At 62.4% G+C, this 114,425-nt stretch carries 103 protein-coding genes (2 of these 103 cut by a window edge); 57 read left to right on the top strand and 46 right to left on the bottom strand.

All coding sequences use genetic code 11. The features are described 5' to 3' along the window. A protein-coding gene (gene earP, locus HWE04_RS12670; protein ID WP_241812617.1) for an elongation factor P maturation arginine rhamnosyltransferase EarP crosses the window boundary here: on the bottom strand, positions 1-837 show its 5' portion. Its footprint begins 357 nt before the window's first position; only the first 837 of its 1,194 coding nucleotides appear in the window; the start codon lies at positions 835-837; its stop codon lies beyond the left edge, outside the window. A gap of 189 nt (positions 838-1,026) precedes the next feature. Here earP and HWE04_RS12665 point away from each other — a divergent pair, with 189 nt between their 5' ends. After that, positions 1,027-1,503 carry a MarR family winged helix-turn-helix transcriptional regulator gene (locus HWE04_RS12665; RefSeq protein ID WP_241812616.1) on the top strand — a complete coding sequence of 159 codons (477 nt, stop codon included), beginning with the start codon at positions 1,027-1,029 and terminating at the stop codon, positions 1,501-1,503. 241 nt (positions 1,504-1,744) lie between these two features. Then, positions 1,745-2,179 (top strand): organic hydroperoxide resistance protein, encoded by a 435-nt coding sequence (locus HWE04_RS12660; RefSeq protein ID WP_241812615.1) that lies wholly within the window; start codon positions 1,745-1,747, stop codon positions 2,177-2,179. A 98-nt stretch (positions 2,180-2,277) separates the two neighbouring features. Here HWE04_RS12660 and HWE04_RS12655 read toward each other — a convergent pair whose 3' ends face one another. The 6 genes from HWE04_RS12655 to HWE04_RS12630 form a co-directional block, all read right to left on the bottom strand. Beyond that, positions 2,278-2,838: a DUF2867 domain-containing protein gene (locus tag HWE04_RS12655; RefSeq protein WP_241812614.1), complete on the bottom strand. Its 561-nt coding sequence runs from the start codon at positions 2,836-2,838 to the stop codon at positions 2,278-2,280. A 62-nt stretch (positions 2,839-2,900) separates the two neighbouring features. Continuing rightward, positions 2,901-3,071, bottom strand: a complete 171-nt coding sequence (gene cydX, locus HWE04_RS12650) for a cytochrome bd-I oxidase subunit CydX (RefSeq protein ID WP_006464422.1) — start codon at positions 3,069-3,071, stop codon at positions 2,901-2,903. A 36-nt stretch (positions 3,072-3,107) separates the two neighbouring features. After that, positions 3,108-4,247: a cytochrome d ubiquinol oxidase subunit II gene (gene cydB, locus HWE04_RS12645; protein ID WP_077238194.1), complete on the bottom strand. Its 1,140-nt coding sequence runs from the start codon at positions 4,245-4,247 to the stop codon at positions 3,108-3,110. Between the two features lie 27 nt (positions 4,248-4,274). After that, positions 4,275-5,897 carry a cytochrome ubiquinol oxidase subunit I gene (locus HWE04_RS12640; RefSeq protein WP_241812613.1) on the bottom strand — a complete coding sequence of 541 codons (1,623 nt, stop codon included), beginning with the start codon at positions 5,895-5,897 and terminating at the stop codon, positions 4,275-4,277. A 6-nt stretch (positions 5,898-5,903) separates the two neighbouring features. Then, entirely contained in the window at positions 5,904-6,194 is a 291-nt protein-coding gene (locus tag HWE04_RS12635) for a hypothetical protein (RefSeq protein WP_241812612.1), read from the bottom strand. Positions 6,195-6,199: 5 nt separating this feature from the next. Beyond that, complete coding sequence (locus HWE04_RS12630) at positions 6,200-6,769, bottom strand: GbsR/MarR family transcriptional regulator (protein WP_241812611.1); 570 nt, start codon at positions 6,767-6,769, stop codon at positions 6,200-6,202. Between the two features lie 469 nt (positions 6,770-7,238). Here HWE04_RS12630 and HWE04_RS12625 point away from each other — a divergent pair, with 469 nt between their 5' ends. Next, the gene (locus tag HWE04_RS12625; RefSeq protein ID WP_241812610.1) at positions 7,239-8,393 is read left to right on the top strand and encodes an AI-2E family transporter; all 1,155 of its coding nucleotides are present in this window, start codon (positions 7,239-7,241) and stop codon (positions 8,391-8,393) included. Here the strand turns inward: HWE04_RS12625 and HWE04_RS12620 are convergent. Together HWE04_RS12620 and HWE04_RS12615 are read right to left on the bottom strand one after the other, a co-directional pair. After that, a complete protein-coding gene (locus HWE04_RS12620) occupies positions 8,332-9,813 on the bottom strand; it encodes a heavy metal sensor histidine kinase (RefSeq protein ID WP_241812609.1) in 1,482 nt (493 codons plus the stop codon). The genes HWE04_RS12625 and HWE04_RS12620 overlap by 62 nt on opposite strands. Continuing rightward, on the bottom strand, positions 9,810-10,481 hold the full coding sequence (locus HWE04_RS12615) for a heavy metal response regulator transcription factor (RefSeq protein ID WP_006464429.1): 672 nt from the start codon (positions 10,479-10,481) through the stop codon (positions 9,810-9,812). Before HWE04_RS12615 ends, HWE04_RS12620 begins: the two co-directional genes overlap by 4 nt. Before the next feature lie 193 nt (positions 10,482-10,674). Here HWE04_RS12615 and msrP point away from each other — a divergent pair, with 193 nt between their 5' ends. The 11 genes from msrP (at position 10,675) to HWE04_RS12560 (ending at position 23,817) form a co-directional block, all read left to right on the top strand. Next, on the top strand, positions 10,675-11,643 hold the full coding sequence (gene msrP / locus HWE04_RS12610) for a protein-methionine-sulfoxide reductase catalytic subunit MsrP (protein WP_241812608.1): 969 nt from the start codon (positions 10,675-10,677) through the stop codon (positions 11,641-11,643). Between the two features lie 13 nt (positions 11,644-11,656). Then, complete coding sequence (locus HWE04_RS12605) at positions 11,657-12,316, top strand: sulfite oxidase heme-binding subunit YedZ (protein ID WP_241812607.1); 660 nt, start codon at positions 11,657-11,659, stop codon at positions 12,314-12,316. Between the two features lie 71 nt (positions 12,317-12,387). Then, on the top strand, positions 12,388-13,095 hold the full coding sequence (msrA, locus tag HWE04_RS12600; RefSeq protein ID WP_241812606.1) for a peptide-methionine (S)-S-oxide reductase MsrA: 708 nt from the start codon (positions 12,388-12,390) through the stop codon (positions 13,093-13,095). A 79-nt stretch (positions 13,096-13,174) separates the two neighbouring features. Next, complete coding sequence (locus HWE04_RS12595; protein ID WP_241812605.1) at positions 13,175-14,896, top strand: tetratricopeptide repeat protein; 1,722 nt, start codon at positions 13,175-13,177, stop codon at positions 14,894-14,896. 332 nt (positions 14,897-15,228) lie between these two features. Beyond that, a complete protein-coding gene (locus HWE04_RS12590; RefSeq protein WP_241812604.1) occupies positions 15,229-17,679 on the top strand; it encodes an ATP-binding cassette domain-containing protein in 2,451 nt (816 codons plus the stop codon). An 8-nt stretch (positions 17,680-17,687) separates the two neighbouring features. Next, positions 17,688-20,891 (top strand): biotin/lipoyl-binding protein, encoded by a 3,204-nt coding sequence (locus HWE04_RS12585; RefSeq protein WP_241812603.1) that lies wholly within the window; start codon positions 17,688-17,690, stop codon positions 20,889-20,891. Beyond that, positions 20,803-22,170, top strand: coding sequence for a hypothetical protein (locus HWE04_RS12580; protein WP_241812602.1), 1,368 nt, complete (start codon positions 20,803-20,805; stop codon positions 22,168-22,170). The genes HWE04_RS12585 and HWE04_RS12580 overlap by 89 nt, the downstream gene beginning before the upstream one ends. Positions 22,171-22,228: 58 nt before the next feature. Continuing rightward, on the top strand, positions 22,229-22,609 hold the full coding sequence (locus HWE04_RS12575; RefSeq protein ID WP_241812601.1) for a hypothetical protein: 381 nt from the start codon (positions 22,229-22,231) through the stop codon (positions 22,607-22,609). Positions 22,610-22,618: 9 nt separating this feature from the next. Next, positions 22,619-23,008, top strand: coding sequence for a hypothetical protein (locus tag HWE04_RS12570; protein WP_006464436.1), 390 nt, complete (start codon positions 22,619-22,621; stop codon positions 23,006-23,008). A 4-nt stretch (positions 23,009-23,012) separates the two neighbouring features. Further along, entirely contained in the window at positions 23,013-23,387 is a 375-nt protein-coding gene (locus HWE04_RS12565) for a helix-turn-helix domain-containing protein (protein WP_006464437.1), read from the top strand. A 94-nt stretch (positions 23,388-23,481) separates the two neighbouring features. Further along, on the top strand, positions 23,482-23,817 hold the full coding sequence (locus HWE04_RS12560) for a helix-turn-helix domain-containing protein (RefSeq protein WP_006464438.1): 336 nt from the start codon (positions 23,482-23,484) through the stop codon (positions 23,815-23,817). A 34-nt stretch (positions 23,818-23,851) separates the two neighbouring features. On the opposite strand, the gene HWE04_RS12555 is transcribed toward HWE04_RS12560, so the two are convergent. The 3 genes from HWE04_RS12555 to HWE04_RS12545 form a co-directional block, all read right to left on the bottom strand. Beyond that, positions 23,852-25,084, bottom strand: coding sequence for an MFS transporter (locus HWE04_RS12555; protein ID WP_241812630.1), 1,233 nt, complete (start codon positions 25,082-25,084; stop codon positions 23,852-23,854). Positions 25,085-25,562: 478 nt separating this feature from the next. Next, positions 25,563-26,783, bottom strand: a complete 1,221-nt coding sequence (locus HWE04_RS12550; protein ID WP_077238264.1) for an ABC transporter substrate-binding protein — start codon at positions 26,781-26,783, stop codon at positions 25,563-25,565. A 67-nt stretch (positions 26,784-26,850) separates the two neighbouring features. Next, positions 26,851-28,161: a hydroxymethylglutaryl-CoA reductase, degradative gene (locus HWE04_RS12545; RefSeq protein WP_241812600.1), complete on the bottom strand. Its 1,311-nt coding sequence runs from the start codon at positions 28,159-28,161 to the stop codon at positions 26,851-26,853. A gap of 220 nt (positions 28,162-28,381) precedes the next feature. Here HWE04_RS12545 and HWE04_RS12540 point away from each other — a divergent pair, with 220 nt between their 5' ends. Beyond that, the gene (locus HWE04_RS12540) at positions 28,382-29,788 is read left to right on the top strand and encodes an aminotransferase-like domain-containing protein (protein WP_241812599.1); all 1,407 of its coding nucleotides are present in this window, start codon (positions 28,382-28,384) and stop codon (positions 29,786-29,788) included. 205 nt (positions 29,789-29,993) lie between these two features. Continuing rightward, positions 29,994-31,604, top strand: coding sequence for a methyl-accepting chemotaxis protein (locus HWE04_RS12535; RefSeq protein WP_241812598.1), 1,611 nt, complete (start codon positions 29,994-29,996; stop codon positions 31,602-31,604). A gap of 535 nt (positions 31,605-32,139) precedes the next feature. Here the strand turns inward: HWE04_RS12535 and HWE04_RS12530 are convergent. From HWE04_RS12530 to HWE04_RS12445, 18 genes are all read right to left on the bottom strand, one after another. Continuing rightward, a complete protein-coding gene (locus HWE04_RS12530; protein WP_241812597.1) occupies positions 32,140-33,033 on the bottom strand; it encodes a prepilin peptidase in 894 nt (297 codons plus the stop codon). Between the two features lie 48 nt (positions 33,034-33,081). After that, on the bottom strand, positions 33,082-33,534 hold the full coding sequence (locus tag HWE04_RS12525) for a lytic transglycosylase domain-containing protein (protein ID WP_241812596.1): 453 nt from the start codon (positions 33,532-33,534) through the stop codon (positions 33,082-33,084). Further along, entirely contained in the window at positions 33,535-33,858 is a 324-nt protein-coding gene (locus HWE04_RS12520) for a hypothetical protein (RefSeq protein WP_241812595.1), read from the bottom strand. It lies immediately after the preceding gene. Between the two features lie 3 nt (positions 33,859-33,861). Then, positions 33,862-36,042, bottom strand: a complete 2,181-nt coding sequence (locus HWE04_RS12515) for a polymer-forming cytoskeletal protein (RefSeq protein WP_241812594.1) — start codon at positions 36,040-36,042, stop codon at positions 33,862-33,864. A 146-nt stretch (positions 36,043-36,188) separates the two neighbouring features. Then, positions 36,189-37,277: a hypothetical protein gene (locus HWE04_RS12510; RefSeq protein WP_241812593.1), complete on the bottom strand. Its 1,089-nt coding sequence runs from the start codon at positions 37,275-37,277 to the stop codon at positions 36,189-36,191. Further along, positions 37,274-38,923: a GspE/PulE family protein gene (locus HWE04_RS12505; RefSeq protein WP_241812592.1), complete on the bottom strand. Its 1,650-nt coding sequence runs from the start codon at positions 38,921-38,923 to the stop codon at positions 37,274-37,276. The genes HWE04_RS12510 and HWE04_RS12505 overlap by 4 nt, the downstream gene beginning before the upstream one ends. Before the next feature lie 50 nt (positions 38,924-38,973). Further along, the gene (locus HWE04_RS12500) at positions 38,974-39,654 is read right to left on the bottom strand and encodes a hypothetical protein (protein WP_241812591.1); all 681 of its coding nucleotides are present in this window, start codon (positions 39,652-39,654) and stop codon (positions 38,974-38,976) included. Further along, a complete protein-coding gene (gene pilO2, locus HWE04_RS12495) occupies positions 39,632-40,990 on the bottom strand; it encodes a type 4b pilus protein PilO2 (protein ID WP_241812590.1) in 1,359 nt (452 codons plus the stop codon). The genes HWE04_RS12500 and pilO2 overlap by 23 nt, the downstream gene beginning before the upstream one ends. Further along, the gene (locus HWE04_RS12490; protein WP_241812589.1) at positions 40,983-42,698 is read right to left on the bottom strand and encodes a secretin N-terminal domain-containing protein; all 1,716 of its coding nucleotides are present in this window, start codon (positions 42,696-42,698) and stop codon (positions 40,983-40,985) included. The genes pilO2 and HWE04_RS12490 overlap by 8 nt, the downstream gene beginning before the upstream one ends. Before the next feature lie 18 nt (positions 42,699-42,716). After that, on the bottom strand, positions 42,717-43,241 hold the full coding sequence (locus tag HWE04_RS12485) for a toxin co-regulated pilus biosynthesis Q family protein (RefSeq protein ID WP_241812588.1): 525 nt from the start codon (positions 43,239-43,241) through the stop codon (positions 42,717-42,719). Positions 43,242-43,256: 15 nt separating this feature from the next. Beyond that, positions 43,257-43,982 carry a type II secretion system protein gene (locus tag HWE04_RS12480; protein ID WP_241812587.1) on the bottom strand — a complete coding sequence of 242 codons (726 nt, stop codon included), beginning with the start codon at positions 43,980-43,982 and terminating at the stop codon, positions 43,257-43,259. Then, positions 43,979-44,617 (bottom strand): type II secretion system protein, encoded by a 639-nt coding sequence (locus tag HWE04_RS12475; RefSeq protein WP_241812586.1) that lies wholly within the window; start codon positions 44,615-44,617, stop codon positions 43,979-43,981. Before HWE04_RS12475 ends, HWE04_RS12480 begins: the two co-directional genes overlap by 4 nt. Positions 44,618-44,689: 72 nt before the next feature. Then, a complete protein-coding gene (locus HWE04_RS12470; protein WP_241812585.1) occupies positions 44,690-45,409 on the bottom strand; it encodes a type IV pilin protein in 720 nt (239 codons plus the stop codon). A gap of 195 nt (positions 45,410-45,604) precedes the next feature. Then, on the bottom strand, positions 45,605-47,170 hold the full coding sequence (locus HWE04_RS12465; protein ID WP_241812584.1) for an ATP-binding protein: 1,566 nt from the start codon (positions 47,168-47,170) through the stop codon (positions 45,605-45,607). A gap of 1,247 nt (positions 47,171-48,417) precedes the next feature. Further along, positions 48,418-49,830, bottom strand: coding sequence for a sensor histidine kinase (locus tag HWE04_RS12460; RefSeq protein WP_241812583.1), 1,413 nt, complete (start codon positions 49,828-49,830; stop codon positions 48,418-48,420). Next, positions 49,817-50,503, bottom strand: a complete 687-nt coding sequence (locus tag HWE04_RS12455; protein ID WP_039876089.1) for a response regulator transcription factor — start codon at positions 50,501-50,503, stop codon at positions 49,817-49,819. The genes HWE04_RS12460 and HWE04_RS12455 overlap by 14 nt, the downstream gene beginning before the upstream one ends. 19 nt (positions 50,504-50,522) lie before the next feature. Beyond that, positions 50,523-51,314 carry a MipA/OmpV family protein gene (locus HWE04_RS12450; protein WP_241812582.1) on the bottom strand — a complete coding sequence of 264 codons (792 nt, stop codon included), beginning with the start codon at positions 51,312-51,314 and terminating at the stop codon, positions 50,523-50,525. A gap of 106 nt (positions 51,315-51,420) precedes the next feature. Further along, positions 51,421-52,326: a LysR family transcriptional regulator gene (locus HWE04_RS12445; protein WP_241812581.1), complete on the bottom strand. Its 906-nt coding sequence runs from the start codon at positions 52,324-52,326 to the stop codon at positions 51,421-51,423. A 269-nt stretch (positions 52,327-52,595) separates the two neighbouring features. On the opposite strand from HWE04_RS12445, the gene aceB reads away from it, so the two are divergent. Then, positions 52,596-54,182, top strand: a complete 1,587-nt coding sequence (aceB, locus tag HWE04_RS12440; RefSeq protein ID WP_006464464.1) for a malate synthase A — start codon at positions 52,596-52,598, stop codon at positions 54,180-54,182. Positions 54,183-54,365: 183 nt separating this feature from the next. Here the strand turns inward: aceB and HWE04_RS12435 are convergent, their stop codons facing one another. From HWE04_RS12435 to ispD, 3 genes are all read right to left on the bottom strand, one after another. Continuing rightward, entirely contained in the window at positions 54,366-54,572 is a 207-nt protein-coding gene (locus HWE04_RS12435) for a cold-shock protein (protein WP_006464465.1), read from the bottom strand. 304 nt (positions 54,573-54,876) lie between these two features. Beyond that, positions 54,877-55,386, bottom strand: a complete 510-nt coding sequence (ispF, locus tag HWE04_RS12430; protein WP_077238277.1) for a 2-C-methyl-D-erythritol 2,4-cyclodiphosphate synthase — start codon at positions 55,384-55,386, stop codon at positions 54,877-54,879. Then, positions 55,383-56,117: a 2-C-methyl-D-erythritol 4-phosphate cytidylyltransferase gene (ispD, locus tag HWE04_RS12425; protein ID WP_241812629.1), complete on the bottom strand. Its 735-nt coding sequence runs from the start codon at positions 56,115-56,117 to the stop codon at positions 55,383-55,385. The genes ispF and ispD overlap by 4 nt, the downstream gene beginning before the upstream one ends. A gap of 220 nt (positions 56,118-56,337) precedes the next feature. On the opposite strand from ispD, the gene mfd reads away from it, so the two are divergent. The 12 genes from mfd to HWE04_RS12365 all read left to right on the top strand — a co-directional run bounded on the left by mfd (position 56,338) and on the right by HWE04_RS12365 (position 72,445). Beyond that, complete coding sequence (gene mfd / locus HWE04_RS12420; protein WP_241812580.1) at positions 56,338-59,775, top strand: transcription-repair coupling factor; 3,438 nt, start codon at positions 56,338-56,340, stop codon at positions 59,773-59,775. A gap of 66 nt (positions 59,776-59,841) precedes the next feature. Then, positions 59,842-60,708 carry a phosphoserine phosphatase SerB gene (gene serB / locus HWE04_RS12415; RefSeq protein WP_241812579.1) on the top strand — a complete coding sequence of 289 codons (867 nt, stop codon included), beginning with the start codon at positions 59,842-59,844 and terminating at the stop codon, positions 60,706-60,708. 38 nt (positions 60,709-60,746) lie between these two features. Further along, positions 60,747-61,109, top strand: a complete 363-nt coding sequence (locus HWE04_RS12410; RefSeq protein ID WP_241812578.1) for a DUF4870 family protein — start codon at positions 60,747-60,749, stop codon at positions 61,107-61,109. Between the two features lie 234 nt (positions 61,110-61,343). Next, the gene (locus HWE04_RS12405) at positions 61,344-62,969 is read left to right on the top strand and encodes a methyl-accepting chemotaxis protein (protein ID WP_241812577.1); all 1,626 of its coding nucleotides are present in this window, start codon (positions 61,344-61,346) and stop codon (positions 62,967-62,969) included. Between the two features lie 23 nt (positions 62,970-62,992). Beyond that, on the top strand, positions 62,993-63,460 hold the full coding sequence (locus HWE04_RS12400) for a chemotaxis protein CheW (RefSeq protein WP_241812576.1): 468 nt from the start codon (positions 62,993-62,995) through the stop codon (positions 63,458-63,460). Next, a complete protein-coding gene (locus HWE04_RS12395; RefSeq protein WP_241812575.1) occupies positions 63,457-64,737 on the top strand; it encodes a CheR family methyltransferase in 1,281 nt (426 codons plus the stop codon). The genes HWE04_RS12400 and HWE04_RS12395 overlap by 4 nt, the downstream gene beginning before the upstream one ends. Further along, positions 64,730-65,401 (top strand): chemotaxis protein CheW, encoded by a 672-nt coding sequence (locus HWE04_RS12390; RefSeq protein ID WP_241812574.1) that lies wholly within the window; start codon positions 64,730-64,732, stop codon positions 65,399-65,401. The genes HWE04_RS12395 and HWE04_RS12390 overlap by 8 nt, the downstream gene beginning before the upstream one ends. Continuing rightward, positions 65,398-67,758 carry a hybrid sensor histidine kinase/response regulator gene (locus tag HWE04_RS12385; protein ID WP_241812573.1) on the top strand — a complete coding sequence of 787 codons (2,361 nt, stop codon included), beginning with the start codon at positions 65,398-65,400 and terminating at the stop codon, positions 67,756-67,758. Before HWE04_RS12390 ends, HWE04_RS12385 begins: the two co-directional genes overlap by 4 nt. Further along, the gene (cheB, locus tag HWE04_RS12380) at positions 67,755-68,777 is read left to right on the top strand and encodes a chemotaxis response regulator protein-glutamate methylesterase (RefSeq protein ID WP_241812572.1); all 1,023 of its coding nucleotides are present in this window, start codon (positions 67,755-67,757) and stop codon (positions 68,775-68,777) included. Before HWE04_RS12385 ends, cheB begins: the two co-directional genes overlap by 4 nt. A gap of 19 nt (positions 68,778-68,796) precedes the next feature. Then, the gene (locus HWE04_RS12375; protein ID WP_006464477.1) at positions 68,797-69,825 is read left to right on the top strand and encodes a GGDEF domain-containing response regulator; all 1,029 of its coding nucleotides are present in this window, start codon (positions 68,797-68,799) and stop codon (positions 69,823-69,825) included. Between the two features lie 50 nt (positions 69,826-69,875). Continuing rightward, positions 69,876-70,331: a MaoC family dehydratase gene (locus HWE04_RS12370; RefSeq protein ID WP_241812571.1), complete on the top strand. Its 456-nt coding sequence runs from the start codon at positions 69,876-69,878 to the stop codon at positions 70,329-70,331. 254 nt (positions 70,332-70,585) lie between these two features. Continuing rightward, positions 70,586-72,445 carry a sensor domain-containing diguanylate cyclase gene (locus tag HWE04_RS12365; protein ID WP_241812570.1) on the top strand — a complete coding sequence of 620 codons (1,860 nt, stop codon included), beginning with the start codon at positions 70,586-70,588 and terminating at the stop codon, positions 72,443-72,445. A 41-nt stretch (positions 72,446-72,486) separates the two neighbouring features. Here the strand turns inward: HWE04_RS12365 and HWE04_RS12360 are convergent, their stop codons facing one another. From HWE04_RS12360 to HWE04_RS12340, 5 genes are all read right to left on the bottom strand, one after another. Then, positions 72,487-73,179 carry a glutathione binding-like protein gene (locus tag HWE04_RS12360; protein ID WP_077238287.1) on the bottom strand — a complete coding sequence of 231 codons (693 nt, stop codon included), beginning with the start codon at positions 73,177-73,179 and terminating at the stop codon, positions 72,487-72,489. Between the two features lie 77 nt (positions 73,180-73,256). Then, on the bottom strand, positions 73,257-74,414 hold the full coding sequence (locus HWE04_RS12355) for a pyridoxal phosphate-dependent aminotransferase (protein WP_006464481.1): 1,158 nt from the start codon (positions 74,412-74,414) through the stop codon (positions 73,257-73,259). A 63-nt stretch (positions 74,415-74,477) separates the two neighbouring features. Then, positions 74,478-75,005 carry a putative toxin-antitoxin system toxin component, PIN family gene (locus HWE04_RS12350; RefSeq protein ID WP_241812569.1) on the bottom strand — a complete coding sequence of 176 codons (528 nt, stop codon included), beginning with the start codon at positions 75,003-75,005 and terminating at the stop codon, positions 74,478-74,480. Positions 75,006-75,017: 12 nt separating this feature from the next. Further along, positions 75,018-75,302 carry a hypothetical protein gene (locus HWE04_RS12345; RefSeq protein ID WP_077238304.1) on the bottom strand — a complete coding sequence of 95 codons (285 nt, stop codon included), beginning with the start codon at positions 75,300-75,302 and terminating at the stop codon, positions 75,018-75,020. A gap of 239 nt (positions 75,303-75,541) precedes the next feature. Further along, complete coding sequence (locus HWE04_RS12340; protein WP_241812568.1) at positions 75,542-77,329, bottom strand: methyl-accepting chemotaxis protein; 1,788 nt, start codon at positions 77,327-77,329, stop codon at positions 75,542-75,544. Between the two features lie 247 nt (positions 77,330-77,576). Between HWE04_RS12340 and yaaA the strand changes: the two genes are divergently transcribed. Further along, positions 77,577-78,353, top strand: coding sequence for a peroxide stress protein YaaA (gene yaaA / locus HWE04_RS12335; protein WP_234294004.1), 777 nt, complete (start codon positions 77,577-77,579; stop codon positions 78,351-78,353). A gap of 107 nt (positions 78,354-78,460) precedes the next feature. On the opposite strand, the gene HWE04_RS12330 is transcribed toward yaaA, so the two are convergent. Further along, on the bottom strand, positions 78,461-79,261 hold the full coding sequence (locus tag HWE04_RS12330) for an outer membrane protein assembly factor BamD (RefSeq protein ID WP_006465670.1): 801 nt from the start codon (positions 79,259-79,261) through the stop codon (positions 78,461-78,463). A 113-nt stretch (positions 79,262-79,374) separates the two neighbouring features. Between HWE04_RS12330 and HWE04_RS12325 the strand changes: the two genes are divergently transcribed. Both HWE04_RS12325 and pgeF read left to right on the top strand, forming a co-directional pair. Further along, a complete protein-coding gene (locus HWE04_RS12325) occupies positions 79,375-80,502 on the top strand; it encodes an RluA family pseudouridine synthase (RefSeq protein ID WP_241812567.1) in 1,128 nt (375 codons plus the stop codon). Positions 80,503-80,532: 30 nt separating this feature from the next. Further along, positions 80,533-81,279 (top strand): peptidoglycan editing factor PgeF, encoded by a 747-nt coding sequence (gene pgeF, locus HWE04_RS12320; protein WP_241812566.1) that lies wholly within the window; start codon positions 80,533-80,535, stop codon positions 81,277-81,279. A 26-nt stretch (positions 81,280-81,305) separates the two neighbouring features. Here the strand turns inward: pgeF and HWE04_RS12315 are convergent, their stop codons facing one another. Next, complete coding sequence (locus tag HWE04_RS12315) at positions 81,306-82,199, bottom strand: LysR substrate-binding domain-containing protein (protein ID WP_241812565.1); 894 nt, start codon at positions 82,197-82,199, stop codon at positions 81,306-81,308. 195 nt (positions 82,200-82,394) lie between these two features. Here HWE04_RS12315 and HWE04_RS12310 point away from each other — a divergent pair, with 195 nt between their 5' ends. Both HWE04_RS12310 and HWE04_RS12305 read left to right on the top strand, forming a co-directional pair. Then, entirely contained in the window at positions 82,395-83,174 is a 780-nt protein-coding gene (locus HWE04_RS12310) for a sulfite exporter TauE/SafE family protein (RefSeq protein ID WP_241812564.1), read from the top strand. Continuing rightward, on the top strand, positions 83,168-83,425 hold the full coding sequence (locus HWE04_RS12305) for a hypothetical protein (RefSeq protein ID WP_241812563.1): 258 nt from the start codon (positions 83,168-83,170) through the stop codon (positions 83,423-83,425). The genes HWE04_RS12310 and HWE04_RS12305 overlap by 7 nt, the downstream gene beginning before the upstream one ends. A gap of 153 nt (positions 83,426-83,578) precedes the next feature. Here the strand turns inward: HWE04_RS12305 and HWE04_RS12300 are convergent, their stop codons facing one another. Beyond that, entirely contained in the window at positions 83,579-83,842 is a 264-nt protein-coding gene (locus HWE04_RS12300; protein ID WP_241812562.1) for a hypothetical protein, read from the bottom strand. 57 nt (positions 83,843-83,899) lie between these two features. On the opposite strand from HWE04_RS12300, the gene phaC reads away from it, so the two are divergent. The 15 genes from phaC (at position 83,900) to HWE04_RS12225 (ending at position 99,510) form a co-directional block, all read left to right on the top strand. Then, the gene (gene phaC / locus HWE04_RS12295; protein WP_241812561.1) at positions 83,900-85,726 is read left to right on the top strand and encodes a class I poly(R)-hydroxyalkanoic acid synthase; all 1,827 of its coding nucleotides are present in this window, start codon (positions 83,900-83,902) and stop codon (positions 85,724-85,726) included. A gap of 253 nt (positions 85,727-85,979) precedes the next feature. Further along, complete coding sequence (locus tag HWE04_RS12290) at positions 85,980-86,720, top strand: 3-ketoacyl-ACP reductase (protein WP_077238299.1); 741 nt, start codon at positions 85,980-85,982, stop codon at positions 86,718-86,720. A gap of 307 nt (positions 86,721-87,027) precedes the next feature. Continuing rightward, positions 87,028-87,594: a polyhydroxyalkanoate synthesis repressor PhaR gene (gene phaR / locus HWE04_RS12285; RefSeq protein WP_075258843.1), complete on the top strand. Its 567-nt coding sequence runs from the start codon at positions 87,028-87,030 to the stop codon at positions 87,592-87,594. A 196-nt stretch (positions 87,595-87,790) separates the two neighbouring features. Next, on the top strand, positions 87,791-89,167 hold the full coding sequence (rimO, locus tag HWE04_RS12280; protein WP_241812560.1) for a 30S ribosomal protein S12 methylthiotransferase RimO: 1,377 nt from the start codon (positions 87,791-87,793) through the stop codon (positions 89,165-89,167). A 17-nt stretch (positions 89,168-89,184) separates the two neighbouring features. Continuing rightward, positions 89,185-89,595, top strand: coding sequence for a hypothetical protein (locus HWE04_RS12275; RefSeq protein WP_241812628.1), 411 nt, complete (start codon positions 89,185-89,187; stop codon positions 89,593-89,595). A 134-nt stretch (positions 89,596-89,729) separates the two neighbouring features. Beyond that, a complete protein-coding gene (locus HWE04_RS12270) occupies positions 89,730-90,908 on the top strand; it encodes a cystathionine beta-lyase (protein ID WP_241812559.1) in 1,179 nt (392 codons plus the stop codon). 668 nt (positions 90,909-91,576) lie between these two features. Next, positions 91,577-91,894, top strand: coding sequence for a flagellar transcriptional regulator FlhD (gene flhD / locus HWE04_RS12265; RefSeq protein WP_006463263.1), 318 nt, complete (start codon positions 91,577-91,579; stop codon positions 91,892-91,894). Positions 91,895-92,068: 174 nt separating this feature from the next. After that, on the top strand, positions 92,069-92,680 hold the full coding sequence (gene flhC, locus HWE04_RS12260) for a flagellar transcriptional regulator FlhC (protein ID WP_039875244.1): 612 nt from the start codon (positions 92,069-92,071) through the stop codon (positions 92,678-92,680). A 103-nt stretch (positions 92,681-92,783) separates the two neighbouring features. Then, a complete protein-coding gene (locus HWE04_RS12255) occupies positions 92,784-93,578 on the top strand; it encodes a class I SAM-dependent methyltransferase (protein ID WP_241812558.1) in 795 nt (264 codons plus the stop codon). 175 nt (positions 93,579-93,753) lie between these two features. Continuing rightward, complete coding sequence (gene motA / locus HWE04_RS12250) at positions 93,754-94,614, top strand: flagellar motor stator protein MotA (RefSeq protein WP_006463266.1); 861 nt, start codon at positions 93,754-93,756, stop codon at positions 94,612-94,614. A 66-nt stretch (positions 94,615-94,680) separates the two neighbouring features. After that, a complete protein-coding gene (gene motB / locus HWE04_RS12245) occupies positions 94,681-95,619 on the top strand; it encodes a flagellar motor protein MotB (RefSeq protein WP_077235672.1) in 939 nt (312 codons plus the stop codon). A gap of 72 nt (positions 95,620-95,691) precedes the next feature. Beyond that, positions 95,692-96,246 carry a hypothetical protein gene (locus tag HWE04_RS12240; RefSeq protein WP_006463268.1) on the top strand — a complete coding sequence of 185 codons (555 nt, stop codon included), beginning with the start codon at positions 95,692-95,694 and terminating at the stop codon, positions 96,244-96,246. Positions 96,247-96,376: 130 nt separating this feature from the next. Further along, positions 96,377-96,742 carry a response regulator gene (locus HWE04_RS12235; protein WP_006463269.1) on the top strand — a complete coding sequence of 122 codons (366 nt, stop codon included), beginning with the start codon at positions 96,377-96,379 and terminating at the stop codon, positions 96,740-96,742. Positions 96,743-96,795: 53 nt separating this feature from the next. Further along, entirely contained in the window at positions 96,796-98,985 is a 2,190-nt protein-coding gene (gene cheA / locus HWE04_RS12230; RefSeq protein WP_241812557.1) for a chemotaxis protein CheA, read from the top strand. A gap of 18 nt (positions 98,986-99,003) precedes the next feature. After that, on the top strand, positions 99,004-99,510 hold the full coding sequence (locus tag HWE04_RS12225; RefSeq protein ID WP_006463271.1) for a chemotaxis protein CheW: 507 nt from the start codon (positions 99,004-99,006) through the stop codon (positions 99,508-99,510). Between the two features lie 236 nt (positions 99,511-99,746). Here HWE04_RS12225 and HWE04_RS12220 read toward each other — a convergent pair whose 3' ends face one another. The 5 genes from HWE04_RS12220 to HWE04_RS12200 form a co-directional block, all read right to left on the bottom strand. Continuing rightward, positions 99,747-100,994, bottom strand: coding sequence for a DUF2863 family protein (locus tag HWE04_RS12220; RefSeq protein WP_182992346.1), 1,248 nt, complete (start codon positions 100,992-100,994; stop codon positions 99,747-99,749). 212 nt (positions 100,995-101,206) lie between these two features. Next, on the bottom strand, positions 101,207-103,918 hold the full coding sequence (gene acnA / locus HWE04_RS12215) for an aconitate hydratase AcnA (RefSeq protein WP_241812556.1): 2,712 nt from the start codon (positions 103,916-103,918) through the stop codon (positions 101,207-101,209). Positions 103,919-104,070: 152 nt separating this feature from the next. Continuing rightward, positions 104,071-104,619, bottom strand: a complete 549-nt coding sequence (locus HWE04_RS12210; protein WP_077235669.1) for a hypothetical protein — start codon at positions 104,617-104,619, stop codon at positions 104,071-104,073. A 21-nt stretch (positions 104,620-104,640) separates the two neighbouring features. Continuing rightward, positions 104,641-105,642: an HpcH/HpaI aldolase/citrate lyase family protein gene (locus HWE04_RS12205; RefSeq protein ID WP_234293991.1), complete on the bottom strand. Its 1,002-nt coding sequence runs from the start codon at positions 105,640-105,642 to the stop codon at positions 104,641-104,643. Positions 105,643-105,762: 120 nt separating this feature from the next. After that, a complete protein-coding gene (locus HWE04_RS12200; RefSeq protein ID WP_034350453.1) occupies positions 105,763-106,752 on the bottom strand; it encodes a malate dehydrogenase in 990 nt (329 codons plus the stop codon). Positions 106,753-107,216: 464 nt separating this feature from the next. Here HWE04_RS12200 and HWE04_RS12195 point away from each other — a divergent pair, with 464 nt between their 5' ends. From HWE04_RS12195 to HWE04_RS12160, 8 genes are all read left to right on the top strand, one after another. Continuing rightward, positions 107,217-108,002, top strand: a complete 786-nt coding sequence (locus HWE04_RS12195) for a GntR family transcriptional regulator (protein WP_241812555.1) — start codon at positions 107,217-107,219, stop codon at positions 108,000-108,002. A gap of 162 nt (positions 108,003-108,164) precedes the next feature. Further along, positions 108,165-108,575 (top strand): succinate dehydrogenase, cytochrome b556 subunit, encoded by a 411-nt coding sequence (gene sdhC, locus HWE04_RS12190; protein ID WP_039875248.1) that lies wholly within the window; start codon positions 108,165-108,167, stop codon positions 108,573-108,575. 2 nt (positions 108,576-108,577) lie between these two features. Continuing rightward, the gene (gene sdhD / locus HWE04_RS12185) at positions 108,578-108,943 is read left to right on the top strand and encodes a succinate dehydrogenase, hydrophobic membrane anchor protein (protein WP_006463279.1); all 366 of its coding nucleotides are present in this window, start codon (positions 108,578-108,580) and stop codon (positions 108,941-108,943) included. 2 nt (positions 108,944-108,945) lie between these two features. Continuing rightward, complete coding sequence (sdhA, locus tag HWE04_RS12180; protein WP_077235667.1) at positions 108,946-110,724, top strand: succinate dehydrogenase flavoprotein subunit; 1,779 nt, start codon at positions 108,946-108,948, stop codon at positions 110,722-110,724. An 11-nt stretch (positions 110,725-110,735) separates the two neighbouring features. Then, entirely contained in the window at positions 110,736-111,446 is a 711-nt protein-coding gene (locus HWE04_RS12175) for a succinate dehydrogenase iron-sulfur subunit (RefSeq protein WP_006463281.1), read from the top strand. A gap of 132 nt (positions 111,447-111,578) precedes the next feature. Next, positions 111,579-111,863: an FAD assembly factor SdhE gene (locus tag HWE04_RS12170; protein ID WP_008329929.1), complete on the top strand. Its 285-nt coding sequence runs from the start codon at positions 111,579-111,581 to the stop codon at positions 111,861-111,863. 159 nt (positions 111,864-112,022) lie between these two features. Further along, a complete protein-coding gene (gene gltA, locus HWE04_RS12165; RefSeq protein ID WP_241812554.1) occupies positions 112,023-113,324 on the top strand; it encodes a citrate synthase in 1,302 nt (433 codons plus the stop codon). 384 nt (positions 113,325-113,708) lie between these two features. Next, positions 113,709-114,425 carry the 5' portion of a 2-oxoglutarate dehydrogenase E1 component gene (locus HWE04_RS12160; RefSeq protein WP_241812553.1) on the top strand. The gene runs 2,148 nt beyond the window's last position, so the window shows 717 of its 2,865 coding nt (coding positions 1-717); the start codon lies at positions 113,709-113,711; its stop codon lies beyond the right edge, outside the window.

The following is a 114,425-nucleotide window of genomic DNA, read 5'->3' as shown; positions in this document are numbered from 1 at the left end:
GACAAAATTGAGGTCACAGCTCCACAGCAGGCGATCGTAGTCGGTCTGGGCCACGAAGGGCAGCACCCGCACGCTCAGGGCGCCGCGCGTGGCGCCTGCGCCAGGAATCATGGGGGCAGCCAGGAAATCCTCGACCACGGCGCGACCCACGCCTTCGGGGACGAGGCAAGTGACCGGCGCCGGTGAATCTTGCCAGCTTGCAAACAGTTCGCGGATGGGCGCGTAGTCATAGCAGAACAGCGAGACCTTGCAGGCTTGCGCCTCCTGGGCTGTCACGCCCAGGCGCGCCAGCAGGGCGGGACCTGCGTTGCTGGCCAGGAAAGCCTGCCGTTGCGCTTCCAGTCCGGCCTCGACCGTGAGGCCGCCGGTACGCTGGTTGAAGCCGGGGAAGAAGAAATATTTGGTCAGCTTCAGCGAACGATGCGGGGAGGGGAGGGTGTGGCACCCCTCGACCCAGGTTTCGGCCGACAAGCCTTCCAGGTTGAACCAGACCGGCTTGACCGGACGCTGTGCCATGGCCTCTACGTAGCCAGGCGGGATCTCGCAGCCGAAGAACTCGATGACGATATCAGCCACGTCGGCTGGCCCATAATGGCCATCCTGCCCGCGCCAGTGCTGCACGGTCACGCCGGCCAGCTCCTGGGTGGCGGCATCGGTCTGCACTTCCGGCCAGATGCGGCGGAAGCTGACCAGATCATCGACCCACAGGCGCACCGCCAGGCCATGTTCATGCGCCAGTTGCCGCGCCAGCCGCCAGCAGATGCCGATATCCCCATAGTTATCGACGACCTTGCAGAACAGGTCCAGGGAGTGCAGGGGATTGCGGGCGGCAGGCATAGGGCGGGTCAGGGAACGGAGAGATAGGCGGTAAGCAGATAAACAGCAGCAGGGCTGCATGATACCCATTTGTGGAGACGGAAGTTGCACGGCAGTTGCACAGTAGTTGTACGGCCTTGAGCAACAGATTCAAGATATTTCAAATTAAATCGCTTGCAATTTAATTTTGAGCTGTTTAATATTCGATCCATGGACAAGACGCACACAACGACGCTACCGGATGCCTTGATCGACGAAGCCCTGCTTCTCGACAACCAGCTCTGTTTCGCGATGTACTCTGCGTCGTTGGCAATGACCAAGGCCTACAAGAAGATCCTGGCGCCGCTGGACATCACCTACCCGCAATACCTGGTGATGATGGTCTTGTGGGAAAAGGATCAGGTGACCGTATCGGAGCTGGGCAGCCGCCTGTTCCTGGATTCTGGTACGCTCACCCCGCTGCTCAAGCGCATGGAAACGATGGGTTTGTTGCATCGTAACCGCGACGCCGGTGACGAGCGCAGGGTGGTGGTGAGCCTGAGCGATGCCGGCCGCTCCCTGCGCGAAAAAGCCAAGGCCGTGCCGCTGCAGATGAGCTGCATGTTGCCCTCGCTGGATCAGGTCAGGCAGCTTGTGGTGGAACTGAAGGAAGTCCGCAAGGGTTTGTATGGCGCCGAAGAGCAGTGATCGCACCTGTTACACTGGCTTTTATATTGTGCGCAATAATATAGTGAATTATTTATAGCATTATCGCAGCAGGCAGCAAAACGAAAGCATCACACGTCATACACGTATCACGCAGTAGCAGAAGTCGCTGAAGTAGCAAGACGATTTAGCAAGTCGATGGTGATCGAAAGCGAATCTTTCGACGCCATGCCCTCAAACGGAACCCGCTAGGGTTTTAACCTGAACATTGAAAGGAAAGACCATGCCCTCCAACAAGATCGAAAAAGCCCTGTACACCGCCACCGCTACCGCTACCGGCGGCCGTGAAGGTTCTGCCAAGTCCTCCGACGGCGTCCTGGACGTCAAGCTGTCGACCCCCAAGGAACTGGGCGGCGCCGGCGGTAGCGGCACCAACCCGGAACAACTGTTTGCCGCCGGTTATTCGGCTTGCTTCCTGGGCGCGCTGAAGTTCGTCGCCGGCCAGGCCAAGGTTGCCCTGCCGGCTGACGCCAGCATCACCGGCAAGGTCGGCATCGGCCAGATCCCGGGCGGCTTCGGCATCGAAGCCGAGCTCAACATCTCGCTGCCGGGCGTGGACAAGGCCGTGGCGCAAGACCTGGTGAACAAGGCTCACCAAGTCTGCCCGTACTCCAACGCCACCCGCGACAACATCAACGTGACCCTGAACCTGGTCTGATCCGTTGATGCAAGCGCTTCCCTTTACGGGAAGCGCGGATGAAAAAATCGCCGCTGCGACTTCGGTCCCAGCGGCGATTGTCGTTTGCGGCTTGCCGGTCAGTCTGCACGACCAGGTGCCCGCAGCAACCCTTGCAGCAGGGTGCGGGCCACGCAACGGTGGAAGGGCATGATTGCGGCCAGATAAAACTCGCCCAGCCAGCGCTTGGTGCGCACGACGGTGGTGACGGTCAGCCACTGGTCGCCGACATCGTCGATATCGCCGACATTGCCGACCTCATTGGCATCACTGGTCGCCTCCACAGCATGGCCGGATGACTTTTCCACACAGAGGCGGAAGTCGAGGTGGCTGTCATCGAGCCCCATCACCACCCGGCGTGGCTCGGCCATCAACAGCGGGAAACCCGCCGGTGCGCCGTTGTCCGACGCGCGCTTCAAGCCCAGCGGTGCCACCAGTCGGTCGCGCAGCGTCAGCAGGGCGCTGATCCAGGCCGGTTGCGCGGCCATCATCCTGGCGGTGATCTCGGTGGTGTTCAACTGTGCCAGTTGCGGCGTAAGCCGGATGCGGAAGCTGTCGGCGAAACCGGCGCCGGGCAGCAGGGCCCAGTGGCGCGGGGCAGGAGCGATCTCTTCGGTGTGCTGGAAGTGCGATGCAGGCATGATGACCTCGAAGCGGGTTGAAAAAAAGCCGGTAGCAGGGCTACCGGCTTGCTCCTCCGAGCCTACTTGCCGTTGCGCCGCTGCTTTTCCGCCGCGCGGGCGCTGGCGAAGCGCTCGTGGGTTTCCTCAGCCTTGCGGCGCCCGAAGGCGTAGTTGGCTTCCAGCCACATGACATTGATGATGCCGAAGGCCAGCGCCAGGCCGATGCCGAGTATCCAGGCGAAATACCACATGATGTTCTCCTTGTTCCAGATTGCGATTGCGCGTAATCAATACGCCGTATGTTCGTTGTCGTGAATGTCCTTGGCCGTGACCTTGCCCTTGACCACGCGATACACCCAGCCGGTGTAGAGAATGATCAGCGGCAGGAAGATCAGCACCATCCAGAACATCAGGCCCAGGGTCTTGTGGCTGGAGACCGAATCCCACAGGGTCAGGCTGCTCTTGGCATCCAGCGAGGAAGGCATGATGAAGGGGAACAGCGACATGCCGGCCGTGAGGATGATGCCGGTCACTGACAGGCCGCTGGCGATGAAGGCCAGGCGGGCACTGCGCACCATGGCCAACAGCGCTGCCAGCACCGCACCGGCCACGCCCAGCGCCGGGAACAGTTTGGTCGCGGGCCACTTGGCGTAGTTGTCGAACCAGGCTCCGGCGACCACTTCCACGGTCTTGGCCAGGGGTGTGAAGGCGCTGTTGGCGTCGGGCATGGAGGTGATGCGATAACCCGGCATCTGGGCTACCCAGAAGCCGCCGGCCACGAACAGCAGGACCGTCGCCAGGGCGGCGCCCATGATGGTCTTGCGCGAACGTTCGGCCACCACGGCATCGGTCTTGACGAAGGCGAAGGCGGCGCCATGCATCAGCAGCATGGCCACCGACAACAGGCCAGCCAGCAGGCCGAAGGGGTTCAACAGGGCAAAGAAGCTGCCGGTGTATTCGACCCGCATGGTGTCGTCATAGTGGAAGGGCACACCCAGCAGCAGGTTGCCGAAGGCCACGCCGCAGATCAGGGGCGGCACGAAACCACCGATGAACAGGCCCCAGTCCCAGGCGTTGCGCCAGCGCGGATCGGCCACCTTGCTGCGGTAGTCGAAACCGACCGGGCGGAAGAACAGCGAGAACAGTAACACCATCAGGGCGATGTAGAAGCCCGAGAAGGCGGTGGCATACACCAGCGGCCAGGCGGCGAAGGTGGCGCCGCCGGCGGTGATGAACCAGGTCTGGTTGCCTTCCCAGGTGGGGCCGATGGAGTTGATCAGGATGCGCCGTTCGGTATCGGTGCGGCCGGCAAAGGGCAACATCATGCCCACGCCGAAGTCGAAGCCGTCGGTGAGCGCAAAGCCGATGATGAGTACGCCGACGAAGGCCCACCAGATCAGCTTGAGTGTTTCGTAATCGAAGATCATTCTGCTTTCCTCATTTCTTCTGGTGGCTTAGTGGCTGCCGGCATTGGCCGACGGATTCAGGGGCGGCGGCAGGACATCGTCGGGGCCGTTTTCGCGGCCCTTGGTTTCCCAGTGATATTGGCCGGTATGCAGGCTGCTGGGGCCGAGGCGGGCATACTTCACCATCAGGATCATCTCCACCACCAGCAGGAAGGTATAGAACAGGATGAAGCCGGCCAGGCTGAAGTAGAGGCTGCCCGGCTGCAGCGAGGAGGCCGACAGGTGGGTCGGCAGGATGCCGGCAATGGTCCAGGGCTGGCGGCCGTATTCGGCTACGATCCAGCCCAGTTCGGCGGCGATCCAGGGCAGCGGGATCGAGATCACGGCCAGGCGCAGCAGCCAGCGTTGCGGAGCCAGCTGCTTCTTGGCCAGGAACCAGAACGAGGCGGCGAAGATGAACAGGAACAGGAAGCCCAGCGCCACCATGCCGCGGAAGGCCCAGAACAGCGGCGCGACCTTGGGGATGGTGTCGTTCACAGCCATGCTGATCTGCTCCGGCGTGGCATCGACCACGTTGTTGGTGTACTTCTTCAACAGCAGGCCGTAGCCCAGGTCCTTCTTGAGCTTGTCGAACTCGGCGCGGGCTTCGGGCGACTTGTCGCCGGATTTCAGCCGGGTCAGCGCGGCATAGGCCAGCATGCCGTTGCGGATACGGGCTTCGTGTTCCTTCTTGAGGTCCTTGATGCCCAGCACCTGGGTATCGGCCGAGCGGGTTGCGATCAGGCCCAGCACGTAGGGAATCTTGACGGCGTAGTCGGTGCGTTCTTCCTTGTCATTGGGCAGGCCGAACAGGGTCAGGCCGGCCGGGGCGGGGTGGGTGTCCCACTCGGCCTCGATGGCGGCCAGCTTGACCTTGTTGACTTCACCGGCGGTGTAGCCCGATTCATCCCCCAGCACGATCACCGAGAGCGTGGCGGCCAGGCCGAAGCCTGCAGCCACCGCAAAGGAGCGCAGCGCGAAGGCGGTGTCGCGGGCCTTGAGCAAGTACCAGGCGGAGACGCCCAGCACGAACATCGATGCCGTCACGTAACCGGCGGCCACGGTGTGCACGAACTTGACCTGCGCCACCGGGTTGAAGATCACCTCGGTCATGCTGACCAGTTCCATGCGCATGGTCTCGAAGTTGAATTCCGCGCCTACCGGATTGTTCATCCAGCCGTTGGCGATCAGGATCCACAGCGCCGACAGGTTCGAGCCCAGCGCCACCAGCACGGTGACGATCAGGTGCTGCTTGCGGGAGAGCTTGTCCCAGCCGAAGAAGAACAGGCCGACGAAGGTCGATTCGAGGAAGAAGGCCATCAACCCTTCGATGGCCAGTGGCGTGCCGAAGATGTCACCGACGTAGTGCGAATAGTAGGACCAGTTGGTACCGAACTGGAATTCCAGGGTGATGCCGGTGGCCACGCCCATGGCGAAGTTGATGCCGAACAGCTTGCCCCAGAAGCGGGTCATGTCCTTGTAGATCTGGTTGCCGGTCATGACGTAGACCGACTCCATGATGACCAGGATCCAGGACAGGCCTAGCGTGAGGGGAACGAACAGGAAGTGATAGAGCGCCGTGACGGCAAATTGCAGCCGTGACAGCGAGACGACTTCATCGATGGGGACCATGTTGGGTTACTCCGGTTGTTTTGTGGCTTCAGGTAATGCGGAATTGACTGAACTTGAGGAACTGGCGGGAATGGGGAGAGCGCCCGGCGTGGCGGCCGGCGACGGCGCCAGCATGCGCTGCTCCACGCTTTGCAGCGGCATGCGCATGTGCTTGGCTTCGGGATGGGCGAAGAAGGTCTTGGCCAGGACCGTGATCAGGCCGATCTTGATGATCAGCAGGAGGGTGATCTCGACGCCCAGCGGCAGCTGGGTCAGGCGTGGCCATTGCCATTTGCGGGGTGTTTGCGTGACTTGCATGATGCTTAGTCCTTCTCGTTGGCGCCGCCGACGCGGAACTTGTCGCGTACATCAAGCAGCTTCTTGACCTTGGAACCCATCTTCATCAGCGATACCAGTGTTTCGGGCGACAGGCGCTGGACGTCGTCGAACCAGGAACTGGACAGTTCGATCAGTTCATACATCTCGCGCATGCGCTTCTGGACGTCCTTGTCGTCGCGTCCGCCGGGCGGCTCCAGCAGGGCGTCGCGCAGCATGGACAGGGTGGGTTCGATCTCGCGGCGGCGGCGTTCTTCCAGCAGCACCTTGAAGATGTCCCAGATATCGCCGGGCGGTTCGAAGTATTCACGCCGGTCGCCCGGCTTGTGCAGCAACTTCACCAGGCGCCAGGACTGCAACTCCTTGAGTCCCATGCTGACGTTGGAGCGCGAAAAACTGAGGTACTCGGCAATCTCGTCGGCATTGAGTGCCCGCCCGCAGATGTAGAGCAGGGCGTAGATCTGGCCGACCGTGCGATTGATGCCCCAGCGGCTGCCCATTTCGCCGAAATGGCTGATGAAGCGCTGCATGAGCGGGCTGAGTACGTTGTTTTCCATGTTCGTATATATCGAAATTTCAGTAATTACTGAAATTTAAAACAATTGCTTGTCCCATCGCAATGTCAGGCAGTTGCGTATTTCCTGATAACAGTCATCACGGATGAGAATGACCCGCTCCCGGCGCGGTTGTGCGGGGAGGTGATGGTCTGCGGTGCTCGACGGGGGTGTGAACGAAACGTCACGAAAGCTTCGCGTCCTGTGGACTTCCCGGTTCCTCAAGACGCAGCCCAGTGTTGCGCTGCATGAAGTTATTTTCACGCTTTCCTACAGCTACTGAAGAATTTGGCTGATACGAAACCTGATGCGGATCAAATAAGGTGCATTTGCAGCTCATCCGTAGGACCGATGAGTCGTGCCGTGGCTGGCGCAGCCATTATGGCCAGAGGCGCAGCATGTCGGCCGGGAGGGGTTCCATGCTGCACGGCTGTACGGCTGCATGGCCTTTCCATTTCCGAGGATGAATTTTATGCTGGGTTTCGATTTCCGCGTGGCCAGGATCGTCTGGACCGTCTTCCTGGTGGCGTTGTTGCTCTACGTCACCTACACCATTTCGGCCACCGTGCTGGTGCTGGTGTTCGCCGTCTTCTTCAGTTATCTGGTCTATCCGTTGGTGGAGCAGATCGAACGGGTGCGTCCGCCCAGGGTGCCGCGCACGGTGTCCATTGCCGTGGTGTTCGTGCTGGCCATCGGCATCGTGGCGGCGGTGGCGACCATTTTCGGCGCGCGTATCCAGGAGGAGGCGCTGCGCCTGTCCGAGCAGTTGCCGGCACTGCTGCGCTCCAATGACGCAGTGGCCAAGCTGCCCTTGCCGGGCTTCGCCGAGCCCTTGCGCGCCCGCATCCTGGGCTTCGTGCGCGACCAGTTGGCCAATGGGACCGACCAGGCCATGCCGCTGGCCAAGCAGTTCGGTGTGGGCGTCATGCACGCGGCCAGCAACCTGATCTACCTGGTGCTGGTGCCGGTGATCAGCTTCCTGTTGATCAAGGAGGCGCCGGCCATGCGCGACGAGATGCTGTCCTGGATGAATCGCTCCAACCGCAAGCTGTGGGACGGCATCATCAAGGACCTCGACGTGCTGCTCTCGCGCTACGTGCGGGCCTTGCTGTTCCTCTCCATTGCCACCTTCGTGGCCTATAGCATCGCCTTTTCGTTGATGGGTGTACCGTACGCGATGTTGCTGGCAGGCCTGGCGGCGGTGCTGGAATTCATCCCCTTCGCCGGGCCGCTGGCGGCCAGTGCGGCGGCGCTGGTGGTGGCCGGTTTCAGCGGTTATGACCACCTGCTGTGGTTGGTCGGCTTCATCGTGGCGTATCGGGTGTTCCAGGACTACGTGCTCAATCCCTACCTGATGAGCGAGGGGGTGGAAGTGAGTCCGCTGATGGTGATCCTGGGCCTGCTGGCCGGTGACCAACTGGGCGGGGTGGCCGGTATCTTCCTGTCGGTGCCGGTGATGGCCGCGCTCAAGATCATCTTCACCCGTGCCTCGGCGGCGCAAAAGCTGCGACGTGCGGCCGAAGCCCGTGAGGCCGAACTGGCGGCGCAGGCTGCGCAGGAGGCGCTCAGCTCGCCACAGGCTGAAGAGGTGGTGGCAGTGGTGCCTGCGCCGCCGGCGCGAAGCTGAGGTTGAGGCGTATCCAGCCCGGTTGCGGGCTGGTCACGGTGGCCGTGCCTCTGTGCAGGGCCATGATGGCCTTGACGATGGCCAGGCCCAGGCCGTTGGATTCGGTAAAGGCGCTGCGTGAGCGGTCGCCACGGTAGAAACGGTCGAACATGCGCGCCATCACCTGCGCAGTGACCGCATCGCTGCGGTTGTCCACCAGGATGCGGCTGCCGTTGGCATCGCTCTCGGCGGCGATGCGGATGACGCTGTCGGCCTCGCCATAGCGCACCGCATTGATGACCAGATTGCTCACGGCGCGGCGCCACATGACCAGATTGGCATGGCATGTGCCCTGTGCCTGCAGTTCGAAGCGCATGCCGCGTTCATCGGCAATCCCTTCGAAGTAGTCCGTGATCTTGCCCAGTTCTTCCTGCAGGTCGAAGCTGGTGCAGTCCACCGCCAGGGTGGCGTGGTCGGCCTGGGCCAGGAACAGGATGTTTTCGACGATGCGCGCCAGGCGCTGCAATTCTTCCACGTTCGATTCCAGCAGCTGCTCATACTCTTCCGGCGTGCGGCGCTGACCCAGGGCAACCTGGCTCTGGCCCATCAACACATTGATGGGGGTGCGGATTTCATGGGCCAGGTCGCCGGAGAACTGGGCCAGGTGGTCGTAGCCGGCTTCCAGCCGGTCCAGCATGGCATTGAAGGACAGGGCCACGCGACGTAGTTCGGCCGGCATGCCGTGCTGCTCCAGCCGCGCCGACAGGTGGTCCGGGGTGATCTGGGCGGCGCGCTGGCTCATGGCTTCCAGTGGTTGCAGGCCGCGCCGCAGCAGCAGGAAGCCCAGCAGTGCGGTCAGCACGATCGCCCCGGTGGCGGCGCCGGCGATGCGCCAGCGGTAGCTGCGCATCATCTGGTCTTCCTGCACCATCACATAGGCGGCGACGATCTCGACCACTTCTCCATCCTTGCCATCCTTGCCGCCCTTGCCGACATCGGCCAGGGCCGAGACCCAGCGCACGCGCACGCCATCGGCGCGTTCACTGGTCAGCAGGCTGGCCGAGGTGACGGGCGTGCGCACCGGTAGCGGCGTCATGGTGGGCGGCGTGAGATGGTCGGGGTTGCTCTGGATGAAGGGGGCTTCACCCAGGCGCCGGAAGATGCGTACGTCCTGCTCATTGCCCATCATGCTTTCGAAGAGGGCGGGCCGTTGTTCCATCTGCTCGACGTTGTAGAGGTCGTGCATCAGGTTGCGGAAGTGTTCGACGCGACCGATCAGCGCCTGGTCGGCCCGCAGTGACAGGGCGTCGCTGGCAGCGCGGTCGAGGTAGAAACCCAGGCCGGTGACGACCAGGCTGGTCATCAGCGCGAACAAGGCGGTGACGCGGGCGGTCAGGGTCCAGCCACGGACTGGCGGCGACACCGGAGTGGCGGCGTTCATGGCTCCTCGGAGAACATGTAGCCGACGCTGCGCACGGTGTGGATCAGTTTCTTTTCGAAGGGCGCATCGATCTTGGCGCGCAGGCGCTTGATGGCGACGTCCACCACATTGGTATCGCTGTCGAAGTTCATGTCCCAGATCTGGGATGCGATCACGCTGCGCGACAGGGCTTCGCCCTGGCGCTTGATGAGCAGGTGCAGCAGCATGAATTCCTTGTTGGTGAGCGCGATGTGGATGCCCTGGCGTGTGACCTTGTGGCGGATGTGATCGAGTTGCAGGTCGGCGATCTCGTAGACTTCGGCTTCGCGGGTGACGCCACGTCGAAGCAGGGTGCGGATGCGCAGCACCAGTTCGGTGAAGGAGAAGGGTTTGACCAGGTAGTCGTCGGCGCCCAGTTGCAGGCCGCGGATGCGGTCGTCGACATGGTCCTTGGCGGTCAGGAAGAGGACCGGCAGGTCGCGCTTGCTGCGCAGTGCGCTCATCACCTGCCAGCCGTCCAGGCCGGGCAGCATCACGTCCAGCACCACCAGGTCGTAATCCTGTTCCAGCGCCAGGTGCAGGCCGTCGGTGCCGGTGCGGGCCAGGTCGACAACATAGCCGGATTCGCGCAGGCCCTTGCGCAGGTAGTCTCCGGTCTTGGGGTCGTCTTCGATTACCAGGATGGCCATAGAGGGAATGGTGTGCCGCTGCAAAGGCGGGCAAGATGCAGGAAAATGCTGTTGATTCTAGCAATGGCGGACTTTTTCTTCATGACAAAATTGTCATGAAATTGCCACCTGACTGTCACCGCCTGACTTTTACCATGGCTTCACATCGGCAAGGCCCAGACCTTGCCCCCACCCTTTTTTGCCGGAGCGCACCATGCTGATCAAGATTCGTCCCGACCAGATCGAGATTCCGACCGCATCCGAGATCACGCCCCAGGATGTCTATCTGTCGCGCCGCAGCTTCATGGCCCGCGTGGTGGCCGGTGCGGCGCTGGCCGGCGGCATGGGCGCGCTGCCGCAGGCTTTTGCCCAGCAGGGGCGCAAGCTGCCGGCCAAGCTCAATAACGCCTACGCGGTGATGGACAAGCAGACTGCCTACAAGGACGCCACCAGCTACAACAACTTCTACGAGTTCGGGACCGACAAGGCCGACCCGGCCAAGAACGCCGGGACCCTGAAGACGGCGCCCTGGACCATCGACATCGAAGGCGAGGTGAAGAAACCCTTCACTTTAGATCTTGATGCACTGACCAAACTGGCACCGCTGGAAGAACGTATCTATCGCCTGCGCTGCGTCGAAGGCTGGTCGATGGTGATCCCCTGGATCGGCTATTCGCTCTCGGCCCTGATCAAGAAGGCCGAGCCGACCGGCAATGCCAAGTACGTCGAATTCGTCACCCTGGCCGACAAGAAGCAGATGCCCGGCATCAGCGATCCCATCCTGAACTGGCCCTACCGCGAAGGCCTGCGCATGGATGAAGCCAATCACCCGCTGACCCTGCTGACGCTGGGCATGTACGGGGAAGTGCTGCCCAACCAGAACGGTGCGCCGGTGCGCATCATCGTGCCGTGGAAGTATGGCTTCAAGTCGGCCAAGTCCATCGTCAAGATCCGTTTCGTCAAGGACGAGCCCAAGACTGCCTGGAACATGTATGCCCCCCAGGAATACGGCTTCTATTCCAACGTCAATCCGAACGTTGACCATCCACGATGGTCGCAGGCTTCCGAGCGCCGCATCGGCGAGGATGGCTTCTTCGCGCCCAAGCGCAAGACCCTGATGTTCAACGGCTATAACGACGTGGCCAGCCTCTACAGCGGCATGGACTTGCGCAAGTTCTTCTGATCCTGGACCGCCCATGCCGCTCGCTCCCGCCGTTCTCCGCAATCTGAAACCACGCAGCGTCACGCTGCTGTGGTGGGTATTCCTGGCGCTGACCCTGGTACCGCTGGCGCGGCTGGTGGTGTTCGGCTTTACCGGTGGGCTGGGGGCCAATCCGTTGGAATTCATCACCCATAGCACCGGCGACTGGACGCTATATCTGTTCTGCATCACCCTGGCCGTGACACCCCTGCGCAAGATCACCGGCCTGAACTGGCTGTTGCGCATGCGGCGCATGCTGGGGCTGATGGCCTTTTTCTACCTGTGCCTGCACTTCACGACCTTCGTCTGGTTCGATCACTTCTTCGACCTGGGCGAGATCTGGAAGGACATCGTCAAGCGGCCTTTCATTACCGTCGGCGTGCTGGCGCTGGTGCTGACGATTCCGCTGGCCATCACCAGCACCAACGGCATGGTGCGCCGCCTGGGCGGCAAGCGCTGGCAGGCGCTGCATCGGCTGGTGTACGTGATCGTGCCGCTGGGCGTGCTGCATTACTGGTGGGACAAGGCCGGCAAGAACCTGATCGCCCAGCCGCTGCTGTTTGCCGTGCTGGTCGCGCTGATGCTGGCCCTGCGTCTGTTCTGGCGCAAGGGCAGGGCGCCGGCCGGGCAGGCTTCTGCAAGTTCGCGTCCCTGAGCCGGCCTGGCTTGGGCGGCGCGGCTGCCTACAATTCTTTCTTGTCTGATCGACCGTACCGGAGATTCACCATGATCATCCTGAAACCTGCCGCCCTGGCTTCGGCCGCCTTGTGCCTGGCGCTGGCCTCGTTTGCTTGCCTTTCGACAGCCCATGCCGCGGAGGCTGCCGTGGCGGTGCCAGCCCCGGCTGGCAAGGCCGTGCTGGGCTCGACCGCCAGCAGTGAGACCGTGGTGCTGGCCGGTGGATGCTTCTGGGGCGTGCAGGGGGTGTTCCAGCATACCCAGGGCGTATTGAAGGCAGTTTCCGGCTATGCCGGCGGCAAGTCCGATACCGCCAGCTATTCCATGGTCAGCTCTGGCACCACCGGCCATGCGGAGGCGGTGCAGGTGACCTATGATCCGCGCAAGATTTCCTTCGGTCAGCTGCTGCAGATCTATTTCTCGGTGGCGCACGATCCTACCCAGCTCAATCGCCAGGGCCCGGATCAGGGCACGCAATATCGCTCGGCCATCTTCACCGCCAGTGACGAGCAGAAGCAGGCGGCCCAGGCCTACATTGCGCAGCTCAACGCGGCCAAGGTGTTTTCCGCACCGATCGTGACCCAGGTGGCGCCGCTGCAGGGCTTCTACCGCGCCGAGGATTACCATCAGGATTACGCCACCCTGCATCCCAACCAGCCCTACATCGCCTACAACGACCTGCCCAAGATCGGCAACCTGCAGAAGATGTATCCGGCCATCTACCGCGCCGATCCGGTGCTGGTGTTCAAACGCTGACATTGCCCCGCCAGCTGGCGTTCGCCCTCGTGGCGGGCAGGGATGAGACAATACGCCCGTTTGTCTCCCTTGCCCCGTCATGAATTCACACGCCACTCTCCAGCTCGCCCTCGACCATTTCGACCTGCAGGACTACGCTGCTGCCGAGCAATCGCTGTTTGCCCTGCTTGAACAGCATCCGCAGCACAAGGATGCGCTGCACCTGCTGGGCAGCGTGGCGGCCGCGCAAGGGCGTTTCGAGGAGGCTGCGCTAGCCTGGCAGCAGGCGCTGCGGCTGGTCGAGCCGGACAGCGAGGAAGCGCTGGCCCTGCGTTATCGCCTGGGCCGCGCCTTCTATGAACAGGGGCGCTTTGAAGATGCCTTCCTGCTCTATCGCGATCTGATCGAGGCGGGCCATCAGCAGGCCGAATTCTTCGTCGCCGCAGCGGCCGCTCTGCAGGCACTGTCACCTTCCGGCAAGAATGACCGGCAGGCGCTGGCCTTGCTGGATGAGGCCCTCCAGCGCAATCCCGAACAAGCCGACACCTGGCATCGCAAGGCATTGCTACATGAGCGCGCCGCTCAATGGGAGCTGGCGCGCGACTGCATCCACCAGGCGCTGCGCCTGAACGATCAGTCTGCGCAGCTCTGGCTGGCTGCCGGACTGATTGAGCACGCCCTGGGCGCCTATGAGGAAGCGCTGCGCTACTACGATCAGGCCCTGATTCTCTCGCCCGAGCTGGTGGACGCCCACGTCAGCCGCGGGACCACGTTGGCCCGCCTGCGCGACCATGAGGAGGCCATCGACAGCTATCGCCGTGCCCTGCGCATCGATGCGGGAGATGCCGACGCCCACGTCAACCTGGCGCTCTCCCTGCTTGCCCTGGGCCGGCTGGAAGAGGCGCTGCCCTTGTACGAATGGCGCTGGGAAGGACGTGATGCCGACCCCTACCGGCATGCGGCGATTCCGGCCTGGAACGGTGGCAGCAGCTTGCAAGGCAAGCGTCTCCTGCTGTGGGCCGAGCAGGGGCAGGGCGATACCATCCAGTTCAGCCGCTATGTGCTGCAGATGGTCGGGGCCGGTGCCGAAGTCGTGCTGGAGGTGCCGGCCAGTCTGCTGAGGCTGATGCACGGCTTGCCCTGCGCCGCAAGCATCCGCCTGGTGGCGATGGGACAGGCCTTGCCGGAGGTCGACTTCCAGTTGCCCTTGATGAGCCTGCCGCTGGTGTGCAATACCTCCCTGGCTTCTATCCCGGAAAGCTTTCCGGGTTCGTCCTACCTGGCGCCGGAGGCCGGCTTGTGCAGTCAGTGGGGGACCCGCATCGCAGCGCTCGCTCCCCGTGCAGCCGGACGGGTACGCGTCGGCGTGGTGTGTTCCGGCAACCCCGGCAACGTCAACGATGCACGTCGCTCTATCGCCCTCGAACGCTTTGCCACGCTGGAGCAGGCGCGTGGCGGACTGGATTTCTTCGTGCTCCAGCCTGACCTGCGCGACGCCGATGCCCAATGGCTGCGGCAGGCTGGTCCCGGCTGGCATGACCTTGGTGCCGACATCGGTGATTTCGCCGATACTGCCGCCGCCTTATCCTGCATGGATCTGCTGATCAGCGTCGATACTGCCGCCGCCCACCTGGCCGGTGCGCTCGGCCGGCCGGTGTGGGTCGCCTTGCCGCATGCGCCCGACTGGCGCTGGTTCCTGCAGCGACATGATTCCCCCTGGTATCCAACAGCCCGCCTGTTCCGTCAGCAGCAGCCCGGCGCCTGGGATGACGTGATCGGTATGCTGCGGGCCGCACTGGCGATCGAAAATTTCAAGGCTTGAGGATCGGCCAGTGCCGGGAACGGCTGGTGTCCTTGATCCAGGCTTTCGCCGTGCGACCTGAACTTTCTTGGCATTTCTCGAAAAATTACGAGAGTGCGAGAACATTTCTGCCCCAATAGACAATTCGTCACTTCGCGCATTTCCGCGATCATCCAAGACCCATTCTTGTCCTTGTCGTCGCCCGCTACCGACCGGCTACAGTGATCCTCCGAGCGCGTTGTCGGAACCCGCTGGCCGGTCGCAATTTCCGCTTTACCCAGCGCCCGAGGCGCGCCGAGGAAGCGAACTGCGCGACATCCTGTGTGGACAAGACCAACAGGAAATGATCGCACATGAACGACCACACCAAGCAACGCGCCCCCCGCTCCCTGCAGACCGGCCCGACTACCCCGCGCAGCCGCATCACCCGACTGGCGGCCACAATCGCGCTGGCCTTTGCCGGCTGGACCAGCCAGGCCGACGCCACTACCCTGGGCGACCTGGTCAGGCAGGCAGCCTTCAACAATCCGTCCGCACTGGCACGCCAGCGGGCCGCCGAAGCGGCGGCTGACGCCGTCTCGTCCGCACGCTGGCAATTCTTCCCTACGCCTTCGCTCTCTGTGGAACGTGCCGGGATGACCAGTTCCCGTGATATCTCCTACAACGGCGACGACACCGTCGTCACGATGCGCCTGCAGCAGACCTTGTGGTCCGGTGGTCGCCTGTCCGGTCAGCTGGAGCAGGCCGGCCACAATCAGCAGTCGGCCGAAGAAGCCTTGCGCGAGCAGCGTTTCCGCCTGAAGAAGTCTGGCGGCAGTGCCATTGACATCAATTCACTGTGTGGCGCGCTGAGTCTACCCAAGGCACAGCTTCTCAAAGCACCAGATCGCAGCCAGCTGCCCGTGCTGGGCGTTGTGCAGGAGCGTGGTTGGGGCATCATCGTCGATCAGCGTCCCGACGGTCGCTGGATCTTCATTAGCGAGCAGGGCCATGCACTGATCAGTGATGGCGATCTCGCTGAAGGTGTTTGCAAGATCGATTTTTCCGTTCTTGCTGCCAAAGGCGGGCAGAATGGATTCGAACGCGTCTTCAAGGAAGCCCTTGCCGAATTCCGGCCCGTTTTCCTTGAGGTCGTTCTCGCATCGGTCGTGATGAGCATCATCGCCCTGGGTGCTTCGATCTTTTCCATGCAGGTATATGACCGCGTCATTCCCACCCATGGTGTTGCCACTCTGATCGTGCTGGCCATTGGCGTCGGACTGGCCATTCTCTTCGAGCTGGGTATGAAGTTCGCCCGCTCGCACATCATGGATACGGTCGTTTCCGGTCTGGATGCAAAGCTCTCGCAGGCACTTTTTGAGAGACTCTTGTCGGTTCGGGTGGATCAGCTGCCTGGCTCGGTTGGTAGTCTCGCTGGCCAGTTGCGTGGCTATGAACAGATCCGCTCCTTCTACACCTCCCAGACCCTGTTCACCCTCGTCGATCTGCCATTGGGCCTGCTGTTCGTTCTGGTGATCGCCTTCATCGCCAGCCCCTGGATGGCGGCGGTACCGACGCTCTTCGGCTTGGCCGCCATTGCCATCGGTTACCTCTCCAATCGCAAGGTCGTACGTCTGGCAGACAAGAGCGCTGCAGCTTCCAATCTCAAAACGGGGCTGCTGGTGGAGACGGTCGAGGGTGTCGAGACCATCAAGTCCGGTTCCGGCGGCTGGAAATTTCTTTCACGCTGGATCGACGTCAGCGCCGAATCGATCCGTAGCGACATGGCCATGCGCGCCATCGGCGATCACGCCGGCTACATCGCGGCCACGTTGCAGCAGCTGAGCTATTCGACCACCGTCATTGTTGGCTCTTTCCTTGTCATCAATGGTCAGATCACGATGGGCGCGCTGATTGCCTGCTCCATCCTTGGTGGTCGCATCCTGGCACCGGTCGCCATGATCCCGGGCCTGATGGTGCAGCGCGCGCACACCAAGGCGACTCTGGCTGGCCTCGAAAAAATCTACGCCCTCCAGACCGATCAGGGCGACGAAAGGCAATTGACGCCAGATAGCCTGCGCGGCGAGTTCCGCGTAGAGGATGCCAAGTTCACATACGCTGGCAGCCTGCTCAACGCCATGACCATAGACCAGCTCTCCATCAAGGCTGGCGAACGTATCGCCATCCTGGGGCCGATCGGGGCTGGCAAGTCGACCATCCTGCGCCTGCTGTCGGGTCTGTATCGCCCGCAGCAGGGTCGCATCCTGGTTGACGGTCTTGACATCGCCAACATCAATCGTCTGACCTTGAACCAGCACATCGGCTACCTGCAGCAGGATCATCGCCTGTTTGTGGGTACGCTACGCGAAAACCTGCTCATCGGTCTGCCCGACCCAGGTGACGAGACATTACGTCGCGTGATGGAACGTACCGGCCTGCTGCGTCTTGTCGCGGCTCATCCCAAGGGGCTGGACCTGCCGATCCAGGAAGGGGGGCGTGGACTATCCGGTGGACAGCGTCAATTGGTGGCGTTCACCCGATTGCTGCTGTGTCGGCCGGACATTTTCCTGCTCGACGAACCCACGGCGTCCATGGATGAAGACCTGGAGCGTCACTGCCTTGGCGTGCTCAATGAGGAGATCAACGGCGGCCGCACGCTCGTTGTGGTCACGCACAAGCCAGCGTTCCTGCCGATGGTTGATCGTGTGATCGTGGTCGTCGGCAATCGCATTGTGCTTGATGGCCCGCGGGACGCCGTACTGGCGCGCCTGCGTGGCGAAGTACCAGCGGCATCACCCAATGTCATCGCGGGAGATGCGCAATGAATCTGCACATGAAAAACGCCAACACTCACCATCCCCTGGTCTCCGCTCGCTGGATGTTGCGCCTGTCGATGGCCAGCGTCGTCTTTCTGCTGATCTGGGCTGCGTTGAGTCACATCGATCAGGTGACTCGCGCTCAGGGTCAGGTGATCGCCGTCTCACGCACCCAGTCGGTCCAGGCGCCTGATGGTGGCCCTGTCAAGCAGATCCTGGTCAAGGAGGGCGAGGCAGTCAAGCAGGGCCAACTGCTGATGGTGCTGGAGCAGGACCGTATCCATACCTCGCTCAATGACAGTCGCGCCAAGGTGGCCGCCACGGCAGATCTGGACAAGGTCAGCGACGCTATTTCGCTCAAGGCCCTGGTACGCTCCGCGATCCAGGCTGCCGATACGGCAGTGGCCAAGGCCGCCGCGTATGGCGATGATGCGTCTTACCCGGCACCCACCCTGGCCGACTTCAAGGCCATGGGCATTGTCGGCGTGAATGCCGCGCAGCAACTGGCCGCCATCAATGACATTCTCAAGGTCCTGCCACAAGGGCGATCGGATTCAATTGCCGAGATCCAGTCCACCGTGCGCGCCTACTACAAGGTGCTGGCGCTGGCCGATGGCGCAGCCGATAACACCGATGCCGCCAGCTATCCGGGCGTAGCCGAATACGCCGCGCTGGGTGTGGCATCGCCGCTGACCGACGTTGGCGCGCGCATGCTCAGTGCCGCTATCGACGGCAAGGATGCTGACGCCATTTCCTCGCTGACCAAAATCAACGCGCTGGCCGATGCGGCGCATCGCATCGCGCAACAGGCCGCCTTACCCGCAGGACAGGCTCTTTCTACTCCCCTGACGGTAGCTGACTTCGAACGCCTGGGCGTGATCGGTACCAGTGACGATAACGTTGCTGAAGTGGCCGCCAGCCTCAACAGCGTGCCGCAGAACCTGCGCGACAGTGGCGGCATCGTCGGTGTTGTCGATACGCTGGCCGAGGTGCAGGCGCTGGTGTCGGCCAAGATCGGTTCGCTGCAGACGATTCTGAACTATGCGAGGGGCGTCAGCCCGATCAACCCGCAGCGGCCCACCCAGAAGGAGCCGATACTCAACGACTATCAGAATGCCGAGCTGACTGATAACGCCAGCAGCACCGTGACGGCGTCCAATCTGGCCAGCGTCAACAGCGCAGTCAAGAGCGCTGGCGTGGATGCAGTTTCGTCGTGGAAGAAGCTGGCCAGCCTGGTGCAGTCCTATAACCTTATCCTGTCCAGCGCCGACGGCGTAGCTGGCAATGCTACCCAGCTGCCGGAGGCGGAGGACTATGCACGCGTTGGCGTGCAAGCCTTGCAGAAGGCCTTCCCGACTGGCAGTGCCGCGCGCAAGAACGCGTTGAGCCTGTTGAACCAGGTGCTCGACGGCGTCAATCGTAGCGATGTCGATTCGGCCGGCAAGCTGGATAAGCTGGCCAGCGTGGTCGCGCGCGTGATAGGCCTGGCTGCCGGGCAGAGCGTGGTGCTGGCGGCCGATGAACTCAATCAGCTGCGCCTGTCCACGCCGGTCACGGCGGCCCAGTTGCCGGTGGTGTTGTCCGGCATCGCCGGTACTGCCGACGATGGTTCGGAATTGCGCTCTCCCATCATGGTGGCCGAGGTGGCATCCCGAGCCCTGGCAGCGTCAGCCAGGATCGTCGCCTATGCCGATGACGTTGCCCGGCCGGCACCGGTACTGGCGGACTATCTCACGCTCGGCATCAAGGGCATTGACGACGACCTGGAACTGAGTGCCATCAACTCCGCTTTGGCCACATCCCCGGTGGACGGCAAACGGGTCGCCGTCCCTGTCCAGTTGCAGGAAATCGTCGATGCCTATGCGCGCATTCTCGGCAAATCCGGTGATGTTGCCGGCGTGCGTACCGCTCCGGCCTTGAAGGACTACACCTTGATCGGCGCCACGGCGCCTCACGATGAGAATACCAAAGGCCTGGTCAACTCCGCCCTGGTTGGCAAGTCCGTGCGCGATCTGGTCAGTGTCGGCAGCGTGAACCAGCTGGTGACGGCGGCCAATACCTTGCAGACATTGGCCGCCGGCGACATCAAGGCCTTGCAAGGGGAAACGGCGGCCGAGCGTGCCGCCGATCTGAAGGCCAAGCTGGAGCTCTTGGGTGTCGTCAATCTGAACGATGCCATGCAACCGACCGTGACCCAGGCCATCATCGCCAGCCCGGACGATGCCAGCGCCATCAATACCTTGGCCAAGCTGCAGTCCCTGGTGGACGGTGCCATCCAGGCGCACCTGAAGATCAATGCCTATGCCGATGATGCCAACCGCGCCGTGCCAGTGGCTGGAGACTACCTTGCCATTGGCGTGAACGGCGTGACCGTGGACAACCTGGGAGCGATCAATTCCGCGCTGGCCAGTGCGCCGGTTTCCTCTGCACAGACTGCGACGCCACAGATGGTGCAGGACATCGTCGACGCCTATGCACGCATCCTGAGCGCAGCCGATGTGCGTGCCGGCAATGCCATTTCACTGCCGTCGGTAGTGGATTATCAGCGGGTTGGCCTGGCGCCGGACCTGATCAAGGCCATGCAGCCAGCGGCCGATGGCACGCCAGCCCCATTGCTGGGCGTTCTCAATACCCTGGTCGATGTCCAGCCGGCAGCTGGCGTGAACACGCTGAACGCCTTGAGCACGCTGGCCGGTACGGCGCAGCACCTGCTTGCGCAGGCCAATGGCAAGCTCGGCGATACCTTGGTGAGCCAGGCCGAGCTGGCAGCGGCCGGCGTGACCGGCCTGGATACACGCACCTTCCCCGCAGTGCTGGCCGCCATCGCCGCCAGTGCCGATGACGCCAGCGGCCTCATCGGTACACTTCCTGCCGGTGGGATCAAGCTGCAAGCCCTGGCCGACAATGCCCATCGCGCGCAGTTGAAGATCCAGTCCTACGCCGACGGTGTCGCCAACGCCCAGGCCCCGACGCTGGCCGATTATCGCAGCGTGGGTATCGATCTGGCCGTGAGACTGTCGCATGCCTCAGTTGACCTTGCCGTCAAGGCCATCAACAGCACCTTGCGTACTGCTGCAGTGGATGGAACCAAGGTCAATACACCGTCCAAGCTGGCTGACATCGTCGATGCCTATGACCTCGTGCTGGCTGCCGCAGATGGTCGATGCGGCGCTGGCAGCCCAACGCAAGATCGTGCAATTTGCCCGCGACGATGGCGGTGACGCTCCCACGGCCGCCGATTTCGACGCTCTCGGCCTGCAATTGCCGATCGATGGCACGCGCAGCAATGCGCCTTACCTCAACGCCATCAACGATGCCCTGAAGTCGACCAGCATCTCGGCGACGCACGTGCAGACGCCTGAGCAGCTGCAGGGCCTGATCATCGCGGCGCAACACGTACTGGATGCTGCCAATGGCACGCCGGGGGATGGTTCCCCCGAACCGACCGCAGCCGACTTCCTGGCGCTGGGCCTGGCCAAGAGCAAGATCGACAATGCCGGCGCGGTAGGCGTGGCGATGCTGGCCGATACCGTTGACGCGAGCACCCTGCGCGCACTGACCACCGACGAGAATGGCAAGGCCATTGCCCTGCCAGACAAATTGGCCGGACTGCTGGATCTGATCCAGTCGCTCATCGTCACTGCCGCCGGGGGCGTCGCCAACCCGCCGCTGGATGCGGTCCAGCTGGGCAAGCTGGGCGTGAATCTGGCCGGCGTGGCGCACAACGCCGACGGTACGCTGCAGAACTGGCCGGCCATCTTTGCAGCCATTGCCGGCAGCAAGAAGGACGGTTCCGACGTCAATACCCTGGACAAGCTGCAGGCCCTGGTCAACGACGCCGATGTCTCGCAGGCCAAGATCCGCCTGTTCGCCGACGACGCGGTGTCGGCCACGGATCCCTTGACCACGCCCACGGTCGATGACTACCACAATATCGGCCTGGTCAACCCGGTAGCCGATGCGACAGGTCTGGGACTGGTCGGTACCGGCACCGCGCCGGAAGTCAGTGCCACTACCCTGAACGCGCTCATGGCAGCGATCAAGGCGCTCACGCCGGCCGACGTCGATACGATGGCCGAGCTCAAGTCGGTGGCTGCAGCGGCCCGCGCCGCGCAGGACAAGATCAGGCAGTACGCCGATGCACAGACATCGGGCGCCGTGGCGCCCGCCGGTTCTGACCCGATGACGCCGGTCGCCAAGGACTTCGCCGACATGGGCGTGAGCGGCATCAGCAACTTCAAGACGCCGACGCCAGATCGTTCTGATGGTATGCCAGCCGGACTCTTCACGGTGCTTTCGGCCCTGGCGACCAGTGCGGTCGATGGCAAGCGCACTGCCACCGCCGACCTGGTGCAGGGCATCGTCGACAGCGCCAACAAGCTGCTGGCATTGGCCGATGGTCGTGCCAATACGCCGGCCAACCAGCCGTCGCTGGAAGACTTCCGCCTGTTGGGCGCCGATCTGTCCAGTCTGGGCAAGGCTGCGATCAAGACCGACTAACGTCGGCAACAACAGTGATCCGGTAACGATCATCCTGGACACGACGCCACCTGCTGTCATGACGATGGCGCTGGCGAAATCTGTCCGCACCAGTTCCAATGAGATCAGGACCAACGACGGAACCGTCAACGTGGCCGGCCTGGAAAATGACGCGACCTGGGAATACAGCCTGGATTCGGGCAAGCAATGGAAGCCCGGCAGCGGCACCAGCCTCAGGGTCAGGGGCGTTAACACCCCTCTCTTGCCCACCGACGACCCGACCGACAGCAATTCCGACGGTGAAAGATTCGTGCGGGTGCGACAGACCGACAAGGCGGGTAACCACCTGCTCTCCGTGGGTGTCCCGGCGGCCCGTATCCGCCAACGCATCGAGCCGGTCCCGGCGGCGCGCCAGAGCGGCACAGAGGCGCTGGAAATCCGTATTCAGAAGGTTGAATGAGGATAGCCGATGTCAGATGCAGCAAGTTCCATCGAGGAAGCCCTGGTGGGCAAGACCACCTATACGATCGATGTGAGACAGGCCGGCACTGCGTTGCGCAAGATTCCGATCGAATCGATCAAGGATGTGCGCAGCCTCGGTATCGACCTGCTGCTGGTGCTGCGTGGCGGTGGCCAGATCCTGTTGCGGGAGGGGGCGCTGGATGCACTGGTGAACCCCAATCGCCGCATCGAATTCAGTGATGGGGTGTTGACCTTGCAGCAGATTTTCATGCAGAGCGAACACTTCGACTTTTTCAATTCGGGGTCCAGCATCGACGGCCACCTGCACTTCGTCGATGCCCACAACATGCATGCGCCCGATGCGGTGCATGCAATGTTCTACCCTTTCGGAGGATAAGAAGATGAAGCGAGAGATCGATATCGCACCCACCAAGTCCGTGACCGAAACCAAGGAAGCCATCGGTGAACGGCTCAAGGCGATCCGGTTGACCAGCGGCTTGAACCAGCGTGACTTCGCCAGTCGCCTGGGGACGTCCGGTGCGTATATCAGTTGTGTGGAGCTGGGACACAGCATGCCGGGTGGGCGCTTCCTGCGTACTTTGCATCGTGAGTTCGACGTCAACATCAACTGGCTGCTCAGTGGCATGGAAGCAGAATTGCCGCCGCGCCACGGCTTTCACGTCAAGGGTCTCATCAAGGACTATGTCCGCGCTACAGAACGCGGCAAGTCGCTGGTGATGATGGTGGCGAGTTTTCTGGTCGTCAAGCGCGGCTGAAATTAATGCCTGTGGTCTTGCCGGCGGCGTTGTCAGGCAGGCCCGGCGAGGGATACGGGCAGCGCGCATGGCCTGCCCGTATTGAGGAGAGGACATGTTCAGTGAAGAAATCGGCGGCCGCATCAAGGAGATCCGGCTCGCCAACGGCCTGAGCCAGCGCGAGCTGGGTCAGCGCCTCAATACATCCACCGGACACATCAGCTGGCTGGAAGCCGGCAAGGCCATGCCCGGTGGCGAGTTGTTATTGCAGTTGCATCGTGAACTGGCGGTGGACCTCAACTGGCTGCTGACCGGCAGCGAGCCCGAGGTACTACCGCAGGAGGGAGACAAGGACGTACGGCTGCTGGTCGATCACTACTGCCGTTCGGACCTCCAGGGGCGGGAAATCATCCGCATCCTGGCAGGTTATGCGGGGCGGGACTGCGGCTGAAGCGTGCGGCCAGCCCCGCCGGGCGCGGTGGCGCTCAGCCACCTGCGCCCGGGGCCGCGGTCGTTGCCGTAGCCGCTGCGCTTGTGGCGGCTGCGCGCAACTGCACATCGCGGTTCAATCGCCACACCAGCAAGGAGGCCAGCAAGGTCGTGCCGACGATCACGAAACCGACCACATCGAAGTGGCGCAACTGTCCCTCAGGACCGAGCGTGACGATATGCCCGGCCACCACCGAGGCCAGACCGCCGGAGAGTTGCTGGATCGAAGCACTCACCGCATTGAACGAACCCCGCTGGGTGGGCGAAGGGATGGACGAGACCAGCGCCTGGAACGGAATCATGCGCGAGAAGATCCCCAGGAACAGCACCGCGTTGATCAGCACGATCATCGGTACCGTCACCGGCCCCAGGTGGGTATAGATCAACACCATGATGATGGACAGCACCGCCCCGAAACAGAACACCCGGAACTTGCCGACCTTGTCGGCGGCGCGCCCGATCAGCGGACCAAATGCGATGGTGCACAGGCCGGTGACCAGATAGACCGTCGGCAGGTGGTGCAGATCGATGCCCAGATTGCCGACCAGATAGGCACTGCTGAAGGGCATGAGCATGAAGCCACCTGTCATCAGCAAGGCCGTCGTGCCGAAGGCAATCAGGTAGCGCGGCTCGGTAATGGTGTGATACAGGTGCATCCATGCGCTGTGCTCCTGCTTGAGCTTCAGGTGACCGTCCACCGGTTGCATCTTCATGCTCACCACCAATCCCCCGATGGCGCCCAGCGCCGCCATGGCCAGGAAGGGGACATGCCAGTTCCAGGTATTGGACAGGTACAGCCCGATCGGGATGCCCAACACCTGGCTGGCCGCAAACGAGGTCTGGATGATCCCCATGACACGCCCGCGCAGATGCGGGGCGAACAGATCGGTGGCAATCGCCAGCGTGATGGAGCCGATCACACCGCCGAAGAGGCCCGTCACGATGCGGGCCAGCAGCAGGCTCTCGAAGCTTTGCGCCAGGCCGCACCAGACTGTGCCGAGCACGAAGCCACCATAGAAGAACAGCAGCAGCCGCTTGCGGTCGAAGCGATCCGCAAAGCCTGCCGTGAACAGGCCCGAGGCCCCGGCGCTGAAGGCATAGGCTGACACCACCAGGCCGAACTGCTGCGGCGTGATCTGCATGGCCGGCATGATCACCGCGCCCAGCGGCGACATCAGCATGAAGTCCAGGATGACGGCAAATTGCAGGAAGGCCAGCAGGCCGGTCACGGTCTTCTGGTAGCGGGTGAAGCCCGTCGGGCTGGACGGAGTCGGTGGCGTGGAGGGCGTAGGTGGCGTAGGTGGGCGGGCAGGGCGGTTGGCTTGGGGCTGACTCAAAAGGGGCTCCTTGGCGTATCGGTAGGGCAGTTCTGCCGTGTCTTCGCGTCCTGGCCGGCGTGAACGTGGCCTGACGCTGTGTCGTCGCTGACGGATGAGCGTGCGCGATATTGTCCCGCCGTGTCATGAACGGCGCCCATGGCAGGGGTATTGGTCGTGAGGCGGGCTTGCAAGAGTAGGCGCAAGCGGGAGCTTAGGCAAGCCTGGACCGGCCTTCTCTGCAAAGTTCGCACGATTGGTCAGGCTTTCGTCACATTTCGTATGGAAAATGTGAAGATAAAAAAGCGGAGAGGCCCGTCCTGCGGGCCTCTCCGTCCTTTTGTGCCTACAACACCGGTTAACCCTGGCTCAGGGGCCGATTTCCGTCACCTCATTGCTTGAGCAGGCTGCATTTGGATTCCGCCACGGTGGTGAATGCCTGCTCGCCCGGGATGGTCTCCAGCAGTTTCAGGTAATCCCAGGGCTTCTTCGATTCGGCCGGCGACTTCACCTGGTACAGGTACATGTCATGGATGTTGCGGCCGTCGGCGCGGATGTAGCCCTTGTTGTAGAAGTCGTCGATGCGGGTCTTCTTCAACTGCGCCATCACCTTGGTCGAGTCATCGGTGCCAATCGCTTCCACCGCCTTCAGGTAGGTCATGGTGGCTGAATAGGCGGCCGCCTGGTGGGTGCTGGGCATCTTCTTCATCTTCTGGAAGAAGCGCTCGGAGAACTTGCGCGAGGGCTCGTCCTTGTCCCAGTACCAGCTGTCGGTCATCATCAGGCCCTCGGCGTTGGCCAGGCCCAGGGCGTGGATGTCGTTGATCACCATCAGCAGTCCCACCAGCTTCATGGTCTTGGTGACGCCGAATTCCTTGGCGGCCTTGATCGAATTGACGGTGTCCTCGCCGGCATTGGCCAGGCCTAGGATCTGCGCCTTGGAGGCCTGGGCCTGCAGCAGGAAGGACGACAGGTCCGAGGATTGCGGCGGGTGCTTGATCGAGCCCACTACCGTGCCGCCACTGGCCTTGACCACGGCACTGGTGTCGTTGGCCAGCGAATGGCCGAAGGCATAGTCGGCCACCAGGAAGAACCAGGACTTGCCGCCCTGCTTGATCACCGCGCTGGCCGTGCCCTTGGCCAGGGCCACGGTGTCGTATTCGTAATGCACGGTATAGGGCGTGCATTCCTCATTGGTCAGGCGCGCGGTACCGGCCCCGATGTTGATGTAGACCCGCTTCTTCTCGGCCATCACCTTGTTCATGGACAGGGCCGTGGCCGAGTTCACACCGCCGATCAGCATGTCCAGCCCGCGCTCGTCGGCCCATTCGCGGGCACGGGTGGCGGCGATGTCGGCCTTGTTCTGGTGGTCCGCCGAGATCACCTCGATGGGCTTGCCCAGCACCTTGCCGCCGTAGTCGGCCACCGCCATGCGGATCGCCTCCAGGCCGCCCAGGCCATCGGTATCGGCATAGGGGCCGGACATGTCGGTGATGAAGCCGATACGCACGGCGTCATTGGACACCTGAGCCGCCGCCGGGCCGGCCAGGCCGAAGGCGCCCGCAACGGCGCAGGTCGCGGCCAGCAGGCGCAGTTTGGTCGATGTAGTCATGTTTTGTCTCCTCGTTTTTATCGGCCGCCTGGTGGCGGCTCGTGGTTCGTGATTACCGTACTGCCCCTCAGCCCTGGCGACGTTGCGCCAGCAACTGGCGGGCATAGTCCACCCGCACGTCATGGCTGGCGACCATCTGCTGCACCAGCCAGTCCATTTCCGCCGGTTCGGCACCGGCCGCCAGCGCGATGTTGCGGGCGTGCAGCGCCATGTGGCCGCGCTGTATGCCCTCGGTGGCCAGGGCGCGCAGGGCCGCCATGTTCTGCGCCAGGCCCACGGCCACGGCGACTTCGGCCAGTTCCTGGGCGCTTTGCACGCGCAGGATCTTCAGCGCCGCCCGCGCCGCCGGATGGGTCTTGGTGGCACCGCCCACCAGGCCCACCGGCATGGGGATTTCCAGCGTGCCCACCAGGTCGCCGTCGGCGGCGATTTCCCAATGGGTCAGCGAAGTGTAGCGACCCTGGCGGCAGGCATAGGCATGGGCACCGGCTTCCACCGCCCGCCAGTCGTTGCCGGTGGCGACGATCACCGGGTCGATGCCGTTCATGATGCCCTTGTTGTGGGTGGCCGCCCGGTAAGGATCGACGGCGGCGAATTCATAGGCATCGACGATGCCGTTGATGACTTCCTCGCCACTGTATTGCTCGGTCGCCAGCACCTTGGCCGACACTTTCACCCGCGCCCGCGCCAGGCGCAGGTCGGCCAGGTTGGAGAGGATGCGCAGCCGCACCCGGCCGCCGGTGATCTGCTCGATGTGGCCGGCCACTGCCTCGGCCATGGTATTGACGGTATTGGCGCCCATCGCATCGCGCACATCCACGATCAGGTGGGTTACCACCATGGCGCCGCGGCGGGTATCCGGGAAGACATGCACCTCGATGTCACGGCAACCGCCCCCCAGCTGGTTGAGCAACTGGTCGCGACTGTTGGCGATGTCGATGATGGCCTGGCGTTCCTTGAGGATGGCCAGCCGCGCCCCGTGCGGGTCGTTCACACCGATCAGCTGGATCTGCGCCCGCATCAATGGCGTGCTGCTGGAGGTTTGGAAGCCGCCACAGGCGCGCACCAGCTTGGCCATGAAGGAGGCGGCGGCCACCACCGATGGTTCTTCTACCGCCATCGGGACCAGCACATCGCGGCCGTTCAGCTGGAAGTAGCCGGCCACGCCCAGCGGCAGCTGGAAGGTGCCGACCACATTTTCGATCATGCCGTTGGCGGTCGTCAGCGGCAGGGCGCCGGGCTGCCCCAGCAGGGCTTGCTCGGCTTCATCCAGGTGGGCCAGCCGGCTCACCTCGGCCAGGCGCGCGGCGGGAGCAAGGGAACGGAAGCCGGGCAGGCGGGAATCCGGGGCCGCACCCGGGAGCGTGTCATTGCGCATGCGTTTGTCTCACTGGTTGTCGTTGGTATCGTCAGCCCGGGCGAGGAAGCCTTGTCCGGGCAGCGCAGGCAGGATAGCAAGCGTGTACCATTGCGCATGGGTACAGTTGTGGCCAACAGCAAGTGAACTGTACCCAAGACAATCCCTTTGCATTGCAGCAAGAATCTTCATATTTTTCCATCCACGGGCCTGCCAGGGGCCTCGCCGGAGACCCATTGCCATGGCTGACGCACCCACCCTCACCAGCACGCTGGTCCAGTTGATCCGCCGCCAGATTGCCGAAGGCCTGCACCCGCCCGGCAGCAGGCTACCGTCGATCCGCGAGATGGCGGCGCGGCACGGCTGCGCCAAGAACACCATCGTCAACGTCTTCGATGAACTGACGGCCCAGGGCGTGGTGGAGCCCAGGCGCGGTTCCGGTTTCTTCGTCTGCGTGACACCGCCGCGCCCGAAGGAAGAAGAGGAGGGCAGCCTGAGCCGCGCCATGGACGTGGTCTGGCTCATGCGCGAGCAGTTGAAGCACGACCCCGGCCATTTGCGTCTGGGCGACGGTTTTCCACCGGTGGAATGGCTGCACGACGTGCGGCTGGACAAGTTCCATCAGAAGGTGGTGCGCACCGGCATGGGCGCGCTGTTCGGCTATGGCAGCCGTTTCGGCTACCTGCCGTTGCGCCAGCATCTGGTACAGAAACTGGCCCAGCACGGCATCGATGCCGGCACCGGCCAGATCGTCCTGACCCACGGTGCCAACCAGGCGCTGGATATCGTGATCCGCAATTTCGTGCGCCCCGGTGACCGGGTGCTGGTCGACGAGCCGGGCTACTACATGCTCTATGGCAAGCTCAAGCTCTCGGGGGCGCGCATCGTCGGCATTCCGCGCCTGCCGGACGGGCCGGACGTGGATGCGCTGGAGCGCGAACTGAAGCTGCCGGGCAAGCCGCCGCTGTTCTTCACGCAGTCGCTGGCGCACAATCCGACCGCCTCCGACACCTCGCCCCACAAGGCCCACAAGATCCTGCAACTGGCTGACCGCTACGATGCCCTGATCGTCGAGAACGATGCCTTCGCCGACTTCAAGCCGGCCACCGCGCCCCGTATCGCGACACTGGACCAGTTGCGCCGCACGCTCTACATCGGCAGCTTTTCCAAGTCGGTCTCGGCGGCCTTGCGGGTGGGCTTCATTGCCTGCCATCGTGACTTGGCCAGCGATCTGGCCGACATCAAGATGCTGGTCCACATGAGCAGTTCCGAATACTGCGAGCGGACCCTGGACGTGATCCTCTCCGACGGCCACTTCAGCCGCCACACTGCGCGTCTGCGCGATCGCCTGACCCAGGCCACCGAAGCCGCCTGCCACCAGTTGCAGCAACTGGGGGCGCAATTGTTCTGCGCGCCGCAGCAATCCATGTACTTGTGGGCTAGGTTTCCGGCATTCCCGGATGCCAGGCAATTGGCCCAGGGCCTGATGGCGCGCCATATCGTGTTGGCGCCGGGCAGCATTTTCCATGTGGATCCCGAGCAGGATGTACCCTGGTCGCGCTTCAATGTCGGCTTATTGTCTGATCCCCGGTTCACGTCGGCGGTGGCGGAAATGATGATCACTTCCAGCGGCATTCCCGGCGGCTGAGGCGTAGCCGTCCCGAGCGCGCCGCCCGTGGGAAGTGAGGCCGCATTGCCCGTGTGTTCTGCCCTTTGCTTTCTTGTCCAGCCTGATCCCGCGTGCCATAGTGCAAGGCAGCGGCAATCGGGGTTGCCGTGGTCAAAAGAATAATGAAAGCATGCTAACTAATGGGGGAGTACCTGTCGGGTGCTTCACTCGGGACGGATCTCAAATGAACATCTTAGGCAATATGAATATTGGCAAACGCCTCACGCTCGGCTTTGCCGTCATCCTGGCTTTTTCCGTGGTGGTGGCGGGGATGAGCCTGTGGCGACTGGAGCAGGTCTCCTCTGCGACCCGTGAAATGATGAGCGATCCACTCAAGACCGAGCGGATCATGGGGGACTGGTACACCAATCTCTCGTCCGGCATTCGCCGCACGCTGGCCATTGCCAAGAGCAGCGACCCGTCGTTGGGCCCCTATTTCGCCGCCGAGGCGGCCGAATCCACCCGTAGTTCCACCGAATACCAGAAGGCGGTAGAGAAGCTGCTGGTGACCCCTCGCGAAAAGGAGCTGTTCCAGAAGATCGGCGAGCAACGCAAGATCTACCTGTCCTCGCGCGACCAGATCGTCAAGCTCAAGGCCGAGGGCAAGGTGGATGAGGCCATGCAGTTGCTGGACAAGACCTTCGTGCCGGCCGCTGCCCTGTATCAGCAATTGATGCGCGACATGGTCGATCTGCAGCGCAAGGATATCGATGACACCGCCAAGGAAATCGACGATATCGCCGCCCAGAGCCGGGTACTGATCCTGGTGCTGGAAGGCCTGATCCTGTTGCTGGGCATCGTACTGGCACGCTACCTGACGCTGGGCATCACCAAGCCGCTGCATACGGCCGTGACCGTCTCGCGTAAGGTGGCCGAAGGCGACCTCTCGGCCCAGGTTCAGGTCAGTACGCGTGACGAAACCGGCCAGTTGCTGCAATCCCTGCGGGACATGAACGACAGCCTGCGTGGCATCGTCACCAACGTACGCACCGGTACCGACACCATCAGCACCGCCTCTTCCGAGATCGCTGCCGGCAACCTGGACCTGTCTTCTCGCACCGAACAGCAGGCCAGTTCGCTCGAAGAAACCGCCTCGGCCATGGAAGAACTCATTTCCACCGTGCGCCAGAACGCCGACAACGCCCGCCAGGCCAGCCAGCTGGCGCATTCCGCCTCGGCCGTGGCCGAGCAGGGCGGGGGCGTGGTCAACCAGGTGGTCGACACCATGGGCGCCATCAACGCCTCCTCGCGCAAGATCGTGGAAATCATCAGCGTGATTGATGGCATCGCCTTCCAGACCAACATCCTGGCCCTGAACGCGGCTGTGGAAGCGGCCCGTGCCGGCGAGCAGGGTCGCGGCTTTGCGGTGGTGGCGTCCGAAGTGCGTTCCCTGGCCCAGCGTTCGGCCTCGGCCGCCAAGGAAATCAAGGAACTGATCAACGACTCGGTGGAGAAGGTCGACGACGGCAGCCGTCTGGTTGAACAGGCCGGTAATACCATGCAGGAAGTGGTCAGCAGCGTGCGCCGCGTGACCGATATCGTGGCCGAGATCAGTGCCGCCAGCGCCGAGCAGACCAGCGGCATCGAGCAGATCAACCTGGCCATCACCCAGATGGATCAGGTCACCCAGCAGAACGCCGCGCTGGTGGAAGAAGCGGCCGCTGCCGCTGCGTCGATGCAGAACCAGGCCGGTCAGTTGATGCAGATGGTCAGCGTGTTCCGCCTCAGCGAGGGCGAACCGGTTGTGCGACGCGAGATCGACGTCACGCCGACCGGGCCTACGCTGCCGGGTTGAATCGCACTTCGAAGACGGCCCCGCGTGGGCCGTTGCCAGCCGTGGTTTGCTATCGAAACGCCTCGGCGATCATGGCGCAAATGGGGAAAATGAAGAATCTCATGGAGGCGAAACCTAGTGCGTACCCAAGCGCTTGCGACAAGTAACGACGAGGGTAGGACGAATCAATGATCATGTGGTAGCGCGCAATCTCTTGGAAAAGGCATGCCACCACAAATGGTCCAAGAAACAAGCTGATAGTGAGAAATTTGGTGGACGAAATAGATAGCTGTTCCACTAGTAAGAGTGTGAAACCGGAGGTAATGCAGCCTCCGATAAACGATACAAGACATCTTGTGATGAAGTGTTCTGCATTGTTTAGCCACATGAGCTGACGTGGCCACGCGAATGCGCGCGTAAAGACAAGGCATGCGACTTCAACAATCGATCGAAGAAAATGAAGGAATAGTTCTTCCATGTGGTCCTAATGCTGGCAAGCGAGGCCACTAACGAGTTTTTCTGAGTCGTTCATTGCTCAGGCAGGCGGGCAACAGGCTCAGATCAACATCAAATCCCCCACCCACCGCCCCATTTCCCAAAACAGCGCCACCGCGCCCGCGACTGCAAGGTAGGGGCCGAAGGCGATGGTCTGTTCACGGCCGGTGTCGCACAGGCGCATCTGCCACAACCCGACCACCGCCGCACCGGTCGACGCCAGCACGATGATCGGCAGCAGCGATGCCCATCCCAGCCAGGCACCAAGTGCGGCGAGCAGTTTGAAGTCGCCGTAGCCCATGCCGTCCTTCCCGGTGAAAAGGCGGAAGATCCAGAAAATACTCCACAGTGCCGCATACCCGGCGACCGCACCCCAGACGGCATCGCGCAGGGGGACGAAGGTTGCAAACGAATTGAGCAGGAGACCCAACCAGAGCAGCGGCAAGGTAAGGCAGTCGGGCAAGATCTGGTGATCGAGGTCGATGAAGAAGAGGGCGGTCAGCGTCCACAGCAGCAGTAATGCGCCCGCCAGTTGTAGCGTCGGGCCAAAGTGCCAGGCGGCGCCGGCAGCGAGCAGGGCGCTGCCCAATTCGATCAAGGGATAGCGCAGCGGAATGCGGGCCTGGCAGCCGGCACAGCGGCCGCGCAGGAACAGGTAACTGAGGACCGGAATGTTTTCGATGGGGCGTACCGGACGCTTGCAGGCAGGGCAATGCGAGCGGGGCGTGGCCAGTGTCAGTGGCGCTACTGGTGTCGCCAGTGTCACTGGTGTCGAGGGCAGCTGTCCTGCACCCAGTGATTCCTGCTCGTGTGGGTAAGCGTAGGCCGCTTCCAGCATCAATGGCAGGCGATAGATCAGTACATTCAGAAAGCTGCCAATGAAGAGTCCGCCCAGCGCCGCAGCGCTGATGACGAACCTGGTGTCGGCGAAAAGTGCGTGGGCCAATCCAAACATGCAGTGTTCCTTGAGGGGAGGGGAGAAGCGGTGCCGACGCACCGCTGACTACCTGGCTTCTCTGAGCAGATGGCGCAGGCGGGCGATCACCTGGGTGGCGTAGCGGGCGCGCTTGTCCGGGCTGACGGCGTTGTAGGCGCCGAGGGCTTCCCAGCTCACACCCATGCGCTGGAAATTGGAACCGAGTATCCAGGCGCCGACATGGATGTTGGTACAAGCATCAAGCAGGTCAGATTCACTGATGCGGTAGCGCGCCAGAAATCCCAGCCAGCTGGAATTGATCTGCATGATGCCGATGTCGCGCGTGCCGTTGCGGTTGCGATTCAGTGCACTGGGATTCATGCCCGACTCTTGCTGGGCAATGGCCTGCAGGATCAACGGAGATACGCCATAGCGCGCCCCCGCCTGTTCGAAGCACAGGTTGGCCGCCCCCGCCGGATCAGCGCACAAGGTGCTCGACAGCGTGGCGGCCAGTATCAGGGCTTTATAGGGACGGTACATTCAGCGCTCTTCCTCCGGGGCGGAGGGCCTGGCCTCGACCACGAGCGCGGCACTGAGGAAGAACACCGGCGCTCCCAGCACCATCGACAGCATGATGGCGCCGGGGTAGCTCAGCACCCGGAAGTGGCCGAGTCCAAAGGCCAGCAACAAGGTCGCCACGCAGAGCACAGGTAGCGCGGCAGAGCGCGTCCGGCCGGAGGCAGCGACTGGTACGTCACCCCGTCGTGCGCGCCGCAGGCGGAAGTACAGGTAGCCCAGCAAGAACGGGCCGCCATAGGCCAGGAGCAGGAAGAGCAGGATCAACATCAATTCGGCAGCGTGCATCGCTCATTCCGTGGTCAGGTAGGTCCAGCGTTTTTTCTTGAACATGATGAGCTGGTAGTAGTGGATCTCGCCGTTCTCGCCTCCGCCTTTGTTATAGAACTTGAATTCGAGGTACATCGGTTTGAAATCGACTTCTCGTCTGTCTGGGCCATTGCTCCGCCCATCATCATCGAGATAGCAATTCATGCAGGTGAAGGCCGGCCTTCTGAACATTGGCTCGGTCCATTCCGACGGCTCCATGGGCGTGATGTAGCTGAAGTGGAAGCGCGCATGGCTGTAGTTCTCGTTTGGATAGTTGCCGCCCGCCGCTGCGTCCACATGATAGAGTCCCTTGTCGTCGCCGAATCTATCCTTGACGTTATCCCATTTATTGACAAGTTCGCCATTTTTCCAGTGTTTCAGGGTAATCTGCCCGGGGATTGTCTGGCCCCACCACTTCGAACCGAGCTGATTGCGGTGCCAGTCCATCCAGCGAAAATCAACGGCCAGATATTCGTTGGGATCGATGATCTCTTCCGTATACTTCTTGAAGGGCATTTTCCACTGGGCGCCACCGCTACCGTTGGATATGCACCGCAGGATGCCCGACTGATTGCCGTTGCTGTTGCTTGCCATGGCATTGATCTGATCTGTATTGCAGTTGTCTCCTTCTTTAGCGACTTCCGCCTTGGCGCGCGCATAGATGCTGGCCGACCAGGCCAGACCACCACCGCTACCGGCCTGGCAGACCAGCAGGTTGGCTACGCCTTGCGCCGTGATTTCGGCGGCCATCATGCCTTTCGTGGTGCAGGACTGACCCGCCACCTGGTTGCCCATGGCCGCGGCTTGCCATTTGCTGCCCTTGCAGATCGCCATGAGGCCGTTGGGCAGATAGGCGGCTGAACCCTCCGGGCTGCAGCTGTCGCCAGCTTTGACCTGGCTCAGGCCATAGTTGCTGTTGGCCGCCTCCCAGTAGTTGGAGGTGCACATCATCAGGCGGCCGTTGCTGTCCTGCGCCAGGGCGAGATTCTCTAGACAGCCCATCCCCACTGTGACGTGATTCCCATAGGCCAGGAGACGGGCGCCGCTGCTAGAAAACTGGGCGCCATTCTCGATGTTAAGGTTGCCGGTGCGTACGCCGCCGTTGGCTTTTAACTGGCCTGACACCTCCAGGGATTTATCCATCTTCACTGGTGCCTTGAAGGTGGCCTCCCCATTGACCACCAGGGACTGGATATCCGTGGCGCCCTGAACCACCATCTTGCCCAGTGCCGTCAGCGTACCTGCGACATCCAGTGTGCTGTTGAGCTTGGCGGCCTTATCGGCTGTCAGGGTGCCGGTGGTTACGCTGCCGCTGGTCAGGGTGGTCGTGTTCATGCCCTTGGCGTTCACCTGATCCAAATTGGTAATGGAATGGTTGGCAAAATCCCAGTCTGCCGTCGGCTTGAGCGAGCCATCGCGACGAATCAGCTCCAGCGTGGCGGCTGCCGCGTAGCCATTGCGCCAGGCCAGGATGCCGGGTACGCCCGTAGTGACGTTTTTCACCAGCTGCTGCACCGGATTGGCCGCGCTCCAGGCACCGGCGTAGGCTTTCAGATCGAACTTGGGATTGATGCTGCTGGTGGTGGCGTCACGATCGGGTAACCCCGAACTTGCACCCACACCGTTGGACATGCGCAGCAGCGCCGACATGTCCGCCTGCACCAGTGCATAGGGCTGTACGTTGAAGACCAGCGAGTCCAGATTGATGTCGGTCCCGGCCGGCGTGCGTTTGATGACGATGCCGTAGATGTTGTCATTCTTGGTGGCCGCGCTGGCGGTGGCGCCGCCCCTGACCACCGTGGCATGCACCGGCAACAAGGGAGCGGCAGGAATCTGCCGGTCCACCAGGCCGAGGGTCTGCAGGTCGGTCAGCGCTGGCTGCAGGATGTTGGTGACCTGATGTGTCTTGCTCGCGCCGGCAGCATCTGTGTAGCTGGCCGTGAAATAGCATGATTTGTCAGGGCTGCCTGAGGCTGGATAGCTGACCTTGGCACAGCTGTCGGGGTAGGTGCTACGGTCGATGATGTGCGGATAGTACAGTGTCATGTACGCGCCTATGCCATTGTTGATGCGGGCATAGGCAGCGTTCTGCGCTTCCAGCACGGCGGTCTGGCGTTGCTGCGAAGCCCAGTCGGTGCCAACCGCGCCGGCTGTGCCCAGCATGGCCGTGGTCACCAGTGCCTGGCCTAGTGCGAAACCGCGTTGTCGGCGGTAGGGGCGGCGCCGTGGGTGCCGATGGGGGGCAAGGAGAAGACTGCACCGGGGGAAGCACAGCAGCTGCTGCGCGATGCGATGAAGTAGGGGAGTCATCAGTTCCTCTGCGAGGTTTGTTGGGTTTTCTTTTGCACGGCACTCTGCAGTTGTTGCGTGGTCGCCATGAAGCCCAGCAGCATGGAGGCCAGCGCGACACCGCAGAGCAGGAGCATCACGCTGTTGAGACGGGCAGACGATTTTTCGATGGAGGTGGCGATGCGGTCGATGGAGCCGGTGCCGATCTTGACGAAGGCTTCCACCGGATCGCGGCGTTCGGAGGCGTCCATGATGCGGTCTTCCAGATCCTGATTGAGCACGCCGGTGCCGAAGGCCGCGCCGAAGTTTTCAGCGTTGGCAGAGCTGATGCCGCGTAGGATGCTGCGGACGTGCCAGCGCATCCATGGGGTCGAGTAGCGCACCGCCTGCTCCAGTGACGAGCGCAGCGAAATGCCCGAGCGCATCAGCGAGGCCAGCGAGACGATCAGCATGGCACCCGAATAGTCGCGGTAGACACTATAGGGCAGGCGCTTGTCGAACGGCCGTCGGCTTGGGCCGGCCCAGTGGGCCAACGAATACATGAAGGCGATGAAGAGGATGACATTGGTCCCGATCATCAGCAGCCCGTAGTGCCGCACGCCGTTGGCAACGGCGGCCAGGGCCTTGCCGGAGGCCGGCCATTCGGTGACGGGCATGATCGATTCCAGCACCGGAATGGCGTAGAATGAAAAGCCCAGCAGGATGGCGTAGAACAGCGCGATCAGGAACAGCGGATACATCACCGCGCCTTTGATGGCAGCCGTCATGCGCTCGGTCTTTTCCACCGTGCCGGAGAGGAAGCGCAGGCCCTCGGCCACGCTGGCGTCGCCAGCGGTCTGGGCGGCATCGAGCATCATCAGTTCCGAGGTGGGCGCCACGCCCTCCAGCGCCGTGGCCAGGGAGCCGTTGATGGCATTCCTGAGGATGTGGCGGTACAGCAGGGCCATGCCGCGGTCGCGCTTGCGGGCGCGCTTCTCATACTTCTTGAAGGTGGAGAACAGCGGCACCCGGTCTTCCAGCGACATGGCCAGGTCGAAGTAGAACTCGGCCCGGCGTGCGCGCAGCTGGCGCTTGGCCATGCTAAGTTGCAGGTGTTCGAATACGTTCATGACATTCTCTTGTGCACGATCTGGCGGAATCCTTTGGGATGACCAAAGGTGGTCTTGAAGTAATAGGGGTCGATCTGCCCCTGGGTCAGGCTGTAGAGGGCATGGCCCCAGGCGGCCTTGCCGCGCATGTCCCGGGCATCGAAGGGGGCGACGCGGGCGGCATGGTAGTGGTCGCGCGCATCCAGGTCGCGTCCGGCCAGCAGGAGGCGCAGCAGGTCGTTGTCGGGCGTGATCACCTCGGCCGCCACGCATACGCCGCGAGTACCGGCGTGCGACAGCTGGCTGTAATCCACGCCGGGGATGCGGCAATGGGCGCAGCCGCTGTCGCTGGCGCACATCATCTGGTCGATGTCGAGACCGAACACGGTTTCGTAGGCGTTCAACTCCTCAGCCGGCAGGCGCTCCCTCGCGGGCAGCTTGCAATGCGGGCAGTTCCTGGGCAGCAGCGCCTGATAGACCAGGATGGACAGGAATTCCGGATTGCAGACGGCATGCCGGTCCAGTCCTACCATTTTGGAGGTCAGGCGCGAGACGATGCCCAGGGCCGAGGTGGCATGCACGGTGGTGAAGATCTTGTGGCCGGTCTCGATGGCGGCCTGGGCGATTTCACCGGAGAGCGGATCGCGCACCTCGCCGAACATGCCGATATCGGGGTCAAGCCGCAGAAAGGCCCGCATGGCGTTGAGGAAAGGGTTTTCCGCGCCGATGGCATTGGTCCGCTGCACCGAGAGATGGGTCACGCCCGGCACGATGTACTCGACCGGGTCTTCGATGGAAATGATCTTGCGTTCGCCACCGGCAGCCAGCATCGACAGCATGGAATTGAGCGTGGTGGTCTTGCCCGATCCGGTCACGCCAGCCACGAACACGCCGCCCCAGGCCGATTGCATGGCCAGGTCCAGCTGCTCCACCTGGCTGGGCAGGTAGCCCAGTTCGGGCAGGGTCTTGACCTTGCTGGAGGAACTGGCGCTGGAATGCAGGATCCGCAGCACCACATCGAAACCGCCCACCGAGGGGTGGCTCTGGTAGCGCAGCGTGAAATCCCGCTCCTTGTTGCGGATCGGGATCATGGCCTGCTGCGGCAGACGGGCATTGAAGGCGGCATCCGAACGCGACAATTCCTCGGCCTGTACGGTAAAGGCAGCGCTCACGGCATCGATGACGATCTGTGCCGGATAGCTGCCGATGCGGCGTATCACGCCATCTACGCGGGCGTTAAGCGTGGCATAGTCACCGCGCACCTCGAGATGGGCATCGCTGGCGCCGATTTCGATGGCGCGCCCGACCATGTCGGCGAAGTAGTTCAAGGGCTTGGATTCGGCGATGATCAGGTCTATCCCCGATACCGCCCTGGTCGCCGCTTCCTCATGAGTCGCAGCGACCTGATAGTCAAGAATCTCGAAGACGATAGGCTCGGCCGTGAAGAACATGCGCGGCGTCTTGCCGTCGCGCTTGAGGCGGTCGAGGATGTGGAACCACTCCGAGGACAGGTTCACGCCCCGGGTGGCAACCATCGCAATCAGGCCCGCTTCCATGTTGAGCACGGCGATGCGCTCCTGGTTGAAAGTGCGGTATTTTTTGGCCGGCCACATCTCCAGCACGCTACGGAACTGCGGCAGTTCCTCGGCGCGCCGGAGATGGGCCATTTCCAGGTTCGGTGATGACTTTTTTTCGGGAAGCATGTGGATGCCGCTTATCAACGCAAGGCCGGTGCCGTATTACCCATATTGACGCGATCGCCCGGGCTCTGGGGCTTGCCGCCGAATTCCAGGGGCGGTAGTCGGCCTTTTCCCGGTAACTGGCTGGCCAGATGGCGTGCCTGCGTATCCGCTGTGACAAACGCGCGCGAATCGTCGCCGCCCTTGGGCACGGAAAGGAACAGGCAGGTCTCCTGTTGCTGGCAGGCCTGCACCGCCGCACCGCGTTTTTCCCTGCCCGCCTTGATGCTGTCCTGGGGGCTCTTGGTCAAGAGCACACCTTCCTCCATGAGGATGATGTATTTCCACGGCCCCATCTTGCGCAGCGGCCCAGGCACAGGCACTACGCGTGACTGGCCGTTGACATCAAGTTCGGCCTTGTAATTGCGGTCGATTCCGTACAGGCCCAGCAGCACCGGATTTCTTTCCACCACGGGTTCAGCAGGAACGTCCTTCGAGGGATTCTTGCTGGCTGGATTGAGGCGGGCAGCGAATTCCCGTTTTCCGACCTGTTTGGCGAGCTTGATCATGTCGCCCAGAGTGGCGCTCTGGTCGATACGGCTGGCGCTCGCATCGGCCGGTGCTGCTGCGTCCATGGCATGGCAGGGTAGCGCCGCGCCTAGCAGCAAGGCGGTGAGTGCGACCATCGGCGGCAAGTTAGAAGTCTTTACCTTTTGCATAATATTTTCCAGATAGCTTGTAGCGGGTCTTTTCAATGGGCGCGACGGTCTTATCCGTGTCGAGTTCGACCGTGATGCTATCGATAGCCACGTAGTCTTCCAGCACGATGTCCTCCATGGTCCACAGTGGTCCTTCTATGGCCCAGACCGCGTTGACTACCGGGCGTACCAGTTGGTTGACGTCTCCTTGTCCGGCGAACAGTTGTGCCGGCTCCACCTTGACTTTGATATCCATCATGGATAGGTCTTGCAGGGTGCTGAAGAACTTCGATGACACTGTGCTGCGCAGCGGCAATGCCGCGCGCGTCAGCTTCGGTGGTGGAGGTACGACCGCCCCAGCATTGTCCAGGCGGTGCTGCGTCACCAACTGGGCGCTGGTGAGATCGTCGGGACTGAAGACGTCGTATTGCGGCTGGCCCATCGCCGAGGGTGGCAGCGCATGTCCGAACTCGGCAAAGTTGCCGTAGCTGCGGATCCAGGAGGCATTACACAGGGCCGGGGTACATTCCACCTTGCTCAGTCGCCAGCCCTTGATCTGAAGCGGAATTTGCTTCAGACCGCCCACCATGCGCTGAAGGCTGATCTGGCCGATACCGGTAACAGCCGCCAGATCAACGTCAATCTTGTTTTCGTAGACAATGTTGGGATCACTGGCGATGCGTGCTTGCTCGTTGGCGAGCTTCTTGTCCCGGGCCAGCTTGTAGGTGACCGCGCCGAAGCCCACCACGAACACGACCGCCGACACCGCCAGCAAAACGAGCATTTTCCTGATGTCGGGAATCTTCTTCAGGCGCACCTTGGCCGTGACTTCGTCCAGCACCAGGTCCCAGTCGATCTCTTCCACATTGCCCAGCAGATCGACCGCACCGACCCGCCGTACCGAGCCCGAGTCGGTGAGCTGCAGGAAGGTGTTGATGCGCTCGCTCACTACCTCGGTGTTGCCGATGACATCAAATCCCGGCACCGGCTGTCCGTCGCGCAGCACGACCACGCAGCTGCGCCTGGTATCGACGTGGAAGGCGAAGATTTCTTCGCCGCCGTGCGAATAGTTCTGGCCTAACAGCAGTGCCAGCGAGACCAGTGCGCCCCGCCCCTTTCCATGACCACCCGGGTTGGAAGAGAAGAAGCCGATCTGTGTACCATCAGGTGTGATGCAATAGCTGTGCTCGTCCTCGGCCCGGGCAGCGCTGAAGAGTTTGCTCCGTTCGCCCTTGGTCAATGGCACCCAGTGCAGGCCAGCCACCAGGGCCACCTTCTCTTTCGGGAAGATACGGCTGTGGTCTACGACCGGTCGGGTTCTGCAGACCGGCTTCTTGTTGAGTAGAGTCTTAAACATCGGTGAGTCGTGGGGTGATCAGGATCACGAAGGATTGCCGGACGTTGGAAGCGGTCTTGCTGGCGGCGAGGCCATCGACGCTGCCGCTGTTGCTGGAATTGGTCTGGGCCTGGTCATCCCCCAGCATGACCAGCGTTTCCCCCGAAGGCACCACCATGCGTTGGCCTACAGTGAAGGCACTCACGTTGGGCAGTTGAATGGTTTGCCCGGATGAACTGAATGAGGGCAGACCCTTCAAACTGGAGATGTTGATATAGGTCTGCAACAGCACTTGGTTGGAATCCAGCACCACCGGCAAGAAGGCCAGGGACATGCCCGTGCTGATCTGCCCCGGCGTCAGGCTGGGGCCGGTCGTAGTGACACTGCCCACCTGTCCGCCAGCGACGACTGCCGCCTGGGTCTGCTTCAGGTAGGCCTGCTGGTTGACCACCATCAGCGGTACCGAGACCCGGTTGGAGGTGACGGCTACCCCCGAATAGGTGGTCGAGACCCGCCCAAATGTCTTGAGCAACTTGATCATCGCGTTAGTGCCGTTGCCGTTCTGGTAGCCGATGGTGAAGGGGCTGCCGGACTGGCTGGGCAACAGCGCCGCGGGGGTGGTTGACGAGAAACCGTTGCGCACTACGTTCCAGTCAATGCCGGCCGAGAATTCGTCGTTCAACTGTACTGACAGCACCTGGATTTCCAGGCTGACTTGACGCATCAAGGATTTGTTGACTTGCTCGATATAGTTTTCCACGGCCTTCATCGGTTCGGCGGCATCGGTCACCGTGATCACGCCTGATTTGCCGTCGACCGAGAATTTGCCGCCGCCGGAGATGAGCGACCCCAAGGTCTTTTCGATACCCCCCCAGAAGTCGGATTCGAAATCCATGCTGGCCGAACTGCCGCCTCCGCCGCCTCCACCACCTCCACCCCCGCCGTTGCCTCCACTGCCTCCACCATCGCCGCCAGTCGAGGCTGACAGCGAAGCGGAGTATTTGAAGGAGGTACTCAGGGTCTTGACGAAGAAGGTACGGGTGCTGAGGCGATAGAAGAGGATGCGGTCATCCTCGTACTTCCACTGCAATCCTGCGCGCACGGCCACGTAATCCAGCAGGCCCGCAAACGAGCCGGCGTAGTTGAGCTCATAGGTATTGCCATACGTCTGGTTGCTGAAGTTGAGATCGCTCAGATTCTTTTCGCCGAAGGCGCTTTTCTCGCTCGCGCTGCCCTGCGTACCCGGAAGCGGCAGGGCGGCTGCGGCGAGTGCCGCGCCGGCTGTGGCTCCGACTGTGAAGCGCGAGGCCGGCATGAGCGCGTCGGGCGTGAGCAGCATCGGTACGCCGGTCTCGCTGGCGATACGCTCGACGATGGTGGCCACGGAATAACGTCCCGGGAAGCGGAAGGCCACCTGGCGCATCGCATCCGGTAGTGCTGCCTCGCGTGACAGAGGTATCGAGCGTGTTGCGATGATCAGGCGCGTGTCTTTGATCGCATAAGCCGGGCGCGGTTGGGGCGTGGTCAGTTCGGCGCGTGAGCTGTCCGTGCGGGTGATGACCTTGTCCAGGGTCCGATCGGCTCGGCGCCAGGTGCTGCACGCGGTGCACAAGACACTGATGCCAATGATCAGGATAAGCATGTGAGCACAACGGCGGCCTTGCCGCAGACGCTGCACCGCCGGCAGATGGAACTGGTTCAGGGGGACGATGATCTGTTCGATGGTCATAAGTTACCTTGATGGGCCTCAGCGAGCCTTACCTTCCAGATAGCCGCCGATGCGGATGATGCGCAGCTCGCTGTTGATGCGTGCCTGCACCGGATAGTCGGTGGTGGCCAGTGACTCCACTACGGCGCTGACCACCTGCTCGATACGACCGGATAATTGCAGCTCGGTCTCGATGGGGAAATCGCGCGGTGCATCCCACACCAGCTGCCAGCCGGCTTCTTGCCCCCACCGCTGCAGCATGCGGCGCACCGAGACATCGGCACGTCGTACCTGCCACTGCTGCACACCCGGGTCAGGATGATGGTCTATTGCGGAAACGCCAATGCCGTTGGTCAGTTCGGGTTCAATCGCGGCGCCCTTGGGCAGCCAGGCGGAGGCGCGCCCAGTGGCGGCAAGTGCCTCTGCATTGGTCGGATCATGCCCCCCCACTTGCTGGGCATGGACGGGAATGCAGACCGCCAGGAGGGCAAAGGCACGTAGCCACCGACGGGGCAGGCCGCAAGGGCGGGTGCGATGAATGAGGTGAACCGTGACTTTGTTCATAAGTAGATGTCATGCCTAGAGAGCGTGGTTATTGCTCGTGAGGAAGAGGGTGAAGTAAGGGAGAGCGGTTTCGCACAGGAGGCTCAGCGTGGCGGGATTGAGAGGGGTATAGGGGTCACTCTTGATCACAAACACGTTGGCCAGCGGCGTGGTCAGCGCACGGTTTGCATTCAGCGCGACCGAACGCAGGGCCGGTTTGGTGACATCTTCACCGGTAGTGGCCGCGCCGGCCAGGGCGTGCCGTAGTCCGGCAGTATTCAGGGTCGATTCCAGGTTCTGCACGATGGCCGGACACAGGCGCGCAGGCAGACCTGATACATGCAATACCCAACTGCTCCTGCCGCCGCCGATCAATGGCTCCAAGAACAACCGCCCGCCCCAGGTATTGTTGATTTGGGTCTTGTCACCGACGCCAGCCCCTACATATTGCCGGGCCACGGTGGCACCGCTGGCTAGTGTGCCGGTATCGATTGGGGCGGAACCGTCATCGTTCACCAAAAAATTCTGCAGTGACAGCATCGTCTGTTGCAAAAAACGGGATGACGAGCTTACCTCGGCCTGATCAAGCTGCTCGCGCAATACCTCCAGCGAGGCCACTACCAGAATGGCGGAAATGGCCATTGAGACGGATAACTCAATCAGCGTGAAACCACATTGGCGCAGCCGTCGCAAAGGGGCGTAGGAGGCTCTGCCATGGATGTGTCTGGTGTCGCCCCGCTGGGATAGGGTGAAAGGGGTCATCGTAGTTTGGATCTCACTAGCAGTACACCGAAGTTGTTGCCAGCGTCTCGACAGGCCGCGGACAGCGCAGCAGGAGCAAGATCCTGGCCCAGATTTCTGACGATGCGCGGGACGGCGACGTTAAGGCCAGCGCTAATGGTGATCGCAGGCAGGTTGGAGTCAAGGCCGACAATGAGGGCCCAGCCAACAGGGTCGGCCATTCCGTCGGGAAAGACCACAAGTGCATCAGCTATCGGCGCGAACTGGAACAAGAGGTCGGCACAGTGCTCTGTCGGGATGGCATTCAGGTATAAGCCCCAAGCCCGGGACGCGACTCCGATCGGTGCTACGCCGACGGCACCTCCGAATGGATGGGTCACGGTGACGTTGTTCCCGGCGCGCCGGGTGATGAGGAAGTGGCTAAACGCGCCGAAGGACACTGCCTGCCGCAAGGTCAAACCGCCATAGTTGGGCAATTGGTCATAGGCATCGTTGATGCGCCTGATCGCGTTACCATTCTCGGCGGAGAGTTCATTGATTCTCTGTTGTGCGAGCAGCCATGTCGTGCCGGTAATACTACTCAGCACGATCATGCCGGCCAGGGCCAGGGCCACGGAGAGCTCTACCAATGTGTAGCCGGAGTGGTGTTTTCTCATAGGAATGCGGATATTTTCTTTAATGCCGCCCCTCGGACAGAGGCGGCATCGAAAAGAGCTATCCGAAGCGCATTACTTCCAGTTGATCAGACCGATGCTCACGGAGGCGTTGCCGGTGCCGCAGGCACGCGCATGGGTCATCGCCGCGATATCGAGTGTGCCGTTCGGCAGGTGTCCTTGGACTACCGCAGCGGCGGCTGTAGCAGGGGTTGGATTCCCGCCGCCAGGTGGAATTAATCGCATGCCGGCTAAAGTCAACGTGCCAACACCCGCAGCGGTAATTGTGCGGGTCCCCACCGTTGCTTCGGGTTGAACAAGAATGCCCCGGACGCCGGTAGCCGAGGCGGAAGAGACAATGTCTGCACAGGAGGACGTAGGAATGCCAGCTAAAGTCACAACATAGCCGGTGTTGGATGCCGGCCCGGTGAACAGGGTAGCGACATCAACGGTGGTGGGAAAGCCAAAGCGGTTATTGGCGACTCGGTTCGGGGCGAGACCGATAATATCGAAGGCACCGTCAAAGGCGCCGAAGCCAACGGCAACTTCGGTCCCCAGGCCGGCGAAGGAATTGGCCCGGGCATAGATTTTGTCGATCTGGGCCATCGTACGGGGGATGCCGCTGACCACATCATTAGCTCGCGCTTGCCGCAGCACCACCTGCACCAGCGCAATGGCCGAGACCAGCAGCACGCCGGCAATGGCAACAGCCACTGACAGTTCGACAATGGTGAAACCGCTTTGCGTACGTGGAAGGGGGCGCGTCTTGTGTATTGAGTGAGGGGAGTAAAGCATTTTTAGTATTCCTTGAACTTCGTTAATGCCGTCTGAAGGGACGGCTCTGGTGATAAAACATGGGATGACCAATACAGGCGGGCGATGTGCTCGGGCCAGGCAAGCAGGGCGCCGACGCAGTTTCGCGGACTTGTCCGTCTTGATCTGTGTTGCATGGTCGTTATCGTCGGACTGGCGATTTATTTCCTCACGGGTCTATCTCCTTTCTCGCGGATCGAAACGCTTCGCCTGGATCGGCAAGACGAAGCGACGGGAATAGCTCAATACCCGCATGAAGCCGGGCAGGCGGAATTGCAGAATGTCGTCCTTGACGGCAGCAAACAGGTTTTGTACCGAGGCCAGGGCATCGACATCGATGTCGCTGGAGAGATGGCCGATGAAGAAATTTTCGGTCTGCGTCAGCAGGGAGTAGCTGACCGAAGTCGGCGACTGGGTGGAATAGACGATGCCGATGCCGAACTTGGCACCTTCCTTGGCGAAACGGGCATAGATGTCGGTGGTGTTCTTGCCGGCGGCCTCGACCGGGAAGATCATGTGCGCTTCTTCGAAGTAGATCTGCACGAAGCGCCCGGCCAGGGTGTTGGTGATGAACTTGTGTTCCTGCTGCTGGAACACGGCGGTGGAGATGATGCGCGAGAAGTAGCGCACGATGCGTTCATTGGCCGCGCCCAGGTCGATGATGACGGTCTTTCCCGTATCGATGGCGCGGAGGGTGTCGTGCAGAAAATCGCTGGCGTTGGCGGAGTGGAACTGCAGGCATTCGCGCAGGAAGTAGGAACCCACGCCGTTGGTCTGGCAAAGCAGTTCTTGCACCACGCGGTCTTCTTCGTCGAACAGTTCGGTGCGGCCCACGCGCAGGTTGGGGTCGTTTGAATACTTGAGTGCGAAGGCCGAGAGCACGCGGATCTCCTCGGTCATCTCGAGGAAGCTGGTGGGCATCGGCGGCGGCACCTTCGATTTGATCGCCTGCCAGGCTGCCATGCGAAGCGCTTGCGTGAAGCCCACATTGATCAGTCCGCGTGTAGCGATTTCGGCGCAGACCGCCTCGCCCGGATCGAATCCTGCATCCTGCAGCAGCGTCCAGAGCAGGCAAAGCTTGCGGAAGGCGACGGCGCTGTCATGGGTGCGCCCGCCTTTCAGCGCCGATAGTGCGGGGAAACGGATCATCAGGAAGTTGCGCACCTCAGGGATATCCAATACCGAGGGCGTGAGCAATTCGGAGAAGATAGTCAGGGCGGCTTCCGGGATGTCGTAGAAGTTGTAGCGAAGGAACTCGCCGTTGCCGCGTGGCTGGGTTGAGAGGTAGTACACCTGGACGCGCTCGGGGTAGGCCGAGGCGATGGAAAAATTGCCGTCCTGGGGATTGTCGTTGGCGTATTCGCCATTGACGTCGAACACCAGCTGGCCGACTTGACCACTCTCGCGGGTGGCATTGAGCACGCCTTGCATGAGCAGCTTGACGACGTTGGATTTGCCCAGCCGGGTCTTGCCGAACATGGCGGTGCGCTTGCCCACCACTTCATTGACGCTCATGGCCACCGGCATCGGGTGCGTAGCTTTGCTGGTATGTTCGCCCCAGCGCACATGGCCCAGTTCGAAGGTTTCGCCGACGTCATCCGACAGTGCCAGCAGGGCGCGCAGGATGGGCTCGGGCAGGACGTAGCATGCGCAGGAGGGCGAGAGCATCAGCGCACCATAGGCCGGTAGTCCGGCATAGTAGGACAGCCTGCCGCTGCGCTGGTCGACGCGGCAGCTGCCCATGACACGGCAGTGCAATTTGCACGTGGTGGTGTGGTCATCACGACGTGCCGTAACTTGCAGGAATCGCGCGAGGACAAATTCCTGAGTGCCGTTGGTGGACCAGTCAGGCGAGGCGATGGCGAGGAACTGCCCAGGGACGATACCTGCATGACTCAGCCGTTCGTAAGACGAACCAGCGGTGACTTTCAGGCCGTCCTGAGTTTCGAGCAGACCAAGGCTATCTTCTCGCGCAAAAAACATATCGTCGTATCAAAAATGAGGTGGGTGATCGGGTTCCAGAAATAGCTGAAACCTGTTTCACATCGTTCCAACCATGAAGCCGATTTGCCGACCTATGGATTGAATTTCTTCCTTGCTTGCCATTCTGTTCCCGAGCTAATTCGATCAGTCCCGCAACGCAGAGCGGTTCTGTCTTGCGGATTCGCGGCGACGGCAGTGTTTGAGGTGGGTGGCTTCGCATCCGATTTGTGCTCTCGACGGATGTGGACGGAACACTGGGGCTGACACCCGATGACGTCGACGATGAGAGAGGAAGGCGAGAGCGTTGCTCATGGCTTTATTGGTGGAGCGACTGCGAGATGCTCCACGGCGGTAGCGCTGCAAATCATTTATTCGGAGCGCTAATTTATTCCAAAATTTTTCGCCAGGACATTCACAACGGACGAGATTTGTTCATAAAAAATCAGCACCCGTGCAAAACAATTTCATATTTTCTCTATGCGGATGTGTCGTTGCATGTCACTGGCGGCTGCCGGCTTCTCTGATTGGGAGATACGGTGCGATGTCAGTTCGGTTCCCCGCCGGCGCCAGCCTGCTCGCGGAATTTGCATGACGACGCTAGCCGTTGGAATTTCACTTTGAAGGGGAGGGGGACGGGTCGCTGCCAGAAGTGATCTCCTGGTTATTTCCCTGCGCGCTCGCGGCGCTGGTGGGCGATCTACGTTCACGCCCTGGCAGCGCCGATGTGGCAGGTCGAAAAGTATTTGATCAGATGGGGCAGGTCATGCGTGTCGACGCGGGATCCGTTCTCGCGGACGGAGAGGTGAATAGCACTAGCGTGCAGTGAAAAAGAGGGGGCGCCGCGCACTGATTCGCACAAAGGGTGATGCCTTAGCGTCGCATCGCCCTCAGTGCGGCCTGGCAGCCCCACCACTGGCTTTCTCAGCTGATGCAGATGGTCAGCGTATTCCGGCTCAGCGAGAGCGAACCGTTGGTCCGACGCGACTTTGACGTCACGCCGACCGGGCCTACGCTGCCGGGTTGAAACGCACTTCGAAGACGGCCCCGTGTGGGCCGTTGCCTGCCGAGATTGTCCAGCCATGCGCCTGGGCAATCTCGGCGCAGATGGATAATCCCAGCCCCGCCCCCTGGTCACGTCGATGTGGCCCGCGCCAGAAGCGCTCGAACAGGTGGGGCAGGGCGTCCTCCGCGATGCCCGGTCCCTCGTCGCGCACTGACAGCCGTCGGGCATTGGCGTGCAGCGTCACGGTCCCGCCCGGCGGGCTGTGATGCAGGGCATTCTCCAGCAGGTTCTTGCACATTACCCCCAGCGCACCCGGATCGGCCAGGATCATGGACGGCGGCGCACTGTCGGCCGGCCCGATCATTACCTTCACCGCCATCTGCTGCGCCAGCCGCTCCAGCTGGCTGGCGGCCTGCGTCCAGGCAGCCTGCGGTGAGGTCTGCTGCATGCTGTAGTTATGGCGTTCGCTGGCTTCGGCCAGGGTCAGCAGTTGCTGTACCTGGCGCGCCATGCGATCGATATCCTGCAGCAGCATTTCGCCGTCGGCGACGTCGCCCAGTTCGACCTGGCCGCGCATGAGGGTCAGTGGTGTCTTCAGTTCATGGGCCGCAGTGGCCAGGAAATCGCGCTGCTGGCGGTAGCCCTGCTCCAGTCGATCCAGTGCCAGGTTCACCGAGTGGAACAGCGGCGTGATCTCGCGGGGTACGTCTTGTACCGACAGGCGCGCCGACAGATTGTCGATGTCGATGGTGGCCGCCGCATTAGCGGCCCGGCGCAAGGGCTTGAGCAGATGATGCAGGGTCACCGCCACGACGATGGAAAACAGCAGCGCGCAGACAATGGCGCCGACGATGATCATCCAGGTCAGGCGCTGCCCCTTGTCATCCTGGATGATGCGTAGCAGGCGCTCGCTGCGCATGACCTGGACGTAGTAGTTGCGGCCGCCATGTTCGAACTGCCGGGTGAGTACATGCAGGGTGCGACCATCGACACGCAGTTTCAGTCGGGCTGGCGCGGGTGTGAAGGGATTGCCCGGCTCGGCATAGGGCTGGGTGATGCCATCCGAGGCCAGCAGAACGCGGCCCTGCTCATCCAGGATGCGATAGACACTATCGGCCTTGAGGATTTCGTAGGCGGCGTCGTCCTTGTCGTTGATGGCGGTGCGGTAGGGGCGGTCGTTCTGGTCGAACTGCAGGCCCTTGATGACCTGGCTGGCATTGTTCTTCAGCGACAGGTCGGTCAGCATGTCCGGCCCCCAGCGCAGCATCAGCGTGATGACACCGATGATCACGGCACCGGTAACCGAGAGCACCAGCGCAGTGACCAGCTGCAGGTGCAGGGCCAGGCTGCGATGGCAGCAAGCCCGGGAGGGGGCGGCGGTGGCACCGGCCAGGTCGGCGGTTTCAGGTGTCTTCATGAGGCATTTTCAGGGCGTAGCCCAATCCGCGCTGGTTGACGATCTGCACGCAGGAATCGATCCCGGCCAACTTGCGCCGCAGGCGATGCAAGGCCACGTCCAGCGCATTGGGCGTGACCGGCTCGGCAATGCCCCAGGCGGCGGCCTCCAGCGCGGTACGGCGCGCCGTGGCGCCCGCTGCGCGGACCAACACCAGCATCAGTTGCAGCTCGGCCGAGGACAGGGAAATTGACTCCGCTGCGCAGACCATGCGGCTTTCCATCGGGTCGATGCGCAGGTCACCGTGTTCCGGCGCCAGGCTCTGCTGCTGCGGTGCGCGTCGCATCAGGGCGCGCACGCGGGCCACCAGTTCTTCCATCGAAAAGGGTTTGGGGAGGTAATCATCCGCGCCGGCCTCTAGCCCGTCGATACGGTCGTGCAGGGCGTCGCGCGCGGTCAGCATGAGGCAGGGGGTATCGATACGGCGGGCGCGCAACTGGCGTACCAGTTGCAGGCCGTCGCCATCGGGCAGGTTGCGATCCAGCACCAGGGCCGGATAGCGGATCTGTGCCAGGCCGGTGGTGGCCTGGGACAGCGTGCCGTAGACATCGGTCTCGATGCCTGCCGTCGCCAGCGCCCGGCTGACCAGCGCGGCCATGCGTTCATGGTCTTCCAGCAGGGCGATGCGATTCATCATGAAGGAATGGACCCCGTCAGAAGTGGTAGAGATAACCGGCGCGCACCCCGGCGGCGCTGCTGCGATCGACCAGGGGGCTATCGGTGATGCCGCTGCCGAAGCGGGTCACGCGCAGATCCAGAAACAGCGACTGCGAGGATGTCATCTGCCAGTCGGTGCGCAGGCCACCTACCAGGTTGGCGGTCGAGCTGCCCTGGTAGAAGGCGCGACCGGCCCGGACCTCGTTGCTGCGTACGCCGAAGTAATAGTCCACATAGTCGCTGCTCATCCAGTTCACTCCCAGGTAGGGTACCAGCGTAAAGCGGCCGCTCTTGAAACGGTGCTCTGCGCGCAGCTTGACGGTCTGCCCATGGCTGTTGCCGGATGCATCGGCCAGCCATTCCAGGGACAGGTCGGCATACGGGTTGCGCCACAGGGCGGCACCGCCCAGCCAGAAACCACCCTTGCGCTTTTCCATGCCATTCAGGATGGGCGCATCGCTGCCTTCATAGCCTTCATCGGCATACTGCGCCCGCAGCGAGAAGCCGACCGGACCAACGGCGCCCAGCTTCAGGTCGGCCGTGGTGCCGAGCAAGCGGAACCGGGGGCCATTGTACATAAGCAGGGGCAGCGCCCGGGTGCGATTGCCGTAGCCGGCATAGGGACTGCGTTCTACGCCCACGCCGGCACCCAGCGCCCATTGGCTGGTGTTGGAGCTGCTGTCGGCAACGGGCTCGGTGGTAGCGGATTGCTGGCCATGGGCCAGGAGGGGCAACATCAGTAGCGCGGCGCAGGCCAGGGGCGTGCGTGGAGAGAAGCGGATCGACATGTGGACTCCAGGGGAGGGGAAAGACGTCAAGGGGGATGCGACGCCGGCATCATCCCGTGAGCTGTCTTACCGCATCCTTACCTGCGGCACATGTCAACAGTGATCATCAGGCCTGTTTCCAGTAATCCGGCTGGGCATATGCATGCCGCAGGAAATCCACGAAAGCGCGGATACGCAAGGGCAGGTGGCGTCGCTGTGCGAACACGGCGTAGATGGAGGGGGCCGGAGCGGCAAACTTGTCCAGCACCGTGACCAGTTCCCCGGCCTCGATGGCGGCGCCGACTTCCCACATCGAACGCCAGGCCAGTCCGCGACCGGCCAGCGCCCAGTTGTGTAACACCTCACCGTCATTGCAGACCATGTTGCCGCCGACCTTGTAGATGCTGACCTTGCCCGATTGCTTCAGGGTCCAGCCGCGCTGGCTGCCTTCGCTGCTCATGGCCAGGCAATTGTGACGCACCAGCTCATCGGGAGTCTGCGGCGTGCCATGGCGACGCAGGTAGGAGGGGGCAGCGACGATGACGCGGTGGTTTTCCGCCAGCTTCACGCTCACCAGGTTGGAGTCGGTCAGGGTGGCGATGCGGATGGCGACGTCTATTCCTTCACCGATGACGTCGGCAATGCGATCGTTCAGGTTCAGCGTGAGCGTGACGTCGCGGTGCTCGGCCAGGAAGGAGGGGACCAGAGGCGCCACGTGCTGGCGTCCGAACCCGGCCGGGGCCGAGATCAGCAATTGCCCGCTGGCGCGGGCGCTGCGTTCGGAGACGGCCGATTCGGCATCTTCCAGGTCGGCCAGGATGCGCTGGCAGTCTTCCAGGAAGGCGGCACCTTCATTGGTGAGGACGATCTTGCGGGTGGTCCGCTGCAGCAGTTTCACGCCCAGGCGCTCTTCCAGCGCGTCCAGCCGGCGACCTATCATGGCCGGGGCGATGCCCTCGGCGCGGGCGGCGGCCGAGAGGCTGCCACGGGTGGCGACCTCGGCAAAGGTCGAAATCTGCTTGAACTGGTCCATGCGGGTCCCTGGGAAGAGGCTGGAATCGGGGCAAAGCCGCGCCGGGAGTGGCACAGGCCGCATCATCACTACCTGCGGATTATCTGCTCACTTATGACTAAAACGCAAAGATAAAGTGATAAAAGCTTCCACTCATAAGCATTTTGTTTAAATATACTGCGTACATAAAGTGCGTGATGCGATGCAAAAAGCGACAGCGCATCAGGCACAATCATGAAAACAAGATAAACAAGCTCACCTAGTCCATTTTTCTTTTTGAGGAGTCCAGCATGACGCAATTGAAGCTGCCCACCGGCATGGAAATCTCCGGCGAGATCAAGCCGGGTTACGAAAACGTCCTGACCTTCGAGGCCCTGTCGCTGGTCGCCAAGCTCTCGCGCGCCTTCGAAGGCCGTCGCCAGGAACTGCTGGCCGCCCGCGCCGAGCGCGTCAAGCGCCTGGATGCCGGCGAGCGCCCCGACTTCCTGAAGGAAACCGAATCCATCCGCACCGGCGACTGGAAGATCGCGCCCATCCCCGAGGCCCTGAAGTGCCGTCGCGTGGAAATCACCGGTCCGGTGGAACGCAAGATGGTCATCAACGCCTTCAACTCGGGCGCCGACAGCTACATGACCGACTTCGAGGATTCCAACTCGCCGGTCTGGGATAACCAGATCAGCGGCCAGATCAACCTGTCCGACGCGATCCGTCGCACCATCTCGCTGGAATCCAACGGCAAGAGCTACAAGCTCAACGACAAGATCGCCACCCTGGTGGTGCGTCCGCGTGGCTGGCACCTGGATGAAAAGCACGTCACCCTGGACGGCAAGCGCATCTCCGGCGGCATCTTCGACTTCGCCCTGTTCCTGTTCCACAACGCCAAGGAACAGCTGGCCCGTGGCGCCGGCCCGTACTTCTACCTGCCCAAGATGGAGTCGCACCTGGAAGCGCGTCTGTGGAACGACATCTTCGTCATGGCGCAGAACGAGATCGGTCTGCCGCAAGGCACCATCAAGGCCACCGTGCTGATCGAAACCATCACCGCCGCCTTCGAGATGGAAGAAATCCTCTATGAGCTGCGCGAGCACAGCGCCGGCCTGAATGCCGGCCGTTGGGACTACATCTTCTCCTGCATCAAGAAGTTCAAGAACGACAAGGACTTCTGCCTGGCCGACCGCGCCAAGGTCACCATGACGTCGCCCTTCATGCGCGCCTATGCACTGCTGCTGCTGAAGACCTGCCACAAGCGCGGCGCCCCGGCCATCGGCGGCATGAGCGCGCTGATCCCGATCAAGAACGACCCGGAAAAGAACGCCGTGGCCATGCAGGGCATCATCAACGACAAGCGTCGTGACGCCACCGATGGCTACGACGGCGGCTGGGTTGCGCACCCGGGCCTGGTCGAGGCATCGATGAAGGAATTCGTGGCGGTGCTGGGCGACAAGCCCAACCAGTTCGAGAAGCAGCGTCCGGATGTGGACGTGAAGGCGGCCGACCTGCTGAACTTCCAGCCGGAGACTCCGATCACCGAAGCCGGCCTGCGCTACAACATCAACGTCGGCATCCACTACCTGGGTGCCTGGCTGGCCGGCAACGGTTGCGTGCCCATCCATAACCTGATGGAAGATGCGGCCACCGCCGAGATCAGCCGTGCCCAGGTGTGGCAGTGGATCCGCAGCGCCAAGGGCAATCTGGAAGATGGCCGCAAGGTCAGCGCCGACATGGTGCGCGCCATGATCCCGGAAGAGCTGGCCAAGGTGAAGCAGGTGGCTGGCGACGGTCCTACCTATGACCGTGCGGCCAAGATCTTCGAAGAGATGTCAACCTCCGAGACCTTTGCCGAGTTCCTGACGCTGCCGCTGTACGAAGAAATCTGATTCAGATCCGCTTCAGTCAGAATGAACATCCCCGCCACTCGCAAGAGGGCGGGGATTTTTCATGGGCCGGGGTGCTGTCGAGGTGATGTGCAGCTCGTCCGTACGGCATATCCCGGCCAGCTGCAAAAGCGGCAGACGAAAAAAATCCCCGACGAGTCGGGGATTTTTTTTAGCTTGAAAAGCTTAAGCAGCCGGAACGATGTTCGAAGCTTGCTTGCCCTTCGGGCCGGTGGTCACTTCGAAGGAAACGCGTTGGTTTTCCTTCAGCGACTTGAAGCCATTCGATTGAATAGCCGAGAAGTGAGCGAACAGATCTTCGCCGCCTTCGTCCGGGGTGATGAAGCCAAAACCTTTTGCATCGTTGAACCACTTGACGGTACCAGTTGCCATTACGGACTCCTAAATTTAATTGATTGGGGCTTGCGCCCGGCTCTTTATCGTTACTCGGGAGGAATGACAGCGAAGAACCGCACTACCAGCTCGAATCCTAACGACGCGACGATTATACTCATTAAATCGAGAATGCAAGCCATTTTCGGCTCGAAAGTTCAATTAAAAGTTTTAATGGTTTTTTTCGGTGCTTTAGATTTCTCTACATGCTGGCAAATGGTGCAGGATGTCGCCCTGTATCCCTTGTCTGGTGCGGCTTTCCGGTTGTCGGACAATGTCTGACATTGTCCTGTCGGGCAGTTTCCTACAGCGCTTTTTCGGCGTTTTGGCGGTAGATCAGCACAACGGCATCCGTGGCAATCCCTTCTTCACGACCCAAAAAACCCATTTTTTCGTTGGTTTTCGCCTTGATGTTCACTTGCTGCTCAGAAATCCCCAGATCGGCCGCGACATTGACCACCATGGCCGGAATATGCGGTGCCATCTTGGGGGCTTGGGCGATGATGGTGGCATCCACGTTACCCACGACATAGCCAGCCGCTGCCAGGCGTTTGCCGGCTTCGCGCAGCAGCACGCGTGAGTCGGCGCCCTTGAATTGCGGGTCGGTATCGGGGAAGTGGCGACCGATGTCGCCCAGCGCGGCCGCGCCGAAGAGAGCGTCGGTGATGGCGTGCAGCAGGGCGTCAGCGTCGGAGTGGCCCAAGAGGCCCTTCTTGTGCGGGATGGTGACGCCGCCCAGGATCAGCGGGCGGCCTTCGACCAGGGCGTGACAGTCATAACCCTGGCCGATGCGGAAGGGGAAGGCAGTGCTCATGCGTGCGGACCTTTCAGGAAGAATTCGGCCAGCGCGGCGTCCTGCGCCAGCGTGACCTTGAGATTACGGGGGCTGCCTTCGACCAGGCGCGGGCGCAGGCCCAGCATTTCGATGGCGCTGGCGTCATCCGTGATGGCGGCCAGGCGATCCTGCTGGCGCGCCTGTTCCAGGGCGTGCTGCAGCAGGGCGTAGCGGAACATCTGCGGTGTCTGCGCCGCCCACAGGCCGGCGCGCGGCACGGTGTCCTGCGAGCGGGACTGGTCATCGCCGCGTTTGAGGGTATCCACCACCGGCAGTGCCAGCAGGCCGCCAACCTCATCATTGGCCAGCGCATCGAGCAGACGGTCGATCAGCACGGCGTCCAGGCCGGGGCGGGCGGCGTCATGGACCAGCACCCAGTCGCCATCGGCGGCCTGGGCGCGGATGGCCTGCAAGCCATTGAAGACACTGTCCTGCCGCGTTGCGCCACCCACGCGCAGCACCGTGGTGTGCGCCAGCAGGGCGGGGGGGAGCAGGGCGTCGATCCAGCCATCCTCGGGGCTAACCACCACGAAACTGTGGTCGATACGAGGATGCGCGGCAAAGGTCTCCAATGCATGCAGCAGCATGGGCTTGCCGGCCAGTGTCATGTATTGCTTGGGAATTTGCGCGCCCATGCGGGCGCCCACGCCGGCGGCCGGGATCAGCGCGTAATGTTGCGAGGTAGCGGGGGAAGACGACGGAGCGTTCATGCGGGCCAGACCGGCCCCGCTCACGGCCCGCCTGGCGGCGGCCTGGGATGGGACCATCGTTTATAATGAGAGGCTGAATTCTAATGCCAATCCCTTGCAAACGGCCGGCATTTTGCGGCGCCGCACGCGCGGTGGCCGCTGCTGATGCACCTGTCCAATGAACCGAATGAGGCCGCACCAGGCCGAACCCAGTCGAGTTAAGCCGATCCCCCGATCCTGAATGTCCTTCGATCCGAAAAAATCCCTGCCCAAGACGGGTGTCCGTTTCCAGCCGCCGGCCGTGCACGGTTCGGCCGATGCCTACCTGCTGGCCCAGGCCGCCCTGGCGCTCAAGGCCGAAGGCCGCATGCTGGCCGTGGTGGTGGCCGGGGCTACCGACGCCCAGCGCCTGCTTTCCGAAATCCCCTGGTTCCAGCCCAAGGAAGGCCAGCGCCTGCGCTGCCACCTGCTGCCGGACTGGGAAACGCTGCCCTACGACGCCTTCTCGCCGCACCAGGACCTGGTCTCCGAACGCCTGGCCACGCTCTATGAAGTGCAGTCCGGCCAGTGCGACCTGCTGATCGTGCCGGCCACCACGGCGCTGCTGCGCATGGCGCCGCCGCAGTTCCTGGCGGCCTATACCTTCTTCTTCAAGCAGGGCGAGAAGCTCGACGAGGCCAAGCTCAAGTCCCAGCTCACCCTGGCCGGCTATACCCACGTCGGCCAGGTGATGTCGCCGGGCGAATATTCGGTGCGCGGCGGCCTGATCGACATCTTCCCCATGGGTTCGGTGCTGCCGTACCGGCTGGACCTGTTCGGCGACACCATCGAAACCATCCGCACCTTCGATGCCGACACCCAGCGCTCGCTCTATCCGGTACCGGAAGTGCGTCTGCTGCCGGGTCGCGAATTCCCCATGGACGAGGCGGCGCGCCTGGCCTTCCGCAACCGTTGGCGCGAAGTGTTCGAGGGCGATCCCACGCGCTCGGCCATCTACAAGGATATCGGCAACGGCATCGCCTCGGCCGGCATCGAATATTACCTGCCGCTGTTCTTCGACGAGACGGCCACGCTGTTCCAGTACCTGCCCGCCAACGCCATGTTCGCCACCGTGGGCGACATCGAGCAGTCCATCAAGCGCTTCTGGAGCGATACCCGCTCGCGCTGGACCTTCCTCAATGCCGACCGTGAACGTCCGGTGCTGGAGCCCAAGGCCATCTATCTGGATGATGAAGATTTCTTCACCCTCCTGAAACCGCATGCCCGTTGGGTGCTCAAGACCGACGATGCCCCCTCGGCGATATCCGCGTCGCTGCCCAATATCGCTGTCAACCGCCGCGCTGATGATCCGCTGGTGAACCTGCGCAGCTTCTTGGTCAAGGGTGCCGAACGCGTGCTGATCTGTGCCGAGACCAATGGCCGGCGCGAAACCCTGCAGCAATACTTCGCCGAATACGACCTGCACCCGGTGCTGTGCGAGGACTGGGAGGCCTTCCTGGCCAGCGACGAACCGCTGATGCTGGGCGTAGCGCCCCTGCAGGCCGGCTTCATCACCGCCGACGGCCTGGCACTGCTGACCGAGACCGAACTGTATGCCGGCAGCGGCCGCCGCGTGGGCAGCCGCAAGCAGCAGGCGGCCACCGATGTCGAGTACATGGTGCGCGACCTGTCGGAACTGAAGATCGGTGACCCGGTGGTCCACAGCAGTCACGGCATCGGCCGCTACATGGGCCTGGTCAGCATGGACCTGGGCGAGGGCGAGACCGAATTCCTGCATCTGGAATACGCCAAGGAGACCAAGCTCTACGTGCCGGTCTCGCAGTTGCACGTCATTTCGCGCTATTCCGGCGCCTCGCCGGAAGATGCGCCGCTGCATGCGCTGGGCTCCGGCCAGTGGGAAAAGGCCAAGCGCAAGGCCGCCCAGCAAGTGCGCGATACCGCCGCCGAATTGCTGAACCTGTACGCCCGCCGGGCGCTGCGGCAGGGTCATGCGTTCCAGTATTCGGCGCATGACTATGAAGCCTTTGCCGACAGTTTCGGTTTCGAGGAAACAGCCGACCAGGCCGCCGCCATCAATGCCGTCATCAAGGACATGACCGGCGGCAAGCCCATGGATCGCCTGATCTGCGGCGACGTTGGCTTCGGCAAGACCGAGGTCGCCCTGCGTGCCGCCTTCGTGGCAGTGATGGGCGGCAAGCAGGTGGCCATCCTGGCGCCGACCACGCTGCTGGCCGAACAACATGCGACCACCTTCGCCGACCGCTTCGCCAACTGGCCGGTGAAGATCGCCGAACTGTCGCGCTTCCGTACCGGCAAGGAAGTCACGCAAGCCATCAAGGGCCTGGGCGATGGCACCATCGACATCGTCATCGGCACCCACAAGCTGCTCTCGGATGAAGTGAAGTTCTCGCGCCTGGGCCTGGTCATCATCGACGAGGAACACCGCTTCGGCGTGCGCCAGAAGGAAGCGCTCAAGTCCCTGCGCGCCGAGGTCGATGTATTGACGCTCACCGCCACCCCCATCCCGCGTACGCTGGGTATGGCGCTGGAAGGGCTGCGTGATTTTTCGGTCATCGCCACGGCGCCGCAGAAGCGCCTGGCCATCAAGACCTTCGTGCGGGGCGAGAGCGAATCCACGATCCGCGAAGCCTGCCTGCGCGAATTGAAGCGGGGTGGCCAGGTCTATTTCCTGCACAACGAAGTGGAGACCATCGCCAACCGCAAGGCGGCGCTGGAAGCCTTGCTGCCCGAAGCCCGCATCGCCGTGGCCCATGGCCAGATGCACGAGCGTGACCTGGAAAAGGTGATGCGCGACTTCGTGGCGCAGCGTTTCAACATCCTCTTGTGCACCACCATCATCGAAACCGGCATCGACGTGCCCACCGCCAACACCATCATCATGCACCGCGCCGACAAGTTCGGCCTGGCGCAGTTGCACCAGTTGCGCGGCCGGGTCGGCCGTTCGCACCACCAGGCCTATGCCTACCTGTTGGTGCAAGACGTGCAGGGGCTGACCAAGCAGGCGCAGCGGCGCCTGGAAGCGATCCAGCAGATGGAGGAACTGGGCAGCGGCTTCTACCTGGCCATGCACGACCTGGAAATCCGTGGTGCCGGCGAAGTGCTGGGCGACCACCAGTCGGGCGAGATCCACGAGATCGGTTTCCAGATGTATTCCGACATGCTGAACGAAGCCGTGCGCGCCCTGAAGGATGGTCGCGAGCCCGACCTGGCCGCGCCGCTCTCGACCACCACCGAGATCAACCTGCACGCGCCGGCCTTGCTGCCCAATGATTATTGCGGCGACGTGCACGAGCGTCTGTCGCTCTACAAGCGCTTCGCCAACTGCGAGAAGTCCGACGCCATCGACGCCCTGCAGGAAGAACTGATCGACCGCTTCGGCAAGCTGCCCGACCCGGCCAAGGCGCTGATCGAAACGCATCGCCTGCGCATCGCCGCCAAGCCGCTGGGGATCATCAAGATCGATGCCCATTCCGAGGCGGCCTTGCTGCAGTTCGTCCCCAATCCGCCGATCGATGCCATGCGCATCATCGAACTGGTGCAGAAGAACCGCCAGGTCAAGCTCAACGGCCCGGACAAGCTGCGCATCACCGCCAGCATGCCCGACCTGGCGGCGCGGGTGCAGCAGGTCAAGACCACCATGAAGGCGCTCACCGGCTGATCGCCTGAGCCCGGCTCACCAGCGTTTTTACAACGAATCACGCATCAACGACATCACCCCAAGAACATGAACCTGATCCTGCAAGCCCCCAAGCAACACGCTGTCTCCACCGCCGACATCGACGCCATTGCCGCCCTGGCCGGTGGTCGCGCCGAACGCATCGCCCCCAGCCGCGTGGCCGACGCCGACGCCTGGCGTGTGGCCGGCGTGAGCCTGAGCGATACGCTCAAGGCCAGCATCGATGGCGCCTGCCTGAAGGCCCATTTGGACTACGCCTTCATCGAGGAAGGTCGCAAGCTGGCCGATTTCCGCCTGGTCGCCATGGACATGGATTCGACCCTCATCACCATCGAATGCATCGACGAGATCGCCGACATGCAGGGCCTGAAGCCCCAGGTCGCCGAGATCACCGAGGCCGCCATGCGCGGCGAGATCGAATTCAACGAAAGCCTGACCCGCCGCGTGGCGCTGTTGAAGGGCCTGGATGCCGGCGCCCTGCAACGCGTCTATGACGAACGCCTGCAACTCTCGCCCGGGGCGGAACACATGCTGAAGGCCGTGCAGGCGGCCGGCCTGAAGACCTTGCTGGTCTCAGGAGGCTTCACTTTCTTCACCGACCGCATGAAGCAACGCCTGGGCCTGGATTACACCCACGCCAATACCCTGGAAGTGGCCGACGGCAAGTTGACCGGCAAGGTGGTCGGCGGCATCGTCAATGCGGATGAAAAGCGTGCCACGGTCGAACGCATCTGCCGCGAGATCGGCGCCGAGCCGTCCCAGGCCATCGTCATGGGCGACGGCGCCAATGACCTGCGCATGATGGGCATCTCGGGCCTGTCGGTCGCTTTCCGCGCCAAGCCGGTGGTGCGCGCCCAGGCCAGTGTGGGCTTGAATTTCGTCGGACTGGACGGCATCTTGAACTTGCTGGCCTGAATCCAGGACCAGCCAACCGACCCACTTCAGGAGACACGATGAACCAGGAACTGGTATTGGATTCGCAAACGCAGGCGGGCCGCGACCTGGTGTGGTGGCTTTATCTGGCCCATGCCGCCTGCCTGGTGTTTTCGCTGGGCATGCTGTCTTGCCTGCCGCTGATCGTCAATTACCTCAAGCGCGGCGATGTCCGCGATACCTTCCTTTATACCCATCATCGCTGGCAGATCCGCTCGTTCTGGTGGTATCTGTTCTGGCTCATCGCCGGTGGCGTGCTGTGGGCGACCGTGATCGGCATCCCGCTGGCGGTGCTGGTGTTCGCCCTGGCCTGGATATGGAAGGCCTACCGGCTCATCAAGGGTTTCCTTGATCTGCAGGACAACAAGCCCATGCCGGTGTGATCCGGCCGGCCGCTCCGGCTGAGCTCAACACTTCCACGGCGCCCTCGATGGGCGCCGTTTTCATTGCAGTGAAGCAAAACTCCCGGCTGCAAGGGATAATAGTGATATTGAAACGTTTCAATGATAATCTCGAATTATTACTAGACAGCATGATGCGGTTTTCCTGCCTTTCGTCCGGCACTGGCCCGAGCGAGCAGGGAGGAAAGCCGTTTCCATCCAAAGGAAAGCCTGCGCATGAAGAACTGGACGATCAAGCAACGCATACTGGGTAGCTTTGGGCTCATCCTGCTGCTGATGGCCTTGATGGCGGGCATTTCCGCGGTCAATCTGGGCCGCATCGAGAAGAGTGCCACGGCGCTGCGCCAGGATTCGACCCCCGGCCTGTACTACAGCACCATGATCAATGCCGCCTGGTACGAAAACCTGCTGATGACCCAGCAGATCGCCCAGATCGATACCAGCGAGGCCGAACGCCAGGCCAATCTGGCCCTCTTGCGCCGCAACGGCGAGCGGCTGGACCGTCTGCAGGAAGACTACGAAAAGACCATCTTCGCCGACGACGATCGCAAGCTCTTCGAGCAATTCAAGGAAACCCGCCAGAAATACCGCGCCCTCGTCACCGAGGTGCTGAAGATGGACTTCAGCCAGCGTCCGTCCATCGACAAGCTGTTCAACGAGCAGATCCGTCCGCAGTGGCGCTTGGGTTATCAGTTCACCCAGCGCATGGTGGAAGTGAACAAGGGTATCGCCGATGACGCCGCCAGCCGCATCAACGATGCGGTCACCTCGGCCCAGTTCGCCATGCTCACTTCGCTCATGGCGGCCTTGCTGGTGGCGCTGGTATGCGGCTTCTTCCTGATGCGCGCCATCAATGAGCCCTTGCAGAAGCTCATGCGCATCCTCGACGTGATGCGCTCGGGTGACTTTTCAAGCCGTGTGGCGCTGGATCGCAAGGATGAGTTCGGCGTCTTGGGGAGCGGCTTCGACCGCATGACCGATGAACTGACCGCACTGGTCTCGCAGGCCCAGAAATCCTCGGCGCGGGTGGCCACCTCGGTCACCGAGATCGCCGCCACCGCCCGCCAGCAACAGGCCACGGCCGCCGAGACGGCTGCCACCACCACCGAGATCGGCGCCACCTCGCGTGAGATCTACGCCACCTCGCGCGACCTGGTGCGCACCATGAACGAAGTCTCGGTGGTATCGGACCAGACCTCGTCGCTGGCCGGCAATGGCCAGGCCGGCCTGACCCGCATGGAAGACACCATGCAGAACGTGATGGACGCGGCCGGTTCGGTCAGCGCCAAGCTGGCCATCCTCAACGAAAAGGCGGGCAACATCAATCAGGTCGTCACCACCATCACCAAAGTGGCAGACCAGACCAACCTGCTGTCGCTGAACGCCGCCATCGAAGCCGAGAAGGCCGGCGAACACGGGCGCGGTTTCTCGGTCGTGGCCACTGAAATCCGCCGCCTGGCCGACCAGACGGCCGTGGCGACCTACGACATCGAAGTCATGGTCAAGGAAATCCAGTCCGCCGTGGCGGCTGGTGTGATGGGCATGGACAAGTTCTCCGACCAGGTGCGACGCGGCATGCAGGACGTGCAGACCGCCGGTAGCCAGTTGTCGCAGATCATTGCCCAGGTGCAGGCGTTGGCACCGCGCTTCCAGACCGTCAATGAAGGCATGCAGGCCCAGGCCAACAGCGCCGAGCAGATCAACCAGGCCCTGGTGCAACTGTCCGAGGCGGCGCAGCAGACCGTGGAGTCGCTGCAGCAGTCGGGCCAGGCCATCGAGGAACTGAACGTGGTCTCCAACGAATTGCGCAATGGGGTTTCGCGCTTCAAGGTGATGGACTGAGCCGCAAGGCGGATCGCCTGACCATGAGCGAGTCTTTGTTCCTGCTGTTTTCGCTGGGCGCCGAGCGCTATGCACTGTCTACCGCCGAGGTGGCGTCGGTGCTGCCGCTCTCGCCTTGCAAGGCCCTGCCCGGGGCACCCCCCTGGGTGGCCGGTCTGCTGCACCACGGTGATGGCCACGTGCCGGTGATCGACCTGTCGCATCTGGCGCTGGGCCGTGCTGCCGCGGCACGCGTGAGTACCCGCCTGGTGCTGCTGCACTACCACGCTGGCCTGCCCGCGCCGCAGTTGCTGGGCCTGATCCTGGAGCAGGCCACCGAGACCTTGCGCTGTGATCCTGCCGGGTTTGTCCCGGCGGCCGTGCGTAATGAGGGCGCGCCTTATCTGGGCCCGGTGCGGCCCTATCAGGGTGGATTGCTGCAGCGGGTGCAGGTCGAGGACCTGCTGGACCCGGCCACCCGCGCACTGCTCTTTCCGCAGGAGCCGGCATGAAGGCCCTGCCGCACATCGCCGACAAGCTCAAGCTTGCGATGGGCCTGGACATGGCCACGGTGGGTGCCAGCCTGATCGAACGCGTGGTGCGCGAGCGCATGACAGCCTTGGAAATCAGCGATGACAGCCTCTACCTCGCGCTGCTGCAGACCTCGGCCGCGGAGTTGCAATCCCTGATCGAACTGGCGGTAGTGCCGGAGACCTGGTTCTTCCGCGATCGCGAAGCCATACTCGCGGCTGCCCGCCTGGCCCGCGAGCGCCTGGCCGCACAGCCTGCGCTCCCGATACGCATCCTCAGCCTGCCGTGCTCCACCGGCGAAGAACCGTATTCCCTGGCCATGGCCCTGCTCGATGCCGGCCTGCTGCCAGGCCAGTTCGTGATCGACGCCTACGATATCCGCACCCGCTCGCTGGAGATCGCCGCTGCCGGCATCTATGGGCGCAACTCCTTCCGGGGGCGCGACCTGGGCTTTCGTGACCGCTATTTCACTGCGCATGACGGCCAATGGCACTTGCAGCCACACATCCGCGAGCAGGTGCGCTTTGCCCCCGGTAACCTGCTGGCACCGGATTTCCTGCGGCATGCCGCCCCTTACGATTTCATTTTCTGCCGCAACGTGCTGATCTACTTCGAACGCGACGTGCAGCACACCGTGGTGAACCTGCTGGAAGGCCTGATGAAGCCGGATGCCGTCATCTTCGTCGGTCCGGCCGAGGGCGGCATCCTGTTGAGTCCGCGCCTGGAGTCGGCTGGCATCGCCCTGGCTTTCGGGTTTCGCAAGCGCCCTGTACAGCGGGCCAGCGGCCATGTGCCGGCCTGGGCCGCGCCAGCCAAAACCGCGGCGGTGCCACCGCCCGTATCTGCCATCCCGATGGGCGCGCCTGCTGTCGCGGCTAAGCGCCGGCCAGCCGTGCCGGCGCCGTCTGCGATGGCTTCGCCGCCGGTCGCGCTGCCATCCGGCCAGTTGGAGCGCGCGCGGCTGCTGGCCGACCAGGGCCAGCTCGAACAGGCCCAGGCCTTGTGCCAGGAGGCCATCCAGGAGCAGGGGCCGAGCGCGGCTGCCTTCTATCTGCAGGGCCTGATCCTCGACGCCGGTGGCGACCACGAGCAGGCACAACGCTGCTATCGCAAGGCGCTCTACCTGGAACCCGAGCACCAGCCCGCACTCTTGCACCTGGCCGCGCTGCTGCAGGCGCAGGGCGATATCGCCGGCGCCGAGCGCATGCGTCAGCGTGCCGCCCGCCTGAGCCCGTCACGGGAGGACGCACATGGCTGAAGTGATGCCAACCGATGCCGTGATCGATGACTGCTGGAACCGCATCGGCACCAAGGGCGATGGCACTTGCTCCGAGCTGCAGCAGCACCTGCGCTGCCTGAATTGTCCGACCTTCGCCCGCGCCGCCCTGCAGCAGCTCGATCGCATTCCGGCCTCGGCCGAGGTGGCGCAGCAGTGGATGCATTCCGCCGTGGGGACTGAGCCACCGCAGCAGGGTGCAGACGCTTCCGCGCTGGTGGTGCGCATCGGCGGCGAGTGGCTGGCCATTGCCGCCACGGTGGTGCAGGAAGTGGCCGAGACCCGTCCCGTACACAGTCTGCCGCACCAGCGCAACCCGGCCATCAGCGGCGTGCTCAACATCCGGGGTGCATTGCGCATCTGTGTCTCGCTGGCGCAGTTGCTGCAATTGCAGACGGAGTCAGCGGCGGGGCAGGGCGCTTCCCATCTGCTGGTGACCGCCTACGAAGGCCAGACGCTGGTCTTCCCGGTGGAGCAGGTGGTGGGTGTGCACCGCTATGCCCCTGATGCACTGGCGCCGGTACCGACTACGCTGGCCCACGCCACGATCCAGTACACGCGGGGCATGGTGGAGTGGCGTGGCCGACAGATCGGCCTGCTGGACCATGAATTGCTGTTCTACGTACTCAACCGGAGCATGACATGAGTACGCCCGACCTGAGCCAGATGTCCATGCTGGACCTGTTCCGTTTCGAGGCGGAAAGCCAGATCGCCCAGCTCAACGCCAGCCTGCTGGCGCTGGAGTTGCAGCCAACGGCGGCCGAACACCTGGAAGCCTGCATGCGTGCCGGTCATTCGCTCAAGGGCGCAGCCCGTATCGTCGGGCTGGAAACGGCGGTCAAGGTTGCCCACGTGCTGGAGGACTGCTTCGTGCTGGCCCAGCAGGGCAAGCTGCTGCTGGAGAAAAAGCACATCGATGTGCTGTTGCGCGGGGCCGACCTGCTGGGACGCATCGCTTCTCCGCCCGATGGCGACGAAGCCTGGGCCGATCACGCCGGTAGCGCAGAGGTGCAAGCCTTCCTGCTGGCCCTGCCCGCGGTGATGAGTGGTGGCGACGCGGCTCCGTGGCCACACACTGCTGCGCCAGCTGCCGCTGCGCCCTCTGCGCCTTCCGCACCTTCCACTGCTGCCCAGGCCGAACCCACCGAGACCGTGGCGTCGCCCGCCCCTCTGGTGGCTGCCGTCGCTGCCGAGTCCGCGCCGGCATTGTCCGCGCCTGCCTCCACGCCCGCGCCGGTAGCGGCCCCTGCCGGTACACGTTCCGTGCGGGTCAGCGCCGAGAGCCTGGATCATCTGCTGAGCCTGACCGGGGAATCCCTGGTCGAATCGCGCCGTCTCAAGCCCTTCGCGGCCAGCATGCTGCGCATGAAGCGCGTGCAGCGCGAAGCCATGCTGGCACTGGACCTGCTGCAGCAAAAGCTGTCCACCACCCAGCTGGATGAATTCACCCAGGCCACCTTGTCCGAATTGCGTACGCTGATGCAGCAGAACCAGCATCTGCTGGGCGACCAGGTCAATGAACTGGAGGCCTTCGACCGCCGCTCGGTGAACCTGTCGCAGCGTCTCTACGACGAAGCGCTGGCATGCCGCATGCGGCCCTTCGCCGATGGCACCGGCGGTTTTGCCCGCATGGTCCGCGACGTCGGCCATACCCTGGGCAAGTCGGTGCGGCTGGACATCAGCGGCAGCGTCACCCAGATCGACCGCGACATCCTGGAAAAGCTGGAAGCCCCCATCGGTCACCTGCTGCGCAATGCCGTGGACCACGGCATCGAAGACGGCGCGATCCGCCGGGCGGCTGGCAAGCCGGAGCAGGGCGTGGTGCGGCTGGAGGCCCGGCATAGCGCCGGCATGCTGCTCATCGAAGTGAGCGACGATGGTGCCGGCATCGATATCGAACAATTGCGGCGCGCCGTGGTGGCGCGCGGACTGTCCAACGAAGAGACGGCGGCCCGTCTGTCCGAGGCGGAGTTGCTGGAATTCCTGCTGCTGCCCAGCTTCACCCTGCGTGACACCGTCACAGAGATTTCCGGGCGCGGCGTGGGGCTGGACGTGGTGGCCGACATGCTCAAGCAGGTGCGTGGCACGATCCGCATCACCACCCGGCCGGGGCAGGGCAGCCGTTTCCTGATGCAATTGCCGCTGACCCTGTCGGTGATCCGCAGCCTGCTGGTGGAGATTGCCGGCGAACCCTATGCATTCCCGCTGGCCTACGTCAACCGCACGCTGCGCCTGCCAGCCGAAGCCTTGCAGACGCTGGAAGGCTACCAGCACTTCAGCCACGAGGGCCGCCAGATCGGCCTGGTCAGTGCTCATCAGGTCTTGCAGAAGGGGCAGTGGCGCGCCCGTGACGGCAGCGTCTGCGTGGTGGTCATCGGCGAACAGGAGCACAGCTATGGCGTAGCGGTGGATGCATTCCTCGGCGAGCGCATGCTGGTGGTGCAGCCGCTGGATCCGCGCCTGGGCAAGATCCCCGATGTGCAAGCCGGTGCGCTGATGGAAGATGGTGCGCCGCTGCTGATCCTGGATGTGGCCGACATGCTGCGCACGGTGCAGAAGCTGACCTCGTCCGGGCGCCTGCAGACGGTGGACCAGGACGGCGCTGCGCAGGCCGCCGTGGCCGCCCGCAAGAAGGTGCTGGTGGTCGACGATTCGCTGACCGTGCGCGAGCTGGAACGCAAGATGCTTGCCAATCGCGGCTATCAGGTCACGGTGGCAGTGGATGGCATGGATGGCTGGAATGCGGTGCGCGCCGAGCACTTCGACCTGGTCATCACCGATATCGACATGCCGCGCATGGACGGCATCGAACTGGTCAGCCTGATTCGCGGCGCACCGCAGCTGCAGTCGCTACCGGTGATGATCGTGTCCTACAAGGATCGTGAGGAAGACCGGCAGCGCGGCCTGGAGGCCGGCGCCGATCACTATTTCACCAAGAGCAGTTTCCATGACGAAAGCCTGTTGCAGGCCGTCACGGATTTGATTGGAGAGGCGACATCGTGAAGATCGGGATCGTCAACGACACGCCCATGATGGTGGAAGTACTGCGCCGGGTCGTCGCCGAGAGCGGCCGGCACGAGCTGATCTGGATTGCCCGCGACGGTGAACAGGCAGTACAGATGTGCGCCTGGCAGTTGCCGGACGTGGTGCTGATGGATCTGCTCATGCCCAAGGTCGATGGCGTGGAAGCCACCCGCCGGATCATGCAGGAGACACCCTGCCCGATCCTGGTGGTGACCTCGGACATGGATACCAGTGCCGCCAAGATCTACGAGGCGCTGGGCTATGGTGCGCTGGATGCCACCCAGACCCCGGCCCTGATCGGCGCGGCCGGCAAGCGTGACGCCGCAGCGCTGATCGAAAAGATCGACAACCTCGGCCGGCTCGGTCCGGAAGTGGTGACCGCGCCGGTGCGGCCCGGCGTGCGACCACTACCGTCGGTGTCCTCGGAAGACCTGGCACCCCTGGTGGCGGTAGGGGCGTCGGCCGGTGGTCCGGCGGCGCTGGCCACCTTGCTCAAGCAGTTACCGCGCGAGTTCGGGGGCAGCATCGTGATCGTGCAGCATATCGATGCCGGCTTCGCGCCCGGCATGGCGCAATGGCTGCAGCAGCAGTCGCTGCTGCGGGTGCGCCTGGCCGGCGAGGGGGATCTGCCACGCCGTGGCGAAGTCCTGCTGGCCGGCAGCAACCATCATCTGGTCTTCAAGGAAAACAGCCGGCTGGCCTATGTCGAAGGCGCTGCCGCCGACGTCTACCGGCCGTCGGTGGATACCTTTTTCCACAGTATCGTCCGGCATTGGCAAGGCAAGGCCACCGGCGTATTGCTCACCGGCATGGGGCGCGATGGCGCAGCCGGCCTGAAGGCCTTGCGTGAGAACGGCTACCACACCATCGCCCAGGACCAGAAAAGCTGCGCGGTCTATGGCATGCCCAAGGCGGCGGTGGCCCTGAACGCTGCCGTCGAGGTGCTGTCCGTGACGGCTATCGCCGCGCGGCTGCAAGCCATCGTGGCGTCAACATGAAGAATAGAAGGAAGAAACAATGAGCTCGGTGCAACCTACCGACATCCAGACCGGTGGCCCCGTGCCACCGAGCGACGAATACAAGATCATGGTGCTGCTGGTGGATGACCAGGCCATGGTGGGTGAGGCGATCCGCCGCGCCCTGCTCAACGAAGAGCACATCGATTTCCATTTCTGCACCCGCGCCGAGGAGGCGCTGGCGGTGGCGGAGAAGACTCGGCCCACCGTGATCCTGCAGGATCTGGTGATGCCGGGCGTGGATGGCATGACCCTGGTGCGTCAGTATCGTGCCAGCGCCGCCCTGGCCAATGTGCCGATCATCGTGCTGTCCTCGCGTGACGATCCGGAGATCAAGCGCGATGCCTTTGCCGGGGGGGCCAATGACTACATGGTCAAGCTGCCGGATGTGATCGAACTGGTGGCGCGCCTGCGCTACCACTCGCGCTCCTACATCAACCTGCTGCAGCGGGACGCCGCCTATCGTGCACTGCGCGAGAGTCAGCAGCAGTTGCAGAAGACCAATTTCGAACTGCAGCGCCTGACCAATACCGATGGCCTGACCGGCATCGCCAACCGCCGCTATTTCGATGATTATCTGGGCGCCGAATGGCGGCGTGCGCGGCGCGACGGTCTGGACTTGTCGCTGCTGTTGATCGACGTGGATTTCTTCAAGCTCTTCAACGATACCTACGGTCACGTGGCCGGGGATGCCGTCCTGCGCCGGGTGGCGCAGACGCTGGACAACAGCATCCAGCGGCCGGCCGATCTGTCGGCCCGTTTTGGTGGCGAGGAATTCGCCATGATCCTGCCGCGCACGCCGCTGGCAGGCGCGCAGACCATCGCCCATAAGGTGTGTCAGCTGATCGAGGCGAACCAGATCGCGCATGAACGCTCCAATGTCAGTTCCTGGCTCACCGTCAGTGTGGGTGCGGCCTGCGTGGTTCCGGGCCAGGCGCAGGACATCAGTGAACTGATCGAGATGGCCGATCGCCGCCTGTACCTGGCCAAGCAGCAGGGACGCAACCGGGTGGTCTGGCAGGATGGCTGAGCGAGCGCCGACGTACTGCCCCCGATGACGACAACAAGGAGAAGACCAGCATGCGCAGCATCGCCAGCCTGGAAGAACTGAAATCGCTGGCCGGCCAGGAAGTGGCCACCAGCGCGTGGATCACCATCACCCAGGAGCAGATCGACCGGTTCGCCGATGCCACCGGCGACCACCAATGGATTCACGTCGACCCGGCGCGCGCGGCGCGGGAATTGCCCTCTGGCGGCACGGTCGCGCATGGTTTCCTGACGCTGGCCTTGTTGCCGCGGATGCTGTCTGAATCCATCAGCATGGGCCCCGAGGTGCGCATGCTGCTCAACTATGGCCTGAACCGGGTACGTTTCCCGGCACCGCTGCCGGTAGGACGCCAGGTGCGCGGCCTCATCACGCTGCAGGCGGTGGAGGAAGTCCCGGGTGGCCTGCAGCTCACCTGGCAAATCACGGTGCAGTGCGAGGGGCTGGAAAAGCCGGTGTGCGTGGCTGAATTTCTCGTGCGCTGCTACTGAGCGCAGGGTCGACGATCCGCTCTGGCTCGCTTTCCACGGGGCGGGCCATCTGCTTTCTCGCAGAAGCTCACCTACTTTGTCGCCTGGACGCATCGCAGGGTCCGGGCAGGATTGATTTGCGTGCAATGTGCTCGCGTATGGTGCTAAGGTAAAGGCCCGATAAGGCGGCCTTCCACGGTGGCCAGCGCGGCCCTTGCTCGAACCGCCAAGTCATAGCCGAACATGCTTTCATGATGTCAGAACAAGCGCCAAAAATGGACGCGGCCCCCTTGGCCGCCGTTGCCGCCGAGCATAACCGCGATTGCGACTTCGCGCGCAAGGCACTCGCTTTCAATAACCTCACGCTCTCCTATATCGCTCGCGGCGCTCCGCTGGATCAGTTGCTTGATCGTATCGCCAGCGGTTTTTCTTGCGCCACCCCACAGCGCATGTTGGCGATCTTCCTGTTCGACGCCCAGGCGCGCCGCATGCGCATAGGTGCCGCACCACGCATGGCGCCGGCTTTCCTGGCCGAGGTGACGGCGTTGGAGGTGGATGATCCTGATACCACCGGTTTCTGGAGTGGATTGTCTGCGCTGGGCGCAGCATACGGCCTGCGCCTGCGGGAGATGCTGCCGCTGCGCTCCTTCGCCGGGGAAGTGGCGGGGGTGCTGGTGGTATGCGCCGACGGGCAGGTGGCGGTCGATGACAGTGTGGAGCGCGATCAGGGCTACCGCGGCAGTGTCGGGGCGGCAGTATCGATGGCCATGCTGGCCATCGAGCGCTCGCTGGTACCGGTCCATGTGAGGGTCAAGGGCGAGCCGCCCGGGGTGGCTGACGAGCGCATGGCGCTGGCCATCGAAGGCAGCGGTACCGGCATTTGGGACCGCAATGCCGTCACTGGCGAGATGTATTATTCGCGCGGCTGGAAAGCCATCCTCGGATACGAGGACTGGGAGCTCTCCAGTCACCTGGAGGACGCCTACCAGCGCATCCACCCGGATGACCTGGCCTATGTCCAGGAGACCGTGCGCCAGCACTTCGAGTCGCGCTCCGACAGTTACCAGGTCGAGCATCGCATCCGCTGCCGCGATGGCAGCTACAAGTGGATCTGCAGTCGCGGTAAGGTGGTGGCACGCGATGCCGAGGGCAATGCGCTACGCATGATCGGTACCACTACCGACATCACCGAGATCAAGCGGCTCACCGAAAAGCTGACCAAGAGCAGCCGCATGCTGGATTACCTGACCCACGAGATTCCGGGGATGGTGTTCCAGTTCAAGGTGCCACCGGACGGGCGCGGGTACTTCACCTATGTCAGCGAAGGTGCGCGCGAGACTTATGGCCTGGCGCCCCAGCAGTTGCTGGAGTCGCCGGCGGTGATCAAGAGCGTGATCCATCCGGAAGACATGCCGCTCTACGAAGCGGCGCGCCAGGCGGTGCTGGCCGGTGCCTCTCACTGGATACTGGAGTTCCGGGTCATGCCACCGGGCCAGTGCGTGCGCTGGCTGCGCGGTGAGGCCCGGCCACGGCGGCTGGCCGATGGCACCATCCTGTGGCATGGCTTCATCAGCGACATCAGCCAGAGCAAGGCCATCGAGCTCGAACTGCAGGAATTCGCCCTGACCGACTACCTCACGCAGTTGCCCAACCGTCGTCACTTCATGCAGCGGCTACAGGAAGAGTACAACCGCATCCAGCGCGGCATCGCCGGCACGGCGGCGGTGCTGATGTGCGATCTGGATCATTTCAAGCGCATCAATGACAGCCTGGGGCATGCCGTGGGGGATCAGGTGCTCAAGCACTTTGCCGACGTGCTCATGAGCCAGTTGCGCAAGACCGATGCCGCCGGGCGGCTGGGTGGGGAAGAGTTTGCCGTGATCCTGTCCGGGGTGGACCTGCAGGCGGCAGCCGAATTCGCGACGCGTCTGCAAAACTGCTTTGCCGGCCAGCCGCTATGGCATGACGGGCATAAGGTGGAGGTGACGCTGTCCATCGGGATCGCCCTGATGCAGGCCGACAGCGCCGGCCAGGAGCAGGTCTTGCGGGCCAGTGACGATGCTCTCTATCGCGCCAAGGAAAAAGGGCGCAACCGCTTCGAATTCGCGCCCCTGGCCTGCGTACCACGGGGCTGAGCGCAGCAGCTCCGTGGTGCTGAGGGCCCAGTGCCCGGTGTTCAGCGTTTCTGGTACTGGCTGGCGCCGAAGAGCAGTTCCCGGGCCTTGTCATCCTGCAGCGGCTTGCGCTTGTCGGCCAGCACGGTCACGCCGCGTTGCACGGCCGGACGGGCGCTGATGGCATCGAACCAGCGCTTGACGTTGGGGAAGTCCGCCAGATCGATGCCCTGGTTCTTGTGCGAACGGGTCCAGGGGAAGCAGGCGATATCGGCAATGGTGTACTGCTCGCCAGCCAGGTAGGCGTGCTGGCCCAGTTGCTTTTCCATCACCTGGTACAGGCGACGCGCTTCATTGGTGTAGCGATTGACGGCGTATTCGATCTGTTCTGGCGCATAGAGGCGGAAGTGGTGCGCCTGTCCCAGCATCGGCCCCAGGCCACCCATCTGGAACATCACCCATTGCAGCACTTCATACTTTTCGCGATCGGTTTCGCCGAGGAAGCGACCGGTCTTGCCGGCCAGGTAGATCAGGATGGCGCCCGATTCGAACAGCGAGATCGGCTGGCCGTCCGGACCATCGGGATCGACGATGGCGGGGATCTTGTTGTTGGGCGAAATCTTCAGGAACTGCGGCGTGAACTGGTCGCCGGCGCCGATATCGATGGCGTGCGCGGTGTAGGGCAGGCCGCATTCTTCCAGCATGATGTGAACCTTGTGGCCGTTGGGGGTGGCCCAGCTGTATACGTCGATCATGGATGTCCTCTGTAGGTGTCGGGTGGAGCCCGGGCAATGCCGGGCGATGCGCTAACGCTATAAAAGAGATAAAGGATTTACAGACTGGCCAGCCGATCCAGCGCCAGTTGCAGGGTCTCGTCCTTCTTGGCGAAGCAGAAGCGCACGATGCCTGATTCACGTGGCGTGTTGTAGAAGGCCGAGACCGGGATGGCGGCTACGCCGATCTCGGTGGTGAGCCACTTGCAGAACTCGGCTTCGGGCAGGTCCGAAATGGCGCCGTACTTCACGCACTGGAAATAGGTGCCCTGCGAGGGCAGCAGTTCGAAACGGGTCGCGGCCAGGCCGGCGCGGAACAGGTCGCGCTTCTTCTGGTAGAAGGCCGGCAGGTCCAGGTAGGGCGCCGGGTCCTTCATGTAGGCCGCCAGCCCGTATTGCACCGGGGTATTGACGGTGAACACGTTGAACTGGTGCACCTTGCGGAATTCGGCCGTGAGGGCGGCGGGTGCGGCCACATAGCCGACCTTCCAGCCGGTGACGTGGTAGGTCTTGCCAAAGCTGGAATTGATGAAGCTGCGCTCGGCCAGTTCGGGGTGACGCGCCAGGGACTCATGCGGCTGACCGTCGTAGACCATGTGCTCGTAGACTTCGTCGGAGAGGATCAGGATGTCGGTGCCGCGCACGATATCGGCCAGGGCCGCCACGTCGGCGGCGCGCATGACGCTGCCGGTCGGGTTGTGGGGCGTGTTGACCATGATCATGCGGGTCTTGGGGGTGACTGCGGCCTTGACCTTGTCCCAGGGGATGCTGTAACCGGCCGCGCCCACTTCCATCTGCACGAACACCGGCACGCCGCCGGCCAGTTCGATGGCCGGTACATAGCAGTCGTAGACCGGTTCGATGACGATGACTTCATCGCCGGCATGTACCGCGCACAGTACCGAGGTCAGGATGCCCTGGGTGGCACCGGCGGTGACGGTGATCTCGGAGACCGGATCGTAGCGATGCCCGTAGAGCTGTTCGACCTTGTCGGCAATGGCTTCGCGCAGCGGCAGCACACCGGCCATGGGCGGGTACTGGTTCAGGCCTTCCTGCATGGCCTGGGTGACCGCGTTGACCAGCGTCGGGTCGCAATGGAAGTCGGGGAAGCCTTGTCCCAGGTTGACTGCGCCCTTTTCGGAGGCCAGTGCGGACATGACGGTGAAGATGGTGGTGCCGACCTTGGGCAGTTTGGTGACGATAGTGGGGGTGCTCATTGCAGCGGGCTCGTTCTTGTGATGATCGCAAGCCCGTTATTCTAGCCGCATTCGCCGGCCGGTTCAGGCAGGCATCGCAAGGAAGGCATCCGGCCGCCAGTGCTGGGGCTGCACGATGGCGAACATGCCACGCTTGAGGGTGCGCTTGCCCAGCTTGAGCACGGCCTTGTCCTTGCTCACCAGCACGTGGGCGCGGCACTGCAGGGCCAGTTCCAGGAATTTCTGGTCGTCGCGGTCGGTGCAGACGGGCAGGCCGAAGGTATTGACCTCGGCCAGCGGCAGGCACTGCAGCAGGCGGTCGAATTGGGCGCAGATGGCTGGCTTGTTCTCGGGCGTGACCGGCAGGTGGGGATAGTCCAGCACCGCCAGCCATTCATTGCGGCAGTCCTCGCGGGTGTAGGCCTCCACGCTGCCGTCTTCGAGTGCCTGCAGCAGGGGCGCCCAGCGCGGGTCGCGGAACACGAACAGGTCCAGGCAGACATTGGTGTCCAGCACCAGCCGCTGGCGTCCGCCGGGGGAGGCGGTGGCCAGGGCGGCAGCGGGTTCGGAAGAAAGCGGGGAAGGGAGAGGGTGTGTTGCTGGATTGCTCATTGAATGGAAAAGCTAGTTGTCGATGCCACGCTGGCCGGGGAGCGGCGCTTCCTGCTTGCTGAAGAGCTCGCCGCCAGATTCGAGCGCATCATACCCCTGATCGGTGACGCGCCAGAAATTATGCATGTCCACCGCTGCCAGCCCGCGGTCATAGAGCAGGCGCAGATGATGCAGGATGACCTCGGGCGCCACCTGGCCGGGGAGGGCGCTCTGTATCTTCTCGACGTCGCCGTAGAGGGTGCCGAAGGATGCCAGCTGCTTCAGGATTTCGCCCATCAGGGCTTTGTCTCGTTTCATGTCGTCCTCCTTGCCGGTGATCAATGCGTAGTGGCCTACAGTGCTGGCCTGCAGTGCCGGCCAGCAGCGCATGCGCAGGCCGCCGCCACTGTCAACATGGACAGCGATTGGCTGCCGAAGTGCCGGCGACATGCACCTTGCTGGTCCTTGCCGCCGTTACCTGCTGCGGCGACTCCATTGATCTACGGCAAGAATGTTGCAGAACTTGAATGGCGGCCCGGCCGCCATCGTGCTGCCACTCAGAACTGTTCCCAATCTGAATCGTTGCCGGTCTCCACCTTGTTGCTGCGCGAGGCGGCAGCTTCGCTCTTGCGCGCCGGCAGGGCCGGTGCAGCAGCGGCCGCGGCCACAGGGGTGCGCGCGATGGCCGGGGAGGGTGCCGGGCGGGCGGCCGGCGGCGATTTGGCCGTGACAGGTGCAGCCGCACGGCTGACCGCGCCGGCTGCACGGGCGGAGCGAGGCGCATGACCGGAGAGGTCAGGCTTGAGCTTGAACACGCTGACCAGTTCGGTCAGGCGGACGGCCTGTTCCTGCAGCGAGCCGGCCGCGGCGGCGGCTTGTTCGACCAGCGCGGCGTTCTGCTGGGTCACTTCGTCCATCTGGGTGATGGCGATGTTGACCTGTTCGATGCCATCGCTCTGCTCCGAACTGGCGGCAGTGATCTCCCCCACGATGTCGGTGACACGGCGCACGCTGGCCACCACTTCGGTCATGGTGCTGCCGGCGGTTTCGACCAGCTTGCTGCCGGTATCGACCTTGGCCACCGAATCGTCGATGAGCATCTTGATTTCCTTGGCTGCGGCGGCCGATCGCTGCGCCAGGGAGCGCACTTCCGAGGCCACCACGGCGAAGCCGCGCCCTTGCTCACCGGCACGGGCCGCTTCCACGGCGGCGTTCAGGGCCAGGATATTGGTCTGGAAGGCGATGCCGTCGATCACGCTGATGATTTCCACGATCTTGCGCGAGGAATCGTTGATGGCGCCCATGGTATCGACCACCTGCGACACCACGCTGCCACCCTGGGTGGCCACGTCGGACGCCGAGTGCGCCAGCTGGTTGGCCTGGCGGGCGTTGTCGGCGTTCTGCTTGACGGTCGAGGTCAGCTCTTCCATGGCCGAGGCGGTTTCTTCCAGCGAACTGGCCTGCTGCTCGGTACGGGTGGACAGGTCCAGGTTGCCGGTGGCGATCTCGCGGGAGGCGGTGTTGATGGTGTCGGTGCCTTCGCGGACCTGGGTGACGATGCGCAGCAGGCTGTCGTTCATGGCCTTGAGCGAGCGCATCAGGTGGCCGGTCTCGTCGGCTCCGGCGGGTTTGATCTCGACCGTGAGGTCGCCCTCGGCCACGCGTTCGGCAACGTGCATGGCATCCTGCAGCGGGCGCGAGACGATGCGCGCCACCCAGGTCGCCAGCAGCATCCCCAGGCCGATGCAGGCGGCCAGCAGGGCGCCGATCATGATGCGCGAGCTTTCATAGCGGTCCTGGGCTTCCTGATCAGTCTCCTCGCTGCCTTTGACATTGATGTTGACCGCGTTGTCCAGGGCGGCAAACAGGCGCAGGTAGACCGGGGTCGCTTGCTTGATCAGCAGTTCACGGGCGTCGTCGATCTTTTGTGCGCGCACCTGGGTGGCTATCTCCTGGTGCATCTTGGTGAAGATGGCCTGATCGGCCTTGATCGCATCGAAGTTGGTTTTCTCTTCGGGCGAATTGACCAGGGGCGCGTACTTGTCCAGGATCCTGGACAGGTCGGTGAAGAGGCCGCCGATGGTTTTTTCATTGCTCTCCACGTTGCCTTCGTTGCCCGGCAGCATGTGTTGCAACTGTATCGTGCGGATGCGCGCCAGGGCGACCTTGGCCTCCAGCGGGTAACGCACGCTGGGCAGGGAATTGGTGGCGATTTCGGTGGAGGCGTCGTTGACCCGTGAGAGCTGCACGATGGAAAACACCCCCAGCACGGCGGTCAGGAGCAGGATGGCGGCAAAGGTCAGCATCAGCTTGCGGGCGATGCGCAGATCGTAGAACCATTTCATGGCGTGTCCTTGGTCTTGGAATGGCGGTGGTGGAGCACCGGATGCGGGTGACGGATCGACCCTTGCCTGCAGGGTTGGCTCATGCAGTTTAGGAGCCCGCCTTGTCAGATCAAAGCGGCAATAACCAGTGTTTTGCGGCGCATATTGCCGCTTCGGCGGAACTTGGAGGAGGGTGCGGGCGCAAGGGCCGCGCTTTCGGTATCATGGCGGCCACCTTGTCCCAACCTGATCATTGGATAACCGCCTCATGCTGATTGTTTTGTCTCCCGCCAAGTCGCTGGACTACGACACGCCTCCGACCACCGATGTGCATACCACGCCGGCTTTTGTGCCGCGTTCGGCCGAGCTGATCGAATTGCTCAAGAAGCTCTCGCCGGCTGAGATCGGCAGCCTGATGGGAATTTCCGATCAGTTGTCCGTGCTCAATGTGAACCGCTATGCAAGCTGGTCGCGCAAGTTCACCACGAAGAATGCCAAGCAGGCCGTGCTGGCCTTCAATGGTGACGTCTACGAGGGCCTGGATGCGGCATCGCTCAATGGCAAGCAGCTGGATTACCTGCAGAACCATGTGCGCATTCTCTCGGGCCTGTACGGGATGCTGCGTCCGCTGGACCTGATGCAGCCGTATCGCCTGGAAATGGGGACCAGGCTGGCCAATCCCAACGGCAAGGACCTCTACGCCTTCTGGGGCAGCGAGATCACCGATGCCCTCAACGAGGAACTGGCCGCGCAGAAGACGCCGGTGCTGGTGAACCTGGCTTCGGACGAATACTTCAAGTCGGTCAAGCCCAAGCTGCTCAAGGCACAGGTGATCGCGCCGGTGTTCGAGGACTGGAAGGGCGGCAAGTACAAGATCATTTCCTTCTATGCCAAGCGCGCACGCGGGCTCATGGCGCGCTATGCGGCGCAGAAGAATATCAACCAGCCGGAGAAGCTCAAGGCCTTCGACCTGGAAGGCTATGCCTTCGCGCCCGAGGCTTCCAATGAGAAGAACTGGGTCTTCCGCCGTCGCCTGGAGGGCTGAACTGCAGCCGGGCGGGGCTCAGCGCCTTGCCTGATGGAAACGTCAAGCAAACAAAAAACCCTCGCCATCTGCATGGCGAGGGTTTTTTTATATGGGGTGAAGCTGGCTTACCAGACCTTCCACCAGGGCTTGGCCTTCTGCTTGGGGCCACCGGTGTACCAGGGGCTATTGGGGTAGGTCGCCTGGATGATGCGTTCGGTATCTTCCTTCAGCTTGGTCTGCCCCAGGGCTTCGTAGGAGCGCATCAGGATGAACAGCGCCTCTTCGTTGGCAGGCGAGTCCGGATACTGCTTGATGGCGGCCTGCGCGCGGTTGGCCGCCGATACGTAGGCGCCACGGCGGTAGTAGTAGTTGGCCACGTGGACGTCGTATTGCGACATGGCATTGACCAGGTATTTCATGCGTGCAATGGCGTCCGGGGTGTACTTGCTGTCCGGGAAACGTTCTGCCAGCAGCTTGAACGAGTCGAAGGCGTCACGCATGGCCTTGGGATCGCGCTCGGTGTTGTCCTGGTCGGTGAAGGTGTCGAAGATGCTGGTGCGATCATTGAAATTGATCAGGCCACGCAGGTAGTACATGTAGTCGACGTTGGGATGGTTGGGGTGCAGCTTGATGAAGCGGTCCACCGCCGCCAGGCCCTGGGCCTGCTCGTTCTGGCGGTAGTAGGCGTAGGCGATGTCCATCTGTGCCTGCTGCGCATAGGTACCGAAGGGGTAGCGCGATTCCAGCTTCTCGAAGTACTTGATGGCCTTCTCGTAGCCACCGGCATTCAGTTCGTCCTTGGCTTCCGAGTATAATTTCGAGGCAGACCAGCCGACCGTCTCATCCTTTTGCTCCGGCAAGAGGCCGCAGGCGGTGAGCGAGAGGGCAAAACCGATGATGAAGAACTTCAATAAGATTTTGTGCATGACTCTTGTGTGCTTGTCTGGGACTTATCAGTTGTGCATGGCGCTGTGCGCCTACCCGAGCCGGCTGCATCGATACCCGAAATACAATCAACCCGATCCGGCGATTATAGCTGATGTCACGTAAGAAACCCCTTCCGATTACAAATGGCGATACGCCAATGACCCCCGACCTCCCTGCCGAGGAGGCTTTCGACGACGACCACGGCCAGGCCGCTGCCGACGACGATGGCAGCTCTGGCCTGGAGCCCCTGAGCCTGCGCCTGGGCGATGAAGTCATCGGCCAGCGGCTGGACAAGGTCCTGTCCGGCCTCATGCCCGAATTTTCCCGCAACCGCATCCAGCAATGGATTGAAGACGGTCACGTCACCGTCGATGGTGCCCCCGCCAAGGCCAAGATGACCATGCTGGGCGATGAGCTGGTCGAGGTGGCGCCGCAGTCGGCCCCGGCCGATCAGCCCTATGCTCCCGAAGCCATGGCGCTGGATATCCTGCATGAAGACAAGTACATCATCGTGCTCAACAAACCGGCTGGTCTGGTGGTGCACCCGGCTGCCGGCAACTGGAGCGGCACGCTCTTGAATGGTCTGTTACACCATTGCCCGGCGCTGGCCAAAGTTCCGCGTGCCGGCATCGTGCACCGGCTGGACAAGGAGACCAGCGGCCTGATGGTGGTGGCCAAGACGCTGGCGGCGCAGACCGATCTGGTGCGACAGCTACAGGCGCGCAGCATGAAGCGTCAGTATCTGGCGCTGGTGTGGGGCTTGCCGCAGCTGTCCGGCACCATCAATGCGCCGATGGCGCGCCATCCGCGTGACCGCATCAAGATGGCGGTATCGCAGAGCATGCGCGCCAAGCCGGCGGTGACCCATTACCGTCGCCTGGCCACCGGCGAGATCGATCGCAAGCCGGTGAGCCTGGTGCATTGCCGCCTGGAAACCGGGCGTACCCACCAGATCCGCGTGCACCTGCAGTCGCTGGGCTTTGCCCTGGTTGGTGATGCGCTGTATGGCAAGCATCACCTGATCCCGGTGTTCCCGCGTCAGGCGCTGCTGGCCGGTCGCCTCGGCCTGGTCCACCCGGGTAGCGGCAAGTTCCGCCAGTGGGCCGCACCGCTGCCGGAGGACATCGTGGCGCTGCTGCAGCGCGCCGGCATCGATCCGGCCCTGGCGGTGATTCCCGAAATGGATGAGCAGCCCGATCCGGTGGCCGGCGACTATGACGACGAAGATGATGACTATTGAGCGGCCCCGGCGGGCCGGGGAGGGCGCTCCATGGAGCTGCTGATCCCCGACTGGCCGGCGCCTGCTGGCGTGGGCGCCATGACCACCTTGCGCGCCGGCGGCTACAGCCCGGCCCCTTACGACGATGGTCATGGTGGCCCTGGCCTGAACCTGGGCCTGCATGTGGCCGATGATCCCTTGCTGGTGGCACGTAATCGTGCGCTGCTGCGGCGCCTGCTGCCGCAGGAGCCGGCCTGGCTGAGCCAGGTGCATGGGGTGGAGGTGCTGGATGCGGCCGACTTGCCGGCGCAGCCGCAGGCCGACGGCTGCATCAGCACGACGCCCGGCGCGGTGTGCGTGATGATGACCGCCGATTGTCTGCCGGTGCTGTTCTGCGATCGCGCCGGCAGCGTGGTCGGCGCAGCCCATGCAGGATGGCGCGGGCTGGCGGCCGGCGTGCTGGAGCGTACCGTGGTCGCCATGCGCGCGCGCGGGGCGGCCGATGTCATGGCCTGGCTGGGACCGGCCATCGGGCCGGACAACTTCGAAGTCGGGGCCGAGGTACGGGAAGCCTTCCTGGCCCGGCAGCCAGAGGCTGAAGCCGCCTTTCGCGACTATCCCGGTCGTCCCGCCAAGTACCTGGCCGACATCTACCAACTGGCGCGCCAGCGCCTGGCCGCAGTCGGGGTACACGACGTCAGCGGCGGTGGCCTGTGCACGGTCGCCGATCAACGCTTCTACTCCTACCGGCGTGACAAGACCACGGGCCGCATGGCCTCGCTGATCTGGCTGAAATAATTCCGGTCCTCGTGCTTTGTACGCCGTCAGGGATGGCGTTGCAGGGCCTGGATCAGCTCCCGCGTATGCCCCGGCATGCCTTCCAGTCCGCGTACGCAGATCAGCAATTGGCGGCGACTCCAGCCGTCGCTGAGCGGGATGGCACGGATATCCATGTGGCCGGCGCTGGCCAGGGCCGCTGTTTCCGGTATCACCGCCACGCCCACCTGATGCTCGACCATGCGGCAGATGCCGTCAAAGCTGCGCAGCCGGACCCGGTATTGCAGCCGTCGGCCGGCCCGTGTGGCGTGGCCCGAGAGATGCTGTTGCAAGGCGCTGTCGCCGGACAGGCCGATGAAATCCTCGCCCAGCAGCTCGCTGAAGGCCAGCGACTTGCGGCGGGCCAGCGGATGTTTTTTCGATAGCACGGCCACCAGGTGATCCTGGCGAAACGGATAGGTCTGCAGCGGGCCACTGTCGGTGGAGTCGGCGATGATGCCGACATCGGCCACCCCGTCCACCACGGCTTGTACTACCTCGTAGCTCAGTTTTTCTTCCAGTTCGATATCGGTATGCGGATGCCGCGCCAGGAAGCGTGCCAGCACTTCCGGCAGGAATTCGGTCATGGCCGAGGTGTTGCACAGCAGCCTGATATGCCCCTTCAGGCCCTGCGCGTACTGGCCCAGTTCATCGCGCAACTGTTCCATCTGCTGCGCCATCATGCGTGCGTGGTGGGCCAGCGCGCGCCCGGCATCGGTGGTCTGCACGCCGCGCCGACCGCGCTCCAGCAGGGGCGTGCCGAGGGCGTCCTCCATATTGCGGATGCGGGCGCTGGCCGATGCCAGTGCCATATGGGCGCGGGTGGCGCCGGCGGTGATGCTGCCACTCTCGACCACATACAGGAACAGGCGCAGGTCGGATAGTTCGAATCGGTTGCTCATGGTGTGTAGGGTGTGGTGTGAAGTGTGGAGTGTGGGGAGGGGCGCAGGTCCACAACAGGAAAAATGGGGCAGGCAAGCCGGATTGTGCCTTCGGCCAGGCCGAAGGCTGCCTAAGTGTATTCCACATTTGCAGAGCCGACCGAGGCTGGCAGACTGAACGCCTTGTAGCAAGCACCGTCGACTTCTCCTTTCGCCATGCCCAGCCTGTTTTCCTTCCTCGATATGAATGCCACCGTCCTGGCCGTGAGCCTGGCGGTGTTCCTGCTGGCCGGCTTCGTCAAGGGCGTGATCGGCCTGGGCCTGCCGACGGTGGCGATTGGTTTGCTGAGCCTGGTGATGTCGCCGGTACAGGCGGCGGCCTTGCTGATCCTGCCCTCGATGGTCACCAATGGCTGGCAACTGGCCACCGGTGGCGCCTTCCTGGCGCTGGCGCGGCGCCTGTGGGGCATGCTGGTGGGCATCGTGGTGGGTACGCTGGCCGGCAGCGGCCTGATGGGAGTGGACGGTGGTCGCCGTGCCATTGTCATCCTGGGCCTGGCACTGATGCTGTATGCCATCGCCGGCCTGGCGGCGTGGACGCCGAGCGTACGGCCCGGGCGGGAGCGCTGGTGGTCGCCCGTCATCGGGCTATTGACCGGGCTGGTGACGGCGGCCACCGGCGTGTTCGTTATTCCTGCTGTCCCGTATCTGCAGGCGCTGGGCTTGCAGCGCGACCAGTTGATCCAGGCGCTGGGCTTGTCCTTCACGGTCTCCACCCTGGCGCTGGCCGTCAACCTGGGGCAGGGTGGAGCCTTCAGCGGTGGCGTAGGCTGGGCCTCGCTGGTGGTGCTGGTGCCGGCTTTGCTGGGAATGGCCATCGGCACCCGGGTGCGCGGCATGGTCCGTGCAGCCAGCTTCCGGCGCGCCTTTTTCATCGGCTTGCTGCTGCTGGGTCTCCATCTGGCCTGGCACATCACCGAGCTGGCGCCATGGTGACGATGACCTCGCCAACCTGGCGGATCGAGGGGCCGAAGCAGAAGTTGCCCGGCGAAGTGCATGTCTATGCCTGGCTGGATGGCTGCATGATTGCCATGCTTGATTGTGAGTTACGTGACAGTCAAGGATTGAAGTTACGTATGGCCTATGTCTCGCCACCGTGGCGAGGCTCGGCCGTCCTGCGTGACATGCTGGCCGTCCTCAAGCCGTGTTACCGACCGATTGCCCTGCGTCGTTCCCGCAGGCGCTGAGTTCAAGCACTGAGGTTTTCGGTACAGTCCGCTCCCATGATGCACTGCGCAAACCTATGTGCCGTATAGCGCGCGGGTTCACGATGATGGTGCGTGCGGCCTGCCATTTTCTAAGTTTTCCTGTTCGCCGGATGGGGTGGCCATCAAGTCTCTTCAGGAAGGGGGGCGCTCCTCAGGCTCGGACGGTAACTCGCGTTTCACTGAACTGTCATGTTCCAAGTCTTCCTTGCGGGCCGCTGCCAATTTCTTCATATTTTGACGATTCCGCTTGCGTTGCGGCGTACCCATCAGGTATAAAACGATGGTCAGGGGAATTATCCCGTACAGCAGGAAAGTGGCGATGCCGGCAATCGCTGACTGTTCGGTGATCGACATCATGAAGACGACGTAGAGCCATGCGATAGCGACGATATACATGGTGAGATGGCGCTTCGAGACAAACCGTAAAGATACGCGAAAATTGCAGATCCGAGCATGAACAAGCAGAATCCGCAGCAACCCTCTCCCGATGTATCCGCGTGGCTGGCACAGATGTCCGATCCGAAGTTCTGGACCTCGCTGCAGTCCCAATTCCAATCCCAGTTCGAGCAATTCAGGTCGCATCTGCCGCCCATGCCCAATATGGCTGGCATGGCAGGCATGCCGCCCGGTGCAGGTCAGATCGATCCGACACTGCTGGCCAGGCAGCTGGGCGACATGGGCGCCACGCTCGACCCCGCCGATGCGGTTCGCCTGCAGCAGGAGTACACCCGCGAGTTCGGCGAACTGTGGCAGTCGATGCTGTCGGCCAAGGCGCCGACCATCACCGATCGCCGCCTGTCGGCACCGGCCTGGCAGGAACATCCTTACTTCGCGTTCCAGGCGGCGGCCTATCAGCTCAATTCGCGCTTCCTGCTGGCCATGGCCGATGCGGTCAAGGGCACCGATAAGGTGCGGCACAAATTGCGTTTTGCAGTGCAGCAGATGATTGATGCGATGTCGCCGGCCAACTTCCTGGCGACCAATCCGGTGGCCCAGCAAAAGATCATCGAGACCCGCGGCGAGAGTCTCACCAAGGGCATCGCTCAATTGCTGGCCGACCTGCAGAAGGGCCATGTCTCGCAGACCGACGAGACCGCCTTCGAAGTGGGGCGTGACGTCGGCGCCAGCGAGGGGTCGGTGGTCTTCGAGAACGAGCTGTTCCAGCTGATCCAGTACAAGCCGCTGACCAAGACCGTGCATGCGGTGCCGCTGCTGATCGTGCCGCCCTGCATCAACAAGTTCTACATCCTCGACCTGCAGCCGCAGAATTCGCTGGTGCGCTACACAGTGGAGCAGGGGCACACCGTGTTCCTCATTTCCTGGCGCAATGCCGACGAGACGGTGGAGGCAGCGACCTGGGACAACTACGTCGATGATGCCGTGGCACGTTCCATCCACATCGTCCAGGAAATCAGCAAGCAGCCGCAGATCAATGCCCTCGGGTTCTGCGTGGGCGGCACGCTGCTGTCCTGCGCGCTGGCACTCTTGGCCGCCCGCGGCGAAGACCCGGTGGCCAGCCTGACGCTGTTGACCACCTTCCTTGATTTCTCCGACACCGGTGCCATCGACGTCTATATCGACGAGATGCAACTGGCCCTGCGCGAACAGATGATCGGCCAGCGCGGTCTGATGGCCGGGCGCGATTTCGCCAGCGCCTTCTCCAGCCTGCGTCCCAACGACCTGCTGTGGAACTACGTCGAATCCAATTACCTCAAGGGCGAAAAGCCCAGCGCCTTCGACCTGCTGTACTGGAATGCCGACAGCACCAACCTGCCCGGACCGATGTTCTGCTATTACCTGCGGCATATGTACCTGGAGAATGCGCTCAAGGAACCGGGCCGCCTGACGGTGGGCGGCGAGAAGATCGACCTGCGCAAGATCAGCGCCCCGGCCTTCATCTATGCCTCGCGTGATGATCACATCGTGCCCTGGAAATCCGCCTATGCCTCGCTGGACCTGGTCAACGCCGGCAAACGCAGCAACAACCGTTTCGTGCTGGGCGCGTCGGGACACATTGCCGGCGTGATCAATCCTGCCTCCAAGAACAAGCGCAATTACTGGACCAACGACAAGGCCCGTGCCGGCGCCGATGCCGATACCTGGCTGGCCGGCGCCACCGAGCATCCCGGCAGCTGGTGGGGCGAGTGGGCGGCCTTCCTGGCCAAGCATGGCGGACGCAAGGTGGCCGCGCCCAAGTCGCCGGGTTCGACCCGCTACAAGCACATCGAGCCGGCACCGGGCCGCTATGTCAAGGTCAAGGCCGACCAGCTGGTGGCCTGAAGGATCAGCCAGCCGGCCAGGGGAGGCCCAGAAGTCGGCGGCAATGATGAAAAGAGGGCGGTGATCCGGCAGACCGGAGCCGCCGACAGAGAGAGACGACCGGCGTCGCATCCGCGGCGGCATCGGCCAGACCAATACAGGGAAGCCAGGCAAGACCCGGCCTCCCGACCAATGCGGCGCAAAGCAGACCCGAAACAGGGGTAACAGGCAGCAGTTGGAACCCCAATAATCACCATCCAATAGGAGGCAGCAAATGAGCAAGCGTATCGCATATGTGACCGGTGGCATGGGCGGCATCGGGACCGCCATCTGCACCCGTCTGTGCAAGGACGGCTATACCGTGGTGGCCGGCTGCGGCCCCAATTCCACCCGCAAGGACTCCTGGCTGGCCACCATGCGCGGCCACGGCTTCGACATCCATGCCTCTGAAGGCAACGTCTCTGACTGGGAATCCACCAAGGCCGCCTTCGAAAAGGTGCGCGCCGAGATCGGTGAAGTGGACGTGCTGGTCAACAACGCCGGCATCACCCGCGACGGCCAGTTCCGCAAGATGAGCAAGGCCGACTGGGATGCGGTCATCGACACCAACCTCAATTCGCTCTTCAACGTCACCAAACAGGTCATCGAAGGCATGTGCGAGCGCGGTTTCGGTCGTATCGTCAATATCTCGTCGGTGAACGGCCAGAAGGGCCAGTTCGGCCAGACCAACTATTCCACCGCCAAGGCCGGCATCCACGGCTTCACCATGGCGCTGGCGCAGGAAGTGGCGACCAAGGGCGTGACTGTCAACACCGTCTCGCCGGGCTATGTCGGTACCGACATGGTGCGTGCCATCCGCCCGGAAGTGCTGGAGAAGATCGTCTCCGGCATCCCCGTCAAGCGTCTGGGCGAGCCGGAGGAAATCGCCTCCATCGTGGCCTGGATCGCCTCTTCCGAGGGCGGCTATGCGACCGGTTCGGACTTCTCCCTCAACGGCGGCCTGTACATGGGCTGATGTCCTTTGCTGCAGCAGGCAGGTTGTCCGCCTGCCTCTGCTGCGGCCATCGGCGGAGAATTTCTCCGCACTGCACGATCGGGCTCCCCATTGTGCGTCTTCCCCCCTATAATGGCTTGCGTTGCTGCCCTGCAAAAGGATTGCGACCGCGTCGCGAGGACGACGCTAGCTGCATCACAGTAGAAGAAGCAAGGAGAGGACAGCATCAATGTCCCGGACGCCCGCGGGTCGGGAGCGCATCGAAGCGGCCCGCACCGCTGCAAACCAAGGCCGGCCAACGGCTGCAATGAGAGAGACTGGACTTCAGATGACTACTGCAAAAAATTCGGCAGACCGCTTGATCAAGAAGTACCCCAACCGCCGTCTTTACGACACCCAGACCAGTTCCTACATCACCTTGACCGACGTCAAGCAACTGGTGCTGGACAATGAGGAATTCACCGTGGTCGACGCCAAGAGCGGCGATGACCTCACCCGCAGCATCCTGCTGCAGATCATCCTGGAAGAAGAGTCGCACGGTGTCCCGATGTTCTCCAGCGGTGCCCTGTCGCAGATCATCCGCTACTACGGCCATGCCATGCAGGGCATGATGGGCAACTATCTGGAAAAGAACATCCAGACCTTCATCGATATCCAGAACAAGCTGGCCGAAAATTCCAAGGGCTTCTACGAAGGCAAGCCCTTCAGCCCGGAGATGTGGACCCAGTTCATGAACGTGCAGGGGCCGATGATGCAGGGCATGATGAGCAACTACATCGAGCAGAGCAAGAACCTGTTCATCCAGATGCAGGAGCAGATGCAGAGCCAGACCAAGAACATGTTCGGAACCTTCCCCTTCGGCGCCACCGGTACCCCGCCGGATCAGAAGAAGTAAGCAGCCGGAACAAAAGTTGCCCGACCCGACGGCCCCGCGTGGGCCGTTTCGCTTTTCTGGCCTGCCAGGGCGGTCATGACCCGAAAACAGGCGCAAATGAGCGGACGATGTACAATAGCGCCCTGATTTTTAAAGCATTTTTCGCTTTTTCCCGTATTTTCGGCCGCTTGCGGCCCGTCTCACTGAGCCATCTGCCATGTCCAACCCATCTTCTCCCGCCAGCCCGGCCCTGCCCAAGGTCGGTTTCGTCTCCCTCGGCTGCCCCAAGGCACTGGTCGATTCCGAACAGATCCTGACCCAGTTGCGGGCCGAAGGCTATGACACCGCCAAGTCCTACGACGGCGCCGATCTGGTGATCGTCAATACCTGCGGTTTCATCGATGCTGCCGTGCAGGAGTCGCTGGATGCCATCGGCGAGGCATTGAGCGAAAACGGCAAGGTGATCGTCACCGGCTGCCTGGGCGCCAAGAAGGACGCCGAGGGCGACGACATCATCCAGAAGATTCACCCCAAGGTCTTGGAAGTGACCGGTCCGCACGCGGTGGGCGAGGTGATGCAGGCGGTACACAAGCACCTGCCCAAGCCCCATGCCCCCTTCATCGACCTGGTGCCGCCGCAGGGCGTCAAGCTCACGCCCAAGCATTTCGCCTACCTGAAGATTTCCGAAGGCTGCAACCACCGCTGCAGCTTCTGCATCATTCCTTCCATGCGCGGGGACCTGGTCTCGCGTCCCATCGCCGACGTGATGCTGGAGGCCGAGAACCTGTTCAAGGCGGGCGTCAAGGAGTTGCTGGTGATCTCGCAAGACACCAGTGCCTATGGTGTGGATGTGAAGTTCCGTACCGGCTTCTGGAACGGCAAGCCGATCAAGACCCACATGACCCAGCTGGTCGGTGCGCTGGGTGAGCTGGCCCAGCAGTACGGTGCCTGGGTGCGCCTGCACTATGTCTATCCGTATCCGCACGTGGACCACATCATCCCGCTGATGGCCGAAGGCAAGATCCTGCCTTACCTGGACGTGCCGATGCAGCATGCCCATCCGGATGTGCTCAAGCGCATGAAGCGCCCGGCCAACGGCGAAAAGAACATCGAACGCATCCAGGCCTGGCGCGCCATGTGCCCGGACCTCACGATCCGTTCCACCTTCATCGCCGGCTTCCCTGGCGAGACCGAAGCGGAGTTCGAATACCTGCTGGACTTCCTCAAGGAAGCCGAGATCGATCGCCTGGGCTGCTTTGCCTATTCGCCGGTGGAAGGCGCGACCGCCAACGAGATCGCCAATCCGGTCCCGGAAGAAGTGCGCGAAGAGCGTCGCGGCCGTGTCATGCAATTGCAGGAAGAGATTTCCAAGAAGCGCCTGCAGGCCAAGGTCGGCAAGACGCTGCGCGTGCTGATCGACGAGGTGGACCGCAACGGCGGTACCGGCCGCACCTATTCCGATGCGCCGGAAATCGACGGCGTGGTCTATGTGAAGCCACCTTTCGAGCCGCATCGCAAGCTGGAAGTGGGCCAGTTCGTGGACGTGCGCATTACCGCCGCCGATGCTCACGACCTGTGGGGCGCGGCCGAGTGAAGGCGCAGCGTTTGCTGATGCGCAGCCTGCTGGTGGCGGCGCTGTCCTGCTCGGTCCTCATGCCGGCATCGACCTGGGCCGCCAGGCCAGGACCGGCCGCCAGCGCTCCGGAGGGTTCGCTGCAACAGCTGCTGATGACCCATGCGCTGGTGCTGCGTGGTCAGATCGACGGGCGCGACATCCAGCTTTCGCTGCAACCGAAGAAGAACGAGGACGGCCTGGAAGGGCGTTACTTCTTCTTTGGCGGATCGCCTGAGATCCTGGTTGCTGGTGAGGTCGATGGCGATGATTTCATCATGGAAGAATCAGTCAATGGCAAGGATGTGTCGGGCCAGTGGGAAGGGCATCGGCAGGGCCAGTCCATCACCGGTACCTGGTCCAGTGCCGATGGTGCCGTCACCAAGCCATTCGCGTTGCAACTGCCCTGAGGCCGGGCTGATCGTCTCCGAACCCTTGATCGCGTGATTTGCTGACGCCGGCTTTCGGTGTCGGCAGGCTGCGCGTATAGTGATGCCTTTGCGCGCAGCCCTTCGCTGCGCGTCTCGTTTTCAGAGGCAGAATCGTGTCCGACCCCAAAGAGACTTCTCTCACGCCGCAAACTTCCCTGATCCACAGCAGCTATCGCGCCCCTGACGGTTTCGAGGCCTTCCCGGTGGGCATCCATCACGCTTCCACGGTGGTATTCCCCAACGTCGAGGCGATGCGCTCGCGCGACTGGCGCGAAAAGCTGGGCTATACCTATGGCCTGCACGGCACGCCCACCAGTTTCGTGCTGGAGGCCCGGCTGGCCGAGATCGAGGGCGGCAATTACTGTCGTGTTACGCCCAGCGGGCTGGCCGCCATCGCCATGGTCAACTTTGCCTTCCTCAAGAGTGGCGACGATGTGCTCCTGCCGGACAACGTCTACGGGCCCAGCAAGGACCTGGGCCAGTGGCTGGAGCGTGATTTCCAGATCACGGCGCGATTCTATGACCCGATGATTGGTGAGGGTCTGGCCGACCTGATCATGCCCAATACCCGTCTGGTGTGGACCGAGGCACCGGGTTCGGTATCGATGGAAGTGCCTGATATTCCGGCGCTGTGCCGGGCGGCCCACGCCAGGGGCGTGCTGGTGGCGATCGACAATACCTGGTCCGCCGGCCTGGCCTTCAAGGCCTTCGAGCATGGCGTGGACATCGTCATGCAAGCCGTCACCAAGTACCAGTCTGGTGGTTCTGATGTGCTGATGGGCGCGGTGGTGGTGCGCGACCAGGCCCTCAATGAAAAGCTGGAGCTGGCGCACATGCGCCTGGGGTTCGGCGTGGGCATGGATGACGTCTATCTGGTGCTGCGCAGCCTGTCGTCGATGCGCCTGCGCTTCGAGGCGCACGATGCGGCCGCGCGCAAGGTGGCGACGTGGTTGAAGCAGCGTCCGGAGATCGTCTCGGTGCTGCACCCGGCCTTCGAGGATTGCCCCGGCCATGCGCACTGGAAGCGAGACTTCACCGGCGCAGGCGGCCTGTTCTCGGTGATCTTCGATCCGCGCTACGTGGAAGAGCAGACCGACCGCTTTGTCGACAGCCTGCGCCTGTTCAAGATCGGCTACAGCTGGGGCGGTGCACACAGCCTGTGCGTGCCATACCGGATGCGGGGCATGCGTCGGGACTGGATGCGAGAAGGGCAGCTGGTGCGCTTCAACATCGGCCTGGAGGCGCCGGAAGATCTGATCGCCGATATCGAACAGGCCCTGGCACGCATGTAAGCGTCGAGCCAACCCGGCGCGGGGTGCCTGCACCGGGTTTGCCGTCCAGAAATTGAATAAAGGTAAATGTTGCCTCTGTTTCTCGTTTTGGTGCGAAGGAGGCGGTCATAAAATGCTAGTCATTCTTGATACGGCATCCTCATACCGCTGGGCCGCTTCGCATTTTCTCGTCCAGTGGCGCAAAAGATGTCAGACCGCGTAAAACATTGCAATTTTTCTGCGGCCCCGTGTTGAAGGAAACTACAGTTTAGCTCGGCAGTCGAAGAAGAAATGCGGCTGAGCTAGTCGTTACACAGCAACATGGCACAAGAAAACCGCCAAAATTTACAATTTATTTTGTTGCTTTGGTGTCAATTTTGTTGAGCCATTTCGGTCAAGAAACCTTTTGATCAGGAAATTCCTGATTGTCGCCGGAAGTCGCAAGGACTCTGGCTGTTCATTTCCCTGGCATCAAAACTGCAGGCGAAATAGGTCTTCTTGTAAGACAAAGTCTGACAAGCCTACTGGTTTTGTTTCGGACGAAAAATACCGATCAAGTCTAATTTCCCGCCTGTCCGCCCCCCCTCAGAATTGGCTTGCAGTCAAGTAAATGTAAGCGATTGTAAGCAGCTCAATGCAGCCGAGAGCAGCACAGAGCAGTATGGAGTTCTTACCGAGGTGGGGTGCAAATGAATACCAACGACATGATGGCGGAGATCCGCGATGCCAACCTGAGCTATCTGATGCTGGCACAGCAGATGATCCGTCAGGACAAGCCGACCGCAATCTTCCGGCTGGGTATCAGCGCAGAGATTGCCGATCTGATCGAGGGTTTGTCCAATGCCCAGATCATGAAACTGGCCGCGACCAACATGATGTTGACGCGCTTCCGTTTCGACGATGGTGCCATCCTCGGCATGCTCACCAATTACAACAAGGACAAAAGCCTGGCCCAGTCGCATGCGGCCATCCTGATGGCCTGTCAGCCCAGCGAACAAATTTCGTAAAACAACAAGACAAGAGCAGGACCGGCGCGGGCAGGGGTCAATGCGCCGGAGGGGAAGACGTACCGTAGCAATTAATAAGTTTGTGTCTTGGATTTGCAGCCTGATGTCCATCTGCCTTGTGCACATGGAGAGGGGTCAGGCAGTGTCACTACGAAATCACCGGGGGGTAGCACCATGGCTAAAAAGAGCGTTGTCACAGAGGCGCAGGAAATTCAGTTGGCCATTGAACTGATCAACCTGGGGGCGCGCCTCCAGTTGCTGGAATCGGAAACTTCGCTGTCGCGCGAGCGCCTGCTGAAGCTGTACAAGGAATTGAAGGGCGTCTCGCCGCCCAAGGGCATGCTGCCATTCTCGACGGACTGGTTCATCACCTGGCAGCCCAATATCCATTCGTCGCTGTTCATCAACGTGCACCGCTATCTGGTGGAGCATGCCCGCATCAGCGGCATCGAAGCCGTGATGAAGGCCTACAAGCTCTATCTAGAACAGGTCGGTCAGAGCGATGCCGGCGAGCCGGTGCTCTCGCTCACGCGGGCCTGGACGCTGGTGCGCTTCTTCGAAAGCAAGATGCTCATGACCACGCCCTGCTGCAAGTGCGGCGGCCACTTCGTGGTGCATCGACTGGACCTGCATCAGGACTATCTGTGCGGCCTGTGCCACATGCCTTCGCGTGCCGGCAAGACCAAGAAGGCCAAAGATGCGGTGGTCATGGGTCTGGTGGAAGCCCTGCCGGTGGCAGCCTCCGCCCCAATGGTCGCCGAGCCGGTGCTGGCGGCCGTTGCCTGATCCGCAGTGCTGCGCCATCGCTGTCGATGCGGTCGCGGTTCGGCTGCTTGACCGTGACAGTGGCGCCGCTACTCTGCCAGGAAGAATGAGGCCGATTGTCTAGATGTCTGACCTAGAGAACCACCCCGGCGCCCGCCGCAGGCCACTGCTGCAGGCGCCGGCGATCCAGGCCTTGCTGCTGTTCGTGTTGGGCCTGGTGGGCGCCAACGTGATCGACGTGCTGTGCCAGCGCGCCGGTCTTTCTCCCTTCTCTCCCTTGCAAACCTCCGTGCTGCACGGTGCGATTGCCGCGCTGCTGGCACGTCTGCGCCGCATGGCCGTGTGGTGGTGGCTGATCCTGCTGGTGTTCCCGCTGGCGGCGCTGCTGGTAGGGCGGCTGCAATTGCCGCCCTGGCTGTTCCTGGCGGTATTCCTGTTCATGCTGGTGCTGTTCTGGTCCACCTTCCGCAGCCAGGTGCCGTTCTATCCCTCCGGCCGCAATGCCTGGGATGCGGTGGCCGCCTTGTTGCCCCAGGGACGGGCGATCCGCTTCATGGATATCGGCAGCGGCCTGGGTGGCGCGGTGCTGGATCTTTCGCATCGTCGGCCAGAAAGTGAATTCACCGGCATCGAGATCGCGCCCTTGCCCTGGCTGGTGAGCCGCCTGCGTGCGGCGCTGGCCGGCAATCGCTGCCGCTTCGTGCGGGGCGACTATCTGTTGCTCGATTTCGCAGAGTATGACGTGGTGTTCGCCTATCTTTCGCCAGCCGCCATGCTGGCCCTGTGGCACAAGGCCCGGGCCGAAATGCGGCCGGGGACGCTGTTACTGAGCTACGAATTCCATATTCCAGGGACCACGCCGGACCTGGTGATCCAGCCCGAGGGGGACGGGCCGGTGCTGCACGGCTGGCGCATGTGAGCGCATAAAGTGACGCAATGCGAGACGCGACGTATCAAGTTTGCCCGGATTGAGCCGTAAATCGAAAAGGAAGGGCGTTTTTCGGATATGTATTCCCTCATTTGCTTGATTGGAATACCTGTAATCTGACGAACGTGAAAATACATGCAACGCCACTGGGACGGGAGCAGGCACTTTGTTAGTCATTATCGGATATGTCATTGTCATGGGCTCCGTCTTCGGCGGCTTTGCCCTGTCCGGCGGCCATCTGGGGGCGCTGTTTCAGCCACTTGAACTGCTGATGATCGGCGGCGCCGCGGGTGGCGCGTTCCTGGTGGGTAACAACGGCAAGGCGATCAAGGCCACGATGAAGGCCTTGCCGACCGTCCTCAAGGGCTCGACCTACACCAAGGCGCTGTACATGGAGCTGATGGCGCTGCTGTTTGAGATCCTGACCAAGTCTCGCAAGGAAGGCCTGATGTCCATCGAAGGCGACATCGAAGAGCCGGAAAGCAGCCCCATCTTCAGCAAGTACCCCGGCGTGCTGGCCGACCATCACCTCATCGAGTTCATGACCGACTACCTGCGCCTGATGGTGTCGGGCAACATGGATGCGTTCCAGATCGAAAACCTGATGGACAACGAAATCGAGACCCACCACCACGAGGGAGAGATTCCGGTGCACTGCATCGCCAAGCTGGGTGACGGTATGCCGGCTTTCGGTATCGTGGCCGCGGTGATGGGGGTGGTGCACACCATGGAATCGGTGGGTATTCCGCCGTCCGAGCTGGGTATGCTTATTGCGCACGCGCTGGTGGGTACCTTCCTCGGTATTCTGCTGGCCTACGGTTTCGTGGGTCCGCTGTCCAGCCTGCTGGAACAGAAGCTGCACGAATCGACCAAGATCTACCAGTGCGTGAAGGTGACGCTGCTGGCCAGCCTGAATGGCTACGCGCCGGCGCTGTCGATCGAATTCGGCCGCAAGGTCCTGTTCTCGACCGAGCGTCCGACCTTCCTGGAACTGGAAGAGCACGTCAAGCAGGCCAAGAGCAAGTAATCCTGCCGTTGGCGGATGGTACGCGCATCGATTCACACAGACATCAGCATTGAGCAGGAGTAAGGCATGGCCGACGAAGGGCTACGTCCCATAATCGTTAAGCGGATCAAGAAGGGCGGCGGTGGTCACCACGGCGGCGCCTGGAAGATCGCGTACGCCGACTTCGTGACCGCGATGATGGCGTTCTTCCTGCTGATGTGGCTGCTGGGTTCGACTGCCAAGGGCGACCTGAACGGTATCGCCGAGTATTTCAAGACACCGCTGAAGGTCGCCATGGCCGGCGGCTCCGGTAGCGGCGACGCCAATACGGTGCTGCCGGGCGGCGGCAAGGACCTGACCCGCCAGGACGGCCAGTTGCGCAAGGGCGAGAACGACGTGGTCACCCGCAAGCAGACCCTCAAGCAGGCCCAGCAGGAACTGGAGCGTGCCGAGCGCTCGCGCCTGGAGCAATTGAAGTCGCGCCTGGAAAAGGCCATCGATTCCAATCCGACGCTGAAGCAGTTCAAGAACCAGCTGTTGATCGACATCACCTCTGAAGGCCTGCGCATCCAGATCGTGGACGAGAAGAACCGTCCCATGTTCGCCCTGGCCAGCGCCCAGTTGCAGCCCTATACGAAGGAAATCCTGCACGAGATCGGGCGCACCCTGAACGATGTCCCCAACAAGATCAGCCTGTCCGGGCATACCGATGCCACACCGTATTCCCGTGGCGAGAAGGGCTACAGCAACTGGGAACTGTCGGCCGACCGCGCCAATGCATCGCGCCGCGAGCTGATCACCGGTGGCATGGACGAATCCAAGGTGCTGCGGGTGGTGGGCCTGTCCTCGGCGGTGCTGCTGGACAAGGAAGATCCGTTCAACCCCATCAACCGTCGCATCAGCATCATCGTCATGAACAAGAAGGCCGAGGAACTGGTCGAGAAGGATAGTGGCTCGCTGAACGTGCCCACCGACGCCAGCGATGACGACATTCAGCAGGGTTTGACCGCGCCGCCCAAGAACTGAGGCAGGCGTGACGGGCGGGGATTTGCCATTGAAGCAGAAGTGTTCCAACTGAACAGGGGAAGAGAGCTGGATATGCCGACCAAGACCATGCTGCAGGAGCTCAAGCGCTTGTTGCTCGATACTGCCAGCGGCGGCAGCCGCCAATTGACGGAAGTGGAGTCGGACCTGGTCCAGACCAACATCCTTCTGGGCGAAGCCATCGGCAAGCTGGGTACCAGTTTCATGGAGCTGCACCGTTCTGTGCAGACCCAGCAGACCATCCTCGAGGGACTGATGAATGGCACGGGCGAGTTCGACAGCGAGAGCATCGAACAGCTCAAGGCGACCCAGGCGCAGGTCAGCCACCATGTGAACGCGGCGGTCACCGGTCTGCAGTTCCAGGACATGACCAGCCAGCTGCTGGAGCGTATCGTGCGGCGCGTGATCGGCCTGCGTGAAGCGCTGGGGGTGTTGAGCGCCAACAGTTTCGAGATCGTACCGGAGCAGGGGCAGACCGACGAGGAACTCAGGGAGCTGCTGGCCAGCACCGTGCAGGCGATGGAGGAGCGGCTGACCGTGCTCGATACCGGGCTGTGGAAAGCGGTGCGCCAGACACGCATGGAAAGCGGCGATATCGAGTTGTTCTAAGCCTTTGCGGGCTGAGTGGGTCAAGATTGAACTAGGTCATTCCGGCCGGGCGCAGGGCAATAGGTCGGCGGCCGGAGCTGCGGCATAATGCACATGCGCATGAGCCTTATTGAAGAAACAGGGAGTAACGATGTCCAAAACGATTCTCGCAGTAGATGATTCCGGGTCACTGCGCCAGATGGTGGTATTCAGTCTGAAGGCTGCGGGTTACAACGTGACCGAAGCGGTTGACGGCGTGGACGCGCTGGAAAAGGCCAAGACGCATACCTTCGACCTGGTCCTGACCGACCAGAACATGCCACGCATGGATGGCCTGACCCTGATCCGCTCACTGCGCGAGCTGACCAGCTATGCGCGGGTGCCGATCCTGATGCTGACCACCGAGTTCAGTGACGAGATGAAGGCCAAGGGCAAGGCGGCCGGAGCCAATGGCTGGCTGGTCAAGCCCTTCGACCCGCAGCGCCTGACCGAGGTAGTGCGCAAGGTGATCGGCTGATCTTGCCGGGATAACAAGAACGACACGAACCGCATCCAGCATGGAGCCCAGGCATGAGCATTGATATGAGCCAGTTTTTCCAGGTCTTTTTCGACGAGGCCGAGGAAGGGCTCGCGGAAATGGAAAAGCTGTTGTTGGCCGTCAATGTGGCCTCGCCCGATCCGGAGGACCTCAATGCCGTGTTCCGTGCCGCGCATTCCATCAAGGGCGGCTCGTCGACCTTCGGTCTGACCGACATCGCCGAGGTCACGCACGTACTGGAGTCGCTGCTGGACCGTATCCGCCAGGGCCAGATGGCCCTGACCGCGGAACATGTGGACGCCTTCCTGGCGGCCAAGGATGTATTGAAGTCGATGCTCGACGGCCACAAGCACGGCGCCGAGGTGGATCAGGATGCCGTGGGTGATGTACGCATGCTGCTGGAAGCCCTGTCGCAGGGCAAGAGCACCAGCGCGAGCACTCCCAGGGCTGCTGCAGGACCGGCTGCGGCCGCGGCCATGGTGGGGCCCGACGGCGCCCGTCGCTATCGGCTGGAGATGCCGGTCATCGCCGACAAGGACGCCGAGGCGCTGGCCGACGAGCTGTCCATGCTGGGCAAGATTGAAAAGACCAAGTCTGCCGAAGGAAACTGGGTCTTCATTCTCGATACGGCCGAACCGATCGATGACGTGGTCGCCATCTGCGCCTTCATCGTCAATGTGGCCGATCTGAAGATTTCGCAGGCTGTCGATCCCGGCAAGACCGCCGATGAAGAGCGCGGCTATGGTTTCTTCGATAACTTCGTGACCCAGGAAGAGCGCGAACGCGCCCAGGGCTACGGTTTCTTCGACAACCAGACCACCGTGGAAGACAAGGAGCGCGAGCAGGGCTACGGCTTCTTCGCTCCCTTCGTGCCGCTGGACATCAGCGCCAAGAAGCCTGAGCCGGACTCCGCCCACGCTGCCGCCGCCCATGGCACCAATGGTGCCAACGGCCATCACGACGACGCCCATCTGCATGGCGAGCATGCCTCCTCGGAAAAGAAATCCGCCAAGGGGGGCGCCGCCCAGGGACCGGAATCCTCGTCGATCCGTGTGAGCATCGAAAAGGTCGACCAACTGATCAACCTGGTTGGCGAACTGGTGATCACCCAGGCCATGATCGAGCAGCGTGTCGGCAAGCTGGATCCGATGCAGCATGAGCACCTGCTCAACAGCGTCAGCCAGTTGAGCCGCAATACCCGGGATCTGCAGGAATCGGTGATGTCGATCCGCATGATGCCCATGGACTACGTGTTTTCGCGCTTCCCGCGCATGGTGCGCGATCTGGCGCACAAGCTGGGCAAGCAGGTCGAATTCGTCACCCATGGCGCCGCGACCGAACTGGACAAGGGCCTGATCGAACGCATCGTCGATCCGCTCACGCACCTGGTTCGCAACAGCATCGACCATGGCATCGAACTGCCGGATGCCCGTCGCAGCGCCGGCAAGAGTGAGGCAGGGGTGCTATCCCTGTCGGCCGAACATCAGGGCGGCAACATCATCATTGAGGTCACCGACGACGGTGGTGGCCTGAACCGCGACAAGATCCTGGCCAAGGCCAAGCAGCAGGGCATGCCGGTCACCGACAACCTGTCGGACGCCGAGGTCTGGCAACTGATCTTCGAGCCCGGTTTCTCCACTGCGGAACAGGTCACCGACGTGTCGGGGCGTGGCGTGGGCATGGATGTGGTCAAGCGCAACATCCTGGCCATGGGTGGGGCGGTGGATATCCGCTCCAGCAAGGGCTTTGGCACCACCATCTCGATCTCGCTGCCGCTGACGCTGGCCATCCTGGACGGTATGTCGATCCGGATTGGTGAAGAAGTCTACATATTGCCGTTGGGATATGTGGTTGAATCTTTGCAGCCATTGGCGCAAGATATCAAAGAGATTTCCGGTCAGGGCCAGGTGCTGCGCGTACGCGGCGAATACCTGCCCCTGATCCCGCTTTATCAGATTTTCAACATCGAACCCTCCTTCACCGATCCCTCGCAAGGATTGGTGGTCATTCTGGAGTCAGATGGAAAGAAGGCGGCACTTTTCGTGGATGACCTGATCGGACAACAGCAGATCGTTGTCAAGAATCTGGAATCCAACTATCGGAAGGTCGCCGGCATTTCCGGAGCAACCATTCTGGGCGACGGCGGCGTCGCCCTGATTGTCGATGTGGCAGCCTTGCTGCGATCCAGCCGCCAACTGAACGACGAATCTGTATTTTCCTGATATTTAAAGGGCCACAACATGTCTGACACTGCAACCAAGAATCTTTCCGGCTTCGGCGAAAAAACCGACAGCAATGGAAACGAGTTTCTTGCCTTCACCCTGGGTAAGGAAGAATACGGCATCGATATTCTGAAGGTTCAGGAAATTCGCGGCTACGAAGCCGTGACCCGTATCGCCAACTCGCCTGATTTCATCAAGGGCGTGGTCAACCTGCGCGGCATCATCGTCCCCATCGTCGACATGCGCATCAAGTTCCAGCTGGGCGAGCCGACCTACGACCAGTTCACCGTGGTGATCATCCTCAATATCGGTGGTCGCGTGGTGGGTATGGTGGTCGACAGCGTGTCCGACGTGATCACCCTCACCCAGGAACAGATCAAGCCGGCCCCGGAAATGGGTACCACCTTCGACTCCGACTACCTGATCGGTCTGGGCACCCTGGAACAGCGCATGCTGATCCTGGTGGATATCGACAAGCTGATGTCCAGCGCCGAAATGGGCCTGATCGAGAAACTGGCTGCCTGATCGCCCTCAGGTCTGTCAGGAAGCTAAGGGATCCGGAGGAGACGCAGTCCGGATCTGACGTTTTTCGTCATTCGGTACGGCAGGAAAAGCGGGCAGGCTAGCCCGATACAGAAGAGAAAAAGGCATCCGCCGCGTGGTGGATGCCTTTTTTATTGCCCGCTCACAATGCCGCCAGGCAAGCTACGGCGCGGCGCCTCCCGCGGACTACGCGGCAGGCCGCACAATCCGATGGTGCGTCAATGGAAGTGTTCGACCGGAGGCGGGGTATCTTCCGGCATCTCGGCATGCACCAGTTCACCCTCGCGATCGGGGAACAGGGGCGCACCGCAGTCATCGCAGAATTCCATCGTGAAACGTTCGCTGTGATGCTTGATCTGGACGATGCCGCATTCGCGCAGGGTGGCCAGGATCTGCTGCAGCGGACTAGCCGGGAGTCCTTCCAGCAGGCCGGCACCGCCGGGGATCATCATGGGCAGGTCTTCGCCGCTTTCCTGCTCGTACAGCGGCCACACGGTACCGTAGACCACGGTGGGGTCGTTGCCGATGGAAAAGCCGATGCGGTATTCGTCGATCTGGCCGTTGATGTCTTCGGAAAAGCCGCCGATGCTGGCATGCAGCTCGGAGGAGGCGATATCCAGCGTCTGCGTGAGGAAATAGTCCGCGGCGCGGATCGATGCCGGACGGATATGCTTGTCGGCCTCGCGGCAGCCGAAGAAATAGGCTTGCGGCAGCAGCAGCTCGACATTGCAGCCGGGCAGCAGGCGCGTGAAGATCGGCGTGACCTGCTGCGTCCAGGCGTCGAAGGCAGCGGTCTTGTTGGCCGAGAAGTGGCTCTGCTGTTCGCTTTCCTGCCAGTGGAACAGGGCGCCACCAGCGGGCAGTACCACGGCGGCGATGGCATAGCGGGTATCAGCCAGGAAGGCGGCGGTCGGCGGCTGTTCGCCGCGCAGCTGCACCGGGGTGTTCTTGAGTGCGCTCTGGCCCATCTGGCGGGTCAGGGCGAATACGTCGGCGTGCATGCGCGGCAGCTGCTCGATCGAAAACAGGCTGGGTGCCAGCGCCAGGCGCGCGTCCTTGGCCAGGATGTGGGCGTGCAGGTGGGCCGCGATGGCGTTCTGCAGGTCGCCGGCAATGGGACCCGAGGCGATGGCGAAGCGGGTCCAGGCCAGCACCGGCAGGACCAGCAGCTGGACATCGTAGTCCTGGCCGTCGTGTTCCAGCGTGGTGGCTTCGCTGCCGGCCTCGACGGCCTCGATCAGGACATCGTAGGCGTCCAGGTCGGCCTTGAAGAGGTGGTCCAGCGCGGTGTCGATCAGGCCCTGGTTGCCGGCGCGCAGGAGCTTGTTGAGCAGGGCGTCCAGGGGTTTCAGCCAGGCGCGCTCTTCGAGCCGGCTGGACGCCTGCGCGATGGCTTGCGCAAAGGTGACCAGGTGCTGGCTGTCGGCAGAGAGCTTGGAGGAGGAACGTTTGGCAGGACGACGCATGTAGGCTATCTGTAATCTGTGGAAACGAAACCGTCTATTGTAGATGATTTGGCAGCGGTATCCGTCTTCAGACTGCTGACCCGATTCCAAAGGGCAGCTTGCGGCAAAGGCAAAATGAAAAACGCCGGACGAATCCGGCGTTTTTCATTTCTGCGAACGTGCAGACTGCATGGCAGCGCGGCACCGGGGGGGCGCCGCGCTGCCCGTCCTGCTTAGGCTGCCAGCAGTTGACGCAGCACGAACGGCAGGATGCCGCCATGCTTGTAGTAGTCCACTTCGATCGGGGTATCGATGCGCAGCAGCAGCTTGACTTCCTTGGTCTCGCCGTTCTTGCGGTGGATCACCAGGGTGGCTTCCTGTTGCGGCTTGATCTCGCCGTCCAGGCCCTTCAGGTCGAAGGTTTCGTCACCAGTGATGCCCAGCGTCTGCACGCTGTCGCTACCCAGGAACTGCAGCGGCAGCACGCCCATGCCGACCAGGTTGGAACGGTGGATACGTTCGAAGGAACGTGCGATCACGGCCTTCACGCCCAGCAGCTGGGTGCCCTTGGCGGCCCAGTCACGGGAGGAGCCGGTACCGTACTCTTCGCCACCGAACACCATGGTCGGGGTGCCTTCGGCCACGTACTTCATGGCGGCGTCATAGATCGACATCTGTTCGCCGGTCGGCTGGTGCAGGGTGATGCCACCTTCGACGCGGGAGCCGTCTTCCTTGGCCGGGATCATCAGGTTCTTGATGCGCACGTTGGCGAAGGTGCCGCGCATCATGATCTCGTGGTTGCCGCGGCGCGAGCCGTAGGAGTTGAAGTCAGCCTTGAGCACGCCGTTGGCTTGCAGCCACTTGCCGGCCGGGCTGGATTCCTTGATCGAACCGGCCGGGGAGATGTGGTCGGTGGTGATCGAGTCGCCGAACACGCCCAGGGCGCGTGCACCGGAGATACCGGCGGCAGCGATCTTGGGCTCTTCGCTGAAGTTCTCGAAGAACGGCGGCTCGGCGATGTAGGTCGAGGTCGGCCAGTTGTAGACTTCGCCCTTGGCGACGCCCTTGATGGCTTCCCACAGCTTGCCCGGGGCACCCTTCACGTCGGCGTAGTTTTCCTTGAAGGTCTTGGCGTTCATGGCGAACTTGAGCAGCTTTTCGATCTCTTGCGAGGTCGGCCAGATGTCGCCCAGGTAGATGTCCTTGCCACCCTTGCCCTTGCCGACCGGTTCGGTCATCAGGTCGCGGGTGACATTGCCGGCGATCGCGTAGGCCACCACCAGCGGCGGCGAAGCCAGGAAGTTGGCGCGGATGTTCGGGTGGATACGGGCTTCGAAGTTGCGGTTGCCCGACAGCACGGCGGCAGCCACGACGTCGTTCTTGACGATGGCTTCGTTCATGGCCGCAGTCAGGTCACCGGCGTTGCCGATGCAAGTGGTGCAACCGTAGGCGGTCACGCCAAAGCCCAGCTTTTCCAGGTAGGGCAACAGGCCAGCCGCTTCCAGGTACTTGGTCACCACGCGCGAGCCAGGGGCCAGCGAGGTCTTGATGTGCGGTGCGACCTTCAGGCCGGCTTCGACCGCCTTCTTGGCCAGGAGGCCGGCAGCCAGCAGCACGCTCGGGTTGGAGGTGTTGGTGCAGGAGGTGATGGCGGCGATCAGCACGTCACCGTTGTGCACATCCACGCCGTCGGCGTTCTTGTAGGTGGCGGTGAGGTCTTCCGCCTTCTTGTTGAAGCCGTTCTCGGAAGTCGGCTTGGTGAACAGGTCGGCGAAGGTGGACTTGACGTTGCCGATCTCGATGCGGTCTTGCGGACGCTTCGGACCTGCCAGCGAGGGAGCGACGGTACCCAGGTCCAGCGAGACTTCCTGGGTGTAGTCGATCTGGCCGGCCTTGGGCACGCCATACAGGCCCTGGGCCTTGAAGTAGGCTTCGAAGGCGTCGATCTCGGCCTTGGTACGGCCGGTACCCTTGAAGTAGTCGATGGTGGCATCGTCAACCGGGAAGAAGCCCATGGTGGCGCCGTATTCCGGAGCCATGTTGGCGATGGTGGCGCGGTCGGTCAGCGACAGCGATTCGGTGCCTTCACCGAAGAATTCGACGAACTTGCCCACGACCTTGGTCTGGCGCAGCAGTTCGGTGATGGTCAGCACCAGGTCGGTGGCGGTGACGCCTTCGCGCAGGGCGCCGGTCAGGTTCACGCCGACCACGTCCGGGGTCAGGAAATAGACCGGCTGGCCCAGCATGCCGGCTTCGGCTTCGATGCCGCCCACGCCCCAGCCGACCACGCCGATGCCGTTGATCATGGTGGTGTGGGAGTCGGTGCCGACCAGGGTGTCAGGGTAGTAGACGCCGGTCTTGTTGTGCACGCCGCGTGCCAGGTACTCCAGGTTGACCTGGTGGACGATGCCGAAGCCCGGGGGCACCACGCCGAAGGTATCGAAGGCTTGCATGCCCCACTTCATGAACTGGTAGCGCTCGTTGTTGCGCGAGAATTCCAGCTTCATGTTCAGGTCCAGCGCCTTCTTCTCGCGGAAGTGGTCGATCTGCACCGAGTGGTCCACCACCAGGTCCACCGGGACCAGCGGTTCGATGTTCTTGGGGTTCTTGCCCAGCTTGCTGGCGACATTGCGCATGGCGGCCAGATCGGCCAGCAGCGGCACGCCGGTGAAGTCCTGCAGCACCACGCGGGCGACCACGAAGGGGATCTCATCCACGCGGGCAGCCTTGGCACCCCAGTTGGCCAGTTGCTTGACGTGTTCTTCGGTGACCTTCTGGCCATCGCAGTTACGCAGCACCGATTCCAGCACGATACGGATGGACACCGGCAGGCGCGAGATATTCACGCCCAGCGACTTTTGCAGGGCGGGCAGGGAGTAGAACTTGCCCTTCTTGGAATCGGAAATCTTGAATTCCTTCAGGGTGTTCAATGTGTTGCGAGACATGGCCTCTTCTCCTTAATTTGGCAATTTAGTGATGCTAGCTAGTCGAATCCGGTTTGCGCTGCAATGGTGAACTGCGGGGTGCTGCCTGATTCTGTGATTCTTTGTTTCTCTGGTACGGCTGGGGTCTGGTCCGGGAAGCGCGGCTTCCCGTGTCAGTTCTGCTGCGGCGCTGCGGCAACGGTGGGGTTCGCTGCCGGTGCGGCGGCGGCCTTCATCTGCTCGGCGTTCTTGCATTCGTTGGCCAGCTGCTGACCCTTCTTGGAGTCCAGCAACAGGCCCTTGGCGGGGATACCGATCCAGACCAGGCCCATCTTGCGGTTTTCGAAGCGGTTGGCGCCGGTGGTGGTTTCCACACGGGTCAGGCGGTGGATGCGCTTGTCCCAGCGGATGGCGATGTGCTTGTCGTCGGTCTCGTTCTTCCAGATGGTCAGCTTGTGGCCCATTTCGCACTGGAAGTCGGCCGACAGGGTGCCGCCCAGTTCGGGTTCGCTGTCGTCATCCTCGGCGTCCGACGAGAAGGGCATCTTGGAAGCCGGAGCGGCGGCGGCAGCGGCTGCGGCCTTCTTGGCCGGCGCCTTCTTGACCACCTTCTTCTTGGCAGCGGGCTTGGCGGCGGTGGCGGTCTCGGCCTGTGCAGGGCTGATGCCGGCGGTGGCGAACAGGGCGCCCAGCAGGGCGATCAGGGTCAGGTGCTTTTTCATGTGCGGTGATCGAAACGGTCTTTACTGCGTGGTTGAGGGGGAGTCGCCGGCGGCGAACCAGACTAGGGTTTCCGGCGGCAGCGCCACGCCAGTGGCGTGGGCGCGTTGCAGGATACTCCAGTAATAGCGATAACTGGCCCGATCGTGCAGGTTGCCCAGGTGCTGGATCGGACCCCATTGCACCGACTGCGCCTTGAGCAAGATCTGTGCCGCCAGTTCGGCCTCCTCGGTGGAGGGCGACATGGCCTGCACGATGGGACGGATCTGGTCCGGATGGATGCTCCACATCCGGGTGTAGCCAAATTCCTGTGCCGCCCGGCGCGCATCATCGGCCACGGCGGCGGGATTCTTGATGTCGGTGGTCACGTTATGCGACGGCACCTTGCCGTGCGCATGGCAGGCGGCGGAAATCTCCAGCTTGGCACGGCGCACCAGCGGGTGGTCGAACTGTCCGGGGGAGCGCATGGCGCTGCCGGGGATGGCGCCGTAGTGCGCCGAGACGAAATCCATGACCCCGAACGACAACGACTGGACCTGGGGCAGGGCGGCGATGCGTGCGGCATCGGCCAGCGCGCCATGGGTCTCGATCAACACCTGCACCGGCAGTTGCGCACGGCCGGCGCCAGCGGCCACGCGGTTGATGCTCTCCAGTGCGCGTAGCACGTCGGCAATGCCTTCCGGCTTGGGCAACATCACGTAGGCCAGCTCGCGCGCAGCGGCGCCGCAGATGATGGCCACGTCCTGCTCGAAATGCGCATGGCCCACGTCATGCAGGCGCGCGCCGATACGGCGGTGGACATTGTCGGGGCCGGCGATGAGCGAGGCGACCAGCTCGGCGTGCGCGGCTTCATTGCCGGCGGCGGCGCCGTCTTCGCAGTCGAAGGTGATGTCGAACAGGGGACCGAGTTCCTGCTGCAGGGCCATCGACTTGCGCATCAGCTTTTCGGAGCCGGCGTAGTGATCGCACACCGGGAGCGAAACCGGCTGCTGGGCACCTGGGAACAAGACCTGGGAAGGATGCATTGCTGCGAATGGGACTGGGGTAAGGTTGTCGGATCGATCGGTATTGCGATATTGCGGGTATTGCCGGTATTTCAGTAAGACGACGGGCGCGGCGATTGAAGACCGCCGCGCCCTGGTCAATTAGCCGACCAGATGCTTCACGCCTTCACGCTCTTCCAACAGCTCCTTGAGGGTGATGTTGATGCGCTCTTGCGAGAACTCGTCGATCTCCAGACCCTGGACGATCTTGTACTCGCCGTTTTCGGTGGTCACCGGGAAGCCGAACATGGTGCCTTCGGGGATGCCGTAGGAACCGTCCGAGGGAATGCCCATGGTGGTCCACTTGCCGTTGGTGCCCAGCACCCAGTCACGCACGTGGTCGATGGCCGCGTTGGCTGCCGATGCTGCCGAGGACAGGCCGCGGGCTTCGATGATGGCCGCGCCGCGCTTGCCGACGGTGGGCAGGAACACGTTCTTGTTCCATTCCTGGTCGTTGATGGTGTCCTTGACGGAGGCGCCATCGGCGGTGGCGAAGCGGTAATCGGCGTACATGGTCGGCGAGTGGTTGCCCCAGACGCACAGCTTTTCGATGGCCGAGACTGGCTTGCCGATCTTGGCTGCCACTTGCGACAGCGCACGGTTGTGGTCCAGGCGCAGCATGGCGGTGAAGTTCTTGGCCGGCAGGTTCGGTGCCGACTTCATGGCGATGTAGGCGTTGGTGTTGGCCGGGTTGCCGACCACCAGGACCTTGACGTTGCGCGAGGCGACGGCGTCCAGCGCCTTGCCCTGCACGGTGAAGATCTGGGCGTTGGCTTCCAGCAGGTCCTTGCGCTCCATGCCGGGGCCGCGGGGACGGGCACCCACCAGCAGGGCGATGTCGGCATCCTTGAAGGCGGTCATCGGATCGCTGTGGGCGGTCACGCCAGCCAGCAGCGGGAAGGCACAGTCATCGATTTCCATGATGACGCCCTTCAACGCCTTCTGTGCCTTCTCATCGGGGATTTCCAGCAGTTGCAGGATGACCGGCTGGTCTTTGCCCAGCAGGTCGCCGTTGGCGATGCGGAACAGCAGGGAGTAACCGATCTGACCGGCGGCGCCGGTGACGGCAACACGCATGGGGGCTTTAGCCATGTTGAATCTCCAAAAGAGGTGATGAAAAAAAGCGTTCAGACTGCATGAAGCGCACGTTGCGGTCGCGTCGCGGAGAGCGCGGCAGGGCCGTCTGCGGTTGCTTCTGGTTTGCGCAGGAAATTGCGCGACTTCCTCGAATTCTTGTTAGGCCGCCATGATACCGTCGAAAACGCAGCGAGTCAGTTGCTTTCGGTTCGGGCTCTGCCGACAAATCAAAAACCTGTCAAACTTGTGCTCCGCCTGCATGAAAACGCCGCCTTCGATAGGTCTGGATGAGAGCGATTCTCGTTAGCGCCCTCCGGCCTGTAAATCGCACCCGGTCTGCCTTGCAGGTCTTCAGGTTGCTCGCGAGTGTAGGCCTGCGAAAGAGCGCTGTCAATCAATATCTTATGTCTTATATAAGACATATTATTGCCTAGTTTTTGCTGGACGCCGGAAGGGATTTTGTGGTGAAATTCGAGGTTATGAGCTCGATCCTGCCTAATTCGAACAACGCCGACGCGCATGCCGCGGGGGCGGGTGCTGCCAGTCCTGCGCCCACCTTCAGTCCGTTGTACCAGCAGATCAAGGCGCTCATCATGCAGCGCCTGGAGGCCGGTGAGTGGAAGCCCGGCGAGCTCATTCCCAGTGAAGTGGAGCTGGGCAATCGATTCAAGGTCAGTCAGGGCACGGTGCGCAAGGCAATCGATGAACTGGCGGCCGAAAACCTGGTGGTGCGCCGCCAGGGCAAGGGGACCTTCGTTGCCACCCATCATGAGACCCAGGCGCAGTTCCGCTTCCTGCGGTTGATGGCCGACAGCAACGAGCCGCAGCGTCCCGAGAACAAGATCATCGAAGTCAAGCGCGTGCGCGCGTCGGCCGAAGTGGCCCGTCAGCTCGACATGAAGTCGGGCGACTCCGTCATTTTCATTCGCCGGGTAAAATCGTTCAATGGCGTTCCCATCATCCTCGAAGACATCTGGCTGCCCGGCGCCATCTTCAAGGGGCTGACGGCCGAACGCCTGGTGGAATACCGCGGGCCGCTGTATGGCCTGTTCGAGTCGGAGTTCGGCACGCGCATGATCCGTGCCGAAGAGCGCATCCGTGCCGTCGGGGCGGATATGGATGCGGCAGAGTTTCTGGGCGTGGCGCCCCAAACGCCGTTGCTGAGTGTGGAGCGGGCTTCATTTACCTATGGCGACAAGCCGGTGGAAATGCGGCGCGGACTGTACCTGACGACGAATCATCATTACCAAAGCGAGTTGAGCTGAGCGGACGACGCTGTTTTGTCCCGGGTCGGTGGCAACCGCCCGTGCAGCGGGAGGGGCCGGGCGCTAAGCCCTGCTGGCATGCTGCGAAGCGCAATAAAAGTTGATGGTGATTTCGAAAATCGGCGAAAATTGCATATTGTTTTAAACTGAGGAGAACCTTGTATGTCTGAAGCCGCTAAACCACAACGGCCGCAATTTCGTAACATACACCTAACCCAAATTGCCGGCTATCGCATGCCCCTGGCCGCTCTGGTCTCGATCATGCACCGCATCAGCGGTCTGTTCCTGTTCCTGATGCTGCCTTTCATTCTGTTCCTTCTGGACAGCAGCCTGCTCTCGGAAGGTACCTTCGCCTATCTCAAGGGCTTCACCTCCGGCTGGTTCGTCAAGCTGGTCATCCTGGCTCTGTCCTGGGCCTACCTGCATCACTTCTGCGCCGGCATCCGCCACCTGATCATGGACAACCACATCGGTCTGGACAAGGACAGCGCACGCAAGTCCTCGGCAACTGTCCTGGTGATCAGCATCGCGCTGATGATCCTGGTCGCATTGAAACTGTTCGGAGCTTTCTGAAAATGGCTGATAACAACATCGGACCCAAGCGCCTGGTCGTCGGCGCCCACTATGGCCTGCGTGACTGGCTGGCGCAACGTGCCACCGCCGTCGTGATGGCTGTCTACACCGTGATCCTGCTGGTGTGCTTCTTCACCTCGACCAACTTCAGCTACCAGGGCTGGGCGGCGCTGTTCTCGCATCAATGGTTCAAGGTTGCCACTTTTGCCGTGTTCATGGCGCTGTTCTTCCACGCCTGGATCGGCGTGCGTGATGCGCTCATGGACTACGTCAAGCCGGTCGGCATTCGCCTGGTCCTGCAAGTTGCCACCATCCTGTGGCTGATCGGTTGCGCTGGCTATGCTGCGCAGATTCTCTGGAGAAACTAATCGTGGCTGCAATCAAATCCGCCATCACTACCCGCCGCTTTGACGCGGTCATCGTCGGCGCCGGTGGCTCCGGCATGCGCGCCTCGCTGCAACTGGCCGAAGCCGGCCTGAACGTCGCCGTCCTGTCCAAGGTCTTCCCGACCCGCTCGCACACCGTGGCTGCCCAAGGCGGCATCGGCGCTTCGCTGGGCAACATGTCGGAAGACAACTGGTACTGGCACATGTTCGACACCGTCAAGGGTTCGGACTACCTGGGTGACCAGGACGCCATCGAATTCATGTGCCGCGAAGCACCGAAGGCCGTCTACGAGCTGGAACACTTCGGCATGCCCTTCGACCGCAACCCGGATGGCACCATCTATCAGCGTCCGTTCGGCGGCCACACTGCCAACCTGGGTGAAAAGCCGGTGCAGCGCGCCTGTGCTGCTGCCGACCGTACCGGTCACGCACTGCTGCACACCCTGTACCAGCGCAACGTGCGCGCCAAGACCCACTTCTTCGTCGAGTGGATGGCGCTGGACGTGATCCGCAACGAAGAGGGCGACGTCCTCGGCGTGGTGGCACTGGAAATGGAAACCGGCGAAATCATGATGCTGCACGCCAAGACCACCCTGTTCGCCACTGGCGGTGCAGGTCGTATCTGGGCCGCATCCACCAACGCCTTCATCAACACCGGCGACGGCATGGGCATGGCGGCACGCGCCGGCCTGCCGCTGCAGGACATGGAATTCTGGCAGTTCCACCCGACCGGCGTGGCCGGCGCGGGCGTGCTGATCACCGAGGGTGTGCGCGGCGAAGGCGGCATCCTGATCAACAGCAACGGCGAACGCTTCATGGAGCGCTATGCGCCGACCCTGAAGGACCTGGCACCGCGTGACTTCGTCTCGCGTTCGATGGACCAGGAAATCAAGGAAGGTCGCGGCGTGGGTCCCCACAAGGACCACGTGCTGCTGGATCTGCGTCACATCGGCGCCGATACCATCAAGAAGCGTCTGCCCTCGATCCTGGAAATCGCCCACAAGTTCGCCAACGTCGATGCGACCAAGGAACCGATTCCTGTCGTGCCGACCATCCACTACCAGATGGGTGGCATCCCCACCAACATCCACGGCCAGGTGGTCGCGCCCAAGGGCGGTTCCATGAAGGAAGTGGTGCAGGGCATGTACGCCATCGGCGAATGCGCCTGCGTGTCGGTGCACGGCGCCAACCGCCTGGGTACCAACTCGCTGCTGGACCTGGTGGTCTTCGGTCGCGCCGCCGGTAACCACATTGTCGGCAGCCGCCTGCAGGACCAGAGCCACAAGCCTATCCCGGCCGGCGCCCTGGACCGTTCGCTGGAGCGCATTGCCCATCTGGAAAACAGCACCGGTTCCGAACGTGTGCAGGACGTCGCCAACGACATCCGCGCCACCATGCAGAAGTACTGCGGCGTGTTCCGTACCGATGCCCTGTTGAAGGAAGGCTATCAGAAGATCATGGAACTGGATGAGCGTCGCAAGCACGTCTCCTTCAAGGACAAGTCCAAGGTCTTCAACACCGCCCGCGTGGAAGCGCTGGAGCTGGACAACCTGATCGAAACCGCCAAGGCCACCATCACCTCGGCCGAAGCCCGCAAGGAGTCGCGCGGCGCCCACGCGCAAAGCGACTACGAGCAGCGCGACGACGTGAACTGGCTCAAGCACACGCTGTGGTTCTCCGAGGGGAATCGTCTCGACTACAAGCCGGTCAATCTGCAGCCGCTGACCGTCGAGACCTTCAAACCTAAAGCACGTACTTTCTAAGAGGTCGCAACATGACTCGCACCCTGAAATTCAAGATCTATCGTTACGATCCGGACAAGGACGACAAGCCGTACATGCAAGACCTGACGGTGGAACTCAAGCCCACCGACAAGATGCTGCTGGATGCCCTGCAACGCATCAAGTCCGACGTCGACGATTCGCTGGCGCTGCGTCGCTCCTGCCGCGAAGGCGTGTGCGGCTCCGACGCCATGAACATCAACGGCAAGAATGGTCTGGCCTGCATCACCAACCTGAACGAGCTGACCGAGCCCATCGTTCTGAAGCCGCTGCCCGGCCTGCCGGTGATCCGCGACCTGATCGTGGACATGACCAACTTCTTCAAGCAGTACGATTCGATCAAGCCCTACCTGATCAACGACAGCATCCCGCCCGAGAAGGAGCGCCTGCAGTCGCCCGAGCAGCGTGAAGAGCTGGATGGCGTGTACGAGTGCATCCTGTGCGCCTGCTGCTCGACCTCCTGCCCGTCGTTCTGGTGGAATCCGGACAAGTTCGTCGGCCCGGCCGGTCTGCTGCAAGCCTACCGCTTCATCGCCGACAGCCGCGACGAAGCCACCGGCGCGCGTCTGGACAACCTGGAAGACCCGTACCGTCTGTTCCGTTGCCGTTCGATCATGAACTGCGTCGATGTCTGCCCCAAGGGTCTGAACCCCAACAAGGCCATCGGCAAGATCAAGGAATTGATGGTCCGTCGCTCGGTGTAAGCCGAATGAGTGTGATGCCTGCCAGAGCCGCCGTGCATGGCGGGCTGCAGCGAGGGGAAGCAGGGCTGGAAGCGGCTTCCCCGACCGGTTCCTTCAGGTTTGGTCCGGTTGAAGTGAATGGAAAGACAAGAAATGAGCGAGTTCATGACTGAACAGCGTCATCAGGATGATCCGGCCAAGCGAGCAAGACTGCGCTGGCGCGCGCGCCGCGGGCTGCTGGAGAACGACCTGATCCTGACGCGCTATCTGGATGCCAACGAGGCACAGATGAGCGACGACGAGGTCGATGCCTTCTCGCGCCTGATGGACCTGACCGACAACGACCTGATGGACCTGCTGCTGGCCCGCAAGGAGCCGGAAGCGGCGGTTGATCTGCCCCAAGTGCATGCGTTGCTGAAGAAACTGCGTACTGCCTGACTGTTGCACGAATATTGCGCCTGGCCACAAGCCAGACCGATTTTGCTCGATCGCGGCCTGTTCCAACTCGCCACCCGGCGCATCCGAACCATGATGCCGCCCGGCTTGCGGTCGCGGCTTTTGATTAACGGTTTCACCATCCCAGCAAAAGGAAAAGCTATGTCCAATACCGATATCAAAGCTACCCTGTCGTTCTCCGACGGGTCTCCGTCCGTAGATTTTCCTATCTACAAGGGCAGCATCGGTCCTGATGTGATCGATATCCGCAAGCTGTACGGCGCCACCGGCAAGTTCACCTACGACCCCGGCTTCATGTCGACGGCTTCCTGCAACTCCTCCATCACCTACATCGATGGCGACAAGGGCGAGCTGCTGTACCGTGGCTATCCCATCGAACAGCTGGCGGTGAACTGCGACTTCCTGGAATCCTGCTACCTGCTGCTGCACGGCGAGCTGCCCAGTGCCGACCAGAAGGCGGAATTCGTCACCACCGTGACCCAGCACACCATGGTCCACGAGCAGATGAACTTCTTCTTCCGTGGTTTCCGTCGCGATGCTCACCCGATGGCCGTACTGACCGGCTCGGTTGGCGCGCTGTCGGCCTTCTACCACGACTCGCTGGACATCTCCAATCCGAATCACCGCGAAGTGTCGGCCATCCGTATGATCGCCAAGCTGCCAACCCTGGTGGCCATGGCCTACAAGTACAGCATCGGCCAGCCCTTCGTGTATCCGCGCAATGACCTGTCGTACACCGCCAACTTCATGCGCATGATGTTCGCCAACCCGTGCGAAGAGTACAAGGTCAATGAAGTGCTGGTCCGCGCGCTGGACCGCATCCTGATCCTGCACGCCGACCACGAACAGAACGCCTCGACCTCGACCGTGCGTCTGGCCGGCTCCTCCGGTGCCAACCCGTTCGCATGTATCGCCGCCGGCATCGCCTGCCTGTGGGGCCCTGCCCACGGCGGTGCCAACGAAGCCGCACTCAACATGTTGGAACAGATCGGCTCGATCGAAAACATCCCCGAGTTCATCAAGCAGGTGAAGGACAAGAACTCCGGCGTGAAGCTGATGGGCTTCGGTCACCGCGTCTACAAGAACTACGACCCGCGTGCCAAGCTGATGCGCGAAACCTGCTACGAAGTCCTGAACGAACTGGGCCTGCACGATGACCCGCTGTTCAAGCTGGCCATGGAGCTGGAAAAGATCGCTCTGGAAGACGACTACTTCGTTTCCCGCAAGCTGTATCCGAACGTCGACTTCTACTCGGGCATCGTGCAGCGCGCCCTGGGTATCCCGACCTCGATGTTCACCTGCATCTTCGCCATGGCCCGTACCATCGGCTGGATCGCCCAGTGGAACGAAATGATCTCGGACCCGGAACAGAAGATCGGCCGTCCCCGTCAGCTGTTCGTTGGCTCGCCGCGTCGCGACGTGCCGCCGATCGACAAGCGCTGATCGGTCTGCCAGCTGTCGCTTGTTGTCTGCTTGTTGTCTGCTCGTTGTCGGGCAGACAACAGGTGGTGCAAGAGGCATCATCCCGTCCCCCGGGAGTCGATGGGGGAGGGTGGGAAGCCCGTGCGACAAGGCTTTGCGGTCCGGCGTTGGTTGCCGGAAACGCCCGTTGCTTCTGGTTTCAAATAAAAAAGCGAATCCCTTAGGATTCGCTTTTTTATTTGATATTAGGAGATATAATTCCGATGCGCTGACTGGATGACGTACAGAAGTTCAGGTAGACAAGGTCCTTCCCCACAACTTGATGCAATCCGCTAACCGGTCAGGCCGTGTCGCGGAAGGTGTAGAAACCCGCTAATCTCGCGAAGCGCGAAGAAAGGTGAGCAAATGACAAAGCTCTACGAGCAATACAACATCAACTCCTACCTGTTCGGTGGGAATGCTCCGTACATCGAAGAACTGTACGAAGCCTACCTGAACAATCCTGGCTCTGTCCCCGATAACTGGCGTGCTTATTTCGACGCCGTGCAACACGTCCCCGCCACCGACGGCTCCACCCGTCCCGATGTGGCCCACGCTCCGGTGATCGCATCCTTCGCCGAACGTGCCAAGCAAGGCCCCATCCGCACCGTCATCGCATCCGCAGACTCCGACATGGGTCGCAAGCGCGTCGCTGTCACCCAGCTGATCGCAGGCTACCGTGACCTCGGCTCCCGTTTCGCCAACCTGGACCCGCTGCAACGCCAGGAACGCCCCAACATCCCCGAACTCGATCCCTCCTTCTACGGCTTCACCGATGCCGACATGGACATCGTGTTCAACATCAACAACACCTACTTCGGCCCGGAAACCGCGTCCCTGCGTGACCTGCTGCAGATGCTGCGCGACACCTACACGCGCTCCATCGGCGCCGAGTTCACCTACATCTCGGACATGGCCGAAGTGCGCTGGCTGGAAGAGCGCCTGGAGCCGACCCGTGCCGTGCCCAGCTTCTCTTCGGACAAGAAGAAGCACATCCTGGAGCGCCTGACCGCTGCCGAAGGCCTGGAACGTTACCTCCACACCAAGTACGTCGGCCAGAAGCGCTTCTCGCTGGAAGGCGGC

The sequence above is a fragment of the Herbaspirillum sp. C7C2 genome (assembly GCF_022627865.1).
Classification (GTDB): Bacteria; Pseudomonadota; Gammaproteobacteria; order Burkholderiales; family Burkholderiaceae_D; genus Herbaspirillum; species Herbaspirillum frisingense.
The sequence above is the reverse complement of the archived record's forward strand: the minus strand, read 5'-3'. Positions and strand labels throughout refer to the sequence as shown.

What these genes read in the sequence shown, in the direction of transcription:
- HWE04_RS12665 (WP_241812616.1), top strand. Translation starts at nt 1,027, where the DNA reads ATGGACAAGACGCACACAACGACGCTACCGGATGCCTTGATCGACGAA.
- HWE04_RS12660 (WP_241812615.1), top strand. Translation starts at nt 1,745, where the DNA reads ATGCCCTCCAACAAGATCGAAAAAGCCCTGTACACCGCCACCGCTACC.
- HWE04_RS12655 (WP_241812614.1), bottom strand. Translation starts at nt 2,838, where the DNA reads ATGCCTGCATCGCACTTCCAGCACACCGAAGAGATCGCTCCTGCCCCG.
- cydX (WP_006464422.1), bottom strand. Translation starts at nt 3,071, where the DNA reads ATGTGGTATTTCGCCTGGATACTCGGCATCGGCCTGGCGCTGGCCTTC.
- cydB (WP_077238194.1), bottom strand. Translation starts at nt 4,247, where the DNA reads ATGATCTTCGATTACGAAACACTCAAGCTGATCTGGTGGGCCTTCGTC.
- HWE04_RS12640 (WP_241812613.1), bottom strand. Translation starts at nt 5,897, where the DNA reads ATGGTCCCCATCGATGAAGTCGTCTCGCTGTCACGGCTGCAATTTGCC.
- HWE04_RS12635 (WP_241812612.1), bottom strand. Translation starts at nt 6,194, where the DNA reads ATGCAAGTCACGCAAACACCCCGCAAATGGCAATGGCCACGCCTGACC.
- HWE04_RS12630 (WP_241812611.1), bottom strand. Translation starts at nt 6,769, where the DNA reads ATGGAAAACAACGTACTCAGCCCGCTCATGCAGCGCTTCATCAGCCAT.
- HWE04_RS12625 (WP_241812610.1), top strand. Translation starts at nt 7,239, where the DNA reads ATGCTGGGTTTCGATTTCCGCGTGGCCAGGATCGTCTGGACCGTCTTC.
- HWE04_RS12620 (WP_241812609.1), bottom strand. Translation starts at nt 9,813, where the DNA reads ATGAACGCCGCCACTCCGGTGTCGCCGCCAGTCCGTGGCTGGACCCTG.
- HWE04_RS12615 (WP_006464429.1), bottom strand. Translation starts at nt 10,481, where the DNA reads ATGGCCATCCTGGTAATCGAAGACGACCCCAAGACCGGAGACTACCTG.
- msrP (WP_241812608.1), top strand. Translation starts at nt 10,675, where the DNA reads ATGCTGATCAAGATTCGTCCCGACCAGATCGAGATTCCGACCGCATCC.
- HWE04_RS12605 (WP_241812607.1), top strand. Translation starts at nt 11,657, where the DNA reads ATGCCGCTCGCTCCCGCCGTTCTCCGCAATCTGAAACCACGCAGCGTC.
- msrA (WP_241812606.1), top strand. Translation starts at nt 12,388, where the DNA reads ATGATCATCCTGAAACCTGCCGCCCTGGCTTCGGCCGCCTTGTGCCTG.
- HWE04_RS12595 (WP_241812605.1), top strand. Translation starts at nt 13,175, where the DNA reads ATGAATTCACACGCCACTCTCCAGCTCGCCCTCGACCATTTCGACCTG.
- HWE04_RS12590 (WP_241812604.1), top strand. Translation starts at nt 15,229, where the DNA reads ATGAACGACCACACCAAGCAACGCGCCCCCCGCTCCCTGCAGACCGGC.
- HWE04_RS12585 (WP_241812603.1), top strand. Translation starts at nt 17,688, where the DNA reads ATGAAAAACGCCAACACTCACCATCCCCTGGTCTCCGCTCGCTGGATG.
- HWE04_RS12580 (WP_241812602.1), top strand. Translation starts at nt 20,803, where the DNA reads ATGACCTCGTGCTGGCTGCCGCAGATGGTCGATGCGGCGCTGGCAGCC.
- HWE04_RS12575 (WP_241812601.1), top strand. Translation starts at nt 22,229, where the DNA reads ATGACGATGGCGCTGGCGAAATCTGTCCGCACCAGTTCCAATGAGATC.
- HWE04_RS12570 (WP_006464436.1), top strand. Translation starts at nt 22,619, where the DNA reads ATGTCAGATGCAGCAAGTTCCATCGAGGAAGCCCTGGTGGGCAAGACC.
- HWE04_RS12565 (WP_006464437.1), top strand. Translation starts at nt 23,013, where the DNA reads ATGAAGCGAGAGATCGATATCGCACCCACCAAGTCCGTGACCGAAACC.
- HWE04_RS12560 (WP_006464438.1), top strand. Translation starts at nt 23,482, where the DNA reads ATGTTCAGTGAAGAAATCGGCGGCCGCATCAAGGAGATCCGGCTCGCC.
- HWE04_RS12550 (WP_077238264.1), bottom strand. Translation starts at nt 26,783, where the DNA reads ATGACTACATCGACCAAACTGCGCCTGCTGGCCGCGACCTGCGCCGTT.
- HWE04_RS12545 (WP_241812600.1), bottom strand. Translation starts at nt 28,161, where the DNA reads ATGCGCAATGACACGCTCCCGGGTGCGGCCCCGGATTCCCGCCTGCCC.
- HWE04_RS12540 (WP_241812599.1), top strand. Translation starts at nt 28,382, where the DNA reads ATGGCTGACGCACCCACCCTCACCAGCACGCTGGTCCAGTTGATCCGC.
- HWE04_RS12535 (WP_241812598.1), top strand. Translation starts at nt 29,994, where the DNA reads ATGAACATCTTAGGCAATATGAATATTGGCAAACGCCTCACGCTCGGC.
- HWE04_RS12530 (WP_241812597.1), bottom strand. Translation starts at nt 33,033, where the DNA reads ATGTTTGGATTGGCCCACGCACTTTTCGCCGACACCAGGTTCGTCATC.
- HWE04_RS12525 (WP_241812596.1), bottom strand. Translation starts at nt 33,534, where the DNA reads ATGTACCGTCCCTATAAAGCCCTGATACTGGCCGCCACGCTGTCGAGC.
- HWE04_RS12520 (WP_241812595.1), bottom strand. Translation starts at nt 33,858, where the DNA reads ATGCACGCTGCCGAATTGATGTTGATCCTGCTCTTCCTGCTCCTGGCC.
- HWE04_RS12515 (WP_241812594.1), bottom strand. Translation starts at nt 36,042, where the DNA reads ATGCTGGGCACAGCCGGCGCGGTTGGCACCGACTGGGCTTCGCAGCAA.
- HWE04_RS12510 (WP_241812593.1), bottom strand. Translation starts at nt 37,277, where the DNA reads ATGAACGTATTCGAACACCTGCAACTTAGCATGGCCAAGCGCCAGCTG.
- HWE04_RS12505 (WP_241812592.1), bottom strand. Translation starts at nt 38,923, where the DNA reads ATGGCCCATCTCCGGCGCGCCGAGGAACTGCCGCAGTTCCGTAGCGTG.
- HWE04_RS12500 (WP_241812591.1), bottom strand. Translation starts at nt 39,654, where the DNA reads ATGCAAAAGGTAAAGACTTCTAACTTGCCGCCGATGGTCGCACTCACC.
- pilO2 (WP_241812590.1), bottom strand. Translation starts at nt 40,990, where the DNA reads ATGTTTAAGACTCTACTCAACAAGAAGCCGGTCTGCAGAACCCGACCG.
- HWE04_RS12490 (WP_241812589.1), bottom strand. Translation starts at nt 42,698, where the DNA reads ATGACCATCGAACAGATCATCGTCCCCCTGAACCAGTTCCATCTGCCG.
- HWE04_RS12485 (WP_241812588.1), bottom strand. Translation starts at nt 43,241, where the DNA reads ATGAACAAAGTCACGGTTCACCTCATTCATCGCACCCGCCCTTGCGGC.
- HWE04_RS12480 (WP_241812587.1), bottom strand. Translation starts at nt 43,982, where the DNA reads ATGACCCCTTTCACCCTATCCCAGCGGGGCGACACCAGACACATCCAT.
- HWE04_RS12475 (WP_241812586.1), bottom strand. Translation starts at nt 44,617, where the DNA reads ATGAGAAAACACCACTCCGGCTACACATTGGTAGAGCTCTCCGTGGCC.
- HWE04_RS12470 (WP_241812585.1), bottom strand. Translation starts at nt 45,409, where the DNA reads ATGCTTTACTCCCCTCACTCAATACACAAGACGCGCCCCCTTCCACGT.
- HWE04_RS12465 (WP_241812584.1), bottom strand. Translation starts at nt 47,170, where the DNA reads ATGGGCAGCTGCCGCGTCGACCAGCGCAGCGGCAGGCTGTCCTACTAT.
- HWE04_RS12460 (WP_241812583.1), bottom strand. Translation starts at nt 49,830, where the DNA reads ATGAAGACACCTGAAACCGCCGACCTGGCCGGTGCCACCGCCGCCCCC.
- HWE04_RS12455 (WP_039876089.1), bottom strand. Translation starts at nt 50,503, where the DNA reads ATGAATCGCATCGCCCTGCTGGAAGACCATGAACGCATGGCCGCGCTG.
- HWE04_RS12450 (WP_241812582.1), bottom strand. Translation starts at nt 51,314, where the DNA reads ATGTCGATCCGCTTCTCTCCACGCACGCCCCTGGCCTGCGCCGCGCTA.
- HWE04_RS12445 (WP_241812581.1), bottom strand. Translation starts at nt 52,326, where the DNA reads ATGGACCAGTTCAAGCAGATTTCGACCTTTGCCGAGGTCGCCACCCGT.
- aceB (WP_006464464.1), top strand. Translation starts at nt 52,596, where the DNA reads ATGACGCAATTGAAGCTGCCCACCGGCATGGAAATCTCCGGCGAGATC.
- HWE04_RS12435 (WP_006464465.1), bottom strand. Translation starts at nt 54,572, where the DNA reads ATGGCAACTGGTACCGTCAAGTGGTTCAACGATGCAAAAGGTTTTGGC.
- ispF (WP_077238277.1), bottom strand. Translation starts at nt 55,386, where the DNA reads ATGAGCACTGCCTTCCCCTTCCGCATCGGCCAGGGTTATGACTGTCAC.
- ispD (WP_241812629.1), bottom strand. Translation starts at nt 56,117, where the DNA reads ATGAACGCTCCGTCGTCTTCCCCCGCTACCTCGCAACATTACGCGCTG.
- mfd (WP_241812580.1), top strand. Translation starts at nt 56,338, where the DNA reads ATGTCCTTCGATCCGAAAAAATCCCTGCCCAAGACGGGTGTCCGTTTC.
- serB (WP_241812579.1), top strand. Translation starts at nt 59,842, where the DNA reads ATGAACCTGATCCTGCAAGCCCCCAAGCAACACGCTGTCTCCACCGCC.
- HWE04_RS12410 (WP_241812578.1), top strand. Translation starts at nt 60,747, where the DNA reads ATGAACCAGGAACTGGTATTGGATTCGCAAACGCAGGCGGGCCGCGAC.
- HWE04_RS12405 (WP_241812577.1), top strand. Translation starts at nt 61,344, where the DNA reads ATGAAGAACTGGACGATCAAGCAACGCATACTGGGTAGCTTTGGGCTC.
- HWE04_RS12400 (WP_241812576.1), top strand. Translation starts at nt 62,993, where the DNA reads ATGAGCGAGTCTTTGTTCCTGCTGTTTTCGCTGGGCGCCGAGCGCTAT.
- HWE04_RS12395 (WP_241812575.1), top strand. Translation starts at nt 63,457, where the DNA reads ATGAAGGCCCTGCCGCACATCGCCGACAAGCTCAAGCTTGCGATGGGC.
- HWE04_RS12390 (WP_241812574.1), top strand. Translation starts at nt 64,730, where the DNA reads ATGGCTGAAGTGATGCCAACCGATGCCGTGATCGATGACTGCTGGAAC.
- HWE04_RS12385 (WP_241812573.1), top strand. Translation starts at nt 65,398, where the DNA reads ATGAGTACGCCCGACCTGAGCCAGATGTCCATGCTGGACCTGTTCCGT.
- HWE04_RS12375 (WP_006464477.1), top strand. Translation starts at nt 68,797, where the DNA reads ATGAGCTCGGTGCAACCTACCGACATCCAGACCGGTGGCCCCGTGCCA.
- HWE04_RS12370 (WP_241812571.1), top strand. Translation starts at nt 69,876, where the DNA reads ATGCGCAGCATCGCCAGCCTGGAAGAACTGAAATCGCTGGCCGGCCAG.
- HWE04_RS12365 (WP_241812570.1), top strand. Translation starts at nt 70,586, where the DNA reads ATGGACGCGGCCCCCTTGGCCGCCGTTGCCGCCGAGCATAACCGCGAT.
- HWE04_RS12360 (WP_077238287.1), bottom strand. Translation starts at nt 73,179, where the DNA reads ATGATCGACGTATACAGCTGGGCCACCCCCAACGGCCACAAGGTTCAC.
- HWE04_RS12355 (WP_006464481.1), bottom strand. Translation starts at nt 74,414, where the DNA reads ATGAGCACCCCCACTATCGTCACCAAACTGCCCAAGGTCGGCACCACC.
- HWE04_RS12350 (WP_241812569.1), bottom strand. Translation starts at nt 75,005, where the DNA reads ATGAGCAATCCAGCAACACACCCTCTCCCTTCCCCGCTTTCTTCCGAA.
- HWE04_RS12345 (WP_077238304.1), bottom strand. Translation starts at nt 75,302, where the DNA reads ATGAAACGAGACAAAGCCCTGATGGGCGAAATCCTGAAGCAGCTGGCA.
- HWE04_RS12340 (WP_241812568.1), bottom strand. Translation starts at nt 77,329, where the DNA reads ATGAAATGGTTCTACGATCTGCGCATCGCCCGCAAGCTGATGCTGACC.
- yaaA (WP_234294004.1), top strand. Translation starts at nt 77,577, where the DNA reads ATGCTGATTGTTTTGTCTCCCGCCAAGTCGCTGGACTACGACACGCCT.
- HWE04_RS12330 (WP_006465670.1), bottom strand. Translation starts at nt 79,261, where the DNA reads ATGCACAAAATCTTATTGAAGTTCTTCATCATCGGTTTTGCCCTCTCG.
- HWE04_RS12325 (WP_241812567.1), top strand. Translation starts at nt 79,375, where the DNA reads ATGTCACGTAAGAAACCCCTTCCGATTACAAATGGCGATACGCCAATG.
- pgeF (WP_241812566.1), top strand. Translation starts at nt 80,533, where the DNA reads ATGGAGCTGCTGATCCCCGACTGGCCGGCGCCTGCTGGCGTGGGCGCC.
- HWE04_RS12315 (WP_241812565.1), bottom strand. Translation starts at nt 82,199, where the DNA reads ATGAGCAACCGATTCGAACTATCCGACCTGCGCCTGTTCCTGTATGTG.
- HWE04_RS12310 (WP_241812564.1), top strand. Translation starts at nt 82,395, where the DNA reads ATGCCCAGCCTGTTTTCCTTCCTCGATATGAATGCCACCGTCCTGGCC.
- HWE04_RS12305 (WP_241812563.1), top strand. Translation starts at nt 83,168, where the DNA reads ATGGTGACGATGACCTCGCCAACCTGGCGGATCGAGGGGCCGAAGCAG.
- HWE04_RS12300 (WP_241812562.1), bottom strand. Translation starts at nt 83,842, where the DNA reads ATGTATATCGTCGCTATCGCATGGCTCTACGTCGTCTTCATGATGTCG.
- phaC (WP_241812561.1), top strand. Translation starts at nt 83,900, where the DNA reads ATGAACAAGCAGAATCCGCAGCAACCCTCTCCCGATGTATCCGCGTGG.
- HWE04_RS12290 (WP_077238299.1), top strand. Translation starts at nt 85,980, where the DNA reads ATGAGCAAGCGTATCGCATATGTGACCGGTGGCATGGGCGGCATCGGG.
- phaR (WP_075258843.1), top strand. Translation starts at nt 87,028, where the DNA reads ATGACTACTGCAAAAAATTCGGCAGACCGCTTGATCAAGAAGTACCCC.
- rimO (WP_241812560.1), top strand. Translation starts at nt 87,791, where the DNA reads ATGTCCAACCCATCTTCTCCCGCCAGCCCGGCCCTGCCCAAGGTCGGT.
- HWE04_RS12275 (WP_241812628.1), top strand. Translation starts at nt 89,185, where the DNA reads ATGCGCAGCCTGCTGGTGGCGGCGCTGTCCTGCTCGGTCCTCATGCCG.
- flhD (WP_006463263.1), top strand. Translation starts at nt 91,577, where the DNA reads ATGAATACCAACGACATGATGGCGGAGATCCGCGATGCCAACCTGAGC.
- flhC (WP_039875244.1), top strand. Translation starts at nt 92,069, where the DNA reads ATGGCTAAAAAGAGCGTTGTCACAGAGGCGCAGGAAATTCAGTTGGCC.
- HWE04_RS12255 (WP_241812558.1), top strand. Translation starts at nt 92,784, where the DNA reads ATGTCTGACCTAGAGAACCACCCCGGCGCCCGCCGCAGGCCACTGCTG.
- motB (WP_077235672.1), top strand. Translation starts at nt 94,681, where the DNA reads ATGGCCGACGAAGGGCTACGTCCCATAATCGTTAAGCGGATCAAGAAG.
- HWE04_RS12240 (WP_006463268.1), top strand. Translation starts at nt 95,692, where the DNA reads ATGCCGACCAAGACCATGCTGCAGGAGCTCAAGCGCTTGTTGCTCGAT.
- HWE04_RS12235 (WP_006463269.1), top strand. Translation starts at nt 96,377, where the DNA reads ATGTCCAAAACGATTCTCGCAGTAGATGATTCCGGGTCACTGCGCCAG.
- cheA (WP_241812557.1), top strand. Translation starts at nt 96,796, where the DNA reads ATGAGCATTGATATGAGCCAGTTTTTCCAGGTCTTTTTCGACGAGGCC.
- HWE04_RS12225 (WP_006463271.1), top strand. Translation starts at nt 99,004, where the DNA reads ATGTCTGACACTGCAACCAAGAATCTTTCCGGCTTCGGCGAAAAAACC.
- HWE04_RS12220 (WP_182992346.1), bottom strand. Translation starts at nt 100,994, where the DNA reads ATGCGTCGTCCTGCCAAACGTTCCTCCTCCAAGCTCTCTGCCGACAGC.
- acnA (WP_241812556.1), bottom strand. Translation starts at nt 103,918, where the DNA reads ATGTCTCGCAACACATTGAACACCCTGAAGGAATTCAAGATTTCCGAT.
- HWE04_RS12210 (WP_077235669.1), bottom strand. Translation starts at nt 104,619, where the DNA reads ATGAAAAAGCACCTGACCCTGATCGCCCTGCTGGGCGCCCTGTTCGCC.
- HWE04_RS12205 (WP_234293991.1), bottom strand. Translation starts at nt 105,642, where the DNA reads ATGCATCCTTCCCAGGTCTTGTTCCCAGGTGCCCAGCAGCCGGTTTCG.
- HWE04_RS12200 (WP_034350453.1), bottom strand. Translation starts at nt 106,752, where the DNA reads ATGGCTAAAGCCCCCATGCGTGTTGCCGTCACCGGCGCCGCCGGTCAG.
- HWE04_RS12195 (WP_241812555.1), top strand. Translation starts at nt 107,217, where the DNA reads ATGAGCTCGATCCTGCCTAATTCGAACAACGCCGACGCGCATGCCGCG.
- sdhC (WP_039875248.1), top strand. Translation starts at nt 108,165, where the DNA reads ATGTCTGAAGCCGCTAAACCACAACGGCCGCAATTTCGTAACATACAC.
- sdhD (WP_006463279.1), top strand. Translation starts at nt 108,578, where the DNA reads ATGGCTGATAACAACATCGGACCCAAGCGCCTGGTCGTCGGCGCCCAC.
- HWE04_RS12175 (WP_006463281.1), top strand. Translation starts at nt 110,736, where the DNA reads ATGACTCGCACCCTGAAATTCAAGATCTATCGTTACGATCCGGACAAG.
- HWE04_RS12170 (WP_008329929.1), top strand. Translation starts at nt 111,579, where the DNA reads ATGAGCGAGTTCATGACTGAACAGCGTCATCAGGATGATCCGGCCAAG.
- gltA (WP_241812554.1), top strand. Translation starts at nt 112,023, where the DNA reads ATGTCCAATACCGATATCAAAGCTACCCTGTCGTTCTCCGACGGGTCT.